Consider the following 115,343-nt stretch of genomic DNA (forward strand, 5'->3'; position numbering starts at 1 on the left):
AATATGTTTCAGCGGTTACGTTTTGTCACCATAACGTCGTCAACTCCTGTCCTCCGGCCAACGTTAAACCGGCAGCGCTGAAACATTTCAGCCGCGACACAAGAATCAACCGGTTAAACCAGGAGTTAAACCATGAAGACGCTTTTCGCCGCCCTCGCTTCCGCTCTGCTCGTGTCGACCGCTTTTGCTCAAACGGCCGCACCGTCCAGCACGCAATCCGCACAGCCCGCGCAAACGCAACCCGCCGGCCAGGCAAATCTGAAGGCGAGCACCGCCGTTCAGACCGGCAGCGCAGATGAAGGCGCAGCGGGCACAAAGGCGCCGGCCAAAGCCGCGACCAAAGCGCACGTGAAGAAGACTTCCACTCATCACACGGCAAAAGCCCACAAGACCACCAAGAAGGCCGCGGCAGAAACGAGCGCTGCCAACACCAAAACCGAGAGCGCGAAAGAGGCCAGCAATGCCCCGGCAAAAGCCGACGGCGCAAAGACCGACACGACGAAGACGCAATAACAGGTGATCGGTTCCGGCACGCACCGGCCATGCTTGTGTAGATAAACAAAGCCGCGTTGTGCCGTTCAGGGAGGGCGAGTCATATGACTCGCCTTTTTTATGCGCGTTCGAGCCGCGCCGATTGCCTGCACGGCCGGGCGAACCGGCATTGCGCCCGTATGATTTTTTCAGCGGACGCCCCAATTTTTGCGCTGCGTTTACCCGCGGACGTCTACTCTCGAACTGTCTTGATCAACCATGGCGTCGACGAACGCCGCAACACATGGCTCTCACACAATCAGTCGGTGGCTTCGCCGCGCAGCCGTTCCACGAGTCGCGCGTTCAACGTAGCAATGTCATTCCCTTTCCCTCGGCACGCGTTCACCTGCAGGTCACCCTGCCTCACCGATCGTGCGAGTTGCCCGGCACCCAGCTTCGGGTACTGCTTCATTCTCCGCTCGGTGTCTATGTCGTCGCCACGGAGGCGAGGCGCCAGGACATCCGCGTTCAACTCGACATTGCCGTCGACGACCTCGACTTCACACTGCACACGCTGATCTCGACCCTCCCCGCCGCGATGATCGGGCCATTGAAGCGCCGCAGCGCGGCCGCGAAGGCGCGCTGATCATGTTCTCCGGTATCTGGTTGCCCATTGTCACGCCGCTGCGTAACGGCGAAGTCGATATCGACGCATTGCAGCGCCTTGCGGACTACTACTTGCGCACGGAGATCACCGGCATTGTCGCGTTGAGCACAACGGGCGAAGCCGCTTTGTTGCACGACGCCGAGCGTCTCACCGTGTTGCAGGCGCTGAGCGAAGTAGTCCGCTCCCGTCTGCCGATGCTGATCGGCGTCGGCGGTTCGAATACGCGCGACGTGCTGCACGACATTCAGCGCTACGAGCGTTGGGATTGCGCGGGCTATCTGGTCTCCGCACCCTCTTATGTGTGCCCGGATCAAGCGGGCGTGCAGTGGCACTTCGAGCAGGCCGCGGGCGCGACCGAGCGTCCCGTCGTCCTGTATAACGTGCCGCACCGAACCGGCGTGACGATCGCGCCGGATACCGTCGCGCGGCTCATCGAGTGCGGCAACATCGTCGCGATCAAGGAATGCGTGAAGGAGCACTTCGGCAAATTGAGCGCGCTGCCGATCAACGTGCTGTGCGGCACCGACGAAGCGCTGGACGACTGTCTGCATCACGGCGGAACCGGTGGCATTCTCGCCAGCGCGCATGTCTGCGCCGACCTGCTGGTAGCGTTTCGGGATCTGCTGCAAGCGCAACGCGACGTGGACGCGCGCAATCTGTTCGCCAGCTTGCTGCCCGTTTTGCGGCTCCTGTTCGCCGCGCCCAATCCATCCGCCGTCAAAGCCATGCTGGCCTTCGATCATTCGCTCAGCGACGAGACACGCATGCCGATCTCGCGCGCGTCGGCACAACTCGTCGAGCGTCTGAGCACCGCGCGCGACAGGCTGCAGGATCTACGCGCCGAGTTTGCCGGCATAGTGAACTAGCCAATCCCCGTTCGATCTCTCCTCACTGCGCCGCGAATGAGTGTTTCATTCGCGGCGCAAGCTTGCGTCGAAACGCTGCATACGCAGTACGACGCGCCGCGCATAGCCGCGGCCGCCGCCGCTGTAGCGAAGCAACGCGGCATCCAGATCGCCGCCGCTCTCGTCGAGGTAGCGGCGCAGGATGGTCGAGCCGATCCGCACGTTGATAGCCGGATCGGACAGATCGGTTGCACCCGCAATCAATTGCGGATGCGCGGCGGGCAGGACTTGCATGAGCCCTCGCGCGCCCGCGACGCTAACCGCATAGCGATCGAAGCTCGATTCGACCGCCATCACGGCGAGCAGCAAGATGGGCGAGATGGCGTGGCGGTCGGCTTCGGTCAGCACTGCGCGGGCAATCTTCAGCGATTCGGTCGGCGCCACGCGAAATTGCGCGCGCAACACGGCGGTGATGTCGCCGAGAGTCGGCAAGCTGGCTTCCAGGTTTGCGTCGCTGGCGGCGATTGGAGCGGATGCGGTTGGCTGTGCATTCACATCAGCGTCAGCGGCGTGCACGTGGGTTGCGAATGGGAACACGATCGCCGCGAACATGATCGTCAAGCCGCGCGCCGCCGGAAAACGGACGGCTCTACGTGGTAATGACACACCTTCCCGAACGCTATCTCCATGCATATCTTCGCTTCCTGACCCGGATGCCTCGACCTTACCGGGCTGGGCATAGCGAATCGCGATAGAAATAGGGGCGCGCCGTAAAATGCGTATAAAGATGCGTCGCCATGCGGTGCATCGCGCGACGTATAGGCAGGCAACGACAAACGCGCAGCCGTCAAGCGGCGGGCAGATTCAGCTGCGCCAAAGCGGCCAGCTTCTGAACGTCGGTAATTTCGATTTCCGCATAGCCGAGCTTCAGCGCGCCTTGCGTTTCGAACTGCTTCAGCGCCTGGTTGATGGTTTGCCGGGAGAGCGCCAGCATCATCGCGAGATCTTCCTGCGGGACTTTGAGCACACGCCGCAATGCGCCGGGCTCGCCATAGCCGCCCGCCATCAATAACACACGGCGCGCCACGCGCTGCGCGGCGGGCAGCAATGCGGCCTCTTCGATCGCGTCGAAGGCAAGGCGCAACTTCTGTGTCAACAGCAAGCCGAACACGTGCCAATAAGCCGGCGTGCGTTCGAGCAGCGCGGCAAGTGCGGCGCGCGGCACATGAAACAGTTCGGAATCGCGCTCGGCATACGCATCGTGGGTTCGCGGCCGCTGGTCGAACAACGCAATCTCGCCGAACCAGTTCACCGGCTCGATGACGGCGAGCAAGGCTTCCTTGCCGGCCGGGCTGGCCGCACCGATTCTCACGAGGCCGTCGAGCACGCAATAGAGGCCGTCGTCGGAATCGCCGCGTGTGAAGAGCCGCTGACCGGCGGCGAGGCGTTCGAGTCGCCCCGCCTCCACCAATTGCGCCTGCATGGCAGCCGGCGCCGAGCGAAACCACGCGCTGCGCTCGAGCAATACGGCGAGATTGTTCAATGGAAAACTGGCAGTCATAAGACGGCATCCGTGCCCGATTGTCGGCTACCCGATGGTTTCAAATTCCGCTGCCCGCGATTATGCTGACTTTAACGAAGGAGCGGCATCCATGAGAACGCTGACGCAACAGCTCACGCAATACGCGGCCTACCATCGGGACCGGCGCAATATCGCCACGCACTTCATCGGCATTCCGATGATCGTGCTGGCATTGGCGGTGTTGTTGAGCCGGCCTGCCTTCGCGGTCGGCGCGCTGCCGCTGATCCTGTCGCCGGCGTGGCTGCTGTTCGTCGCGGCAACGCTCTATTACCTCGTGCTCGACGTGCCGCTGGGGTTGATGATGGCGATCGTGTCCGCCCTGTGCATCGGATTCGGCCAGTGGACGGCGGCGCAATCCACGCTGGCGTGGCTCGCAAGCGGCGTCGGGCTCTTTCTGGTGGGTTGGGTGTTTCAGTTCATCGGCCATATTGCTTACGAGCATCGCAAGCCGGCCTTTGTCGACGATGTGATCGGCCTGCTGATCGGACCGCTCTTCGTCCTCGCGGAAGCGTTGTTCGGCTTCGGCTGGCGGCCCGCGCTGCGCGCAGCGATCGAGGCGCAGGTCGGGCCGACGCGTATCAATGCGGACCGCACAGCGGCACATCACTAAAGCGCGCCGCCTGACTGGACGGCTGCGCGCTCGATCAGGATCGACCCGGCTCAGCCTGGCGCAAAGCGAACGAGGCGCACGCTGTGCAATGCCGTCAACGCGACAGCGATCCAGATTGGAATGTAGGTGGCCAACTGTGCCGCGCTGAGCGTTTCGCCGAGCAAGGTGATCGAGACCAGCACCAGCAGCACCGGCTCGACGTAGCCGAGAATGCCGAACAACGCGACCGGCAACAACCGGCTCGCCTTCAGGTACGAAGCCAGCGCAATGGTGCTCAGTGCGCCGAGGCCGGGCAACAACACGCACCACATATCCAGGCGCCCGGAGATCATCGGCAGCGAATCGCTGCTGAACGCCACGACGATCGCCACCGGCAGGAGCAGCGCCATTTCCACGGTGAACATGGCTAGCGAATCCTGATTGATTTTGCGGCGCAACACGAAATACGGCGGATAGCCGATCGCGACCAGCAAGGTCGGCCAGGAAAAGGCGCCGGTCACCCACAGTTCATGGGCGACGCCCGCCGCCGCGCACGCAACCGCCGACCACTGCAAACCGTCGAGACGCTCGTGATAATAGAAGCGGCCGACCAGCACCATCATCAGCGGCAGCAGGAAATAGCCGAGCGAGACTTCGAGCATCCGGCCATGCAGCGGCGCCCAAAGAAACACCCACAGTTGCGCGCCGAGCAAGGCGGCGCTCACGATCATCGCCACGCCGAGTGCCGGCTCGGTCACCATGCGGTAAAGAAGCTGCCGCAGAATGGGCAGGCGCTTTCGCAATGCGACCAGCAATAGCGCACCAGGCACGGTCCATATGATGCGCCACGCGAAAATATCGAGGCCGCTCAACGGAGCGAGCAGCGTTGCGTAAGCGGAGAGTAATGCGAACATCGCCGACGCGCAGACCGACAACGCGATACCGCGCTTTGGGTCATACTGAATCATTGAGCGCCTCGCCGCGCGGTCGCGTCGGCGATCGCCGCAGACAAGCACGCATTGGGTGATGGGTGGGTTTGCGGCGCAGCATCCCGTCGCGCGGCGTGGGTCGTGGTCATTGGAATCGAAGTCTCAAGCGGAGCAGTGCGAATCTCGCGCTGCGTTTTTTGTCATTGAAAGCAATGCAAGCCGGCATTCTAGACGGGTATCCGTCCAGTAGCCCGCAGGCTTTTGCCGGCAGCCTGCAATTATTCCGTGCGCATTGCGCGTAGGTGCACTAGAACATAACTTCACGTGCAACCGGCAAAGCCGGGTTTTTCATCGCGATATCGCACACCGTCTCGCGCGAAGCCGCTCAAGCGCGAATCTTGCTACGAAGTGTTGCGACGCCGTTTGCATCGTCGTTGGCAACGCCCCGCGGGACATCGCTGGGGACTGATGTGCAGCATTCATGATGCCGGGCCGGCAATGGCAGTCCCACGGACTCTGCCCGCCTTTCTTCTCCGCGGCGCGCCTAGACTGCGTTTCACCGCGCGTGCCGCCGCCCCGGCACCAATCCCGCTCACCGAATGTGACTACTGGAGACAGCATGACCCAGCCAGCCCTATCGCACGACGCATCGCCCGACCTACGCTCCGCCTTCGCCGCCGACGTTCGCGCGGGCCTGACCCATACGCCGCAAAAAGAGTTGCCGTCCAAGTATCTGTATGACGAAGTGGGCTCCGCGCTGTTCGAAGTGATCACCGTGCTGCCGGAATATGGCGTGACGCGTGCCGAGGAACGTCTGCTCGCGAAGCACGCGGCGGACATCGTCGCGCACCTGCCGCATGATGTGACGGTCGCCGAACTTGGCAGCGGCAGCGGCCGTAAAACACGGCGCATTCTGGAAGCGCTATGTAAAAAGCGCCCCACTTCTTACTGCCCGATTGAAATTTCGCGCAGCGCGTTGCAGTTATGCAGGCGCGAACTCGGCGACATCGAACGCATTTCGATTGTCGGCTATGAACGCGATTACCTGGCCGGCCTCGCCGAGGTGAGCAAGCAACGCGCAAAGAATGAGCGGTTACTCGTCCTGTTTCTTGGCAGTACGATCGGTAATTTCGGCAGACTCGCGGCGACGCGTTTCCTGCGCGATATCCGCAACATGCTGGCGCCCGGCGACGCGTTGCTGCTCGGCACGGATCTGATCAAGCCGACGCCCGTGTTGGTGGCCGCGTACGACGATTCGATCGGCGTCACCGCGTCGTTCAACCTGAATCTGCTCGCGCGCATCAATCGCGAACTCGACGGCGATTTTCCGCTCGAGGCATTCGAACACGTCGCGCGTTTCAACCCGGACGCGCGCAGCATCGAAATGCACCTGCTCGCGAAGCGCGACATCACCGCGCACGTGGGCGCGGCACAGCTGACTGTATCGCTCAAGGCGGGCGAAACGATCTGGACCGAAAGCAGCCACAAATATCGCGCGGAAGAAATGCCCGTGATTGCGGACGACGCCGGCTTCGCGTGCAGCCATCAATGGATCGAAGAAGATTGGGGCTTTGCGGAGAGCTTGCTAGTGGCGCGTTAAGGCGTCAGCACGCCGCTGACTGAAGTGGTCACGTGAAAATCGCAAGGCGTCGCGCCGTCGCGCACGGATGGCGCGACGCCTCATGTTTTGCGAAAAAGTCCGCTCAGTGCTGTTCGAAACGTTCGTACCGCTTCTCGGTCGAGCGCTCCTCGCCGTTCACCTCGGTCACGCGCGCCGCCGGCGGCCCGTGACGCAGCCACGACAACATGCGGTCGACCTGGTTGGCGGAGCCCTGCAACATGGCTTCGACGGAACCGTCGTCGAGATTCGCCACCCATCCTTTGATTCCAAGCGCGTGGGCTTGCCGCACGGTCGCGTGGCGAAAGCCGACGCCCTGCACGGTGCCGCGCACCCGCACGTAGTAAGTTTCGATCCGCTGATCCAGATCCGGGGCCATGCCGTCTTCTCCTCTGTCGACCGGAGTTAGCGCTTGAGGGCCGACTCCGGTCCCATGCAACGCAAAATTCGTTCAACCCGGCATTCTAGTCGCGTCGCGGCGAGCCTGCTCGGCAATGCACACCTCCAGCCGTCCGTTCGAGGCCGCCCGCGCGACACGCGACACGCGCGCCACGTACAATCCGTCGACTGTCACGCAGGAAATGGAAACAGAATGACCGAACAGAATCGCGATCTCGTGCTCGTGACCGGCGCCTCCGGCTTCGTGGGCTCGTCGGTGGCGCGCATCGCGCAACAGAAGGGTTTCAAGGTGCGCGTGCTGGTGCGCGCCACCAGTCCGCGTCAGAACGTCGAGTCGCTGGACGCGGAAATCGTGGTCGGCGACATGCGCGACGAAGCGTCGATGCGCAACGCGCTGCGCGGCGTGCGCTACCTGCTGCACGTGGCCGCCGACTATCGCCTGTGGGCGCCGGACCCGGGCGAGATCGAGCGCTCGAATCTCGAAGGCACCGAAGCGACCATGCGCGCGGCGCTGAAGGAAGGCGTCGAGCGCATTGTCTACACGAGCAGTGTGGCGACGCTGAAAGTGACCAGTTCCGGCCAGTCCGCCGATGAAACCTCGCCGCTCAGAGCCGATCAGGCTATCGGCGTGTACAAGCGCAGCAAGGTGCTCGCCGAACGCGCGGTGGAGCGGATGATCGCCGAGGACGGCCTGCCTGCGGTGATCGTCAATCCGTCCACGCCGATCGGTCCGCGCGACGTCAAACCGACGCCGACCGGACGCATCATCGTGGAAGCGGCGCTCGGCAAGATTCCCGCGTTCGTCGACACAGGGCTCAACCTGGTGCATGTGGACGACGTCGCGGCCGGTCATTTCCTCGCGCTCGAACGCGGCAAGATCGGCGAGCGCTATATTCTCGGCGGTGAAAACCTGCCGCTTCAACAGATGCTCGCGGATATCGCGGCGCTGACCGGCCGCAAGGCGCCGACGCTGAGCTTGCCGCGCTGGCCGCTTTATCCGCTGGCCATGGGCGCCGAAGCGGTCGCCAAGATCACGAAACGCGAACCGTTCGTCACCGTCGACGGCTTGAAAATGTCGAAGAACAAGATGTATTTCACTTCGACGAAAGCGGAACGCGAACTCGGCTATCGCGCCCGGCCCTACCGCGAGGGCTTGAGCGACGCCCTCGACTGGTTCCGGCAAGCGGGGTATCTGAAGGATTGATGCCTGCATGAACACGCGGCCCGCGCCGGGAGATCCGGCGTGGCCGCGAGCATTTTGTTACAACGTCACTGTGTTAGCGAAAGGTAAAAGCCTACGCGCAGCAGGTAAAATCGTGGGTCTTACCAGAGAAACCTCGCATGAATCTTCACGAACAGCTCGGCGCACTGGAAATGGGCGTCGATCAGCTCATTCAGGCTGTCGTGGCCCCGCAGGCCGAAAACATCCCCGAGACATCCGCACAGACCGCCGCGCCTATGGCGCCGGTGGATCAGGTCGCCTCCGGATCCAGCGCGGAAGCGGAAGCGGTCGCGGCTGTGACCGAGGCGAATGTCGAAGACAAGGCGCCGGCCCCGCAGCGTCAGCCCACGCTCGAAATCAATCGCCCCGCGCAGAACGAGATCACGATGACGATCGGCGGCCAGACGGTCGCGTTGCGCGCGGAGCAGATCGGCCAACTGATCGAGGAGTTGTCGAACGCGCGCGCGTCGATGACGCCGGAACCGCCGCCGGGTATTCCGCCCGGCTGGCGCTTCGTGTCCACGAAGAATCCGGTCATGGCGGTGCAGAAACAGTCGAACGGCGACCGTTTGCTGGTGATGCGCCATACCGGCCACGGCTGGGTACCGTTCACGTTCTCGCCGGACATGGTGATCCAGCTCTACATGATGCTCACCAAAGGCTGAGATGAAAAAGCGCCGCCCGAGAGCGCCGCTTTTCCGTTCCACCTGTTTCTGACCGCTGTCTCAGCGTTCCTGCACCGGCGCCTGAACACGCGCCTTCCACTGCCCGCCCTTGCCGCGCCAGTAACGCACCGCCGACGCAAACGTCGCGCCGACATAGAACAACGCGATGAGCGGCAGAAACGGCGCCCACAGCGGCGAGCGGCGATAGTAGCTGAGCATCGGCGCATAAGCGCAGCACATGGCCGCCCATGCGAGCCATGCGGGCCAGCCTGTCGGACCGAGCACCAGGGCGGCCAGCGGCGGCATCAAATAGATGATCGTCATGCCGGCCAGCGTGCCCGCCAGCAGCCACGGCGAGTAATGCAGTTGAGTGAAGGCCGTGCGCGCGATCATGTTCCAGATCTCACGCCAGTTGTCGTACGGACGCAGCGAGACGCTGCGCGCCGCCACATCCAGCCGGATCGGATGGCGCCCCGTGCCGCGATGCTTGATACGCGCGGCGAGGCTGCAGTCGTCGATCAGCTCGGCACGGATCGACTCGATGCCGCCCGCTTCTTCCAGCGCGCTACGGCGCACCAGCATGCAGCCGCCCGCGGCCGCGGCCGTGCGATTACGCGGGTTGTTGACCCACGAGAACGGGTATAGCTTGGCAAAGAAGAACACGAAGGCGGGAATCAGCGCCTTTTCCCAGAACGAATCGCAGCGCAGACGCACCATCAGCGAGACGAGATCGCGCTGTTCCGCGTTTGCTCGCGCGACGAGTTGCGAGACCGCATCGGCGGGATGGCCGATGTCGGCGTCCGTCAGCAAGAGAAACTCCGCGGGCAGGCCCAGCGTGCGCACCGCCTCGATGCCTTGCGACTGCGCCCATACCTTGCCGGACCAGCCCGGCGGCAGCGGCTTCGCGCTCAGCACGGTCAGGCGATCCGGGCACTGCAACTGCAACGCGGCCGCGCGCGCCGCTTCGGCGGTGCCGTCGGTGCTGTGGTCGTCGACGACGATCACATGAAATTCGCCCGCATAGTCCTGTTGAAGCAGCGTAGTGACCGCCTCGCCGATCACGTCGACCTCATTGCGGGCCGGCACCACGGCGGCCACCGCCGGCCACGAAGCACGCGGTTCGATGATGAGCGGCGCGGCAGGACGCGCGCGCCAGAAACCACCGCGCGCGAATAGCAACACACACCAGATCAGCAGGGAAAGACACGAAAGAAGAAACAGAACCACCGCCATTAAGCATTACCCTCGATTGAACGCGCCGCGACACCGACGCGCCGCGACAGCCACATCACCACAGTGCGGCCCGCGACGACGCACCAGTCGAACGTATTGAGCACCGGCCGCTCGCGAAACACGTCGTAGCCCGCCGTCTCGATCCTGTCCAGAAAACGCAGCCCGCCATGAACGGCGCCGCATAACTCGACGCCAAGCCGCCCGGGCACACGCAACGCGAGCGGTGCGCCGCGCACCAGCATCTCGCGGACGAAGGACACCTCGTGCGCCATCAGCGCCCGCCAGTCCTGATCGGCGACACCGTTGGCGATATGCGCCTCGGTCACGTTGAAGCGCCGCAGGTCCGCAAGCGGCAAATACACGCGGTCCTTTTTCCAGTCAGCGGAGACGTCCAGCCAGAAACCGATCAACTGCGACGCCGTGCAGATCGCGTCGGCGTCGGCGAGATTCTCCGGCGTGGCCGCGCCGATCAGATGCAGCATCAGATGCCCGAGTGGGTTCGCAGAGTGGCGGCAATAGTCCAGCAGCGCGGCGCGGTCGGCGTACCGGTTGGTGTCGATGTCCTGAGCGCACGCGTGGAGCAAGTCGTAGAACGGCGCGAGCGGTAGTTTATACTGCGCCACGACGCTGGCGAGCTTGCCGAACAGCAGCGGATGAACCGGTGCCGCGCGCCGCTGCGCCACCGCGTCGAGGCCGGCGCGGAAGTCGGCGAGACGGGCGTGCCGCTCGGCCGCGCTCCAGTCGCCTTCGTCGGCAATGTCGCCCGCCGTGCGGACGACCTGATAGATTACGCCCATAGGCGCGCGCAGCGCCTTTGGCAGCAACACGCTCGGGACCGGAAAATCTTCGTATTGATCGACGTCCATCCAGCGAGCCTCGAAACCCTTTTGTAATGTGGGCGCCTACGCGCCGCAGGACTGGGTAGTTTAAGGGTTCCGTCAAACCGCTGCAGCGTGTAATGATTGCCGCATCCTCGTAGGGACGGCCCTGCTTGCTTCTTCGGCCGTTGGCTTGCCACTGCGGCGGTCGCCCAACACCGGCCGGGCGCCGCCGAAGCAAAGCTGGCCTGATAGCGTTAGAATGCGCGTTTGGTTTTGCTGTACCGGCAGGCGCCGGGCCTCAAGACGTCAACTAAATAGATGATCGCGGCGATAAAGTCATATTTACCGACTTCTTCGAACCCGCGTCAGTCGGAGTTCGCCAATTTATGCGAGTCATCCTTGCTCAACCCCGCGGCTTTTGTGCGGGTGTTGTACGTGCAATCGAGATTGTCGATCGCGCGTTACAGCAACACGGCGCACCCGTGTATGTACGCCACGAGATTGTTCACAATCGCCATGTGGTCGACAATCTGCGCCAGAAGGGCGCGCGCTTCGTCGAAGAACTCGACGAAGTGCCGCAAGGCGCCGTGGCGATTTTCAGCGCTCACGGTGTCGCTCAAACCGTCGAGCGTGATGCCGAAGCGCGCGGGCTCGACGTGCTCGACGCAACCTGCCCGCTGGTCACCAAAGTGCATGTGCAGGGTCGCCAATATGTCGGCGCGGGCCGCACGCTGATTCTGATCGGCCACGCGGGTCATCCGGAAGTGGAAGGCACGATCGGCCAGATCCCGGGCAAAGTGCTGCTGGTGCAGAGCGAAGCCGAGGTCCAAACGTTGGACCTGCCGCTCGACACGCCGCTCGCTTATGTCACGCAGACCACGCTGTCGGTGGACGACACGCGTGGCATTATCGACGCCCTGATGAGCCGTTTCACCGACATCGTCGGTCCTGATACGCGCGACATCTGCTATGCCACGCAAAACCGCCAGGCGGCGGTGCGCGAGTTGAGCAAACAGGTGGACGTACTGCTGGTGGTGGGCGCAACGAATAGTTCGAACTCGAACCGGCTGCGCGAGATCGGCAGCGAAAGCGGCGTGGCCAGTTATCTCGTCGCCGACGGTTCGGAGGTGAAGCCGGAATGGTTTGCGAACGTGCAGACCGTCGGCATCACGGCCGGTGCTTCGGCGCCGGAAGAAATGGTGAAGAACGTAATCGATGCGCTGGGCGCATTGGGGCCTGTCGATGTCACGACGATGGCGGGCCGTGAAGAGAAAGTCGAATTCAAGTTGCCATCGAAGCTGATGCAACCACTCGCCGCACGCGAAGTTTAAGGAGGACCTTTTGTCTATTCCGCTGCTACAGAAAGTCCGGGTCGGCGCATACATCATGCGTCAGCATCTCTCCGGCAACAAACGCTATCCGCTCGCCCTGATGCTGGAGCCGCTGTTCCGCTGCAATCTCGCCTGCAATGGCTGCGGCAAGATCGACTATCCGGATCCCATCCTGAACCAGCGCCTGTCGCTGGAAGAGTGCCTGGGCGCCGTCGACGAATGCGGCGCACCGGTGGTGTCGATCGCTGGCGGCGAACCGCTGCTGCACAAGGAAATGCCGCAGATCGTGAAGGGCATCATCGCGCGCAAGAAGTTCGTGTACCTGTGCACGAACGCGCTGCTGATGGAAAAGAAGATGGACGACTACGAGCCGAATCCGTACTTCGTGTGGTCGGTTCACCTCGACGGCGATCAGCAGGCGCACGATCACTCGGTATCGCAGGAAGGCGTGTACGACAAGGCTGTTGCCGCCATCAAGGAAGCGAAGCGCCGCGGTTTCCGCGTGAACATCAACTGCACGCTGTTCAACGACGCCGTGCCGGAACGCGTGGCCGCGTTCTTCGACACGCTGGGTCCGATGGGCGTGGACGGCATCACCGTTTCGCCGGGTTACGCATATGAGCGCGCGCCGGATCAGCAGCACTTCCTGAACCGCGACAAGACCAAGCAACTGTTCCGCGAAATTTTCAAGCGCGGCAACAACGGCAAGAACTGGTCGTTCAGCCAGTCGGGCATGTTCCTCGACTTCCTGGCCGGCAATCAGACGTACGAGTGCACGCCGTGGGGCAACCCGGCACGTACCGTGTTCGGCTGGCAAAAGCCGTGCTATCTGGTCGGCGAAGGTTACGTGAAGACCTTCAAGGAACTGATGGAAACCACGCAGTGGGAGAAGTACGGCACGGGTAACTACGAGAAGTGCGCCGACTGCATGGTTCACTGCGGTTTCGAAGCGACCGCCGTGATGGATACGGTGGCGCATCCGCTGAAGGCGCTGAAGGTCAGCCTGCGCGGACCGAAGACGTCGGGCGCTTTCACGAAGGACATTCCTCTGGATAAGCAACGTCCGGCCGAATATGTCTTCTCCCGCCACGTCGAGATCAAGCTGGAAGAGATCAAGGTTTCCGGCAAGGGCAAGAAAGTGCAGCAGACGGCTACTGCAGCAAACTGAGCGGTCGACGACGGCGGGCTCGCGCCGCCGTTGATCGCCAGTTAAAAAAAAGCGCGGTGGATAGCCACCGCGCTTTTTTTACGCCTCATGCCTCATGCCTCACGTCTCACGAGCCGACCAACCGTCAGCCCGCGCTGCGCGAGTTGTGCGCGGTCAAAAACTTGATCAGCCCGTCGATACCGCCTTTTGCGATCTGATCCGCAAACTGCGTCTGATACACCTGGATAAGCCACGCGCCCATCATGTTGATGTCGTAGACCTTCCAGCCAGCGGGATCTTTGACCATGCGATAGTCGATCGCGTCGTCGCCGCCATTGCTGAGCACGTGCGATTGCACGACGACGTCTTTCGCGCCGGCCGGCACGGTGGTCGGCAGAAAGTTGAACTTCACGTCCTGGTCGCGCAGTTGCGACAGCGAGGCAGCGTAGGTGCGCGTAAGCAGCAGCGTAAACTGCTCGTACAGTTGCTTTTGCTGTTCGGGCGACGCAGTGCTCCAGGCTTTGCCTACCGCGATCCGCGTGGTGCGCTGGAAGTCGGTGGCCGGCAGGAAGCGCGACTGGACCAGTTGGGTGATCTTCGCCATGTCGCCGCCGCGCGCCTGCGGGTCAGCCCTCATGGCGGCCACCGTGCCCTCGACGGCACTTTTTACCACCGCGTCGGGCGCGCTTTGCGCATATGCCGCCGTGGATACGACGGCCGCGGCCAGAAAAGCAGACAGATAACGTTTCATACGCTCGACAGAACCTGAAAGAAGGAAACGCCGCCAGGCTTGCAAGCAGGCGGCGAAAGCAGGATAGACCAGTATACCGACAATGCGTTCCCGCCCCAAAGCACCCCTGCGGGAGCCGCGCTTGCTAGCGAACCGGAGCCTGATCGCCCGGGCTCTGTATACTTGTGCACTTTCGTCAAAAACAACACCCGTGATAAGGCCACCTTCGCCTACATGCTGAAGTCATCTATTGTCCGTCTCGTCGCCTATTCAGTGCGTCATCCGCTGCGGATCGTCGCGGTGTCGTTCGTGCTCGCCGTTCTGAGCGGCGTCTACGTTATTCATAACTTCAAGATCAACACGGACATCAGCCGTCTGATCGAGACCGACAAGCAATGGTCCGCCCTCGATCACGCCATGGACGAAGCCTTCCCCGATCGCGGCCAGACCGTGCTGGTGGTCGTCGAAGCGCGCGCGCCGGAATTCGCCGACGCCGCCGCGCAGGCCCTGACCGCCGCGCTCAAGGCGGACCCCAAGGAGTTCGTGGCGGTTTCGCAGCCGGCCGGCGGCCCGTTCTTCGAACACAACGGCCTGCTGTTTCCGTCGGTCGACGAGGTGATGTCGACCACCTCGCAGCTCGTGCAGTCGCGCCCGCTCGTCAACGCCCTCGCCCACGATCCCAGCCTGACCGGCCTCGCCGGCACCCTCACCACGAGCCTGCTGCTACCGCTGCAGATCGGTCAGGTGAAGCTCGGCGACATGAGCCATCTGCTGACGCAAAGCGCGACCACACTCGACCGTGTGCTGGCCGGCCAGCCGGCCTCCTTCTCGTGGCGCGCGCTGGTCGACAGGAGCGCGGCCACGGAGCCGGCGCGCGCCTTCGTCATCGTGCAGCCGGTCGTGAACTACGACGCGCTGGAGCCGGGCGCGACGGCATCGAAGTCGATCCGCGACACCGCCGCGGCGCTGCACCTCGACGCGCGCTATGGCGCCACCGTTCGTCTGACCGGCGAACAACCGCTCGCTGACGAAGAATTCGCGTCGGTCAAGGACGGCGCGGTGCTCAACGGCATCGGCACCTTCATCGTCGTGCTGATCATTTTGTGGCTGGCGCTGCGCTCGGGCCGCATGATCGCCGCAGTGTTCATCACGCTGTTCGTCGGGCTCGCCATCACCGCGGCGCTCGGCCTGCTGCTGGTGGGCGCGCTCAATATGATTTCGGTCGCCTTCATGGTGTTGTTCGTCGGGCTCGGGGTCGATTTCGGCGTGCAGTTCGGCGTCAAGTATCGTGAGGAACGCAATCGCGACAACCGTCTGTCCGCCGCCCTCATGCATACGTCGCACAGCATTGGCGTGCCGCTCACGCTCGCCGCGGTTGCGGTCGCGCTGAGCTTCTTCTCGTTCCTGCCGACGGCTTACCGCGGCGTGTCCGAGTTGGGCGAAATCGCGGGCGTCGGCATGTTCGTCGCGTACTTCACCAACATGACGCTGCTGCCGGCCCTGCTGAAGATCTTCAATCCGCCGGGCGAAGCGGCTTCGCCGGGTTTCAAGCAACTCGCCCCGGTCGACGATTTCCTCGGCCGCCATCGCAAGCCGGTGCTGATCGGCACGCTCATCGTCGTGATCGGCGCCACGCCGTTGCTCACGCATTTGCGCTTCGACTTCAACCCGTTTCATTTGAAGGACCCGCACACGGAATCGATGGCGACGCTCGCGTCCCTGAAGGATTCCCCGGAAGCCGCGGTCAACAACGTGCATGTGCTGGCGCCGTCGCTCGCCGACGCCGACCGCATCGCCACGCGTCTGCGCGCCTTGCCGGAAGTGGGCCGCGTCAATACGCTCGACACGTACGTGCCCGCCGATCAGCAGCAGAAGCTGATGCTGATCGCGAGCGCCGCGCAGCAACTGCTGCCCGCGCTGCAGCAACAGCCCGCGCAACAGGCAACGGACGCGGTGCGCGTCGCCGCGCTCAAGCGCGCGTCGAACCAGCTCTCGCTCGCCGCCGACGATCACCCGGGTCCGGGCGCCGCCGAAGCCAAGCATCTATCGGCCACACTACAGAAGCTGGCCGCCGCCGATGCCGCCACGCGCGATCGCGCGGAAACCGCGATGTCCGGCACGCTGCGCATCGCGCTGAGCCAGTTGGCCAACTTGCTGCAGCCGACTGAAATCACGCGCGACAATCTGCCCAAGGAAATCTCCGCAGGCTGGGTATCGAAGGACGGCCGCGCCCTCGTCGACATCTCGCCGAAGGTGAAAGCCGGCACCGATCCTAACGACGACGCCATGCTCGCCCGCTTCGCCCATGCGGTGAAGAAGGCGGAGCCGGGCGCGATCGGCGGCCCGATTTCGATCCTGCATTCGGCCGACACCATCATCAAGGCGTTTCTGCAGGCGGCCGCCTATGCGCTCGTGTCGATTGCGATCCTGCTGTGGATCGCGCTGCGGCGTCTCGGCGACATGCTGCGCACGCTGGTTCCGCTGCTGGTCTCCGCGCTCGTGACGCTCGAGCTGTGCGTGGTATTCGGCATGCCGCTGAACTTTGCGAATATCATCGCGCTGCCGCTAATGCTCGGGGTCGGCGTGGCGTTCAAGATTTACTTCGTGATGGCGTGGCGCCACGGCCAGACCGGCCTCCTCCAGTCGAGCCTGACGCACGCTGTGCTGTTCAGCGCGGCGACCACGGCAACGGCGTTCGGCAGCCTGTGGCTCTCGCACCATCCGGGTACTTCCAGTATGGGGCGCCTGTTGGCGCTCTCGTTGTTCTGCACGTTGATCGGCGCCGTGGTTTTTCAACCCGTGCTGATGGGAAAGCCGCGCGCACGTCGCGCGAAGCAAAAAGGAATATGAGCATGAAGCTGCGTAACACCGCGCTGGCACTCGTCGCCACCGGTTTGATTTCTGGCTGCGCCACCGGCCCCGACCGCAAACCCGGTGACCCATTCGAACCGGTGAACCGCGCGGTATTCAGTTTCAACGACGGGTTGGACCGCTATGTCGCCGTTCCGGTGGCCAAGGGTTATCAGAAGGTGACACCGCAGCCGTTGCGCACGGCGGTGAGCAACTTCTTCTCGAATCTGGGCGACCTGACCAACGCGGCAAACGCGCTGTTGCAGTTGAAGATTACCGACGCGACCGAGGATTTCGTCCGTTTCGCGTTCAACTCGACCTTCGGTCTGGGCGGCCTGCTCGATTGGGCGACGCCCGCCGGCCTGCCGAAGCACCATCAGGATTTCGGGCTGACGCTGGGTCACTGGGGCATTCCGTCGGGCCCGTATCTGGTCCTGCCGCTGTTCGGCCCGAGCACGGTGCGTGACAGCATGGGGCTGATCGTCGACGTGAAGTTCAATCCGCTGAACTACATGGAACCGGCGGTGCGCAACCCGCTGTATGTGCTGCAGTTCGTGAGCGTGCGTTCCGACCTGCTCGGTGCGTCGGATCTGCTGCAACAGGCCGCGCTGGACAAGTATTCGTTCGTGCGCGACGCCTATACGCAGCAACGCCGTGCCCGTCTGCGCGGCACGAGCGACAACGCGGCGCCACTGCCGAACTATGACGATCAGGGGGATTCCGGCGCTTCGTCGGTGCCTGCCGCCGGCGCGCCGGCTGCCGGTGCGCTGCCGAATTACGCCGATCCGGGTGACGCCGCCGAAGCGCCGAATGCGGCCTCCGGCGCCGCTACAGGCGCCCCGGCAGGCGTGCCCAACTACACCGATCCAGGCGACACGCCCGCGAGCGGCGCAGCAGGCTCGACGCCGGGCGCGCCGGCCGCGGCACCCACCGGCGCTTCGGACACGGCCGCGCCGACTCCGCCCGCCGCGCCGCCGGCCGGCACGCAGCCGGCTTCAGCACCGGTGACGCAGTAGGGATTGGAAATTTGGAGGGGTGCCGCGAGTTGAACTGACACTCGCGCGGCACCCAATAGAACGAGCTGTTTCAGGCGATCGCCATCCGCAAGGCCCCGGCGTCGCGCATCGCACGCCGCGCCTCGACTAGCGAGATGCGCGCCGCCCGGGCGTCGATAGCCACCTGAATCAGCCCACCGATCTGCGACGGCTGTCGCAGCAACTCCCGCAAAATCGGCGCGAGCGCCGTGCTGCCGTCGTCGCGCAGACCGGCAGTCGCCGCGGACGGCAGCGTACGCCACGCCGGATCGACCACCGCGCGGCAGACGGCGAACGGCACGCCATGCGCGGCGGCCTTCGCGCCGGCAATATGCGACTCCATATCCACCGCCAACGCGCCATTCGAGCGATGCAGCACGGCCTTGTCGCCCGCGCTCACCAGCGGCGCGGCGACGGCCGCCATGAGACCGCGGCGCACACGCGCCGGGAACCGCCCCGCCGCCAGCGCCGCCGCGAGCCTGTCCGTCCAGATGCGATCGGTCTGCAGCCGCCCAAACGGCCCCTCGACGGCATCCGCGACGATCAGCGCGCCCGGCTCCAGGTCCGGCGCCAAACCGCCCGCCGTGCCGAAACTCACAATGCCCGAACAGCCGCGTGCGACAGCCGCGCTCAACGCGCGCTCCAACAGATCGGCGCGCGCCGCGTAGACGACTTGGACGCCTTCGCCGCGCGCGATTCGCGCCTCGAACGCCATGCCCGTCACGACGATCACGGGCAAGGAACTGCGGAGGCCATTCGCTGACGCAGTGGTCGAAAGAGACATCCGTTACATCCCGACCGCGACGCGCGTGAGACCGTTACGCTTCAGATGACGGAAGCGCGCCAGAGCCCACAGCGGGAAGAACTTGCGATAGCCGTGGTAGCGCAAATAAAAGACGCGCGGGAAACCGGTCGCGGTGAAACGCGTTTCATCCCACAAGCCATGCTCGCGCTGTTCCCGCTGCAAGTACGCAACGCCGCGCGCCACCGCTTCGTGATTGACCTCGCCGGCCGCCATCAGGCCCATCAGCGCCCACGCGGTTTGTGAAGCCGTGCTCGGCGCGCGTTCGTAGCCGTGGTAGTCGAGCTTGTAGCTCTCACCGCCCTCGCCCCAGCCGCCGTCTTCGTTCTGGATCGACACAAGCCACTGCGCGGCGCGCTTCATGCGCGGGTCGTCGTGCGGCATGCCGGCTGCATTCAGCGAACACAACGCCGTCCACGTCCCGTAGATGTAGTTCAGACCCCAGCGGCCATACCAGCTGCCGTCCGATTCCTGTTCCTTCAGCATGTAGGCGAACGCGTGTTGCGCCGGCTCGCTGCCCTGCGGCAGTTCGCCGAGTTGGGCGAGCATCGACAGACAGCGGCCCGAGACGTCCGCGGTAGGCGGATCGAGCAAGGCGCCGTGATCGGAAAACGGAATGTTGTTCAGGTAGTACTGCGTGTTTTCCGGCTCGAACGCGCCCCAGCCGCCGTCGCTGCTCTGCATGCCCACCACCCATTCGCGCGCCCGCGCGATGGCTTCGCGATCCACGTCCGATTGCGTCACCGCCGCCGAGCGATGCATCGCCATGACGACCACCGCGGTGTCGTCGACGTCCGGGTAGTAGTCGTTGTTGTACTGGAATGCCCAACCGCCCGGCCGCACGTTCGGACGGCGCGAAATCCAGTCGCCGCGCACGTCGAGAATCTGCAGCGGACGCAGCCACGCGAGCCCGCGCTCGGCGGCCTGCTCGGCACGCGCCTCGCCGGTTTCGAGCAACGCATGCGCCACGAGCGAGGTGTCCCAGACCGGCGACAGACACGGCTGGCAATATGCTTCGTCGTCCTTGATGACGAGCAGCTTGTCGATCGACTGGCGAGCAATCGCGCGATTCGGGTGATCGGCCGGATAGCCGAGCACGTCGTACATCATCACCGAGTTCGCCATGGCCGGGAAAATCGCGCCGAGCCCGTCTTCGCCGTTCAGCCGTTCATCGACGAAGGCCACCGCCTCGCGCACCGCGCGCTCACGCGTGGCTTTCGGGAACAGGCCGTCGACCGCGCGCAGCAGCATGTCCACGCCGCTGAAAAACCGGAACCAGCCGGCATGCTGATGCGGCGCCCGGTCGCGCGGGCCGGTGTTGACCGGCGCGCCACGAAACAGCTCGTCGATTCGCACGCGGCGCGGGTTGCGCGCCACCGGGCGCTTCGCGTTGAGCACGAGCAGCGGCACGATCACGGTACGCGCCCAATACGACACCTTCGACAGATGGAACGGGAACCACATGGGCAACAACATGATCTCGACGGGCATCATCGGCACGGCGCGCCACGACACCACGCCGAACAGCGCGAGCAGAATCCGCGTGAAGACGTTCACGGCTTCGGCCCCGCCATTGGCGAGGATCGCTTCGCGCGCGCGGACCATGTGCTCGGCATCGGCCGGGTCGCCGATCATCTTCAGCGCGAAGTACGCCTTGACGCTGGCGCTGATGTCGAGCGCGCCATCGGTAAAGAGCGGCCAGCCGCCGTCGGGCAACTGGATGCGGCGCAGATAGCGCGCGATCTTCTGCTCCAGCTCCACGTTCGGCGTCTCGCCGAGGTAGTGGACCAGCAGCACGTATTCGGCGGGGATCGTCGCGTCGGCTTCGAGTTCGTAGACCCAGTGGCCATCCGGCTGTTGCGCGGCGAGAATCGCATCGGTCGCGCGCGTGATCGCGGCGTCGAGCGATGCGGCGGGTGCCTCGGCCGCGACGGCTGGCGCGGGCGCATGCGGCACCGCGTCGGCGATTTCGGGCAGGACGGCGTCCAGCGGCTGGGGTTGGGATAAGTCGTTCATCGGCGTTCCATCGGTTCATTCAGCAACGTATCCGCGGCCTTCTGGCCGGAGCGGATCGCGCCTTCAATCGTCGCGGGCAGGCCGGTGGCCGTCCAGTCGCCCGCGAGCATCAAGTTGTTCCAGCGAGTGCGCGTGCCGGGCCGCAGCGTTTCCTGGTCCGGCAGCGCGGCGAATGTCGCGCGTTTTTCCACCACCACCTGCCAGGCCGGCATCGGCGCGGCAGGCAAATTGGCCGCCTGAGCCACTTCGGCCCAGACGGTGGCCGCGAGTGCTTCGGGCGGCGTGTCGAGCAGCCGCTCGGCGCCGTTCACCGTCACCGAGAGGCGCCCGTCGAAGGCGAACAGCCATTCGGCCTTGCCGTTGAGCAGCCCGGTGACCAGCGGCTGACCAAACGGCGGATCGATCGCGAAATGCACGTTGACGCTCGCCGCGAAGCGCGTCGGGGCGCGCAACCCGGGCACCAGCGTGCGTGCGATCTCCGGCGGCACCGCGAGGATCACGGCATGATTCGCTTCGAGCGCGCTGCTTTCGCCGGCGAAACGCAGCGCTTGCACGCGGCGGTTGTCGGCGGCGAATACCATTTCTTCGAGACGCGAACCCAGCCGGATCGCTGCGCCGCCATGTTGCAGCAGCCGCAACGCCGGATCCACGAACGCGCTGCCCAGTCCGTTGCGCGCGACTAGCGGCCGGCACGCGAGGCCGCCTGCCATTACGGTCTGCCGCACGATGGCGCCAGTCAGTTCCGCCGACGCTTCGCGTGGCTCGACGTGCAGCATGGCGTGAAACAATGGCCGCAGCAGGCGGTCCCACAGCGGACCGCTGCAACGCATGGTCTGCGCGACGCTGCGCCCGGGCTTGGCGAACAGCAGCGGCACGAGCGTCAGATAGTCGCCCGGCCCGGTGTTCGGCACGCGTGCGTTCGAATCGAAGATCCACCAGGGCAAGTGTCCCGGCGAAAGGCGCACGGTCCAGCGTGCCCGCGTGGCCAGATCCACGAACGGATACTCGGGCTGCGCCGGACCGGCCAGCTCGTCGGCGGCGCCGATCGCTCGTGTGTAGTTGAGCGTCGCGACGTTGCCCGACAGGACCATGTGATTGCCGCTGTCGAGCGTGGCGCCCAGCTTGGGGTCGTAATACGTACGGCAACGGCCGCCCGCCTGGGCCGCCGCTTCATGCAGCACGACATGCGCGCCGCGCCGCTGCAGCTGCACTGCGGCGGCCAGACCGGCAAGGCCTGCGCCGACCACATGTACGAGCTTTTGCATCAGCTCAGAAAAGCGCGTAACGCGCGACGATCCACAACATGCGGAGCTTCGGCTTGCGGACCTTCGTGCGCGGAATGTCGAAGCCGCGATCCAGCGTCCGTTCGAGCAGCACGCGATAGACGCCCGACATGATGCGCGGCGCGCGCACCTGGTTGCGCGGCTCGCTGTCCATGATCGCGTCGGAGGCGGCAAAGTGTTGCTTGGCCCGCTCGGCAAGCGTGGCACATACGCGCGGCAGCGACGGATCGTCGGCGATCTGCATGGGGTTCGTCACCGCAATGCCTTCGCGCGCCAGCAATTCGTGTGGCAGATAGCAGCGGTTGATGCCGGCGTCTTCGTCGATATCGCGCAGGATGTTGGTGAGTTGCAGCGCGCGGCCCAGATGGTGCGCCAGCAGTCGGCCGGGCGCTTCCGCCATCCCGAATATGCTCACCGATAGACGGCCCGCCGCACTCGCGACGCGGTCGCAATAGAGGTCGAGCGTGGCTTCATCGGGCGCGCAGATGTCGGCGGCGGCGTCCATCGCCATGCCGTCGATCATGGCGTGAAAATCTTCGCGTTGCAGATGAAACGTATGAATGTGCCGCGTCAGCGCGCGCAACGATGCGCGCGGCGCACCGGCGTAGCACGCGTCGATGTCGGCACGCCAGCGCTCGAGCGCGGCGGCGCGTTCGGCGCGCGGCATGTCGCTGTCGGCGATATCGTCGACAGCGCGGCAGAAAGCGTAGACCTGATACATCGCGTCGCGCTGCGCGGCCGGCAGAATGCGCATTGCGAGATAGAACGAGCTGCCGGATGTGGCGGCGGCGGCGTCGATTTCTGTATCGTCCACGACAAGATTGGAAACAGCCAAGACGATCTCCGCTGGAGGCGCCCGCTGAAAGGCGTTCAAGAAGTTTGATGCGTGCCCGCGAGGCAGGCGGCACGCGCGCGCGGACACGCGCGAAACACCCGGCTGGGAGGCCGGAAACGGCGAAAAGTATATCAACGTTTGCGAGATGCCGCAGTTTCCCCGACGAATAAGGGGCCCGAAGCCCGCAAGCGGAGTGCCTGGCGGCCTGCGGTGTGGCCGACCCTACGCCCTTCGCGGGGCGAAACGCCGCGGTGCGGCGTCAGACGAAGGCGACCGACCGGTTGCGTCCTTGCCGCTTCGCGCTGTAGAGCGCGGCGTCGGCTTCGTTGATGAGCACGTCGTACGAAGGCACGCCGGCGCGAGCCGACGCGCCGCCGACGCTCGCCGTCACCGGCACGCTCGTGCCCTGCACTTCGACCGGCGTGTCGGCAATCGTGCAGCGGATCTTTTCCGCCACGCGCATCGCGTCGTCGAGCGGCGTGCACGGCAGCAGCAAGGCAAACTCCTCGCCGCCGAAGCGCCCGAAGGTGTCCTGCGCCCGCACCACCTCGGCGACGCGTTGCGCCATCACGCGCAACACCGTATCGCCGACGCCGTGGCCGAACTGGTCGTTGATTTTCTTGAAATGATCGAGGTCGAACAGCAGCACCGACATATCGCCGCCGTAGCGCTGCCAGCGCGTGTATTCGTCGCGCAGGCGCGTTTCGAAGAAACGGCGGTTAGCGATCCCCGTCAGACCGTCGCGGTCCGCATACTCCTGGAGCTTCGCGACCGCTTCTTCGCGTTCGCGCTGCACGATGCTCACATGCGTGACGTCCGAGATGGTCACGCACACGGCGACCACCTCGCGCTCGCGCATGAGCGGCATGAACGTGCAGTCCTGCTGCATGAAATCGACGCCGCCGGTGATCGGCCGGTCGTGATCGAACTTGAAGAGATACGGGCGCTGCTCCCACGAACTGAACGCAAAGCTGCCAAGCTGAAAGACGCTTTCGATCTTGCGTGACAACCACACGCGCGGCAGTTCCGGGAAATGCGCATAGAGCGACTTACCGACCACCTGTTCCGGCGTCAGTCCGCTGTGATCCTGCATGAAGCGGTTCCACATGAGCACGTTCATGTCCCGATCCAGCACGAAAATGCCGAATCCGACACGTTCGACCACCAGATCGCTCAACGAGTCCACTGGCACGTTCATAGGCTCGACAACAGCGCGTCGAGCGCTCCGTTCATGTGGCGAATGGATTCTTCGGCCATCAGCATCACGAGGTGAGCGCGGAAGCTCTGGTCCTCGAGCGCGAAATTCACTTCGACCAGCAGCGCGACTTCCCACTGCAGCACGCCCGGCTGGAACACCTCGTCGAGCGTCATGGCTTCGCCGAGCAGGCCCGGCGCGGAGAAGATCGGCGTGCGGCCGAGCTGGTCGAGAATGCACGACACGCAGGCGCCCGTCAGCACATTCGCGACATCGAACACCAGTTCCTGCTGGCTCACCGTCTCGTAGGCCGAGCGCGAGTACGGATCGCTGACGAGCGCACACAGTTGCTCGACGCTGTCGCTGCGGCAGATCACCAGCGCCTCACCCTTGATGTCGGAACGAAAACCCTGGCGCACCGCGCTCACGGTGTCTTCGATCCCGGTCATCTCCCGCAGCGCCTGCGCCGCCTCGCTGACCGCCACCACCTTCACGCGCGGCACCGACAATTCGATGAACGCATCGAGCAGCCGCGCAAGACGTGTGGCGGCCTGGCCCATCGCCAGATTGGCGACCTCTTGCAGCGCGTCGCGCTGATCTTCGGTGAGGACTGGCTCAGACATACAACCCGTACTCCTTGAGGATGGGAAGTACCGCCTCGGGCGTCACGGGCTTGGCGATGAAAGCGGCAGCGCCGAGCGCGCGCACGCGCTGCTGGGCCACCGGCTGAACATCGGCGGAGACGACGATGACGAAGGTGTTCAGATCCTCATGCTGCAATGCTTCCAGCACCTGATAACCGGTCATGCCCGGCATGGTCAGGTCGAGGAACATCACCGACGCTTTGCCTTCGCGATACAGCTCGAGCGCTTCACGCCCGTTCGATGCGTAAGACACGTCGACGTCCCAGTCCGGCGGCAATGCCTTGGTGAGCACTTTGCGGGCAAGCAACGAATCATCGGCGATCACAATGGGCAAAGGCATGGGCGGGTCGGAAAGCGGAATTAGCTCTTTCGCGTTAACGGCGAAGCGAGGTGAGTTCTTTAGCGCGACGTCAGTCGGCCGGCGGCAAAGGCCGCTGAAACTGGCGGATGGGCGGAATGCGGGCGAACGGGCAGCGCGCGCGGCGAAGCGCGATGGACAGAACCGGCGGGCATGCATGAAAGCGTACGCGCACGGTGGACGACGGCGATGACCGGCATGTTCGAAGCCTACCCCGTAGATGAATCCGCGCGGCCTTGGTGGATCGGGCTGGTCTTTGGTGCGCGTCATTCCGCGAACGCCTTCCGCCATGCCTGGTAAGCATGGTGCGGCTGGGTGCCCCCGCGGCAGATGCGTCCGAACGTAGCGGACGCATTTTTATCATGGTGCCGATTCTCGAAGCAAAAAGGCGGAAAAGCAACTCGCCAATTTGACTTTCATTAAAGAGATTTTCCCGTGAAATGCTATTCTGGAAAATATGTTTGCATGTTCTGGCGGTTCTATTTGATCTTTATCCTTTTGTGTACGTTTGCGCTTCCGGTTTCGTCGCTGTTTTAAAGAACAGACGATTAAGCCGCGCCTCGGCGTCAGGGCGCCGGTTGCCGCGGTAACTTCTACCGCCGCGCGGCGTCTATCCTTCTCGTATGATGCTGAATCCCGGCCTCTGCGTTCCGAAAGACCATCGCACAATCGACATGACACAAGACCGGTTCGATCCGTCATCCGCGAGCCGCCTGTCCGCCGGCCGACAGGATAGGGCGTTATTTCCCACCGTGCCGGAACAGAATTTCCACGTGCGGCGCATGACGCTGATTGCGTTGCTGATCGTGGCGATCGTGCTGCCATGCCTGTATGTCGCGGCCATGGCGATCAGCGATCTGCGCGCGCGCGAGGCCGAAGCCACCGACATGACGCTGCGCACGGTGCGAGTGGCGGAAGAACACGCGCTGAAAGTGTTCGACATGAATGAGACGCTCGACGCGCGCATCGTCGATCTGACCGACGGTCTGGACAACAACGGCATTCGCGCCCGCGAAGCCGCCATTCACGAAAAGCTGCGCGTCATGGGCGGCGGCTACCCGCAAGTGGCCGCCGTGTCGATCTTCGGGCGCGATGGCGCTTTGCTGGTGAGCAGCCGCTATCTTCCGTCGCCGGCCATCTCGATCGGTGAGCGTGAGGATTTCATCGGCATTCGCGACGGCAAGAGCCTCGAGCATGTGTCGAAGGTCATGACCGGCCACGTCGCCGGCGAGCAGGTGTTCAACATGGGCGTCGAGCGGACCGGCGCCGACGGCTCGTTCGACGGCGTCGTCTCCGTCGCGCTGCGGCCCAGCTATTTCGACGCGTTCTATCGTGAATTGCTCGGCGGCAACGGCACGCCGATGACCATGAGCCTGGTGCGCGTGGACGGCTCAATCCTCGCCCACTATCCGCGCACGCCGCGCGAGCCCGCGGCCATGGCGCCGCAAACGCCGTTCGCCGAGGCCCTCGCGCAAGGACGCCGGGCCGGCGTCGTGCGCATGCATTCGAATGTCGACGGTGAAAACCTGATTCTTGCGTTCCGCCACGTCGGTTCGTATCCGGTGTACGTGGTGTGCGGCTATCGCGCTTCGGCGATCTGGGCGGGGTGGTACCGGCACCTCGGCGTGCTGATCCTGTCGATGTTCACGCCCTCCATCGCGCTGTGGTGCGTGATCTGGTTGTCGCTGCGCCGGCTCGGCGCCGAAGAGGAAGCGTGGGAGCGCTGGCAGGCTGAAGCGTCCATGCGCCGCTCGATCGAATCCGCGTATCGTCAGTCGCGCAAGATGGAAGCGCTCGGCACTCTGGTCGGCAGCGTCGCACACGATTTCAATAACCTGCTGATGATCCTCTCGGCCAATGTGCAGATCGCACGGCGGCGTGGCGCAAACGGACTCGACCGCGAATTGTCGGCGATGGAGCGGGCGCTCCTGAGCGGTCAGTCGCTCACCCGGCAATTGCTCGGCGTGGCCCGCAAACAACCGTTGCGCAACGAAAACCTGTCGCTCGAACGCTGGCTGCCGGCGTGCCGCGAATTGCTGCGCGCGTCGCTCGGCGCGAAGGTGTCGCTGGTGATCGATATCGGCGTCGAAATCTGGCCGATGCGCGTCGACGTCGCGGAACTGGAACTGGCGCTCATCAACATTGCCGTGAATGCGCGCGACGCCATGCCGAACGGCGGGCGCTTCACGGTGCGCGCCACCAATATCCATTTCCCGCCGGCCGATGGCTTGCCGCTGACCGGCGACTTCGTGCAGTTGTCGCTCGAAGATACCGGTGTGGGCATGGCGCCCGAGGTACTCGCGCGCGCCTTCGAGCCGCTGTTCACGACCAAGCCGACTGGCATGGGCACGGGCCTCGGCCTGCCGCAGGTTTTCGCGTTCTGCGAGCGCTCCGGGGGACTCGCCGCGATCGACAGCGCGGTGGGCGCCGGCACGTCGGTGCGCCTCTATCTGCCGCGCGCCACCGCCGAACCGGACGCCGACGTAGCGCCCGAAGCCGGTGCGGAGGTCGGCGACACGCCTCAGGGCCTGCGCATTCTGCTCGTCGAGGACAACGCGGAAGTGGCCGCCGGCACCGAAGCCCTGCTGCAGATGATGGGCCATCAGGTCACGTGCGTTTTCAACGCCGATACCGCGCTGCGCCTGTTCGACGATGCCCACGCCCGACAAGCGCGTACCGGCGAGCCGCTGCCGTTCGATCTGGTGTTATCCGACATTCATATGCCCGGCACCATGAACGGCATCGATCTGGCCGAGAAAGTGCTCGCATTCGACACCAAATTGCCGATCATTCTCGTCACCGGCTACGCGGAAGAACTCGACCGGGCCCGGCACGTCAACGTGCGCGTGCTCTCCAAGCCTTTCGATATCGGTTTGCTGGAAAAACTCCTGCAAACGATCCAGCACGACTTGACGCAGGCGGGCACCGATCCGGCGGCGCATCCGGCGGAGTAGCGCTCACGCGGGCGGCCATCGGGCGAGGTTTGGACCGCGGGTTGGCACGAGGTTTGGTATTTACCTCGGGTTGTAAAAGCGCGGCGACGCCATGCCGCGCTTTTTTTGCATGCCGCCTTCGCGCGGGCAGGCGCCAGTGGACCGGCGGGCCGATCGCGTAGGTCCGGCATGATCGTTGCGGCATGGTGTTTACGCAAGACGGAGACGCGTTTGCGCGTCGCCCGTTCCGCCTAAACACGTCGGGAGACAGCCATGCAACACACTGTGATTGGTTTATTCGACACCTATGCTCAAGCGGAAGCCGCCCGCGACGCATTGGTTCAGACCGGCTTTGGACGCGAGACGATCGAGTTGCAGGCGAATCCGGAACCCTCGGTCGGCTCCGCCACCGACGAAGTCGCCGGCTCGGGTGTGCTGGCGAATATCGAACGCTTTCTGTCGAGCCTTTTCGCCGGTGGTTCCCGCGCGCCGGACACGGCGCGCTACGCCGAAGCCGTGCGCCGCGGCGCTGTGCTCGTGTGCGTCAACGCGGCGAGCGAATCGCATGCGGAACTGGCCCGCAACACGTTCACGAGCCTGGGTGCGGCCGACATCAGCGAACGCGCGCCAGATTGGCAGGCGCAAACGGAAGCTGGCCGCGAGCATTCGGTCCTCGATGAACTCGGCATCGGCGCGGTAACGCCGGGCACGCCGCGTACGCCGAATGTGACGATGCCGGCCGCGGGCGCCGCCGCCCGGTCCGCCACGACGGCCGGTCCGCAGTACACGGTACCCCCGGGCAGCACGGACGCAGAGCCGTTCGTGCCGCCGCCGCTTGCCGAGCGCCCGCTGATCGATCCAGTCAACGAGCCGGTCAGGGATCCGCTGGTCGGCGACGTAGGTCGTAGCGCAGTCGCCGCCGGCTCGATGCCGGGTTCGGGCGCGGTCATGCAACCGTCCGAAGTCGTCTCCGAAGCGGGTCAGCCGACCGCGGGCTTGGGCGGCCAGATGCCGAACGAATATCTGGAGTATGAGGAAGATTTCCGCGCGCACTACGACGAGCAATACGCGGCCGAAAACGCGCGTTACGAAGACTACGTGCCGGCCTATCGCTACGGCGCGGAAATCGGCAAGGACATGCGTTATCGCGATCAGCCGTGGGACAACGTCGAACCGGAAGCGCGACGCCATTGGGAAACGACCTCGCCGGACAGCACGTGGGAGCGCTTCAAGCTGGCCGTGCGGCATGGCTGGGAGCGGGTGACGGGACACCACCACGTGTGAACGTGGCGAGGTGCGCGGCGGCAGGCCGTGCGGTAACGGTCCGCGCCGCCGCGTTCAGTCTGGTGCCATTGTTCCCGTCGCGGCGCTGATCGCCTCAGGAGGCGGCATGCAGTTTGACCCAAGCAACGTAGCGGTCGACGAAAGTCTGTAGAAAGTTGCGCGTGCCATCGTTCAGAATCTCGCCTTTTTCGTTGATGACGGCAGGATCGTGCTTGATGAACACTTCCGGTTGACCCAGCGTCGGGACGTCGAGATACGCCAGCACGTTGCGCAGATGCTGTTGCGCGAGCGCGGAGCCGGTCGCGCCAACCGAGGTGCCGATCACGGCGCCCGGTTTGTTGCCCCAGGAATTGGTGCCCCACGGGCGCGAGGCCCAGTCGAGTGCGTTTTTCAGCACGCCGGGTATGGACCGGTTGTATTCCGGGGTGACGAATAGCAGGCCGTTGGCGGCTTCGACGCGCTGCTTCAACTGTTTGCCGGCTTCGGGATAGTCGGCGTCGTAGTCCTGGCTGTAAAGAGGCAACGAGCCGATGTCGATGAATTCGAAGGTGAAGTCGGCTGGCGCGAGCGAAATCACCGCTTGCGCCAACTGCCGGTTGAACGACTCGCGGCGCAAGCTGCCGACGACGACTGCAATGTGATAGGCCATGATTCGCTTCCTTGTGGTGTGGCGCCCGTAGGCGCAAAAGGGTACGAGTTGTCCATCATAGGCAAAAGGCAGAGGCGCTGTGATGGCCGACGGCAAAATGCTAATCGGTGGCTATTGGGGACAGTGCAACCGGGCTGATCGACAGTGGATAACCTTGCTCTTCAAAAAGTTATCCACAGATTCACTGAATAACCTTGTGGATAAGTGGTACTTTTGCCTTGTCAATCAAGCGCGCTTTCGGTGCGGGAACTTTTGAGGCAAACGGCGGTTTGGCGCTGTATCGCTCGACGGAAAGCTGTCGTGTCCGGCATTTCTGACCGGCAATACGCGCGCAGCGAGAGCGAATTTACTTTTTGGAGAATTCAGCCATGAGCTTGAACTATGCAGGGAAGTCCCACGATGAAGCGGTGGCCGCTCGCAAGAAGGAAAAGCAGCGGGCGCAGGAGCAAGCGGGCGGAGAAATGGCCGTCGACGGCACGGAAGCGGACGCTGTACACAGCTGCGGTGAATTGTCCGAGCGCGGCAAAGAAGTCTGGCGTCGCGGCAGCGGTATGGACGGCGGTGGGAAGATCTAGGAGTTTTTGAAGCCTCCAGTCGCCGGTAGCGCGGGAGCCGTGCGTTGCGCGCCGGGGCACGGTTTTTTCCACTCTTGCGCGGTTCGCGCGGCGGATCGCCGAGGCAGCAAAAAGCGAGTCAGCCTTCGCGTAAAGGCGTCGCGGTTTCTCGCGGAAGCCAGCAGGCCGGTCTCACCACGGCTCCTCACAAAGAATAAGGCCAGTCACTCCGGGACGGCGATGTCGCCATCCACCAGCTGCCAGCCGTAGGTCTCGGCAAACAACTGCGCCGCGTCGGCGTCGTCGAAAAAGGGCATGTCAGCATGCCCCTGAAACGGGTAGATCACCCGCTCGTCGCTCAAGCGGAGCACTTTCAGCGTCGGCACAGTACCACTCGAGGTACGGCGCGAAGACGCCGTCACCTGATAATTCGCGCGGCCCGTGAGAGCCGGAAGACTCGCGCGCTGAGAACGCCTGGAAGCCGGACTTGCCATTGGCGTACGCATCAAAGTCCAGCGATCGACTGGCCAGCGACCATGCCGTCGATAACCTGCTCTGCGTAACTCGCTGAAGCAACGCGCGCGTCGCCGGCCACGCCGAACGGTGAACGGCTCGGCACGCGGAAAACGCGGCTGCTAGTCATGGTGTCGTCGGTGCCGCGCCGGCAGATTCGCACGGCGGCGTCGAAGCCCGCATCGTAGTGGCGGGCGCCATCGAGACCGCGCGGCTGGTGCGGATAGACCAGCGGATAAATCTCCAGACCTCGATAGCTTCGGATTGTATTGCTCATGGTGTTCGTCTCCGGTGAAGGCTTTCGTTGAGCGTAGCGTCCTGCCGGGCGCAATGCCCGCCGATCGCGGCGTATCCACGAAACGTGATATTGATCGACGATGCGCGCGAAGAACGGCCGTTCAGCAGGCCGGAGTGACGTCACCGTGGAGCGGGTAGGAGGAAGGGGACCCCGTTCGCCGGGGCGCTCTAATGGTGAGGCGTTTGCGTCAGGGACTGCGCAAGATGCGCAGGAGAACTGCAAGCTGTTGACCCACTGTACCACGTTAGTAGGGCGAGCGTTAAACGCATTTGCGTGTCAGGCCCGACTGTTGCTTCGGAGTGCCGCGTATCGTTTGCAGCCCGTGTGACGGGCGAGGTTCGCGGACGGTTCTCCAGACGAAAAAAGGGCGCCATTGTCGGCGCCCTTTTTCTGGTCTTGCTGGCTTCTTCGGATTAGTTGCCGAAAAACACGTTGCAATATGAAGCCGGCCCATTGCACTGTGCCGGGGTGGCAGCGTGCGCTGCGCCAGACGCCGCGGCAAACAGAGCAACTGAAGCTATCAGGACGGAAAAAATGCGTTTCATGGTACGACTCCTCTTCGGCGTTTGGTTCGCGATCGGGTGCGATCGATGGGGTGAAGAATATCGATTCAGCGCCCGCTGACAAACAGCGAAGACAGGAAGACAATTTCTTGAATAATGAAATAATCGGGAAGGATTCTTGGGGCGGCCCCCTGGATCGTGCGTTCTCCCGTTCGTGATCGCGCGCGGCGGCCGTCACGGAGAACGTCGTACGGGCAGCCGTGGGCTCGGGTGAATCGCCGGAATGGGAGCGAGTTGAGCAGGCGGTCAGCGTAGCGCGCAATGGTGCGACGGTGCGAAAGAGCGCGAGGCGTCGTCCGGCTCGTCTAGCGCTCGCCGGCGGGCGTGTCCTGATAGCGCGCGAGGAAACGTGCGTGCGACGCTTCATCGATTGAAACGGGATGCGAGGTCGTACCCGCCGGATGCTTCTCGAGTTGGGCCCGTGTGCGTATCGGCCGACGCTGAAAATTGCCGCCGCAATTCGGGCAGACATTGCGCAGCCTGGTGAGCGCACACACCTCGCAGAAGGTGCACTCGTAAGTGCAGATCATGGCGTCGGATGCGTTCGGCGGCAGTGACTTGCCGCATCCCTCGCAGGACGGTCTCAGTTCAAGCATGGTGGCTCCGCATTTCAAAACAGCAAGGCGCAGAACGGCGCCTCGCCTGCCGGACAGTGTAAGTGGCACCGGCAAGCAGGAATTGACAGCCGCGCGTCAATTCCTGCCAATGCCGCGAAAGCCTGTTTCGCCGTTACGGGAGCACCGTCCACAACGCAAACGTCAGCGCAAGGCCGACGACTGACACGATTGTCTGCAACACCGACCAGACTAGCACCGTCTGTTTCAATTGCAGCCCGAAGTACTCGCGAACCATCCAGAAGCCGGCGTCGTTCACGTGGCAGAAGAACACGGAGCCTGCGCCGATGGCGAGCGCCATCAGCGAATTGTGTGTCGTGCTCAGACCCGCGACGACCGGCGCGACGATACCCGCCGTCGTGGTAGTGGCAACCGTCGCCGAGCCCGTCGCCTGGCGCAACGCTACCGCGATCAGCCACGCCAGCAGAATCAGCGGCATGTGCGCACCGACCGCGATCTTGCCGATCGTCGTGCTGATGCCCGCGACAACCAGCGCCTGCTTCAGCCCGCCGCCCGCGCCGATGGTCAGCAGCAGCGCGGCGATGGGCGGCAAGCTCTTGCGCAGAATGCCGCCGACGCGCTCGCGTGCCATACCTCGGGACCAACCCAGCGCCACGACGGCGAACAGCACGGTGAGGCCGAGCGCGACCAGCGGCTCACCGAGGAAATTCAGCGTATTGAACAGGAACGTCTCGGGCTGAAGCAGCAGCTTGGCGACCGTGCGACCCAACATCAACACGACGGGCAACAGGATGGTGATGAGGGAGATCGCGAAACTCGGCGGCTCGCCGGTGTCTTCCCTGGCGCTGAAGAGCTCGCCCAATTCTTCCGGTTCGGCCACCTGCATACGCCTCGACAACCAGATGCCATAGAGCGGGCCCGCGAGAATCACTGCTGGAATCGCTACGATGAGGCCGAGCCCGAGCGTCAGGCCGAGATCGGCGTGCAGCGCACTCACGGCGATCAATGGACCCGGATGCGGCGGCAGAAGCGCGTGAAGCGTGGTCATGCCGGCCAGCGCAGGAATCGCGATACGCAGGATCGGTTGCTGCGAACGGCGCGCCATGACGAAGATGATCGGCACCATCATCACGAGGCCCACTTCGAAGAAGAGCGGCAAGCCGATGATCAGCGCGACCACCGCCATCATCCACGGCAGCGTGCGCGGCGTGGAGTGCCTGAGAATGGTCGAGACGAGCCGGTCGGCAGCGCCGGATTCGGCCATGAGCGCACCGAGCATGGCGCCGAGCGCGATGATAATGCCGACGTCGCCGAGCAACGCGCCAGCCCCTTTACTGAATGCACTGGCGACGGCCTCGAGCGGCAGGCCAGCGGCAAAGCCCGCAGCGAACGTGCCGACCAGGATCGACAGAAACGGCGCGAGCTTCAGTGCGCTGATGAAAACGATGATCAGTGCGAGGCCGAGCACACACGAAAGAATCAATTGGGTGTCGTGGGATGACCACGGCGCGAGCGTTGTTGTCAGAGGCACGGTGTCCCTTCGGGTCGAGAGTGACGCAGCCGCGGCCGCGAGCGGAAGACGAATTCTAGCGGGTGGTGGTGGTACGACGCAGCAAGGCTGGCGAGATCGTGGCTCTGTGAGCTTCGTTCGTTCGCGTGATTTGCTTATGCGAATTTATCGGTTCGTCCAGGCTTGCAGACGAATTATTGTCGGAGCCAATCGGTCCATTTTGCGTCCGTCTTTTTTACGAGCCTCTTTATGTCACGTCATCCGCTGCTCACGCGCCGCGCGTTTATCGCCGGTGTGGGCGCTTCGCTGGCCGCCGCCACGCTGCCCGCCGTCTCTACATCCGTTTTCGCTGCCGGTGCGCACGCCAAGGAATTTCGCATCGGCTATCAAAAGGCTGCCAATACCCTCGTATTGCTGAAGTCGCACGGCACGCTCGAAAAGCGCCTCGCGCCGCTCGGCATCACCGTCAAATGGACCGAGTTTCCCGCCGGACCTCAGCTGCTCGAAGGACTGAATGTCGGCGCCATCGACTTCGGCTATGTCGGCGAGGCGCCGCCGGTGTTCGCACAAGCCGCCGGCGCGAATTTCGTCTACGTCGCCTATGAAATTCCGACGCCGCATGCCGAAGGCATCCTGGTGCATCAGGATGCGCCGATCAAGACGCTGGCCGATCTGAAGGGCAAGAAAATCGCCTTTAACAAGGGCTCGGACGTTCATTGGTTTCTGGTCGCCGCCCTGCAGAAAAGCGGCGTGAAGTACAGCGACATTCAGCCAGTCTATCTGGCGCCCGCCGATGCCCGCGCGGCCTTCGAACGCGGCGCGATCGATGCGTGGGCGATCTGGGATCCGTTCCTCGAAGCGGCGAAGCGGCAGTCGAATGCGCGCTTACTTGCGGATGGCGAGGGTATCGTGAGCCATCACCAGTTCTTCCTCGGCGCGCGGTCGTTCGCGCAACAGAACGGCGATGTACTCGCGATCACGATGGACGAAGTCGGCAAAGAGGGCGCGTGGGTGCGGGGGCACTACAGCGAGGCCGCCGCACAGCTCGCCCCCATTCAAGGCCTCGATGCAGGCGTGATCGAAGCAGGCTTGCGGCACTACGCGCACATCTATAAGCCCGTCGACGCGAACGTGCTTGCGGAACAACAGCATATCGCCGACACGTTCAGCGAATTGCGCATCATCCCGACGAAGATCGTGACGAAAGATGCAGCGTTGCCCGCCAGCAACGTTTAGACAACTGGGTTGACGTCCAACCTCGCTTTGCTCGCTTCGTCACGCCGCTCACGCGAATAGCGCAGCGATTTCTTCGGGCGGGCGGCCGATCACGGCTCGCCCGTTTCGCACGACGATTGGCCGTTGCAGAAGAATGGGGTGCTCCGCCAATGCTTCGTATAACTGAGTGTCGGTCAGCGTGGCGTCGGAGAGGTGGAGTTCTTTGTACTCGGCTTCGGTGTCGCGGATCATGTCACGGACTGCGCAGCCAAGTTGCGTGTGGAGTTGCTGGAGCTGGGCGACCGTGAGGGGATGCTTGAGGTATTCGACGATTTCCGTTGCTTCGTTTGCGCTGTTGTAAGTGCTGGAGATCAGCTCGCAGGCTGCACGCGATTTCGAGCAACGCGGGTTGTGGTAGATCGTGATCATAAGTTGTGTGGGGCGGTGGTGACGGATAAGTCGTGGACTGCGCGTGTGCGTCGGCCTTTGTGGATCGGTTGCTATGTGAGATTTTAGCGGGTGAGTAGGGGCGGCGCCGCGGAGCTTCGGTACCCATGGACGCGGCGATCCGTGCGCGAAACTGATTTGCGGCGGCTGGTGACTTTTGTCGTGGTGGGTGACGCGTAATAGGCGCGTTGTGCCAGCGATCCAAATTGAAGATGCGAGTTTTTCTGTTCGCGTGCGTAGTGAATTTATTGGATTGGTGCGGAATGGCGCGCGGTGCGGGGCGGCGCGCCGGTGCTCTTACCGCGGGGGGGTCTATGCATCCACTCGTCCCATAGGGACGCGTGGATGCTTTAGCACTGTCCGGCGTCTGGGCTCTTAGTTTTTGCAGATTACAACGGCAGACGGACTGCGCTGGGCGCGGCGTCTGAGTGCTGAACGTGCGGCTCCGTTTTCCGCAGGGATTTTGGGTTTATGCGCATAAAGCGCCTGAACTGACGTGCTGCGTCTGACATCCATTCCTTCGCGACCCTTTTCGCAGTTCCCCACTGAGCTGAGTCTCCGTGGGTTAGGACCGGATCCGCTCTTCGCTGTCCGCCTGCCCAACGTCCAAGGTATGAAAAGCCGATTGCTGTGGCCGCGCATTGAAACGCGGATCCGACTCGCGTCGGCAAGTCACGCTCGTCAAAAATCCTGCGGCGAATTTATGCGCATAGATTCGCCAGCCAACATAAGCAGACCTACGGCCCGCTCACAATCAACGCATGTCGCATCACCACCAACGCGCGCGTTGAGCAATCACAACTATGCCGACGCAGCTCAACTCACTCGACTCCGCGCATCGTTAGCCTGCTCGCCCCGAAGCCTCTAACTGACCCGCTGACCCGACCGTCCAACGCCACAGGCAGTCCTTACCCCAAAGCAGTGACGGAAGCTCGGGTAAGCATCAAGCCGAAACCGCCCTCGCCCCAGCAACATTCGCATTGCCGCAGCGCCTCCTTTATGCGCATAAACCTATTCCGAACGGCTAATCCTTATCGCAATTACTCAAAAACGATTGAAATACAAAATCATCCAGGTAAAATCCATCTGCGTCTAAAAAGAGGAGGTGAAGATTGGCAGCAGAAATCATCGCGGTAACTCAGCAGAAGGGCGGGGTCGGGAAGAGCACTATCGCGATGCACCTGGGCGCTGCGTTTCATGAGAAGGGCAAGCGCGTCCTCGTCGTCGACGCAGACGGCCAAAACACACTGATCCACTGGGCCAGTGCATCATCAGACGGCGATACTGGTATCCCATTTCCGGTCGTCAACCTCTCCGAAGCCGGTAGCCAAATCCATCGCGAGATCAAGAAGTTCGTGGCGGACTACGACATCATCGTCGTCGACTGCCCGCCCTCGATCACCGAGAAGGTCTCCGGCGTCGTTCTGCTCGCCGCGAGTGTCGCCGTGATCCCGACATCGTCATCGCCCGCCGACTATTGGTCGAGTATCGGATTGGTGAAGCTAGTCCAGCAAGCGCAGCTCATGAATGAAGACCTGCGCGCTGTCTTCCTCCTCAATAAGACCGAAGAAAAGCGGATGTTGACGCGCGAACTAAAACGCGCGCTGGAAGAGCTTGGGTTCCCGTTGCTCAAGACACAGATCCCGACTCGCGAGGCCTATAAGCAGGCTATGGCGTTAGGACAAACGGTGCTTCAAATGAATGATCGCGGCGCCAAGCTTGCCGCTATTGAAGTACGGGCGTGCGCGAACGAGATCGCCGCCTTGCTCCCGTGAAATTTATGCGCATAAAGGACCCTGAATGAAACCCTCCCAATTCGCCAAAGGCTTTCAAGCACGTCCTGATTCGACCAGCAGCGAAAAGCGAACCGCGCTCGATCGCCTGAACGCCATCGACGGTCTGGTCAAGAATGACCCCAGGAATAGCGAAGCGGCGGGGCGCATCATCGCCCCCGTCGCCCCGCCGCAAAGTGTCATCGAAGCTGACACGGTCGACGCAGCCAACGAATCCGCGGCCTACCGCACATGGCGGATCGAGCACGGCTACCGGCCGGGTCAAGTCATCGAGCTCGCACTCAAAACGATCAAGCCGAGCCCGTTCAATCCGCGGCATTTCTATCTGAAGTCGTCGATAGCCGAACTCGCGGTCAACCTCGCAAAGCAGGGGCAGCAGCAGGCAATTCACGTCATTCCGGATTACGACAGTCCCGGCACCTACTTCGTCAGCGATGGCGGCCGGCGAGTGCGTGCCCTGAAAGAAGCGAACAAGGAATCGGTGAAGGCGATCGTCATTGATCTGCCGATCGGTATCCAGAGTTACAAGCTCGGCTACGACCTCAACGTTCAACGTGATTCGCAAACGGTATTCGACAATGCGGTGGTCTGGAGACGGTTTCTCGACGACCGCCATTTCCAGAGCCAGAAGGAACTCGCCGAACACCTCGGGCTGGACGAGTCGACCGTCGCGGTTGCTCTGTCGATTTCCAAATTGCCTGAGGTCGTCATGCATGAGATGGTGGCGCGCCCCGACCGATTCGGCTCGAACATGGCATACCAGGTAGGTCGTTACCACACGGCCCGCGGCGCCGATGCCACGCTGCGTCTGATCAACAAGATCCTGTCGGACGATCTGAGCACGCGGCAAGTCGCTGACATCGTCAAGGGCCGAGCGAGCGCTCAGGAAAGCACCAAACCCGCGGGCCGCCAACGCTACGCGCAACGCCTGGAAATCAAACTCGACGGCGTGTCGGTCGGCGATCTTAAATCGTATGGGGATGATCGAATCGAACTGCGCCTGAAGGGTCTTACGCGCGAAAAACGCGACGATATCCTTCGGCAAATTGAAAAGATGTTGAAGTAAAAACGTTTGACGGCGGTAGGGCAGGGCTATCATCGATAGCCGCGCCCCGCCCAACGGTTACGCCGCGCGCGATTGGCTCAGCGTGAAGGCAAGCAAGTCCCCATCGGTAGGCTCGCCCCAGGTCTTGCGAGCCAGCCAGTCGAAGAATGCCGTCTCGACAATCTTCGAATCGAGCCCCCGACGACGCCAGTCGTCGCGCATATGCGTGCCGAGTCCCGGCAATTCATCTTCTTCAAACGACTGCCGCGCGATCTCCCGCTCGGACTCACCTTGTTCGTCGTACAGTTCGCGCGCTTCCTTACGACGATACGCCGAATACTCGCCAAGCAAGCGGGCCTTGAGGTCGTCGGCCGGCGCGGCAATCGCGGCCTTGCCACCGCTGCCCGACGGCAACGCTTCGACGGGCGGCGCATAACCCTTCTTCAACGCGTCCTTGAACAGTGCGGGCGCACTGCGCACCGGCGGCAACGACGTGCTGCGCATGCGTTGCTCGGTCATCTGAAGCGCCGCGCGAATGCGATTTTCTTCGCTGTCGGCGTACAGCGTTTGCGCCTCTTTCAGCGGGATGCCGATCTTCACCATCCGGTCGACCAGCGTGCTATCGAACACGTTCGGATGCTCGTCGAGCGCGAGCATCGGCTGCTTGCGTTCGGTCACGCGGAACTGGATCTCGGCGACGCGACGTCCTTCGCGATGTTCGATCAATTCGACAAAGATGTTGGTGACGGCGTTGACCTCGGCGATAGCCGGGCGCAGGTAATCACGCTTGAAATACTTGTACTCTCGCTTTGCCTCATCCCCCGCTTCCGTGTCCGGTGTGCCGGAGAGGATCGGACGCCACCATTCCCACGTCTCGCGCATTGTCAGGTGGCTCGGGTTAGTCAGGTAACGCACGCAAATCTCGTAAAGCGCGAGACCCGCGCTACTGCGCAGTTGACTCTGGAACTGCAGACTCAGACGGGCGTACTGAACCGGATCGAGCAGCTTTTTCTTGATCTTCGGCGCAAACGAAAATTCCACCCAGACGCGGCGGGTGGTGGGATCTTCGAGAATTTCGGCGTCGGCAATCAGCGTGGAAATACCCCATTTCCGGCCCGGCTTCTGACTGGACGTGCCGGTGCTCCACTCGACCTGCACAGACACCATACGCCGCAAGTGTTCCTTGACGAGCGCGGTGTCATTGGAGTCAAACGCGGAGTTCGCGACGATGTCGGACAGCAAGGCCCGATACGTGTCGCCGGATTCGTCCGCTTGCTGAGCCACGGCGAGGAGCACGTTGAACAGCTTGCGGGTAAGGAGCGTGATTTTGCCGCTTTTAGGCTGAATCGCGATCGCCTCGACGGCTTTGCGCAATTCAGCCGAGCTCGGGCTGACTACATCGGTCTTCTTCGCGCGCTTCGTGGCCATGCGTCTGGTCGAGGATGGATTTGGCGAGAGCATACCGGCTGCGGTGATACCCGTCTATAGCGTACGTCTCACCGTTCGCGGTGAAGTGAGTTTACGAAGACGGACTCACCTCCAGCCACTCCCGAAAACCCTCACCTCAGCCATTTCCTGCCAGGTTCAGGTCTTCCTTGCAGGTCGCGGACTTGGCAAATTCGCGCCATTTCCGCCGAACGGACGAACGCCTGTGATTCGATCCCGAATCTTCTCACCTCAAAAATTTTCGTGAATTTCGGCCACAAGCGCGCCCGCGCGCCGGGAGCCTTCACACTCCGATCAAGTCGTCGAACAAGTTCTGAGGAGGAGTCGGCTAACCGGCAAGGAAGGTGTCCATGCCAAACCCGCGAGGTCGGCAGGCGGACTGTCGAAGCGGCGCCATCTGCCCGTCTCACGTCTAGGGTATGTCGCCCGCCCGCCGCACTGTTCCGACAGATGCCTCCGGCCGCGACACGCCCCTCACACCCCGCTACAGGCGCCCCGCTGCGCCCTTCGGCCCCGCCTGACACGCGCTCTCTGCCGTGGCCCCAGGCAGACCTGGCGCGACGCCTTGCACAAGCATCCCGCGCATTTCCGATGGCGCGCTAGGTCGAGCCGCCAGCATTGCCCTTCAGTCGTCGCTACAAGTACTACTTGCGCGAGGTTTATTGTCGGTACCAAAGCGAGCGCATGTCTCGATCAGTTTCCGCTCGATCCTCCCACCCACCCCCGAAAAAGCTCACCTTAAGGGTGGCGGAGCGCTCCGAACGACGCGGTCTCCAGACGTGCCAAGCTCCAAAACCACCCGAAAACAGTCCCGCAAAATCTCACCTTCGACACATCTGAAGGCATCCGCTCACGGCCAAGCAGGGCCCCCGAAAAACCTCACCTTCGCGGATCAAGTGAAAAATGTTCCATGATTTCAATGGCTTAAGTTTGTTTCTTTGACTGCGTCGCCGATGGGACCTCCCGTAAAACCTCACCACAACGGGCCTCTTAGTGAAGTCCGCAGCTACCGATCGCAACCAGAATGGTCCTGAAAAACCTCACCATTCCAATTCCGCGTCCATCAACCGGAAACGCGCTCGGCACCATCAGCCGGGCTTCTCAGCACCATAACAGCCGTTTTGATCCTGTATTTCCTCACCTCATCGATCGCGCGGCCCTAAAAGAACTCCCGAAAACTCTCACCTTTGCCACAGGCCGGGCATTTTTCCAGCGCAGCTCTCGCTCAAGACCCCATCTCCTGCATTCCCTCACCTTTGCGACATAGAGAGCGGCAACCTGACCACCCTCGACGACAGCGCTCAAGCGAAAACACCGTCTCGCTCCCGAAAACCCTCACCTTAAGCCCCCCGATGCACAGAAATGAGGCAAAACTGGGCTCCGCGCCCCGTAAAATCTCACCTTAGGTTCGCGTTTTCTCCTGACTTGACTCACCCATGGGGTTAGCGGCCTCAAAATAAGGCCCGAAGTGGGCTGCGGAGCGCATCCTGAAAGCGCTCACCTTAGCCGTGACCGAAGCTTGAACCGACTTTCGAGCATGGCCGGGCGATCTGCGGCGCTCAGCTCCTGCAAAACCTCACCTTTGGTTCTACCGCACTCTTGGGATGGTTCCTGAACCCGCTCACGTTCTGTCCCGGACCCGCTCACCGTGGCCCCCGAACCTCATCACTCGACATTCCCGCAAGACCTCACCACGTCTCCCGAAAAGCTTCACCTTATCGGGCTGGAACCCTTGCCAGATAAGGCTTTGCCGTGGCGTTAACGTTTTTAACATGGGTTCAAAGGTGTTTACTTTTATTACTCTCTAGAACTTCACCCCGCGTGTCCTTCGGACAAAGCTTTCCAACCAACATCGTTCTCAGCAAGGTTCGTGAAACAGTGCGCGATCGCTGGAAAACCTATAAAAACTCTTTCTTTACAAGAGCTTATTGGCTATTCTTCGTTTTGTTTCACGGAAAAGTCGAGCTGGTGGCAATCGGACTACGCACACCAGGCGGCAAAGTAGGCCTTTTCGCCGAATCCAACTCCGCCAAGACAAATACGTAGCAAACAATACGTAAATTGTTATGATCTATCCAATTCGAGCGACATCGAGGTATACATGAATCTGGATCAGGAACGGCAAACCATTCGGAACGAGCTTGAAACGCTGCGCGCCAACGGGGCACGGCGGCAAGACCTTTCGCTCCATGCCTGCAAGCGGCTCTTTTTTGATCTTGGCATTCGCCCATCCATGGCAACCGTTCGCGATCTGACCCAGACCGGCAGCGCGAGCGACATCCCAAAAGACATCGACCACTTCTGGGAGCGCATTCGAAACGTGTCGCGCCTAAAAGTGGGGGCCGGCGCGATCCCCAAAGCGTTGGAAGATCGTGCCGGTGAGCTATTGGGCGCACTTTTCGAAGAAGCGGTCTCCCATGCGCGCGCCACGCTCGACGACGAACGCGAAGAAATGCGGGTGCAAATGGCCATCGCCGACCAGCGCGCACGAGAAGCCGAAATTCGCCAGCAAGCATCGGAAGACGCGATCAAGCGCAGCGAACTGCGAGCGGAGGCCGGCTGGGAACGCGTTCGGGCGCTGGAAGCCGAGCTTTCGAGCGCGACCACACACGGTAATGCTCATCAGGAAGGCTTACAGGCAACGGTGCGCCGGCTCGATCAAGAAAACGAAGCGCTTCGTCAACGTCTCGACACTGAATTCGCGACCAATGCGACGCTACGGGACCGGATCGACGCCTTGCACGTCGAATTGCGCCAAAGTACCGAACACTATGCGCAACAGATCAAGGATGCAGTTGCCGAGGCCGAGCGGCGCGTCAAGCCAATGCTGGTCGAGCTCGACTCCTTACGCAGCATGGCGGCGACTTATCAGTCCGGACTGCGCGACGCCAGCCGCAAAGAATTCGAGTTCATTCAGCAGATCGCCACGGCCAAGGCACGCGGCGACCGGTTGGAAGCCCAACTGCGTGAGCAATCCGACGAAGTGGATGCGCTGACGAAAGAGGTCGCCGTCCTGCGTGGCCGGCAAGGTATCGATCCGGCAGTCGCCGGCCTGCTCTGCTCGCTGGTCGAAGCCGGCCGGCTGACGGACGATGAGTTGAGGGCGATCGGCACCGCGGCGGATGGTCATGTCCCTCTACCGTTGCGCTGCCCCAAATGTGAAGAAGGTGAGCCCGAACTGTCGCAGGTAAATCACCGCTTCGAACTGCAATGTCCTGAGTGCGATCACTCGTCGGGTCTCGGCGAATCAAGGCTGGAGGCGGTTCGCCGGTTCCAGTCGAGCGGCTCGGTGACGGCGCCGGCATGACGAAGTGACGCAGTGCAATAGCGGATAAAGCGACAAAGGTGAGGAAATTCGGGACTCGAAAGGTGAGGAGTTTCAGGACTCGCCAGCTCCCCTTTTCCTCGTCGAACGCCCGTCGCGCCTAGGTGCGGCCAACGGCGGTACAGCCGGATCCGGAACGTCGGCGGCCGGGGAATCCTGCTGATCCATCCAGTTTTGCCACGCGCGATACAGGCGGTTCGCCGACACCGCCTGCACAAATCCCAACCATTGCCCGACCAGTTCCGCCTCGACCCCGCTCTCGAACAGATCCGCTGCGAACGTGTTGCGCAACGTCTGCGGACTGGCCCGCGACGCCCGCGACGCGGCAATTCCGGCCCCGTCGATCAAGGCGTCGACCGCGCGCAGCATGGTGGCCTTATGCATCGGACGTCCAGAGGGAGACGCGGGAAAAACCAGATTGCCGGCCAGTTCCGAAAGACGTCTTTCCGCGAGCCACGCATCGAGAATGGCTGCGGCGAAGGGCGCGAGCCGTGTGCGCCGCGTGAGCATTGGATTCGGCGACTCGATTGTCACCCAGGGCGAGCCGCCATTCACGCAACTAACCGGAAGCGCAGCGGCTTCGCCGGTTTTCAGTCCGCCCCCGAGGAACACCGCAATCAATGCACGGTCGCGCCGCTCACGCCAGCGCTGCGCCTTGGACAAACTCGGCAATGGTGAAAATAGATGGGCAATCAACGCGGTTCGTTCGGGGTGGCTGAGAAAGCCGGTGGGCTCGTTATCGCGTGCGTTGCGCCACGCTGCTTCTCCATCCTGAGCAATAAAGCGCGCAGGATTTGTCGAAGCGGATTCGATTTCGCGCACATGGTCGAGTACGCGTTCGATCAGCCGCAAATACCGCACGCGCTGCGTTTTTCGGACCTCAAGTCCGGCGACGAATTCAGCGATCGTGTGAGCATCCACGGTGACCAGACTCTTCTGGCGTATGCCCAGCCAATCGAGAAAAAGCCCCCATTGCGCCTGATAGACTTCAGCGGAAGAACGTCGGAAATGCTGCTTGGCAAGCCACGCGTCGAAGGCAATTTGCGGGTCGCGACGCCAGTCGTCACGTTGTTGATCAAAGAGATCCGTGGACGGCGTGGGTCGCGGGACAGGGTCGTTCAGATGAGGAGGTGACATGCGCCAATTTTCCGTTAGTTGCACCCATTTTAGGCGGCAACTCATAGAAACGCAGCCTTCAGTCGCCCCATGCGCGTGCGCGCTTGAGGGGAGCGTTCTGGGACGACGGTTTGGCAGCGCGGCGTGCCGCCTCTTCGTACGCGCTGACTGCGAACGCGAACACCGCGGGTAGCGCGGTGGAGGTGCCGAAGTCCACCGCCTCATCCGTTTCCGGATAGGGCAGATCGGATGGCCGTTGAAACAGCCCCAGCATGAGTGCGTCGTGCCGGCTGGCAAACCCGAGGTCCGCGAGCGCCTCGGCCTCAATCGCATGCAGCAAACGCCAGGTGAGCGGCACCTCCTGCACGATGTAGCGCGCAGCGATATTGCGCACGATGCGTTCGAGATCACGCGCTGCAGTTTGATAGCGCAGCGCGGCCAGAGCGTGGTCGGTCGAGTCGGTTATCAGGTTGTTCATGATCGGCTCCAGTCGATACCCTGTACTGTACAAATATACAGTGTTCGGCGCAACCTCGTCCGCTGTTCCGATTCCGCCAACTACTAGCTACGGTGCGCCCGACTACGCGGCGCTCAGCCGTGTATGACCACGAGCAGCGCCTTCGCTTCGCCCTTGCCGGCGTTGCGGATTGCATGCGGCTCGTCGGCGACATAGCGCGCGGTGTCCGCCGCCTTGAGCCGTTTCGTCGTGCCGGCCGCCTCGATCTCGATCGATCCCTGCAACACGGTCAGGTGCTCGCGCGTGCCGGGCTCGTGCGCGTTCGAGGCCAACGCTCCGCCCGGCTGCAGCGTCAATTCATACCACTCGAACTTGCCGGCCAGCTCGATGGGCCCCCACACGCGCAACTGGTACTTGGCGTCGTGCCCGCTCAACGTGGGAATCTCGTGCGGACCAGAGACGGCGATCGCTTCCGGGGCCTTTTGCGGCGCGAACAGCGAATCGAGACTGACGCCGAGTGCGTTGGTCAACCGCCAGGCGACCGCAATGGTCGGATTGGCCTTGTCGCGTTCGATCTCCGAGAGCATCGATTTCGACACGCCGGCTGCGCGCGACAGGTCGTCGAGCGTCATGCGCCGTTCAGCGCGCAAACGCTGAATCTGTTCGCCGACGCGCGGCGGCGCCGCGATTGCGGAGACCGCGGCTGCGCCTGAGCCGGGTGCCGCGTTGACCGCGGCCCGGCGGATACCCGAACTTGCCATTTCCTGACCCATCGTTTAGAGTTGTTCGACATACCGGATTTTAGTTCGAAAAAACGAAAATATCCGATAAAACTGACAGCCGACTATAACAGGCCGCTCCGTCGTCGCATATGCCGAACACGCTGACACGGGCGCTTTCACCCATTCAGGAGTCTGGTTCATGCGTGACCTTTACCTTGCCCATTTGCGCGACACCCTCGAGCAGATTCGCGCTGACGGCTTTTACAAGAACGAACGCGTGATCGCCAGCCCGCAATCGGCTGACATTCGTCTTGCCAACGGCACGGCCGTGCTCAACTTTTGCGCGAACAACTACCTGGGCCTCGCCGACGACGCCCGGTTGATCGAGGCCGCCAAGCAAGGTCTGGATAGCGACGGCTTCGGCATGGCGTCGGTACGCTTCATTTGCGGCACGCAGACCGTGCACAAAGAGCTGGAAAAAGCGCTCGCCGCGTTTTTGCAAACCGACGACTGCATCCTCTACTCCAGTTGCTTCGACGCAAACGGCGGCCTGTTCGAAACACTGCTCGACGAAAACGACGCGATCATCAGCGACGAACTGAATCACGCGAGCATCATCGACGGTGTGCGGCTTTCGAAGGCGAAACGCTTTCGCTACAAGAACAACGATCTCGCCGATCTCGAAGCAAAGCTGATCGAAGCAGACGCTGCCGGTGCGCGCTTCAAACTGATTGCCACGGACGGCGTGTTCTCCATGGACGGCATCATCGCCGACCTCGCCGGCATCTGCGATCTGGCCGACCGTTACGGCGCGCTCGTGATGGTCGACGACTCGCATGCGGTGGGTTTTGTCGGCGACCATGGACGCGGCACGCCGGAACATTGCGGCGTGCTGTCGCGCGTCGACATCATCACCGGCACGCTGGGCAAAGCATTGGGCGGCGCATCGGGCGGCTACGTGGCCGCGCGCAAGGAGATCGTGGAGTTGCTCCGGCAGCGCTCACGTCCCTATCTGTTTTCGAACACGCTGACGCCGAGCATTGCCGCGGCATCGCTAAAGGTGCTCGAACTGCTGGCCAGCGAGGAAGGTGCCCAGCTGCGCGCGCGCGTGCGAGAAAACGGCGCTCACTTCCGCGGCAAGATGAGCGCGCTCGGCTTCACACTCGTGCCCGGCGAACACCCGATCATTCCGGTCATGCTCGGCGACGCGCAACTGGCTTCGAAAATGGCCGATGCGCTCCTGAAGGAAGGGGTCTATGTGATCGGCTTCTCGTTCCCGGTGGTGCCGAAAGGGCGCGCGCGCATTCGCACACAAATGAGCGCCGCACATACGCGCGAGCAGATCGACCGGGCGGTGGATGCATTCGCGCGCGTCGGCCGTGAACTCGGCGTGATCTGATACGGAGGCGCACATGAAAGCATTGGCAAAACTCGAACGCGCTCCCGGGCTCACGCTTACGGACGTCAAGAAACCCGAAGTCGGCCACAACGACGTGATGATCCGGATCACGCGCACCGCGATCTGCGGCACCGACATTCATATCTGGAAGTGGGACGACTGGGCGCAGAAAACGATTCCCGTGCCGATGCATGTCGGCCACGAATACGTGGGTGAAATCGTCGAGATGGGCCAGGAAGTACGCGGCTTTGCGATCGGCGATCGCGTGTCGGGCGAAGGACATATCACGTGCGGCTTCTGTCGCAACTGTCGGGCCGGCCGCAGGCATTTGTGCCGCAATACGGTGGGCGTCGGCGTGAATCGTGAAGGCGCGTTCGCCGAGTATCTGGTGATTCCGGCCTTCAACGCGTTCAAGATTCCGCCCGAGATTTCCGACGACCTCGCCGCGATTTTCGATCCGTTCGGCAACGCCACGCATACCGCGCTGTCGTTCAATCTGGTCGGCGAGGACGTGTTGATTACCGGCGCCGGACCCATCGGCATCATGGCCGTGGCGATCGCCAGACATGTCGGCGCGCGCAATGTCGTGATTACCGACGTCAACGACTATCGCCTCGAACTCGCGCGCAAGATGGGCGCGACGCGTGCGGTCAACGTCTCGCGCGAATCATTACGCGACGTGATGGCGGACCTGCACATGACGGAAGGTTTCGACGTCGGGCTGGAAATGTCCGGTGTGCCGAGCGCATTCACCGGCATGCTCGAAGCGATGAACCACGGCGGCAAGATCGCGCTGCTCGGCATTCCGCCCGCGCAGACCGCAATCGACTGGACTCAGGTGATCTTTAAAGGCCTCGAAATCAAGGGTATTTATGGGCGCGAGATGTTCGAGACCTGGTACAAGATGGTCGCGATGCTGCAAAGCGGCCTGGATCTCTCGCCGATTCTCACGCACCATTTCAAGGTCGACGATTATCGCGAAGCGTTTGCCACGATGCTCTCAGGCGAGAGTGGCAAGGTGATTCTCGACTGGACCGCCGCGTGACGCGTGAGCTAGCACGCCGACGCGCGCTTGCGCGCGTCATTGCTCGCAATCGCGAGTCGCCAATCGCCAGCCGCAGCGCCCAGTACAAACGCTCAGCCCGACGCCCGCTCCGCGCTCACCCGCCTGCGGGCGTTTTAACGAACTCGGCCTGAATGCGCACATGAATGTCGTCGCCGACGGCGGGATACCACGTTGCCAAACCGAATCTGGCGCGGCTGAAATGTCCCTCGGCGGAAAAACCGAGCGTGTCTTTTTTCGTAAGCGGATCCGGGGCAAAACCGTTGAAGGTGACGTCGAGCGTGACCGGTTGCGTGATGTCGCGAATCGTCAGATCGCCGGTCAACGTGCCGCGAGACTCGCCGGTCCGCTCAAACCGCGTGCTGGCGAAGCGGATCTGCGGATAGCGCTCCACGTCGAGCATGCTGTTGCCCTTCACCATTTTGTCCAGCAGTGGCACGTTCGTATCGATGCTCGCGGCGTCGATCGTGACCGACGTCGTGCTCTTGTCCAGACCGCCTTCGTTCCAGTCGAGCTCCCCCTTCTTGCGATCGAAGCGCGCCGTAAAGCGTGAATACTTGAAGTGATCGATGTCGAAGGTGATGCTGCAATGATCCGGATCGATTTCATAGCGGCCGGGTGGCACGCGCGCTTCGTTCTGGCTGACCGAATGCGTGAGCACTTGCACGGGCGTGCAGGCCGTCGCCGTTAGCAGCGTTGCGCTGAGCAAGGCGCGCACGAACGTGGCGCGGAGAGTCAGAGTACTCATGAAGTTCGTTCCCATTGATCGATCGTGCTCAAGATAGCAGTTCGCGCCCGCGGCCCGCAAAACCAAAAAAACTTGACGATGTAGAATGATCGTTCTACCCTTCGTCCATGGCTACCGAATCTCACACTGAAGCAGTCCTGCCCGGCAGCGCGCGCGAGCGGCTACTAGACGCGGCTGAAGCGTTGATCTACGCCGGCGGCATTCACGCGACCGGCGTGGACGCGATCGTCAAGCAGTCCGGCACCGCGCGCAAAAGTTTTTATACACATTTCGAATCGAAAGACGCGCTCGTGGCGGCCGCGCTCGACCGGCGCGACGAACGTTGGATGAACTGGTTTATCACCGGCACGCAAGGGCACGGCAAGACGGCGCGCAAACGTCTGTTGGGCATGTTCGAGGTGCTGCGCGAATGGTTTGCATCGGAAGGTTTTCACGGTTGCGCGTTTCTGAATGCGTCCGGTGAGATCGCCTCAGCGGACGATCCGATCCGGATCGTCGCGCGCCACCACAAGGAACGCCTGCTGGCGTTCGTGCGAACCGAATGCGACGAATTCGCGGCGGCCTCGGGCATGGACGCCCGCCGCGCCGCGCGCCTGTCGCGTCAATGGTTGATCCTGCTCGACGGCGCGATCGCCGTCGCACTGGTAAGCGGCGAGCCCGATGCGGCGCTCGACGCGCAAGCTGCAGCCCAAGTCCTGCTCGACGCGCAGTGTGCGAGCGAGGCAGGCACGGCGCCAAGCAAACGACCGCCATCCCGGCGAACCGCAACCTGACTGAGGAACCATCATGGCCGAACCGATCGAAACCCGCCCGCCGCTGCCGCCCTTCACGCGCGAAACCGCGATCCAGAAAGTGCGCGGCGCGGAAGACGGCTGGAATACCCGCGATCCCGAGCGCGTGTCGCTCGTCTACACGCAGGACAGCGTATGGCGCAACCGTGCCGAGTTCACGCATGGTCGCGCGGAGATTGTCGCGCTATTGCGCCGCAAATGGGCGAGGGAACTCGACTACCGTTTAATCAAGGAACTGTGGGCGTTCACCGATAACCGCATTGCCGTACGCTTTGCCTACGAATGGCACGACGATTCGAACAACTGGTTCCGCTCCTACGGCAATGAGAACTGGGAGTTCAACGAGCATGGACTGATGGCGCGCCGTCATGCCAGCATCAACGATATGCCGATCCGCGAAGCCGACCGCCTTTTCCATTGGCCGCTTGGCCGCCGCCCCGACGATCATCCGGGTCTGTCCGATCTCGGTCTTTGATCCGCACGGCGAACGCCTGATGCGCGTTCACCGCTTCGACACAGGTTCTCCGCTATGGTTGCGTCTGCGCTGACGGGCACGTCTTGTGCCCGGGCGCCCGAGCGTGTCCTCAACATCGCGCTGAAGGGTTGAGGTACAGTGCGCGACGGACGGCAAGCAACCCTACCAGAACACGGATGGCGCCGGCGCTCGACCGGTGGCGGAGAGGACATGCATTTTCGGCAGATCAACAAGAATATCCGACGCGCAGCGGTTGCGTTTGTGGCGAGTCTCGCGGCGGCGTCCGCCGCTCATGCGGGCAATTGGTGCGATGGTGGTATATGGGTCGACGCCATGCTGGGTTCGTATCACATCAACCCTGACCCGAACACCCATTTCGAGCAGTTCAATCCGGGGCTCGGCGTCGAATGCTGGCTCAATAACCAATGGGCGCTGACCGCCGGCGGCTTTCGCAATTCGCTGCGCCGGCCTTCTTATTACGGCGGCGGTGTGTGGGCGCCGGAGTTCGCGCATTGGGGCATCGTGCGGATCGCGGCGATCGGCGGAATCATCTCGGGCTATAACTATGGCAACTGGGGTTTGGGCTCCCATCATACGATCGGTCCGGTGGTCGCGCCGATCGTCATGGTCGAATACAAGCGCGTAGGCGCGAACTTCATTGTGATTCCGCCGATCCCGTCGGACGATCTGCCGTTCACGATCGGGTTTCAGTTGAAGGTCAAGTTCTGACACGGATCGTCACCTTGAGAAATAAGGAGCGACCGCGCCTTTGGGCAATCCGGAAGGTCGCCCAACAAATCACGCCGGAATAAGCCTTCGTCAATCTGGCAAAGGTGAGACGTTCCAGGAGGTCGCCTGCAGGAAGGCGAGAAATACCAGCAGATGAGTCTGCCACGACACGGGCGGAACCGGTCTGACAGTCGATGCTTCAGACGGCCACGATGATCGCGGTGCGCCATATCCGCGTACTACAAGGTGGAAACCGTCATTGCTACGATCAGCCGCAGGGTTCTCGTATTCCGCGAGATAGCCCCTTTTGGTATTCCACCTTTTGGAGCATCAATCATGCGCGTCTCCGGTTCAAGCCCGAATTGCGTCCCCTGTCGCTGCGGCGACCTTCCGAACGATGACCAGGACGCGGCCGACGCCCCATCCAATTCAGACGCTCCTCGAGACAGCAGCACGCACCCCGGTACCCAGCCCGCGAGCGCAAATGCTGCAGTCGGCAATGCCTGCCGCTTCTTGCCGGAAAAGCCACGCAACTCAGCCAACCATCCGCAGCCACCCTCGAAAGGTCCAAGCGGGCTTCGCAGCCCGCGGCCGGACCGTCGCGCTGGCGACGTTCCTCGAGCGGACCTCATGACGAAACACCGCATGAATCGCCATGCTCGCCAGCACGCGTCCGCTTTTCACGACGCGAAGACATGGTTCACCGGCAGCAAGCCGTCAATTGGAAGAAGCGAGGCCAGAACCGACTACCGCGCGGGGCGTGCCGCGCCTGCCGCACTTAGTCTCGCGGCCCCAGCCGACGACGGCGCCCCGCGGGTCAAACGCGGCCCGGTTCTCAGCAAATGCATCAGGGACCTTGGCGGCGACGCGTTGAAGGAAGGCAGCGTCGCCTCCGAAGGCTTTGCGCAGGGCGAATATAAAGAAAGCCGTGATCAGGTGAGCGGCGGCCTGTGTGACGGCATCGTTCGGGAAGCCATCCGCCGGCTCGATCGCGGCGTGAGCGATCAGCCGACGACATCCGGACCGCCCGATGAGCGTGCGTCGACGCTACTCTCAGCGGTGCGAAATATGCGTGCGGACACCCGTAACGCCATCACGCGAAGGGAGATGTTCGGCCGCATCACGAACTTCCAGACCGGTGGCTCCAAACTTGGCCTAAGCCGCTATGCGCCGCAGCCACCGATTACGTTCGCCGGCATTACAGACCGCAATCAACGCATCGATCTTTTTTATCGCCAAACACAGCGTTTGCTGCGCCATCCCAACGACATCGCGTACGTCCAGTTGAGTCTGGAGTCGCCTACGGGTAGAGAGGACTATGGGCACGCAATTCTCATCCAGAGAGAAGCGGGCAACCGCTATACGATTTTCGATCCCAACAATGGAGCATTCAGATATACAAACTGGGGTAATACCGAGCAAGCATTGAACCGCTACATGGCAAGCGCCTTCAGGACGCGCTCCTCTTCCGGCGAGTCGAAACCTGAATATCAAGTCACGCCGTTCAAATTGCAGGTGTACTCGACGACACCGTCTGAAAGTCGAACGCCGACGCCAGTCCTCGGCTCGCGACCGGGCTCCGCCGGTAAGGGGCCGCCCATACCCGAATGTGAAACCTTGATCTACCAGCGGCATGCTGCGTCGTCCAATGCCGTATCGCTCGACACGCCGTTTCCGGGCGGCGCGACGCTTTCCGGCCTGCGCAGCCCGGACGAAAGCCTGGCAACCTCTGCGTTACGGGCCGTCGCCGACGGGAGAGCACACTCGCTCGGCGTTTTCATCGGAAGCTTGCGCAGCTTGCGGAACGATCCAGATGCACGTCGGCGGTTCATCAACAGTTTGAATTACATTCACGAGCATATCCAGTCGGCCTCCACCGCCGTTCTGGCGAACTACATCCGGCACAGCGGCATGCACGACGTCAGGACAGCAGACGACCTCCTGGGCGAACTGAGAACACACTTTGCCGAAGCGTACAACAGCGACAGCGGACCCGTGGGTCTGCGCAACGACTTCGCGGTTATCGATCTCTCGTTAGGCGTTGAAGCGGCGGGAACGTCCAGACGAGAACCTAGCCGGCCGGTCGTCGTGCAGCGGCTCAACCACAGTCCGGATGTCGCGCGCGATCACTATGAGCTTTACGATCCTAACTTCGGTGCCTATACGTATAACAACTTTGAGGATTTGTCGGCTGCAATACGCGGCGTTTATGACGGGGGATATCGCGCCGAAGGCGGAGTCATTGGCGCTACGACTACATGGTTCGCCCGAGAAGCCGATTCCGCGGCTTCCGGGGTGCGCAGAGCAGACATCAGTCTGGACGACGCAGAACGAAGGGCCTGGTCGGCGCCGGCCGCTCAGCTCGTCACGCCGCGTGTGGACCTGCCAACCGCACCGCCGGACAGTCGTCCTGATATCCAGACTTATGTGGACCAGCACATCGAAGTCAAACGCTCAATCGGTTCGACATTGGCCGCCGATCCTTGGGTGCTGTTTCGCCCATCGACGGACAAACCGATCGAAGTCGTGAAGAGAGGCGGGTTCGATGCGGCAGCTACACCGCTGCGCGACGTCAATCTGTCCCTGCACAATTTCGACATCGCCTCCCACGAAGGGGAAACCGACAGTGGCGGCTACCTCGGGACGTTCGAAATATCGGCGGTTGCCATCGACCGCCAGCGCCATCAATCGGAGGATGGGTATATCTATGCTATTGCGCCGTCCCCTAACATGGTGAATGTAAACGCGAGTCTCGGCGCGCACTCTCTCGGCGCGGAAAACCATGAATTCGCCGCTATGGGTCACATCGACAACACGCAGATACTCGGTTGGTGGAAGACGAATGAACTGAAAAAAGGGCACTTATGGCACTTTTACGAAAATCCAGCCTTCCGCTGGGACGTGTACAGGCGGATGTGGACCGCGGGAGCGCAACCTCAGCTCGCCCGATTTCCGGTCGATAGCGCCGCCTGGCATGAACCCGAATACAAGCGGTTTTCGGCCCCCACGCAAGAGCCTAATCTGGCGCAGGCCCAGTTCTATTTGAACGCCCGCTTGCAAGTCTATCAGTTGGCGGCCCGCCAATCAGCCGGGAAAGACTATCGGGGGCCGATGACCTTGCAGGCGTATGGCGGCAACTATCCGTACATACTGTATGCCGACGCAGGGAAATACGTTTGGGTCTACAACAAGAACTACGCCTCCAATAGAGCTAACAGTACTACGCAATTCGTCATGGGCGAGGACGGTCGTTTCCACTTTGCGAACGACTACAAAAAAGTCCTGCGTGTAGAAAGTGATGATTCTCTCTCGGTCGGCACGATCCCTGCGGATCCGCGGAACCTGAACGGCGTTTTTCGCGTTGCCGGCACCAATCCCTTCCATCTCGTTCATGAAGAGAACCTGAAATACCTGACCGTAGGCCGCAGCTGGGCTACGCCGTTTCTGACCGACTACGATGCCGGCAACAGGTCGAGCTGGAAGCTGACGGATCCACGCGGCGCTAAGGTCACTCCGCCTGCAGAAAATAAAAACTCCTACCGGCGAAGCACGCTCGGCACAGCGGAGCAGTTGTACACGTTCAATCAAAACCCGGAATCCCTGTTGCCGCCCGGTACGACGCATTTCATTACGAAACAGCCGTTTGATACTTTCAACGGTTTCAACTTTCTCGACTATCTACATCTCGCGCGTTCAACCGGCAAACTTGCTATGACAATCACGTCGCTGAAGTCGGAAAATGCCGCGAGGCTCTTCCGGGATGGTTTCTACGAAGTTCCGAACGGCGAGAGTCGGCTCGAGGTGCGAACGCTGGGCGGCAAGCCGGTATGGCGCGTGACGATTCACCCAGGGACGGGTCAAGAGGCGTATGAGTATCTCGGTCCAATCGCGAGCGATTTCAGAATCGGTGACGATGTTTGGAACGACCTCCGGTTCCGGGAAGACGCACGCCTGGATTTGAAAACCAAGCTCCCGCTGTAGTCACGACACCCGGCGATGCTAACGAAACGTCGTTGCAATCGGCTTCGTTGGGTGTCGCCAACGGTGAAGCTTTCCAGGAGCCATTCGAATCCGCTCAAAGGTGAGTCGTTCCAGGAGCAAAAAAGCACCTCAACAATCTGCAAACCCGCACTAAGGTGAGGAGTTCCAGGAGATCGCGCCGAAAGGTGAGTGATTCCAGGAAGTGAGCAACCGGTGCACCGAATCCGCACCTGTGAGAGAAGGTGAGGATTTCCAGGGAGTTGCATTCATGGCTGCCGGCGCCAGGCAGGCGTCGGCGGCGGCTGGCCACAAGGCTGCGAACCGCTAGGTGAGAAGATTCGGGAACGATCGAGGTGAGAATATGACTACCTGTGCGCGCACTTCAAACCTGAAGGTGAGGGAATTCGGGATCGCAACTCCGAGCCTTCGCCAGCCTCGGTATCCGGGAATATTGACATTGGTTTCCTGGAAAACTAATGTGCCGTCAATGCTCCTGAATATGGCATGACCCCATGCAAAGTCCTCGTCACAAAACCAGCGCCCGCAAGCTGGCTCGAAAACAACCCACGCGGCGAATCGAAAGAAATCTGTTAGCAGTCTTGAAGCGCATGTCGGTTACTGGCCGCCTCGTGGCAGGAGACTGTGCGCAGCGCTCCGACGAAGGCACGATCGATGTCGGCTCGGTGGTGCGCGCGCTCGGTCAGGCCAGCGTCGAATCGTATTTCACCGATTACCGCCGCGGCGAGCATACGTACTATGCGCCCGGCGGCGAGACGCACGCGCTCGCATTGCCGCTCCCGGACATCGCGATTGCGAATGCCTTCGACGCCGACGCGGTCAACCAGGCCGTGCGCGGCGCGCAAAGCGGCGGGGTCAACTATGCGGAGTTCGTGAGCCGGACCATAGCTGCTGGATGCATTGGCTTAGTCTGGATCGCGGGACGCCAGCTGCAGTATTTTGGCCGGCGCGGCGAAGTTCACGTGGAGCGCTTTCCCCAATGACGCCCGACGCTTTCGCGAGGGACATCCAGGCGGCACTGGCTCCGCACGCCGACGCAGAGCGCGCGCTCGCGATGCGTGCGTACATGCGCCACCAGTTCGAGTTCATCGGCGTGCCGACGCCGCAGCGCCGGCAAGCGGTATTGCCGGTTTTCAAGCGGCTGCAGGTTGAGAACGCCGATCTTCTGCTGGCGTGCGCCCATGTTTTGTGGACCATGCCGGCGCGCGAATACCAGTATGTCGCGATGGATCTGCTGGCGCGTAAATGGAAGACGCTGGCGATCAACGACATCGCGTCTCTGCTGACTATCGCGCAACGGGCTTCGTGGTGGGATTCGGTCGATCCGCTCGCGGGCGTGATCGGCGACGTGCTGAAAGCGGCACGAGTCGACGCACCGCAGGCCCAAGCCGCGATGGACGCCGCGCTTCATCACGAATCGCTATGGGTGCGGCGGATTGCGATGATTCATCAACTGGGCTGGCGCGAGCATACCGACGAAGATCGTCTGTTCGACTACGCGCGTTCGCTGGCCGCGGAGAGCGACTTCTTTATCCGCAAAGCAATCGGCTGGGCTTTGCGCGATTATGCGTGGCACGCACCCGACGTGGTGAGCGGCTTTCTGTCCGCCTCGCGGGATCTGATGTCGCCGCTCACTCTGCGCGAAGCGTCCAAACATCTTCCGCCGATTCGCTGATGCATTGAACGTGCAAGCGCAACGCCTGTTTCACCGACGGCACCGCGTGCGACGCGAGATGCAGCGCGACGACTTACCCAGCGAACACCCGCCTCATTCGGCAATCCCCCCGGTGCCGAATGAAGCTTTAGCCCGGCCGCTCAGGTTGTCGCAAGGGTGACAAGACCCGAAAAAAAGACACACGTTAACGGCGCATTGCCCGAAAACTTGAGACATAAATTTAACGCATCAAAAGCGATTCAAAAGTCTGTAGTCATCGCTTAGTAACATGCGTGCGCAATACTCCGCAGCGCTGCAAGTCAGACCATATTTCGCATAAAACGCGCCGCTCCCATCGAGGGCTGACGCGAAGGCCAGACCCCGGGGGGTTCACATGACTATTCGTCATCGCATCACGCTATTGGTTGTTCTGATGTTCGTCGCCTTGTCGGTGATCGGCGGCTACGCTGTCTACCAGACGCGCGGCAGCGCGGCCGAGGTGCGCAAGGTGACGGAAGGCGTGGTGCCCAGCGCGCTCGCTTCCGCCGACCTCGTCTCACAAGTCAAAGACGTGCAGCTTGCCACGATGACGCTGGTCTATGCGCCCGATGCCAATATGGTCGCCCAGGCGCAGGACGAGCTGAGGAAGAAGCGAGCCTCGCTGCAACAGGCGCTTGCGTTGCAGGCCAGAGACGCCGCGAGCCACGCCCAGAAGGGCCTCGTTTCGCAGGCCAACGACAGTCTCGAGAACTATTTCTCCGCGATCGCCGAGACGGCCAAAATGAAGGCCGACGGCAAGAATGAACTCGCCCAGGCCTATCTGTTCGCCAACGTCGCGCAGTATCGCGACGAGCTCGAAGGCATCGTCGAGACCTTGCGCGTGGAGAAGAATCGCGAGAAAGACGAGGCGATTACCGCGCTGAACGCCACCCTCGCCACGACGACCACGGCAATCGCCGTCGTCACGGGTATCGCGATCATTCTGCTCACCTCGATCGGCTCGCTGCTCTACCGCCAAATCACCCGCCCGCTCAGCCGGATGCAGGCCATGATGAGCGAGATCGCCTCCAGCCAGGACTTTACGCGGCGCGTGCCGGTGGGGCGGCTGGACGAGATCGGGCATTCGATCGTTGCTTTCAACGGCATGATCGAGAAGATTCAGGAAAGCTCGGCGCAACTCAAGCAAAAAACCGCGGACATTCAGGCGATGTTGCAGAACATGCAGCAGGGCATTCTGACAGTGCTCGACGGCGCCGTGATTCACGCGGAGTACTCGGCCTATCTGGAAGACATCTTCGAAACGAAAGATATTGCCGGGCGCGGTTTGATGGATCTCGTGTTTGCGGGTACCGACCTGGGTTCGGACGCGCTTGCACAAGTCGATGCGGCTGCGCATGCGTGTCTCGGCGAAGACTGCATCAACTTTGCGTTCAATCAGCATCTGCTGGTCGGCGAGATTGCCAAACGCATGGCCGACGGCCGCGTGAAGATTCTCGACCTGAGCTGGTCGGCGATTACCGATGAAAACGACGTGATCGTGCGCCTGATGCTCTGCGTGCGCGACGTCACCGAGTTGCGCAAACTCGCGGCGGAGGCCAGCGAACAGCGGCGCCGCCTCGATATGATCGGCGAAATTCTCGCGGTTAGCGAAGAGAAGTTTCACCACTTCATCGAGAGCTCGGCCGGTTTTATCAGTGAGAACGAGCGGATCATTCGCAAGCATTCGGCGGCGGATCACGCCGCGATTGCCGAGTTGTTCCGCAACATGCACACCATCAAGGGCAATGCGCGCACGTACAACCTGCAGCATCTGACCAACGTCGTGCACGAAACCGAGCAGAGCTATCACGAACTGCGCCAACCGGATGCGGGCCGCTCGTGGGATCAAGAGCATCTAATGCGCGAACTGACGCGCGTGCGCGAGGCCATCGAGAGCTACGCGAAGATCAACGAGCAGAGCCTGGGCCGCAAGGGCAAAGGCCACGCTAACCAGGTCGCCAACTCGGCTCACTACGTGATGGTCGCGAAGGAGCATATCCAGCACACGCTGAGCATGCTGGAGCAGACCAACGCGGGCGAACTGCACGAACTTCAGTCCATGCGCGATGCACTGCGCCGCACGCTGCGCGCACTGGGCAGCCAGAGCGTGCGCGATGCGCTATCCGGCGTGCTGGACTCTGTGCCTTCGCTGGCGAGCGAGTTGGGCAAGCCCGCGCCGAGCGTGCGTATCGACGACAACGGCTACCGTTTGCGTGGCGACGCGGGCGGCACGCTGAACAACGTGTTCATGCATCTGCTACGCAATTCGATGGACCACGGCATTGAAGCCGCCGAGGCACGCAGCGCGCACGGCAAGACGCCTGCCGGCACGATTCAGATCGAAGTGGGCGTGGACAGCGGCGCGCTGCAGATCATGCTCAGCGACGACGGTCGCGGCCTCGCGCTCGAACGCATTCGCGGCATCGCGATGGAACGCGGCTGGATTGGCCGCGACGACACGCTGAGCGACGAAGCGATCGCCGATTTCATTTTCCGGCCGGGCTTCTCGACTGCGGAAACGGTGACGGAATTGTCCGGACGCGGCGTCGGCATGGACGCCGTGCGCGATTTCCTCGAGCGCGCCAACGGCAGCATCGAGCTGCGCTTTACCGACGATCGGAAGGGCGCCGCGTTCCGTCAGTTCCAGACCATCGTCAGCCTGCCGGATAGCGTCGCGGTCGACACGCTCGGCATGGAAGCGCGTGGCGAAGCCGGCGCATTGCAACTCGACGCGATGGCGGACTGAGCGCCGCATCGGCGCATCTCGCGAAGGCATTCGAAGGAACGGTCGTGATTCAACAGTATGTATTGGCGGCGGCAGCAGGCAGCGCGGTGACCGCGCTGCTGGCATTTGCCGCGCACAAGTTGCACAGCGCGAAGCTGGGCGCACGGCTGCGCGCCGAAGCGCAAGCGCGGCTCGACGCCCTCGAAGTCCGGCAGGCCGGACATGGCGCAGCGCTTCGCGAGCGCGAGCAGGCGGCGCAGGACCTGCACTCGCTCACCACGCAGCTACGCGAGGAACTCGCGCTCCAGTCAGCCGGCGCCGACGAACTGCGCGCCGCGCTGAAAGCGGCCACCGAGGAGAGAGAGCAGTTAGCGCATCGAGCCCGGCAGATCGCCGGTGAGGCCGAGCGTCTGAAGCGTCTGGGCGCGACGTTCGAGCGTTGGCACGAACAGATGATTTCGCTGATGACGCAAAACCACGACATGCACGCGAAGAATCAGGAACTGTCGTCGATTGTGCGGCATGTGGTGATCGTGTCGCTGAACGCGTCGATCGAAGCCGCGCGGGCGGGGCCGGCCGGGCGCGGCTTCGCGGTGGTGGCGAGCGAAGTGCGCGCCCTCGCCGCGCGTTCGGAAGAGTTGTCGAAGAGCTATCGCGACAGCCTGCACCGCAACGACCTGACCACGACCTCCACGTTTCAGGACATTCAGGCGGGCGGCAAGATGATTGCGGCGTCGCTTGCCAGCGTCGAGTCGCTGGCCAATCAGTTTCATTCGAAGCTGCACGAGGTGGCGGTGTGATTTCGGCCCACGCCAGGGACAGCTTCGAGCGCATTTTCCGCAAGGCCGCTCAGGCGCGTCTGCCGTTGAACGCCGGCGATCTGTGCGAGATCGCGCCGTTGACCGAGGCCCGCGCCGGTGTCCCCGGCTCCAAAGACACGCAAGTGGTCGTGCTGACCATCTCGTCGATCGTATTCAGACTGCTGCTGATTCTTCATTTCGACGAAGACGAGCACACGCGTGCTTACTACCTGAAAGACGCCGCCGACGAACGACCCTTTCAGGAAGTCTTTCTGGAAATCTGCAACCTGTGTTGCGGGGCGATCAATCAGGAGTTGTTGCGCTACTTTCCGGACCTCGGCATGTCGACGCCCTATGTGCTGAACGCGCGTTGCCTGCCGCATCTGCATGAATTGAAGCCGGGTCTGCTGTCGTCGTATACGGTCACGCTGAACGGCAGCGTGCGGCTTGCCGCGACGGTGTGCGTGTGCGCGCATGCGCCGATCGACTTCATCGCCGACACTAGCGCGCTCGAAGAAACCGGCGGCGAGCTGGAGTTGTTTTGATTGAGCGAGGAATAGCCGTTGTGAGCGGGAACGCGACATGAACATGCACAAACCGGTCAGCAAGGTACTGGTGCTGGACGATTGCCCGGCTCACAAAGAGGCGCTGAAGCGCTTTTGCGACGAGAACAATCTGGTCGGCGTGAAAGTCGGCAAAAACCGCTTGCAGTCGGTTCTGCGCTCGAATATCGATCTGGGTGCGGTGTTGTTTGCCGAGCGCTATGGCGGTTCGCTGGAAGCCAGCGCCGAGATCGCGATCAGGATCAACGCGGTGCGTCCCGAGTTGCCGATCATCATGCGCCGGGACAACGAGCCTGGCCTGGACGGCTTGCCGGAGAGCTTGCGACGCGTGGTCTGCGCGGCGTACGTCGCGCACGATATGGCGCCGCTGCGCCAGGTGATCGACGAGTACATCTTCAGCCTGGATTATCCGAACGCACTCGTGCGCGGTATCGCCGACATGACCCAGGCCATTCTCGGCGACGTGTTCAAGGACCTGACCATCACGTGCGACACGCCGCATATCGTGCGCGACCGCATCATCTTCGGCGAGGTGTTCAGCCTGATTCCGCTGGAAAGCGCGTGGTGCCGCGGCTACATGATGATGCAAGCGGAAGAAACGCCGATTCTCGACCTGCTCGATCGTTACCGGATGATCGACAGCGCGCGACACGCCGAAGCGGATTTCCGCGACCTGAATGGCGTGCTCGGCGAAGTGACGAACCTGATCTGGGGTTCCTTCAGGAACCGCTATGTCGGCGATGCGGATGCCTGGGCGCGCAGTCAGGTGCAGGTGCCGCTGCTGGTGAATCACAAGCACAAGTACATCTCGTTCGGCAGCGGCAATCCGCAACTGTGCTTCACGTACTGGTTGAAGGACCCGCAGTCGAGCCGGGCGGTCAAGTTGCATCAACGTTTTGTGTTCAGCCTGAGCTGGTCGCCGGAGGACTTCAAGGAAGTCGCGGACGATGTCGGCGCAATGGTCGAGGCAGGCGAACTGGATCTGTTCTGAGTGGGGTCATAGGAAAAAACATGTCGAAAATTCTGGTGGTGGATGATTCGAGCACGGTGCGCGACGAAGTGGCCGGCTTTCTGAAGAAGAACGGTCTGGATGTCGACACGGCGGTGGACGGCAAGGACGGCCTCGCCAAGCTGAAGGCCAGCCCCGGCATCAAGCTGGTGATCAGCGACGTCAACATGCCGAATATGGACGGCCTGACGATGGTCGAGAAGATTCGCGGCGAACTCGCGAACAAGACCGTCAACGTCATCATGCTGACGACCGAAAGCAGTCCGGCGATGAAGGAGCGCGGCAAGGCGGCCGGCGTCAAAGGATGGATCGTCAAGCCGTTCAAGGGTGACGCGGTGCTGGAAACGTTCCGCAAACTGGCGAGCTAGACGCTGCTGCGCGCTCGTCGCGCGCAAAGGTGAGGATTTTCGGGAGCCGCGTGCGGGCGCGCCTGTGAGTCCGTTCCGCGGTCGCTGCGACGCTCGAAACACGCTGAATACGCGAACAAACCGGTCGGCGCGGCGGTCGCGGCCGTGCTTGCGAATGCGCTCGCTGGTGCAAAGGTGAGAATATTCGGGACCCTCCGCGCATCCACATGACGGCGGTTGGAAAGCCCGGTTGATTGAGGCGTGCACGACCCGTGCGCGCTTTCTCCGCTCGCAAACCCAGCATTGAAACGGTGAGCGGCAACATCGATCGGCACTCACCAGGCCGCTGCTTTCAGCGCAATGGTGTCGACGGCCGGCACATATCGATCACAACGCCCACCCCACGAGCGAATCGCGCCTCTCATAGCGGGCCACGCGCGCGCGCGGCCGCTTACCTGGGTATGCAGATTACTCCACTGGATTTAAAGGTGAGGGTTTGCGGGAGTGGCCTGTTCTGGTGCACCCGTGCCACGCCCAGCATGCCGTTGCGGCCTGCCCCCAAGTGCGAAAGGTGAGCGTTTTCGGGAGCGATTCAACGCGCACCTCGCGCCAGCGCCTCGCCGCTCCTTGCCAAAGGTGAGTCTTTTCGGGAGCTGACGGGCAACCCGTACGGTGCGCCAGACGTGGCATGTCATATCACGTTTGGTGTTGAAAGAGTTGGGAAGAAATTGGCAACCTTGGGGGCTGTTCCGCGTTTTGAGAACACGCGCGTGCAGGGATGATGGCGACGCGGACGACAGCGGGCGCGGAGTGACCATATCCGCACGCCGGGTGCCTGTCTCTGAAAAACGATCGTCTCCTGGAATCAGTTGGATGAGTCAGCATATTCTTTTCGTGGGCGCCGATGCGGGCTTGACTGCCGTGGTGGGCGAATCATTGCGCGGGCAGGGCTGCGGCGCGTCCGCACGGCCGCCTGGCGCCGGGCTCAAGCACGTGGTCGAGATGGAGCGGCCTTCGCTGGTGGTCCTCGACATCTCGGCGCCGCACGGCGACGGTCTCGCCGTCTTGCGCGATTTGCGCATGAGCGGCAACGACGTGCCCGTGATTCTGCTCTCGGCGAGCAGCAAAGCGATCGATCGCGTGATCGGCCTCGAACTCGGCGCCGACGATTTCATGAGCAAGCCCGCCGACCCGGCCGAGCTGCTCGCCCGCATTCGCGTGTTGCTGCGCCGGCACGGTACGCTCGCGCCGGGCGCGCCGGAGACGCGGCCGCCGTATCGCTTCGGCCGTTGCGAACTGAACTTCTCCGCTCGCGAATTGCGGCGCGACAACGAGCACTTCGCGTTGCGCAGTTCCGAGTTCGCGTTGCTGAAGATCTTCGTCAATCACGCGATGACCGTGCTCACGCGCGTGCAACTCAACGAGAAGCTGCGTGGCAATAGCGTGTTGCATCAAGGACGCAGCCTCGACGTGTCGATCTGGCGGCTGCGTCGTCTGATCGAAATCGATCCTTCCGAGCCGCGCTATGTGCAAACAGTGTGGGGACGCGGCTATGTGTTCGTGCCGCACGGAGAACTCGGCGCGGCCGAGCGCGGCGCGATGATCGCGCCCGGCGTGTAGATCCGCGGAGCGTTACCCAAAAGGTGAGAGTTTTCGGGAGCGCTGGAGACGCGCCGACGTTGCTCTGTACTTTGCTCTGTACTTGCTCCGTTTTTTGCTCTGTCTCTCGCTCGTCACGCCGGCTTCGCGATCTCGCGAATGTCGGCGACCGGCGTTTGGCCGAATGCATCGCTCAAAGCGTAATCGAGCAACTGGGTGGCGCATTGTTCAGGCGTCGACAGTTGCCCGTTGCGCTTGAGGTCCTCGAACTTCTCGCGCATGGGGAACTGCTCGACGCCGCTGCCGCGAATCTCCGCCTGCATATTCGTATCGATCACGCCCGGCGCCAGACTGCAGATGCGCAGCGCGCGGTTGGCGTCGAGTGCGACCGCGCGCGCGTGATGATCGAGCGCGGCCTTCGTCGCGCAGTAGATGCTCCAGCCGGGATACGCATTGCGCGCCGCGCCGCTCGAAATGTGCACGATGCGCCGGTCGGTCGCGTCGACGGCGGCTGCGGCGAGCGCGCTCGCCAGCATCAGCGGCGTGGCGACATTGAGGCTCACGGCGGTCGCGATGGATGCCGCGTCTTGTCCTTCAATGGGGCCGATGGGTTGCACCATCCCCGCGTTGTTGATCAGCAGAACCGTTTGCGCGCCAGTGGCGAATCCACGCAGCGCATCGCTTGCAATCCATTGCGCGACGCGTGCGGTGTCGGCCAGTTCCAGCTCGATTTCTTCGAGCAGCGCCGGAAAGCGCGCTTTGAGCACGGCGTGACGCGAGCGGGACAAACCCAGCACTGCGATACCGCGCGCCAGCAGTTGTTCGGCGAGCGCCGCGCCCAGACCGCGCGTGTGGCCGGTGACGATCGCGCGAATTGGAGAAGAGGTGGTCATGTCGGTCCCTGGAGTCGTTGGCTTTGGAAAGGCCGCTATTTTCTCACGCAAGGTTTTCCCGCGCTGAGCGCTGACGGTCGGACAGGTTGCCAGGGCTTCAGGTCGAGCGGAAGCGATCCCGATACTGCATGGGCGTTGCGCCGATCCGTTTGGTGAAGACAATGCGCATGCGGTCCGCCGTGCCGAAGCCGCAGTCGTACGCGATCGCCTTGAGCGCCGCGCCGCTGCTCTCGAGCAGCTTGCGCGCGGCATCCACCCGGGCGCGCTCGACGAATTCATGCGGCGTTACGCCCGTCTCCTGCACGAACACCCGCGCGAAGTTGCGCGCGCTCATACCGGCGACGTCGGCCAGTTGCTTCACTGTGAAGCTCTCGCGAATCCGTTCCATGACGTGCGCCTGGACTTTGGCGACCGGCGACGTCTCGTCGGCCGGCGCCGTCAGGTAGGGGCTGAATTGCGACTGGCCGCCTTGCCGCTGCGCGAACACCACGAGGCGTTTGGCGACCGCCAGCGCGATGTGTGGCCCGTGATCCTCGGTGACCAGCGCGAGCGATAGATCGATGCCGGCCGTGACGCCCGCCGACGTGACGAGCGGTCCGTCGCGCAGATAGATACGGTCGAAATCGACGCGCGCATTGGGGAATTGCGCGGCCAGTTGCACCGCATGCTGCCAGTGCGTGGTGACGTTGCGGCCATCGAGCAAGCCCGCGTGGCCGAGCGCGAATGCGCCGGTGCAGATGGAACCGTAACGGCCGCACTGCGTGGCGACGTCTGCGAGCCACTCCAGCACGCGCGCATCGGGCGCGCGATCGGGCAGCGCGGGGCCGCCCGCGACCAGCGCCAGATCGAACGGGCGACGCGCTTCGCTGAAGATGGCGTCGGCGACCAGCGTCATGCCGTTGGACGCCCGCAATGGTGCGGCTTCCGCGCTGAGCAACTTCACCTCATAGCGATCGTTGGGCGAGATGAACCGGTTGGCTTCGGAAAACACGTCGACCGGACCGGCGACGTCGAGCGCCTGCACTCCGGGAAAGATGGCGATCGCAACGGTGGGCATCGAAAACTTCCTTTGACGATGGGCGGACTGCGCCTGTCGCGGCAGTCAACGCGGTGCGTTTGGCAGTGTTCAACGGTCCGCGACGATTGTTTGCGGCGGCGCGTTGACCAATACTGGACTTCACCGGACGCGTTGCTTGCATCACTGAAAGAAGCGCCGCGGACCAGCATACCAAACGCGCTTTCAGCTCACAAAGACCGCGCGTTCCGTTCACTCGAATCCACCACGGAGTTCATCACATGACCACTATCGCAGGCATTCAGATTCCCGACAGCATGATGGCGCGCGAAGCGACGCAACTCGTGCGCGATACCGAAACCGAGTTGTTGTATCACCATTCCCGGCGGGTTTTTCTGTTCGGCTCGCTGGCCGGCGCGCGCAAACAACTGAAGTACGATTCCGAACTGCTGTACATCGGCGCGATGTTCCATGACATGGGACTGGTTGCGCCGTATAGCAGCGAACATGACCGCTTCGAGGTGGACGGCGCAAACGCGGCGCGTGACTTCCTGCGGCGTCATGGCATCAGCGAGGACGACATCGATCAGGTGTGGAACTCGATCGCGCTGCACACCACGCCTGGCATTCCGCAGCATATGAAGCCGGTGGTCGCGCTGGTCACGGCGGGGGTGGAAATGGACGTACTGGGCCTTGCCTACGATGAATTCACCGAGCACCAGCGCCATGAGGTCATTCACGCACATCCGCGAGGCGCGCATTTCAAGGAAGGCATTATCGACGCGTTCGCGCACGGCACGATTCACAAACCGGAGACCACCTTCGGGAACGTGAAAGCGGACGTGCTGGCGTTGAAGGACCCGCATTATCATCGCGAGAATTTCTGCACGATGATTCTGGGCTCGGCGTGGAAGGATTGAGTTGGCGGCGAGCGTCGCGAGCAGAAGGCCAGACTTAGGCGCTCAGCCCTTGCCATGCAACGCGGCGATCTCCTGCAGATCGAGATCGCGTTCGAGAACGGTCAACAGCTCATCGTGAAGCAAGCCCGTTCGATGCAGATGCAATAGCTCGACGCGAGCCGCGGAGACGGCTGCCAGCACAACGTCGTAATGGGCAGCGCGTTCTGCGGCGGGGAAGGCTGCTTCGTGCTGATAGGCCTCTGTAATGCGCGTACGGTAGCTGTACTGTTCCAGCAAACGCGGATGAATGACGCTGCCGTCCGGCCCATGCACCAGCGGCCGGATCGCGGCGAGCTGCGCGGCTTCGAGCCGTGCCCATGCCTGCGGCTCGGTCAGATGGCGGGCGTTTCGCTCGGCCGCCTGGTCCGGATTGATCCATTGGATCAGTGGTCCGATCGTCGTGCCTTGACCGAGCACTGTCACCAGAATCACGGCAAATGAGGCGACCAGAATCAGATCGCGGCCAGGCATCGTCTCGGGTAAGGAGAGCGCGATAGCCAATGTGACCACGCCACGCATGCCCGCCCAACTCGTGACAGTGGCCGAGCGCCAGTCGGCCATGCCGCCCTCGCGACGCGTCAATTTGCACACGAGCGCTTTCAGCCATTCCATCGCGAAGACCCACACGAAACGTGACAGCACGACGGCCGCAAGCACCGCGCCGACGGCCGGAGCGAACGCGGTCAACGTATCGCCGACGCCGCCCAGCCGCACGATCACGCCGCGCAGCGATAGCCCGATCAGCATGAACACCAGCGCTTCCATCAGGAAGATCAGGACCTGCCAGAAGGCGGTGCCGCGCATTCTTACCGCTGCCGAGAAGACTTCGTGCTGATGCCAGCCGAGCACCATCCCGCAACTCACCGTCGCGATCACGCCCGATACATCCAGCATGTCCCCGACGATGTAGCTGATCCAGGCAGAAAGCGTCGATGCGACGATGACAAGGTACGCGTCGTCGAGATAGCGCAGCAGCTTGACGACCAGGAAGCCGACCGCTACGCCTACCGTTACGCCGCCCAGCGCTAGTACGGCGAAGCGTCCGATCGCATGCTGTGCGCTGAAGGTACCAGTGAGCGCGGCAGCGACCGCGAAGCGGAACAGCACGAGCCCGGCGGCGTCGTTGAGGAGGCTTTCGCCTTCGAGGATCACCATCAGGCGGCGCGGTAGCGCAACGCGTTCGAGCACAGCCTTCGCGGCGACGGCATCTGGCGGTGAGACGATCGCACCCAACGCGAAGCAGGCGGCCCATGGCAACGCTGGCACGACCCAATGCACGACCAGACCGACGGCAAGCGTGGTGAACGCGACGGCGCCGATCGCGAGCAGCAGGATGCCGCCGAGATTGCGCTTGAACTCGTCCCAAACGGAGAAGTAGGCGCCGTCCATGAGGAGCGGCGGCAGGAACACGATCAGGACCAGCTCGGGGTCGAGATCGAAGCGCGGGAGTCCGGGCACGAAGGCCATCGCCGCACCGCCGACCAGCAGTGCGGCGGCTGGCGGCAGACGCAGCCGCTTGGCGAGCAGTTCCAAACCGATGATCGCGACGAGCGACAGCAGAACGACTTTGAAGCCCATGACGGACGACATGCGCGGCCTCGCTGGGTGGCAGGAGAACTACTTTTTATCACACGGTGGGTGGGGTGCCTGTGGTTGCGCCGACACAGGATAGGTGTGTGGTATCAATCACTTGGGTGGACTCTGCGCAGGTTGTCCACAGCCTTGCGAACAATTTGTGGGGATAACTGGCGCGCGCCTGCCCGCAGGATTTGGGTTGCCGCCAGTTGCATTCCTCCGCACCGTCGGTGACAAAGCCATTCGCTTCAAGCACTTAAGCGTGCAGCCCCCGAGTTATCAACAGCCCTGTCAACACAAACTGGGGATAACGTGTCCTGCGATGCACAGGGTCTCCAAATATCTACTCCACTTGAATCGACAACCTGGTAGTTGGCACACGACCTCCGGTTGTCCGTGTCATCGGCACACGGCCGGTCTTTTGTGGGGAATATCGTTCACCAAAGAGTCTGATATCTGCGCTTGATCTCCACGGCGAGAATGCGGAGCTTATTTTCTGAAGTGAAGGCGGTGCGCCAGTTCTTGAGCCTTGGCTCAACCCTATCTGACGATTTTTGTTAAAGGTTCCTACAGCTTGCGCCGGCATTCCCTGGTCCGGGTTTGTGTGAACGCAAGTCGCGCGTAATTTTAAGAGTTGTCGGATTTTCTGGTCATCTTGGTCCCTATAGGTTGCTTGTGCGTCAAACAAGTACAAAGCAAGCCAATAGGGATAAAAATGAAAAGACAAAGACTGTACGGGGAGGCGGCCGGATTTTCGGGCCGCCTGATGGCAGCGTTCGTGTTGCTGATACTTGCGTTCAGCGCAAATGCAGACGACTGCTTCTCGCTGTACGCGAAGTCCGGCGCCACGCCGGGGTCCAAGACCTGCAAGCTCGACGTGACGAGCAACACGCCGGGTGGTATAGGCAACTACGCGTGTATTAATGACCTTGTGCAGATTGAGCAGTGGTGCAATTCAACCGGCACGCCGCCGGACGATACCTGCCCGGTGGCTGACCCGGTGTTTCCCGCGAACGGGATTGTGACTCTCTTTGAAACTGACTTTGCAAGCGGCGACACGTCGCCGCTTGTGTTCAGTCGTAGCTACCTGTCGAAGCCGTTCGATAAAGCGCAGACAGCGATGGGCGGGTACTGGGCCAGTAACTGGCAGCGACGGCTTGATCTGACCTCGGTCAATGCAAGCACACCGAAAATCACCGCGTATCGGAGTAATGGCCAGCCTCTGATCTTCAAGTGGGTTAACGGCGGGTGGGCGGTGCCGGGTACGTCGGGTCTTTCTCTCTTGAAAGCTGGCGACGGATACTTCTACCTGAAGGACGAACGGCTTGGCACGACCGAAACATACTCCGTCAGCACAGGTCTGTTTCACTCCGAGACAACACGCACGGGTATGTATCGTGAAGTTGAATACGTTGGACAACAGATAGATTCAATCGCGCAGTGGCCCGTTGATCGGATCGGACAGGCGGCATCGCGGCTGACACTTAGTCTGACCTATGACAGTAATGGTCGCATTCTGAGTGTAGTGCCGCCTTCGGGCAACGCGACACATTATGCGTACGATGCGAAAGGCAATCTTGTTTCAGTAACCGCGCCGATCGGATACGTTCGTCAGTACCTTTATGAGGATGCCCGCTTCCCCAATGCGATGACCGGGATAAAGGACGAATCCGGTTCACGGATTGCAACATGGACCTACGATTCCAGCGGACGCGCAATCTCGGTCACCCATCCGGACACGACGCGTAACGTTTCTTTCAGTTATGGCGCGAACACGACCACTGTCAGCAATATGTCCGGCTACAGCACGTACTCCTTTAATGTTGGAGACACGTCGCGTCCTGGCTCAATTGTTACGCCTGGCGGCGCGGTCTCACGTACATGGGATATATCAGGGAACCTGAAGCAGACAATTACACCGGATGGGAATACACAGTACACGTGGGACGGCGCCAACCGGCCGACGAAAGCAGTTGCAACAGTCTCTGGCAACAGGACGGTAACGACGATTGAGTATAGCGACAGTACCTCGTTGCGTCCGCATCTGGTTGCCACGCCGGGCAAGATCCGCGCGTTTGTCTATGACCAGGGCGGTAACGTCACTGGCTACGCCGAGACGGAGACGACCGATCTGACGGGCGAACAGGGGATGCAAGCCACTGGGACCGGTAACCAGTGGACAGTTGGTGCACGCTACGATTCGGCGAGCCGCCTTCTGTCGGCTGCCATCACACGGAATGGCTCGAAGCGTGAAGACTGGACCTACACATACGATGTACGGGGCAATGTCGAGTCAGTGCAGGATGCCGTATCTGGCTGGTCGATGCGAACGCTCTCTCGCAATGCTGAGAATCGTGCAACGCAGATAGCGGGTAATAGCGGTCAGGCGAGCATCGGGTACGACGAGCGCGGTCGCGTAAAGTCCTTTCAGTATAACGAACCGGTAAGTTCGTTAAATGGTGGAGTTGCCCCTGTACTTGCAGTCGATTACCGGTACGGTCCAGATGGTACGGTGTCCTCGCGCACGGCACAGGTGTCAACAAATGGCGGCTGGTGGAAACCGATCAGTGATGCCGAACTGGGTGTCTGGCTGACGAACTGGGAACTCGGGAACGACCCGGTTGCGCCACCTGCGAACCTGACAGGACTCCAGTCGGATGCTCCAGCATTTGTGCCTGATATGTGCGTCGAATGCTACATGGCCTGGAAGGCGTTGCCGACAGGTAAGCTATTCGGCCAGGAACTGGGCGAAACACTGCCGGCATGGCGCGAAACCACCGAGTTGATGCTGAGCGATCAGGCGCAGGTTCCCTATCCTTCGCTCGTGCCGGATTTGACGAGTTCTACGAAGCGGTCAACACTTTACAGCGGCCTGTTCAAGGGAGGTGATCGTGGATTCGTTAAATGCGGCGGTAGGGAAACTCATGAAGCCGAATGCTATGCTCAGTATGAAAACGATAGAGACGAATGCCGTCTCCTGGCCGGACCAAGAGGGAAGCGAAACTGGGCTCTATGCTTGGCGAACGCTTTTGAGAGATATCAACAATGCAGGGGGTATTGATGCTTAAACGTCCGCCGTATTCGATGGTTGTGACCTACGTCGAAAATCCACAACAGTTGATCATGCAAATGGTTGAGTCAGCTAGGGTGGCTCCGCTTCTGGCCGAGTGCATGGAAGTACCATTCTTTGTGGACGACGATGAGTTCGAATTTGACGACGAGTTAGCGCGGCAGCTCGGCGTAGCAATGCTTAACGTGATCGCGGAGGGGCGGCCTGAAGTCAAAAAGCGTTTAAACGTCACGCAACACCCCCTTGACGCGTCACCAGAGGAGTAACTGGCCAAGTGCCCGGCGCTGCCGCTATCACGAAAAGCGCACGGGTCTGGGGACAAGCGGGCTGACTATCGCGGTCGGCACCAACAAGCTCGCCACGACCGACCAGAAGTCGAGCGTCACGAACAACGCGAACACGGTCGGGTCGATCAACGGCAAACACCGCTTAGGTGCCTTAGCTCAACCCGCCCCGCCTCAAACCTTCAACCCCCCCGCCGCCGCTTCCTGCGATTGCACTTGCAAAACCGCATCGCGCTTATCGAGCAGATGCTGCCGGAGAATCGCGCTCAGCTTCTTCCCGTCACGCGCCTCGAGCGCCTTGAGCATCTCATCGTGATCGTGAATCGCCCGGTCCCATTTCGGAACCTGAAAATTCGACCTGAACCGGAGCGCCTGTAGACGCCGGTTCACCGCGATATAAGTCTGCCGCAGTGCTGAATTCCTGGCCGCCTCGTTGATCTTGTCGTGAATCGCCTGATTGCGGCTGTAGTACCCAGCCAGATCGTTCTGCGTTCGGCACGCGAGCATCGCGTAGTGCAGCGCCTTGATCTCGGCGAGTTCGGCCGCCGTCATCCGTTCAGCCGCCAGCTCGCCCGAAAAAGCCTCGAGACCGCTCATCAACTCGAAGGTCTCGCGCAACTCGGCCTCCGACATCTTCGACACGGACGCGCCGCGATTCGGCGAAATCTCGATCAGCCCTTCGGCGGCCAACACCTTCAGCGCCTCGCGCAACGGCGTGCGCGAAATGCCGAGCGTTTCGCACAGCTCGCGCTCGTTCAGTTTCTTGCCCGGCTCGAGTGCGCCCTCGACGATGAAGCGGCGAATGTGCTCCACCACGGTGTCGTGCAAGCGCTGCCGCTCGACCTTCGGCATCAGCGGGAAAGCAGCGCCACCCGCCTCCAAATCCGAATTTTGCATACAAAAACCCTCCACATCTCATTACGCGGGATTTTATAGGAACCTGAAAGATTAGTTAACGGCGCGGGTAAACACCTGTTTGGAGAGGCCATTTTCGCCTTGGGTCGTCGCAGATCGTCTGATATAGTTTTTTGAATGCAAAATTCAATCGGAGGAGCCCAATGCTCAAATTAGACTTTCACCCCGCTGGCCGTCACTTTTTGCAGATCCCGGGTCCGAGCCCGGTGCCCGACCGTATCCTCCGGGCGATGAGCTATCCGACCATCGACCATCGTGGACCGGAGTTCAGCGAACTCGGTCTCAAGGTGCTCGACGGCATCAAGAAAATCTTCAAGACGCAGCAACCCGTGGTGATCTATCCGGCCTCGGGCACGGGCGCCTGGGAAGCGGCGCTGTCGAACACGTTGAGCCCCGGCGACCAGGTGCTGATGTTCGAAACCGGCCACTTCGCCACGCTGTGGAAAAAGATGGCGGAAAGCCTCGGGCTGAAGCCGGAGTTTCTCGGCCTGCCTGGCATTGAAGGCTGGCGTCGCGGGGTGCAGCCGCAAATGATCGAGGAGCGCCTGCGCGCGGACACGCAACATGCGATCAAGGCGGTGTGCGTGGTGCACAACGAAACATCCACTGGCGTGACTTCCGACATCGCCGCCGTGCGCCGCGCCATCGACGCGGCGGGTCACCCGGCCTTGCTGCTGGTCGACACGATTTCCGGCCTCGCGTGCGCCGACTACCGTCACGACGAATGGGGTGTCGACGTCACCGTCTCGGGTTCCCAAAAAGGTTTGATGCTGCCGCCGGGCATCAGCTTCAACGCGATCTCGCCGAAAGCCATGGCCGCCAGCAAGCAGGCAAAACTGCCGCGCAGCTTCTGGGACTGGGCCGACATCGTCGAGATGAACAAGACGGGTTACTGGCCGTACACGCCGAACACGAACCTGCTGTACGGCCTTAACGAAGCGCTCGACATGATTCTCGGCGAAGGGCTCGACAACGTGTTCGCCCGTCACGAACGTCTGGCCGAAGCGACGCGCCGCGCGGTGCGCGCGTGGGGCCTCGAGATTCAGTGCGCCGATCCGGCGGTGTATAGCCCGGTGCTCACGGGCGTGATGATGCCCGACGGCATCGACGCAGACGGGGTGCGCAAGCTTATCTACGAACGCTTCGACATGTCGCTCGGCACGGGTCTCGGCAAGATGAAAGGGCGCATGTTTCGCATCGGCCACCTGGGCGACTGCAACGACCTGATGCTGCTCGCCACGCTGGCCGGTTGCGAGATGGGTCTGCGCCTCGCGGGCGTGCCGCTCAAGGAAAGCGGCTTGCCTGCCGCTATGGAGTGGTTGAGCCAGTCGGCCAAGGCGCCGGTTCTGAAAGCCGCCGCCTGAACACTGCGCGCAACCCGCAGCTCGCGAAAAAAGGAAGGCAGGCAGCACTTCCGTCAAGAAGCCGCGCATAGAACGCGGCCCGAACAACATGCGATGGGCCCGCGGCGCGAGCCGCTGACGCGCCGCGACGCAGCGCGCCATGTCAGGCGCGCCGTCAACACATGCAATGGAGAGAGACGATGAAGCGGTTTCGTGTGACCAGTGCGACCAGTATCGTTCTAGTGATGCTATGCATCATGTACTTCATCACCTACCTCGACCGCGTCAACGTCAGCACCGCGGCTGCGGGTTTCGGCAAGGAATTCCATCTTTCGCATACGGAAGTCGGCCTGGTGTTCTCGGCCTTCGCCTATCCGTATCTGATCTTTCAGATCATCGGCGGATGGGTGAGTGATCGCTTCGGCGCGAAACGCACGCTGATTTTCTGCGGGGCCATTTGGGGCGTCGCGACCTTGCTGACGGGCTTTGCCGGCGGTCTGGTGTCGCTCCTGGCCGCGCGCGTGCTGCTCGGCTTCGGCGAGGGCGCGACGTTTCCGGCCGCCACTTCCGCGATGGCGCGATGGGTCGCCAAGGAAAAACGCGGCTTCGCGCAGGGCATCACGCATGCGGCATCGCGGATCGGCAACGCGGTGGCCCCCGGTTTGATCGTGCTGGTGATGGCGACCTGGGGTTGGCGTGAATCGTTCTATATCTGCGGCGTGTTCAGCCTGTTGTGGGTTGCCGTGTGGGCGATTACCTTTACCGAACATCCGAAAGACCATCCGCGTATCACGAGCGACGAACTCGCCGTGCTGCCCGCGCCGAAGCCGAAAGCGCCCGGCGTACCGTGGGGCAAGCTGTTTCGCCGCATGTGGCCGGTCACGATCGTGTACTTCTGCTACGGCTGGACGCTGTGGCTGTTCCTGAGCTGGATCCCCCAATACTTTCTGCACAGCTATCACTTGCAATTGCAGAAGTCGGCCATCTTCGCCTCGGTGGTGTTCTTCGCCGGCGTGATCGGCGACACGCTCGGCGGCATCGTGACCGACTGGATCTTTACGCGCACGGGCAGCCTGAAGCGCGCGCGCAGCTGGATGGTGTCGGTCTGCATGTTCTTTTGCCTGCTCTCGCTGATCCCGCTGATGTTCACGCACAGCCTGTATCTGTCGATGGCGTGTCTCGCCTCCGGCTTCTTCTTCGCCGAAATGACGATCGGTCCGATGTGGGCGATTCCGATGGACATCGCGCCCGAGTTCTCGGGCACGGCGAGCGGCATGATGAATACCGGCTCGGCATTGGCGGCGATCATCTCGCCGGTGGTGGGCGGCTTCCTGATCGATTACTTCGGCAGCTGGGAATTGCCGTTCGTCGGCAGCATGCTGTTGATGGCGATCGGCGTGGTGCTCGCGTTTCGCATGCAGCCGGAAAGCAAGTTCGCGCTCAACGCGGCCGACCAGGCACATGTTCCCACCGGCATGGGCGTTTGAGCATGCCGCACCGTTCCCTCTCTCTTTGCGTTTGACCACATGACGACAGCACTCAGCCGGCTTCTCGCCGACGCGCGCCGCAATCACGCCACGCTCGACACCTTGGCGCCGGAGCACACCCCGGCGGACGCCGCCGCGGCCTATGAGGTTCAGCACGAAATCCTGGATGCCTGCGGTGCGCGGATCGCGGGCTGGAAGATCGGCGCAAAGTCCGGAAGCGGTCCAATCCAGGGGGCGCCGCTGCCCGATCTCGACCTGCATGCCGACGGCGCGCGCCTGCCGCGTGAAGTTTTCACGCCGCTGGGGCTCGAACTGGAAATCGCGTTTCGCTTTGCGCGCCGCTTCGATCCTTCCACCACGCCGTACAGCGAGGCCGAGGTGCAGGCGGGCATTGGCTCGATCGGCGCGACCATCGAAATCGTGTCGAGCCGCTACGCGGCGTGGCCCTCTGTCGACAAGCTCGCACAGCTCGCGGATCTGCAGAATCACGGCGCGCTGATCGTGGGCGAATTCACGCCGTATCGCGAGGACTTTCCGTTCGTGGCGCCGTCGCTGAGTTTCAGTTTCGACGGACACGATGTGGTTCGAACCACCCCGGCCAATCCGGCCGGCGATCCGCGGCGCCTGCTGACGTGGCTCGTCAATCACGCCACGTCGCGCGGCATTGCCGTGACGCCGGAGATGGTCGTCACGGCCGGTTCATACACCGGCATGTTTTTTCCGCAGAGCGCAGGCACGGCAAGCGGGCGCATTGAAGGACTCGCGCCGGTCAGCCTCACGCTCTATTAGCCGGTTCCTGTTACAGCCATAGGGCGACGATATGCCGAACCCCACTTCCGCTCTACTCGTCAAGCCGATCCATCTGGTCCCCTCCGCCGCGCGCCTGACGAGTCCGCTCGCGCAGCATCTGCGCAAGGCATTGCGCGGCGACGTTCTGTTCGATGCGGCGAGCCGCGGCCGTTACGCGACCGATGCGTCGATCTACCAGATCACGCCGATCGGCGTAGTGGTGCCGCGCGACCAGGACGATCTGCGCATCGCGCTGGAGCTCGCGCGCAGCGAGAAAGTGCCGCTGCTCGCGCGCGGCGCGGGCACGAGCCAATGCGGCCAGACGGTGGGCGAAGCGCTGGTGATCGACACGAGCAAGTGGTTGAACAACATCGTTGCCTTCGACGCCGAAGCGCGGACGGTGACGGTCGAACCGGGCGTCGTGCTGGATCACCTGAACGCCTGGCTCAAGCCGCACGGTCTATGGTTTCCGGTGGACGTGTCGACAGCCGCGCAATGCACGATCGGCGGCATGGCCGGCAATAATTCGTGCGGCTCGCGTTCGATCGAATACGGCAACATGGTGCACAACGTCGACGCGATCGACGCGATTCTCGCGGACGGCACCGAAGCGCGTTTCGCCTCGTTGCGCGACGCACCGCAAGGCGCGCGCTTGCAGCAGATACTCGCGGGCGTGAAGCAGATCGCCGAGCGCGAGCGCGACGAAATCGTCGCGCGTGTGCCGAAGGTCTTGCGCCGCGTGGCGGGCTACAACCTCGACGTGTTCGACTGCCAGAACCCGCGTGCTTACACCGACGACGGTGTCGCGAATCTCGCGCATCTGCTGGTCGGCTCGGAAGGCACGCTCGCGTTCAGCCGGCAATTGACGCTCAAGCTCGCGCCGCTGCCCGTGCATAAAACGCTCGGCGTGGTCAACTTCCCGACCTTCTGGCAGTCGATGGATCTGACGCAGCACATCGTCAAGCTCAAGCCGGTGGCGGTGGAACTGGTCGATCGCACCATGATCGATCTGGCGATGAGCAATCCGGCGTTCCGTCCGGTGATCGGCAAGGCGCTGGTCGGCGAGCCGCAGGCCATTCTGCTGGTCGAGTTCGCGGGCGAGGACCGCGACGCGCAACTCGCCTCGCTCAAACAACTCACGGAACTGATGGCCGACCTCGGCCTGCCCGATTCGGTCGTCGAGATGGCGGACGCGAACGAACAGAAAGCATTGTGGGAAGTCCGCAAGGCCGGCCTGAACATCATGATGAGCATGAAGGGCGACGGCAAGCCGGTGTCCTTCATCGAAGATTGCGCGGTGCCGCTCGAGCATCTGGCCGAATACACGAGCCGCCTGACCGAGGTGTTCCATCGTCACGGCACGGAGGGCACCTGGTATGCGCACGCGAGCGTCGGTACGCTGCACGTGCGGCCGATTCTCGACATGCGGCGCGACGGCGCGCAGAAAATGCGCGCCATCGCCGACGAAGCGGCGGCGCTCGTGCGCGAGTACAAGGGCGCGTATTCCGGCGAACATGGCGACGGATTGTGCCGCGGCGAATGGGTCGCGTGGCAGTACGGGCCGCGCCTGAATCAGGCGTTCACCGAAATCAAGACACTGTTCGATCCGGATAACCGCTTCAATCCGGACAAGATCGTGCGTCCGCCGAAGATGGACGACGCGCGCAATTTCCGCTTCGCGCCAGGCTACAAGGAACGGCGCATCGACACGGCGCTCGACTGGTCGGCCTGGAATGTCGAACGCGACCCGCTGAGCGGGCAGGAGACCTTGCCGGGCACCGGCAGCGACCTGTCCGGCGGTCTCGCGAAGGCCGTGGAGATGTGCAACAACAACGGCCACTGCCGCAAGTTCGACGCGGGCACCATGTGCCCGAGTTATCGCGTGACGAAGGACGAACAGCACGTCACGCGCGGACGCGCGAACACCTTGCGTCTTGCGATTTCCGGTCAACTCGGCGAAGCGGGCCTCGCCAGCGACGACGTCAAGGACACGCTCGATCTGTGCGTGTCCTGCAAGGGCTGCAAGCGCGACTGTCCGACGGGCGTCGATATGGCGAAGTTCAAGATCGAGGCGCGGGCCGCGCGCATCAAGCATCACGGACTGCGTCTGCGTGACAGGCTTGTGGCGTTCATGCCGCGTTACGCGTCGACGGCGAGCCGCTTCCCGGCTTTGATGGCGCTGGCCGACAATGTGCCGGTGCTGTCGGCGTGGTTCAAGCGGTCCGTGGGCTTCGCGCCCGAGCGCAGCTTGCCGCGTTTTCAGAAGCCGTTTCTCGCTCATACGGTGCCGGGCAAGGTGACGCCGGGCGCGGCGCTGAAAGAGGTGCTGCTGTTTGTCGATACGTTCAACAACAACATGGAGCCGGACAACGCGCGCGCCGCGCAGCGCGTGCTGGAGGCCGCCGGCTACACGGTGCATTTCAATGCGCGCGCAGGCGAGCGGCCCGTATGTTGCGGGCGCACGTTCCTCGCAGCGGGTCTCGTCGATGAAGCGAAGCAGGAAGCGCGGCGCATGCTCGATCTGTTCAAACCGTTCGTGGAGCGTGGCGTACCGATCGTCGGGCTGGAGCCGTCATGCCTGCTGTCGCTGCGCGACGAGTTTCTGCATTACGGCTTCGGCGACGAAGCGCGGCGGCTCTCGCAACAGGCGTTTCTGTTCGAAGAGTTTCTGGTGCGCGAGGACAAGGCCGGCCGTTTGCGGCTTGAACTGAAGCCGTTGGCGCAACAGCAGGCGCTGGTGCATGGCCACTGCCATCAAAAGGCCTTCGATGCCTTTACGCCCGTGCAGACGGTGTTGAAATGGATTCCTGAATTGAAGGTGTCGACGGTGGAATCGTCGTGCTGCGGGATGGCGGGCAGTTTCGGCTATGAAGCCGAGCATTACGCGACGTCGCAGGCAATGGCGGAGCTATCCTTGCTGCCGGCGGTGCGCAAGATGGACGGCAACACGCTCATGGTCGCGGACGGCACGAGCTGCCGGCATCAGATTCACGACGGCGCGGGCGTCGATGCGATCCACGTGGCGCGCGTGCTGGCAATGGCGTTGCAGTAACGGCGTGTAGCGCGGGACACGCCGTCCCGCGTTCAGCCGGCAATCGCCTGCCGATACGCGGTCGGTGCCACGCCTACGCTCTCGCGGAACCGGTGGCTGAAATGGCTGGCGTTCGCATAGCCGCATTGATCGGCGACCTGCGCGAGCGGCAGTGTCGTAGTCCGTAGCAATGTGCGGGCGCGTTCGAGCCGCTGTTGCGCGATCCACGCGGCGGGCGGCAGCCCGAACGACGTGCGGAACATGCGCGCAAGATGAAATTCCGACAAGGCCGCTACGCCGGCAAGCTCGCCGAGCGTGAGCGTCTGCGCCAGATGACTTTCGATATAGTCGCGCAGCCGCCGGCGAGTCGCGACCGACAAACCGCCTTTGAGCGACGCGTCCGTGCGGCGCACGCCTTGGGCGCGCAACAGCAGACTGAGCACTTGATGGGCGGTCTCATTGGTGCGCAGCAAGCCGTCGGGGTCTTGCCAGTCTTCGTTCGCAAGCGATTGACACAGGCTGGCAATGCGGGCGTCTTCGAAATAGGTGCGATCGGCGAGCGTCAGCTCGCGCGGCTCGCGGTCGAGTTCCTGAACCGCACGCTGTGTGAAGTGCTCCGGCAGAAAATACAGATGCATGAAATGCATGTGGCCGCGGACCCACCAGCGCGATTCGTGATCGCCGGGCAGCGCGCAGAGCCGCGACGGCGCACCGTAATGCCCGGGCATTTTCTGGCGCTCGGTGCGATAGCCGCCATCCAGATAGCACGACAGCGTGTGATGGCCGGGCCGCTCGTAGACGGTCTCGGCTTCTTCCGTGTCGCGCGTCCAGACGGCGATGGCCAGCCGGTCGCCGAGCCACGCGAACCGGTCCAGATTCGCGTTGGCGCTGCTCAGCGTGTGACACACCGACTGAAGGCCGAACGGCGTTTCGGTGGAGTGGGTCGCGGGGGCGGGCGGTCTGGCGTTCACGAAGCGGGCGGATACGTGTCATGTCTGAATGAGCGCCAGTATACGGCGCCCCGCGCGCGGCGGCTTACCGCCTCGCAAAAGTGCGCAATTCTGGACAAGTGCGGCGAGCGGGGCTGCGGCATAGTGAACACCCGTATTCGCTGTTGCAGGCCTGGCCATGAATCTGTCGCTGTATGTCGTTACCGTTCTGATCTGGGGCACCACATGGATCGCCATCAAATGGCAACTGGGGGCGGTTCCGCCACCCGTGTCGATTGCGTGGCGTTTCTGGATCGCCGCATTGGTGCTGTTCGCGTTGCTGCGTATCATGCGCCGGCCGATCTGGCCGCCGCGCGCCGCATGGCGATTCCTCGTCGCGCAAGGGTTGGCGCTCTTCTGCCTTAACTTCTTGTGCTTCTACTACGCCGAACAGGTCGTGCCGAGCGGCCTCGTGGCGGTGGTGTTTTCCACCGCGCCGCTGTTGAATTCGCTCAATGGGCGGCTCTTCATGGGCCGGCCTTTGCAACCCACGGCGATCGCCGGGGCTTTGCTGGGGCTGGTCGGCATTGTGTGCCTGTTCGTGCAGCAGATGACGGGACACTTAGGCGATCACGCCGCGTGGTTCGGTCTTGGGATCGCGTTCCTCGGAACCCTGTGCTTTTCGGCCGGCAACCTGTTGTCGAGCCGCATGCAGTCGATGGGTTTGCACCCGTTCGCCACGAATAGCTGGGCGATGCTGATCGGCGCCAGCGTCTTGACCGTGGGAAGCTTATCGGCAGGATTCTCGTTTGCCGTCGAACCGTCCGCACGTTATCTCGGCGCGCTCGCCTATCTCGCTATTTTCGGCTCGGTGATCGGCTTTACGGCTTACCTGATGCTGGTCGGGCGCATCGGACCCGAGCGCGCCGCTTACTGCACGGTGTTGTTTCCGATCGTGGCGCTGGCGGCATCCACGGTATTCGAAGGCTATCAATGGTCCGCGCTGGCCGTGGTCGGCCTGTTGCTGGTGGTGGCGGGCAATCTGGTGGCGTTCGATCTGACGCGGCGCATCTTCGTGCGGCGGGTGCGAACTTCCTGATGAGCATTCGGCCGGACATATGCCACGCAGGCGGCTCGATCATACGTGAAGATTTACGCAATCTCTTGCGCACCGGCGGACGTTTGAGGTGAGCGCTTCCGGGAGCCGGCAGCGCGGCAGCGCGGTGGCGCGCGTGACAGGTGAGACTTTTCGGGAGGCTGAAGACCAGCAGAAATCGGCAGGCGGAGGTCTGCCGAACGGTTTGCATGAACTACATGGGTAGACGAAGCCACATAACGTCCGTATAACGCTGCATCCTAACAGCGATATCGCAGTTAAATAAGATAAGTTAGAAGGGGTTGAGTGCAAAATGACAGCATATTGCATTCGCCATGCCGCCGGTATCCAGCCGGCGTTCAAAGGAGGCCCCAAACCTCCGTCGGCCAGGCGGCCTAGCGCCGCTACCCAACATCATCGATGGATCTGGCACCAGTTTTGCTGACTGGCAAGCCACCGATGGCGACATCACATCGCCCTCGCGCCGGGCACAAACATACGCCTCGGCACCCCTCGGTTCACCTCGCGGCATCTGCCGCGTCCCGAACTTCCCATTCGCAGCGTCATCACGACGCCTGTGCGGCGCGGCTATTTCCGCGCGTCGCTCGAACAAGGAGGCGCATCTTCATGATTCAACGTCCTGCCAGACTGATCGGCAGTCTCGCAGCCATCGGAGTCGTCGTCGCGTTGCTGGGTCGTGCGATCGACCCCGCTGCGTTACATCAGTACGCACCCGATCTGGTCTATTACACGAAGCGGCACCTGTTGCTCGTCGGCTATTCCATGGCTCTCGCGCTGCTGGTCGGCATTCCCGCCGGTGTGCTGCTCAGCCGCCCGTCGTTCGCGCGTCACGCCGAGCGCTTCATGCAGATCTTCAACATCGGCAACACGATTCCCTCGCTGGCCGTGCTGGCCGTCGCGCTCGGCATCTTCGGCATCGGCGATATGCCGGCGCTGGTCGCGCTGTTTCTCGCGTCATTGCTGCCCATCACACGCAACGCCTACGAAGGCATGAAGAACGTCTCGCCCGCGCTGCGCGAAGCGGCGCGCGGGCTCGGCATGACGGGCTGGCAGTCGTTGCTACGCGGGGAGTTGCCCAACGCGATGCCGATCATCATCGGCGGCGTGCGGACTGCGCTGGCGATCAACGTGGGCAGCGCACCGCTCGCCTATCTGATCGGCGCGGACAGCCTCGGCACGCTGATCTTCCCCGGCATCTATCTGAACAATCAGCAGCAGCTTCTGCTCGGCGCGGCGGCCACCGCGGTTCTCGCGCTGGTGCTCGACGGCATCGTCTCGGCCGGCAGCCGCTACCTGCTCGCGCGACGCGGGGTGACGGCATGATCGATCTGTTCAAACACAGCCGCTGGATCGCAGCCGGCGCATTGCTTTCACGAGCCTTCACGCCGGCGCGACGACGCTCGTACTCGGCGGAAAGAATTTCACCGAGCAATACGTTCTTACCGAGATCGCGTCGCAATACCTGCGCGCGAAGGGCTACACGATCGACGCGCGCACCGGTCTCGGCAGCACGCTGTTGCGCAGCGCGCAGGAGAACGGCCTGGTCGATATCACGTGGGAATACACCGGCACTGCCGCGATCGTCTACAACAAGATCACCGACAAGCTCGATCCGAAGACGATGTACGAACGGGTGAAAGCGCTCGACGCGAAACGTGGCCTCGTCTGGCTCGACTGCTCGCCGCTGAACAACACGTATGCACTCGGCTTGCCGCAACAGCTGGCGCAGCAAACTGGCATCCGCACGATTTCGCAGCTCGCCGCGAAGATGGCGGCGGAGCCGAAAAAGAAGCACGTGTTCGCCATGGACGCGGAGTTCGCCAATCGTCCGGACGGCCTGAAGCCGCTGGAAGCCGCCTACGGCATGCAGTTCAGCCGCGAGGAAACGCGGCAGATGGATCCGGGCCTCGTCTACACGGCGTTGCATAACAACCAGGTGCCGATCGGACTGATCTACACGACGGACGGCCGGGTGAAGGGCTTCAACATCGTGCCGCTCGAAGACGACCGCCACTACTTCCCCGCGTACAACGCCACGCCGGTGGTGCGCAAGGCGACGCTCGACCAGAACCCGCAACTTGTGCCGCAGTTGAACGCATTGTCCGACGCGCTGACCAACGACACGATGCTCGAGATGAACAAGCAGGTCGATGTCGACGGCAAACCGGTGCGTGAAGTCGCTGCGGAATTCCTGCGCACGCACGAGCTGCCCTGAGCGGAGATCCTCACGATGACTGTACTTGACTATCTATCGGCCAACTGGCCTGAACTGCTGCAACTCACGGCGCAACACGTGTGGCTGGTGGGCATTGCAGTGGGGTGCGCGATTGTTGTCGGCGTACCCCTGGGTATCCTGATCAATCGGCACGAATGGCTCGCCGCGCCGTTGCTGAGCGTTGCCACGGTGGTGCTGACGTTGCCGTCCATCGCGCTATTCGGCTTGATGATCCCGGTGTTCTCGCGCTTTGGCCAGGGCATCGGCGCGGTGCCGGCGATTACCGCCGTGTTCCTCTATTCGCTGCTGCCGATCATGCGCAACACCTACCTCGCGCTGCGCAACGTCGACGCCGGCATCAAGGAAGCGGGCATCGGCATCGGCATGACGGTGTGGCAGCGGCTGCGCCTCGTCGATTTGCCGCTTGCGGTGCCGGTGATTCTCGGCGGCGTGCGCACGGCCGTGGTGATGAACATCGGCGTGATGACGATCGCCGCAGTGATCGGTGCCGGCGGTCTCGGCACGCTGATCATCCGCGCGATCGGCCAGAGCAACATGATGAAACTGCTGGTGGGCGCCGTGCTCGTGAGCCTGCTCGCGATTGTCGCCGACCTGCTGCTGCAAGCGCTGCAACGCTTGCTGACCCCGAAGGGACTACAAAAGACATGATCGAACTCGACAAACTGACCAAGACGTTTACGCAAAAGGACGGCCAGCAGGTGAAGGCGGTCGACTCGGTGAGCCTCACGGTGGGCGAAGGCGAAATCTGTGTATTTCTGGGCCCCTCGGGCTGCGGCAAGACCACCACGCTGAAGATGATCAACCGTCTGATCGCGCCGACCTCGGGCCGCGTGCTGATCAACGGTGAAGACACGTCGGGTCTGAACGAAGTCGAATTGCGCCACCACATCGGCTATGTGATCCAGCAGATCGGCCTGTTTCCGAACATGACGATCGAAGAGAACATCATGGTCGTGCCGCGCCTGCTCGGCTGGGACAAGAAGCGTTGCCGCGAACGGGCCACGGAGTTGATGTCGATGGTCGCGCTCGATCCGAAGCAGTATCTGAAGCGTTATCCGCGCGAGTTGTCGGGCGGCCAGCAACAGCGGATCGGCGTGATTCGCGCGTTGGCCGCCGATCCACCGGTGCTGCTGATGGACGAGCCGTTCGGCGCGGTTGACCCGATCAATCGCGAGTCGATTCAAAACGAGTTCTTCCAGATGCAGCGTCAACTGAACAAGACGGTGATCATGGTGAGCCACGACATCGACGAAGCGATCAAGCTGGGCGACCGTGTCGCCGTGTTCCGCCGTGGTCAACTGGTGCAATACGATCATCCGGATACGCTGCTGGCGCATCCTCGCGAAGAATTCGTCGGCGCGTTCGTCGGTCAGGACAGCACGCTGAAGCGCCTGTTGCTGGTGAAAGCCGGCGATGCCGCCGCCCAGCCGGAGACCGCGCGCGCCGATACGCCGGTGGCGCGTGCGTTCCAGATGATGGACGACAGCGACAGCCGCTATCTGACCATCGTCGACGAGAACCAGCAGGCGCTCGGCTATGTGACGCGCCGCGCGGCGCGTGCGGGCGAAGGCGTCTGCGGCGACCATCTGAGCGCCTTCAAGGCGACGGTCAGCGCGGACGAGCATCTGCGCATCGTGCTGTCGAAGATGTACCAGTTCAATTCGTCATGGATGCCGGTGCTGGACAGCGACGGGCGTTACGTCGGCGAAGTCACGCAGGATTCGATTGCGGGCTATCTGAGCTCGGGCCGATCGCGTCGGCATACGGGACAGTCGGCGATCGTGTCGCCTGCCGTCGCCGCGGCGCAGGCGGCGGCCGCTCAGGCTGCCATCACGCATCACGCGTGAAATGGGCGAGTGAGTCAGGCTGCGCGGGTCCATCGTCTACTCGAAGACGACGATGCCCGCGCGAAAATTCTGATTTATTGGCGCACGCCTTAATGTCGGTCGCCTTCGCTCCGATCACGAATAGACGCCAACGCACGATCGGTATATAACACCGTGAAAGGGATGGCTTGTTCACCGATGCATCAACAGGAGCGAAGTTTCATCATGACGCAAGACGTAACGCCCAAACCGCCCACCGGCGATAGGCCCGATCTGGAGAACCTCGACGCCGCGCTCAGTCACGTAGACCAGCAGGTATCGTCGGGCAGCATTGCATCCGGCGCCGCCAAGGGCATTCTATATAGCCTGATCGAAACGCTCGGCACATTCGTCGGCGACCCCGATCTGCCGGAGCACGCACGTTCGGGTTACGAAGGATTGCTGGAAGCCGCTCGCGAATTGCGCGCGAAGCTGGATCACTAAAGGCGATGACCCGCCGCCCGCCGGCGGCGCGAGTCGCATCGGCCTGCTCGCCGGTGCGGTATGGCCGTTGTCATTGCGTGGCGTGGCGTGACGGCACCACACGGTGGCGAATCGTCGTCCGATTCGCCTTCGTCTCTTGCCGCCGTATTTCGGCGGCGCCGCTGTCTATGATAAAAAGGCGCACCGTCTCCAACATTGCACCTTTTTTATGCTCTCTGCGTCTGCTATCGCGTTGCTGGCCGTCGGCATTGTCGTCGTGCTGATCACGCCGGGGCCTACCAATACGCTGCTTGCCGCGGCCGGCCTGCGCCAGGGGGTGCGGCGTTCGCTGCCGCTGATCGCCGCCGAACTGGGCGGCTATTTCATCTCGATCTCGGTATGGGGGCATTTCCTCGTTCAGGCCGCGCATGCGTTGCCCTGGTTGCCCCCGCTGTTGCGCGTGGCGGCTGGCTTGTACATCGCTTATCTGGCCGTCGACATGTGGCGCGCGGCGGTCGCGTTGCCCGACTCGGCGCAGCGGGCGAGCGGCATGCGCACGCTATTCGTGGCGACGCTGCTCAATCCGAAGGGCTTGCTGTTCGCCGGCACGATCTTTCCGGCTATCGCCTTCGCGCAACTGCCGGCCTACGCCTTCGCGATGCTGATGTTCGCGTGCCTGCTGGTACCGATCGCGCTCGCCTGGATCACGTTCGGTGCGGCGCTCGGCAGCGGCAAGCTCACCTGGCTCAATCCGGTGAAGGTGCAGCGCGGCGCTTCCATCGTGCTCGGCGTGTTTTCCTTGTCGCTGGCGTGGGCGGCGCTGCATTGAGCGCGGCGCTGATCCCGCACTCAGGCGGCCACGCTGGCTTGCCAGTGGACTTCTTCTTTTGGGGCGTCGTCGGCGCTTAGCGCATCGAGCCATGCGGGCGGCGCGGCAGTGATTTCCAGTCGCGGCGTGCCGTGCCAGTCGGCGCAGCGCTGCAATGCCCGGCGTAGATCGCCGGCCAGACGGGCGCTCAGTCGCACGCCTGGTTCCACGTGCAACGACTTGAGTTCGAACACGCCTTGGGTCCGATGCGCTTTCGCATCCACGCGGCCGACCAGACGCCCGCGGCTCAGCAGCGGCAACACGAAGTAACCATATTTGCGCTTTGCCGCGGGCGTGTAGCATTCGATCGCATAGTCGAAGTCGAAGAGCGCAGCGGCGCGCTTGCGGTCCCACACCACCGGATCGAAAGGCGACAACACCGTGGTAACCGTCGAGACGAGCTTGCCGCTCGCGGCATCGTCGAGTATCGCGGCGAAGTCCTGATGGACGAATGTGTCCTGCTTCCAGCCTTCCACACGCACCGGAATCAGCTCGCCCTGGTCGGCGAGCGCATGCAGTTCGTCGCGGTAAGGCCGGCGCGGCAAGCGGTAGTAATCGGCGACCCAATCGGCGCGCGCCACACCGAGCGAACGGCAGGTGCGGCGTAACACGGTTTCGGTGACGGTGTGCGCGGGCGGCAGATCGCGCGCGTCGTCCCAGTCTGGCAGCACGCGCTCGGTCACATCGTAGACGCGGTGAAAATTGCGCCGCTCGGCCACCATCAATTGTCCGATCGCGAACAGCACTTCCAGATGGCGCTTCTCCGGCTTCCAGTCCCACCAGCCGTTGCCCTTGCCCGCCTCGCGGGCGAAATCCGCGGAGCGGACCGGACCGCTCGCGCGAATGTGCGCGAGCAGCTTCTCAATGTCCTTGCGATGCTTCTTGTGCCATTCGGCCGCGTATTTCCAGCCCATGCCGCTCGGATCGAGCATGCGATGGCGCAGCAGGCCGTAGTCTTCGGTCGGCACGAAACAGGCTTCGTGCGACCAGTATTCAAACAGCTTGCCTTCGGCAAGATGCTCGTCGAGCCATTGCTGTGGATAAGCGCCGAGCCGGCTGAACAACACGAGATAGGGACTGCGCGCGACCACATGGATCGTGTCGATCTGCAATTGCGCCATGCGGCGGATCGCGTCGAGCACGTCGGCCTTGACGGCCTTGCGGCGCGGCGGCGTCAGCAAGCCTTGTGCGGCGAGATGAAGCGTGCGGGCGGCGGAAAGCGGAAGAGTCTTCACGCGGGCGTCGATCAGTGAGTGAATGCGATGGGAGCGGACACGAAGCCCGGCTTGGATCTGCAATCGCTACTGTAGCGTGAAGCGTCCCGCCCTGCCGTTACCAGCCGCGGCCGTGATGCCGGTCCCAGCCGCGATGACGCCCATGATCGTGATGCCAGCGGCGTTCGCGGTAGTAGTCGTCCCGGTAGCCGTAACCGTAGGCAGGTTGCGGCGCGTACACGACTGGCGGTGGCGCATAGGCATAGACCGGCGGCGCTGCGTACACGGGCCCCGGCGTGTTGACGAACACGCCGACGTCCACCCTGGCCGAGGCGGCAGTCGAGGCGCAGGCGGCGGCAAGGCCGAAGGCGGCGAAAACGATCGCGCGTGGGAACATGCTTGTCTCCTGTCGAAAGAGCCGGCTATTCGCTGTCGAATAGCTGACGGTCATATTACGAGACAGAAAGCAAGGCAGGTGCAACCAGTTGAAGGTGTGTGTAACAGCAGGTTACCCGCCAGCCGCCGGTTGCGAGGGCGGCTGGCGGTTCAGCAGTCTTTGACTCAGGCGCCGAGCGCGACCGTTTCGCCTGCCTCAACCGCCAGCAGTTGATGGATCTGCGCAACCACGGCTGCGCCTTCTCCGACGGCCGCCGCCACCCGTTTAGTCGAACCGGCGCGTGCGTCGCCAATCGCGTACACGCCTTCGACCGTGGTGGCGAGATCGCAGACCGACGCTCCCTCGATGCTCGTGCCGGTGAGCACGAAGCCCTTGTCGTCGAGTTCCACGCCGCAGGTGCGCAGCCAGTCGGTATTCGGGTCCGCGCCCGTGAAGAGGAACAGATGGCGCGTGTCGAAATGATCGGTGCCATCGGGCAACGGTTTCTTCAGGCTGACCGATGACAAGCCGCTTTCGTCGGCGTCCAGCCGGCCGATTTCCGAATTCGGATGCACGAACACATTCGGCAACGAGCGTATCCGGTCGATCAGATAGCGCGACATGGTGGCTTCGAAACCGCTGCGCCGGATCAGCACGTGGATCTTGGCTACATGTGTCGCCAGATAGACGATCGCCTGGCCGGCCGAGTTGCCGCCGCCCACCAGCACGATTTCCTGGCGCTTGCACAGCTTGGCTTCGACGGGCGACGCCCAGTAGTAGACCCCGCGCCCCTCGAAGCGGTCGAGCCCTTCGAGCGCCGGGCGCCGGTAGACCGCGCCGCTCGCGATCACAATGGCGCGCGCCGTGATATGCCCGCCGCACTTCAGTTCCAGCCTATGCGGCCGCTCCGCGCAATGCAGCGCCTTCACGTTGACCGGAATCGCCACGTGCGCGCCGAATTTCTGCGCCTGCACGAATGCGCGGCCTGCCAGCGCCTGGCCGGAAATGCCGGTCGGAAAGCCGAGATAATTTTCGATTCGCGCACTCGCGCCCGCCTGGCCGCCCGGCGCACGGCTATCCAGCACGATCACCGACAGGCCTTCGGAGGCCGCGTACACCGCGGTGGCGAGCCCGGCCGGCCCGGCGCCGACGATCGCGACGTCGTACACATGCGCATCGTCGAGATCGGGCAGCAAGCCGAGGCAGGTGGCGAGTTCCGGCATGCTCGGATGACGCAGCACCGAGCCGTCCGGGCAGATCACCAGCGGCATGTCTTCTTTTTGCGCGGCGAATTGCTCGATGAGACGCAATGCGTCTTCGTCGCGTTCGTCGATCACGGAATGGGGATGGCCGTTGCGCGACAGAAAGCCTTGCAGCATGACGAGCCGCGCATCGCTGCTGTTGCCGATCAGGATCGGCCCGCCGGCGCCCTTTTCGATCAGCGACACGCGCCGCAGGATCAACGCGCGCATGATGCGCTCGCCGAGTTCCGCTTCGGCGACAATCAGCGCGCGCAGCCGTTCCGGCGGAATCAGCAATGCCTCCACCGAACTGAGCGCCATGCCGTTGACGAGCGCGGGCCGTCCCGACAATTGACCGACTTCGGCAAGAAAATGCCCGGCGCCGTGCTCGCCGATCAGGACTTCACGCCCAATGCCGTCGCGCTGATACACCTTCACGCGTCCTTCGAGCAGCACGAACATGCCGGGCCCGGTGTGCCCGGTCTCGAACAGCAGTTCGCCGGCCTTCCAGTGACCGATCTCGCCGAACCGGCGCAAGCGATCGATTTCCGCGCAGGTGAGCGCGGGGAACATCTGGTGCATGCGCGTCGAGAGAGACGAAAACGGCGCGTCGGCGACGACGGCCTGCTGTTGCCCTTCTGTGTGTTGTGTTTCAGCTTCTTGAGTCGAAAGCATTGAACCGCTCCTTCGTGTTCATTGACGGATCGAACGGAGGCGAAGCGGCGCGGCGCCCAATGGCGCACATGCGAATGCGCTGCTTGCGCTATACGGCCTTCGGCGCGACGTCGTCGACCGCCACTTCGGGCGGCGGCATGTCGGGCAGCGAATCCACCGGCTTGCCCGAGTCGCGCCAGGCTTCCATGCCACCGCGCAGCGGCAGCACGTCGGAGAAGCCGGCTTCGTTCAATTGTTTGGCCATCCATGCCGCGGAAATCTCATTCGGGCATGAACAGTAGATCACCACCTTTTGATCGCGTGGATAGGTCGCGACGATTTCGTCGAGTTGCCGCTCGTCGGCGAATTGCGAGCCCGGAATCACGAAAGGATCGAGCTTGCGCTTCTCGTGCGAACGGATGTCGAACAGCACCGGCGTCTTGCCGGCCTTCACGAGCGCGGCCAGTTCGTCCACCTCGATGCGCGCGGACGCAAGCTTCGCAATCAGCTGGCGCCGGCGCACCCAGCGATAGGCGGCATACGCGAGCAGCAAAGCGACGGCAACCAGCGCGGCCGTGCGGCCCAGCCGACCGGCCAGCGCGAACAGCATGTCGATCTGCTTGGCGAACAACGCGCCGATGATCAGGCCCGTGCCGGACCACAACGCGGCGCCGATACTGTCGTATGTGAGAAACGTGCGATAGCGCGTGCCCATGGCGCCCGCCATCGGAATCGACACGATCGACAGTCCCGGCACGAACTTGGCCACGGCCAGCACGCGCACGCCCCAGCGGCCGAAAAAGCGTTCGGTCTTTTTCACACAGGTGTCACGCGAGAGCGACAGGCGGCAGATCGCTTTCAGCGTATTGCCACCGTACATCCGGCCGGCGAAATACCACGCGCTGTCGCCGATCAGCGTGGCGAAGATCGACAGGATCAGTACCGGCGCCAGCTGCGTGCCCACGGAGCCGGGATGCATGGCGGCCATCGCGCCGAACAGCACGAGCGACGGCATGGCCGGAACCGGCAGCCCGATGGAGGCGGCGAGCACGTTCACGAACACGAGCGCCGGCCCATATTGCTCGACGAGATCATGTAGCATCGGCTTACATCCGCGGCCCTTTCGGGTGCGGCGCTGGTAGGGAATGCAAAAGGAGAATGCAAGAATTATGGACGCATTTTCGAGACGTGGAAACGCCTTGAAAGAACGCCCGTTATTCGGGCTTTGAACGCGCTATCGCAGGCACACTGAATTGTTATGGAGGCGCATTAGGCGCGCGATTCGAACAAAGTGGAAAGGCCTGATTTTAGCGCCGCATGCTGAAGCGGAAATAATGCCCGATTAACGTCTGCGGACGTGCTGTCCGCAAGCAATGAAATACCGGCGGGGCCAACGCGTTACGCGGCATGCGCACGCAAGTGCGCACGCCGCGCGACGTCGTTCATTGACGATGATTGTGCTGTTCGCCCGGCAATTCGGCGCCGTGCGCGCGAATCGCGGCTATCAGTTCGGCGGGCGTGATTTCGTAGCGCACTTCGCGGTGTATGCCTGGCTTGCGCTCATCGACTTCGATCAAAAGAATGCCTTTGCCGTCTTCTGTCGATTCGAGGCGCAGCGAGCGGAGTTCGCGCGCCGTTGCGTCGTCGTATTCGGTGAGCAGGGCCATTGACCCGGAGGACCCGGTAGTGCGCATCGAAGTTGTCCTTGTTCCGTTGTTGATCGAACCATTGTACGGGCAGGAAAGTGTGGCGTCTGTCGCGCCACGGTCACGCCGCACGGATTTGCCCCGTTCAGTTGCACGCATGCCATATACCGCCGGATGCGTTGACTGGCGCGGTCCGCCGGGCAATGCGTGTTGTGACCTCCCGCCGTGGCAACCAGTTTAACGCGACTCCCGGCAACGACAGATGCATTTTTCGTGCCCCGAGGCGGTGCGCTTCTTCTCGATGACTGTCACGCTGTTGACGCGTGCGCCGGTTAGGAGAAACAGTCAAGCCCGCGCCGGTCGCTCCGCGCGAGTGCATCCCCAAGGCGCGGTTGCGCACCGATAGGGCAAGTCGATGTCGAAAATGGTGAGGCCTTCGCCGCGCGAGCGATCAACGGTATCGGCAAAAAAATAGCCCGTCCGTGAGAGGGACGGGCCGCTAAACGCCGTTGTTACTTGGGTCAGCCTGCCCTTACAACCTGTTGGGCGCTGACGGTTCCATCCTGCTGCGCCAATACCGGGCTGTCGAGGTGGGAGTAACGCCGATCTATCAGACCATTGTGGCTTCGTCCTGCTCGAGAACGTGTGCAGTGGCGGGCGCGCTATGTCGGTCGACGGCGTCTGCCACGGTTTGCGCAGCGTCAGGCGTGAACGCCTGACGGCGTTTCGTGCTGGTGACGCGTTGTGCGGGCGCGGCCTGCGCGATGGTGAACAGGCGCACCGCTTCGTCCAGCACGTCGGCCTGTTCCGCGAGACGCTGCGCGGTGGCCGCCGCCTGCTCGACGAGCGTCGCATTCTGCTGCGTGGCGCCGTCCAGATGCGAGACCGCCTGATTGACCTGGCGAATCCCTTCCGCCTGTTCGTTGCTGGCATTGGCCACCTCGACGATGATCGACGACACGCGGCCCACCGCTTCGTCGATCACGCGCATTTGCGAGGTTGTGCGTGCAACCAGTTCGGTGCCCGCGGCGACTTCGGTCGTACTCGCTTCGACCACCGACTTGATTTCCTTCGACGACGCCGCGCAGCGTTGCGCCAGCATACGCACTTCGCTCGCGACCACGGCGAACGAACGGCCGGCTTCGCCCGCGCGCGCGGCTTCGACCGCCGCATTCAGCGCAAGGATATTGGTCTGGAACGCAATGCCGTCGATCACGCTGGTAATGTCCGCGATACGCCGCGACGCCGCCGTGATGCCGGCCATGGTTTGCTCGACCTGGCCCGCGATCTTGCCGCCCACCGCTGCCGCGGCCTGTGCGTCCCTGGCCAGATCGAGCGCGCGCACGGTGGCGTCGGCGTTGGCCTGCACGGTCGTGGTCAGCTGTTCCATGGTGGCGGCGGTTTCCTCGAGCGAGGCCGCCTGCAACTCCGTGCGCCGCGCGAGATCGACATTGCCGCTGGAAATCTCGCGCGCGTTGTCGAGCATGCCGGTGATCTGCGCGCGCACGTCGTAGACGATCGCCGCAAGATTCGCCTTCAACTGATTCAGTGCCTGGAGCACTTCGCCGAGGTCGTCATGGCGCACGATCTGCAGATCGGCGGTCAGATCACCCGCGGCGAGGCGCGTAGCGAATCCCGACATGTCGGCGATCGGCGCGGCGAGTTGCCGCTTCAACAACTGCCACGACACGGCGCTGACCGCCGTGGTGACGCCGAACGCAATCCAGAACGGCACAGGCGGCGCGCCTTCCCACGCGACCAGGCCGGTCACCAGCAGCGCCAGCGACGTGATCGCGTAGCCGGCCGCCGCACGCGTGGCGACAGGCAGGCGCATCAGCGCCTGCAGACGCCCCAGCAGGCCGGTTCGCACCACCACGCCGCGGCGCAGCTTGACGCCGCGCGCCTCGCCCGCGCGCATGCGCGCGTACAGCGCCTCGGCGGCGCGCACCGCGTCGCGTTCCGGCTTCACGCGCACACTCAGATAGCCGACCACCGTACCTTTCTCGACCACCGGTGTGACGTTGGCATGCACCCAGTAGTGATCGCCGTTCTTGCGGCGATTCTTGACGAGCGCGGTCCATGGGCGGCCGTCGCGGATCGTCGCCCACATGTCGGCGAAGGCATCGCGCGGCATGTCCGGATGACGGATCAGGTTGTGCGGCTGGCCAATCAACTCGTCGCGCGTAAAGCCCGAGACGGCGATGAAGGCGGGATTGCAATACTGGATGCGGCCAGTCAGGTCGGTCGCGGAGACAAGCATGTCTGACGAAGGGAATTCGTACTCGTGCCCGGTGACAGGCTGGTTATTGCGCATGGCTTTCCTTGCTGGTGCTGACGCGCACGTGCGCGCGCTGCTGCTTACTTGGTCGCAAGGCATAACGGCAATTAACCCCGAGGTCTTGAGGGTTCCCCACTAAACCGCTCAGGTTTAGCGAGGGGCCAGCCGTTAATGCAAGGTTGTCTGATGTGTGCCGGGGGCGGGGCATGAAACGGTGCCGGATGCGTCGCGCGATACCTTCAAAAGGGCTACACTGCGCCCGTACAAGGCCTGCAGACGTAGTTCGTCCCTCGATTTCGCAGTGGTCTGCCTGCACGAATCCGCTACTCCAGCGAGCTGATGCAGAAGATCCTCGACCGCACCCAAGAGTCCCTGGCGCTGGCTTTCGCCACCCTCGCGCAGAACGCGAAGCGCCAACAGCGGGTTTATCTGGCGACGATCGGTTCGCTGATGCTGATCGTGGTGATCTTCGCACTCGTGGTGGCCGTGGTTGCCGGGCTCGCGCAACTCGACTATCGCCGCACGTTCGCGTCGCAGAATGCGACCGACATCTCCCTTCTCCTGCATCAGGAGGAGTCGTTCTCGCGACGCGTCGAGCTCACGTTCGACTATTACTACACCGCTGCCCAGGTGCGCAGCGCGCCGGATGCGATTCAGCAGTCGATCCGCCGGAGCGGCACGGTGCGCGGCGAGGTGGACAGGATCGATGCCGGCTTCGATATGCTGGTCGGCGAAGCCACCACGGCTGCGTGGGGGCCGCAACTAGGCGAGAAGCTTGGCCGCCTCTACGAAGCGTCGCAATCGACACTTGCCACGCAGCAGGCGTTCGAGTTGCAGCAACGCGCGACGCTGATCGGGCTGAAGGAAGACTATGCGGTGATTCTGCCTTCGCTGCCGCGGTCGGTGGCGGGACAAGCCGCGGCAGTGAACCTGCCGGCGACGCCCCAGCAGCAGCTGGCCGTCGTCAGGACGCTGCGCGAGACGCTGGAGCGCCAGCTCGAGGCGCAAACCGGCAAGCGTCTGCCGGGCAAGGGCGAGCGCGTCTGGCTCGGTCCGTATCTCGATCCGTTGGAGAACGTGCCGGTGATCTCGGCGGTGAGCGTCTACTACGACGGCGACACGCCCACCACGCTGATCAGCATGAACATTCCGCTCGACGTGCTCGCGAAACGCATCGCGCCACCGCGCAACGAGGGCACGATATTGCTGATGGCCGCGGACCGACGCATTATCGTGTCCTCGAAACCGCTCAGCGCGTCCACCGAAAAAATGCTGCAACGGACGGTGGCCGCGACGCCGTCGCACGTGTTTCATTACGGGCGTGAAGGCGTGATCTTTCATGAGCCGCTGAAGCCGGGGTTCGGCTTTCTGGTCGGCTATATGCGCTGGGGCGCGCTTGCCGCCGCGCTCGGCTGGCAGCTCGCGGTGATCGGCGGCCTCGCGGCGTTGATCCTGCTGGCGGTCGCGCTGACGGCACGCTATTTCGGCTTTCGGCTGTTGCGCAATGCGTTCGCCGAAACTTCGCGCTCACTGGAAAGTGAAACCATCAATCACGTGCTGGTCAGTGCGACGCCGGTGGGACTGTGCGTCGTTCGCCAAAGCGACTATTCCGTTCTGACCGTCAACGCGCTGGCCGCGGAGTTGCTGAGTGTCGAACCGGGTAGCAACCGCTTGCCGCCGCATATCGTGAGCGAGTTCCTCACCCAGACGCCGGACAAACCTTCGGCTGCGGCGATTGCACGGATCGCCACTTTCGTCGTGGCCGCACAGCCGCAACCGCAACCGCAGCCGCAACCGCAGCCGCAGCCGCAACCGCAACCGCAACCGCAGCCGCCGGCTTCACCGACGTCGGAGGAAGGCGCCATGCCCGCGCGGTTTTTGCAGTTTACCTACGCGCCAGCCCGGTACGCCGGTGAGAACGTGCTGTTCTGCGCGCTTCTCGACGTGACCGCCCAGACCCTGCTCGAACAGCAATTGCGGCACGCGCAGCAGGCTTCCGACGCCATGATGCGTGCGCGCACGAATTTCTTCGCGGCGATGAGCCACGAAATCCGCACGCCGTTAAACGCGCTGCTCGGCAATCTCGAACTGTTCGCGCGTACACCTGGTCTCGAGGCGCATTCGCAGCGGCTTGCGACTTTGGGCGTCGCATCCGATGCGCTGCGCCGTGTCGTCAACGACATTCTCGACTTCTCGAAGATCGATGCCGGCGAAATGCTGCTCGCCAACGACGCCTTCCGGCCCATCGACGAATTTGAGAACATCTCGTTTTCGCACGCGCCGATGCGCGGAGACCGCCCGATTCGTTTCTATGCACTGCTTTCGCCAACGCTCGACTGCACCGTGATCGGCGATCGCATGCGAATCGCGCAAGTCGTCAACAACCTGTTGAGCAACGCGTTCAAATTTACGTCCACCGGCAAGATCACGCTGTATGCGGAAGTGAAGGACGATCCGCAGGGCCACCCGACGCTCATTTGCAAGGTGTCGGACTCCGGCGCCGGCATGAGCGAGGAGCTTCTGAGCCGTCTGTTCAAGCCGTTCGTGCAAGGCGAGCTGGGCACCTCGCGTGGCACTGGCGGCACGGGGCTGGGGCTGGTGATCTGCGCGCGCCTGTGCGAATTGATGGGCGGCCGGATCTCCGCCGAAAGCGTGCCGGGTGTAGGCAGCGTGTTTCACATGTCGGTTCCGCTGGTCGCGGTGTCCGCCGATCAGCGCACGCCGGCGACGCGACCCGCGCCTCGCGGGACGGCGCTCGCGTTGTGCTCGGAGCAGCAAGCCGGAGAGTTTCTGGACGGCTGGCTTCAGCGAGCCGGTTGGTCGAGTCACACGGTGGCCTCGCTGGCGAGCGCGCAGGCATGGTTGAAAGCGAATCGCCCCGCAGTGCTGATCGTGTCCGGTGAATATGATCTGGAAGCGATCGCCACGTTGCGCGCGTTGCAGGGGGTCGGCACCGTGTGGATCACGAGCGGTGGCCCGACGCGGCCGGAAGCGCGCGGCCAGGCCGTGCTCGAAGTGAGTGAATTCAGCCGGACCGCGTGTTTGACGGCGATCGAGCTGGCAGTCGAAGGCACCTGCGCCGCGCGCGACGAAGCATCCGCGCCCGTCGCCGCCGTGGCCCCTGCTGTCGAGATCGATCCGGCGTTGCTGGGGCTTGCGGTCCTCGTCGCGGAAGACAATCCCCTGATCCAGAACCTGATCGCCGAGCAGCTGGCGGAACTCGGCTGCGTGCCCACGATTGCCGCGGACGGCAAGCAGGCGCTGGCGTTATTCGAGCGGGCTCCCTTCGAGGTGGTGCTGACCGACATTCATATGCCGGTGATGGACGGCCACGAACTGCTGGCGGCATTGCGCGCGCGGCACGCGGCGCTGCCGGTGCTGGCTTTCAGCGCCGTGGCCGAAGAGCAGCAGGCTCAAAGCTGGCATGAGCGCGGCTTCACCGGGTACGTCTCCAAGCCGGCGTCATTGAGCGAATTGCAGGCGGCTTTGCTGGCGGTGGTGCCAGCGCAGGTGCGGGCGGCTCACCCTAAGGCGGCATCGGCATCGGCATCGGCCGACTCCACGGCGCCCGTCGCCAACGCAGCGAGCACGCTCAGCGCGCACGACAAAGCACGCTACACGGCGATGCTGAGGGATCATTTGCAGAAAGATCTGCCCAGGCTGCTTGCCATCGTCGAAGCAGAAGATGTGCGGGCGTTGGCCGGCTGGGCGCATAGCGCGAGCGGTGCGTTTGTGGTCGTGCAGGAACTACGGTTTTTCGAAGCATGCCGGCAGTTGCAACGGCTATGCGCGGACAACAGCCGTTGGACAACGGAGATGGACGAACGGGCCATCTCGCTGCACGAAGCGATATCCGACCACTTTGGGCTCGACGAGCAACCGGCGCGTTGAGTGGCCGATCGCTCCTGCGGCATCAACCCGGCCGTTTGACGACGAAGTCGATTTCGACCAGCGCATCGCGCGCCAGCGCGGTGACGCCGATGCAGGTTCGCGCGGGCAGCGCGTCGGCCGGGAAGTAGGCGCGGTAGATCTCGTTCATCGGCGCGTAATCACGCTTGAACTCGGTCAGGAAGATGCGTGTGGCAACCACGTTTTGCAGGCCGAGGCCCAGCCCCTGGAGCACCAGCACGAGATTGTCCATCACGCGCTTGGTTTGGGCGACGACACCGTCGGGAAGCGGCGCGGCGTCGTCGGTGGGGGAGGTCGGCATCTGGCCGGTCAGGAAGACCCAGCCGTCGGCCTCGGCAGCATGCGAGAACGGGCCGACCGGTGTGGGCGCCGAGGGAATCATCCAGAAGGAAGGGGTTGAGCTCATGGGAGGGTGCGCTGGGCGGGATCGAATGTCGGGATGACAAGGTAACCGATCAAAACTCCGGATGCCGGCGTATTGCCGGCATCTTTCCCAGCACCCGCCCGATCAGACCAGACCGGTCGCGTAATAGACCGCGATCACAAAGAAGACCGCCAACGTCTTGATCACGGTAACCGCAAAAATGTCGCGATACGACTGGCGGTGCGTCAGGCCCGTGACGGCCAGCAGCGTAATCACCGCGCCGTTGTGCGGCAGCGTGTCCATACCGCCGCTCGCCATCGCGACGACACGGTGCAGCACTTCCATCGGGATATGCGCGGCTTCCGCGCCCTTGATGAACGTGTCCGACATGGCCGCGAGCGCGATGCTCATACCGCCCGACGCCGAACCCGTGATGCCGGCCAGCGAACTCACCGAAACGGCTGCGTTGACGAGCGGATTGGGAATGCTCTTCAGCGCGCTGCTGACCACCAGAAAGCCCGGCAACGCTGCGATCACACCGCCAAAGCCATATTCCGACGCCGTATTCAACGAAGCCAGCAATGCGCCGGCCACAGCGGCCTTGGTGCCGAGTGCGAAGCGTTCGCGCACGCGGTTGAACGCCGTGGCGACCACCATGAGGATGCCGAGCAGCAGTGCGCCTTCCACGGCCCAGATGGCGACCACGGCCTTGATCGTCGTGGTGACCGGTGCGTGGACGCCCGGCAGGATGTCCGGTGCAACGGTGTATGACGCGCCGTACCAGTCCGGAATCCAGCGGGTCAGCAGGAAGTTCGCGACGCCGACCAGAACCAGCGGCGCGACTGCCAGCAACGGATGCGGCAGTTGCTTCGATTCCACGCGCTCCGGCTCGTTGACCAGCTCCGTGCCGTAACCCTCGCCGGTTGCCATCGCCGAACGGCGGCGCCATTCCAGATAGGTCAGGCCGACCACGATGATGAACAGCGAGCCGATCACGCCGAGCGCGGGCGCGGCCCACGAGGTCGTCTTGAAGAAGGTGGTCGGAATGATGTTCTGGATCTGCGGCGTGCCCGGCAGCGAATCCATGGTGAACGAGAACGCGCCGAGAGCGATTGCGCCGGGCATCAGGCGCTTCGGAATATTGCTCTGGCGGTACAGCTCGGCGGCGAACGGATAGACCGCGAACACCACCACGAACAGCGAGACGCCGCCGTAGGTGAGCAGCGCGCACACGGCAACGATCACCGCATTGGCGCGTGAACGGCCGATATAGCGGATCGCGGCGGCCACGATCGATTCCGAGAAACCCGACAGTTCGATGACCTTGCCGAACACGGCGCCTAACAGGAACACCGGGAAGTAGAGCTTCACGAAGCCGACCATCTTCTCCATGAAGATGCCGGTGAAAACCGGCGCGACGGCGGCCGGATCGGTCAACAGAACGGCGCCGAGCGCGGCGATAGGCGCAAATAGAATGACGCTATAGCCGCGGTATGCGGCAAACATCAGAAACGCCAGCGCGGCGAGGACGATTACAAAGGACATTGAGTCTCCAAAGCTTGGTTGTTCTACATGGTCGCCGTTCCGGGAGTGCGACGGCACGGCGCCGGCAAATGCAGGTTTCATGCCACGCACGCGGCAAGAGCCAGCGGCTTGATGCCGCGGGCCGAAGCTCGAAACGTGATGCGGCCGATTGTACCCAAACGTCTCCAAAACGGGACGTAAATCAGCTGAACATAGGCCAAACCAAGGTAAAACCCTTATATAACGGGCTTGCTGGCGATCTCGTCGATGAGATAAGCTTGTCTATGAAATGAGACAATCATAAAAAGACAGTAGCCGGAGACAGCGACAGCATGATGAACGACTGGGCAGGCGTGCCTGCCACTTACGGCGACGTATTGCGCCGGGCAATGGATTCGCTCTTTCGCACATTCGAGAATTTCAGCGAAGGCACCTTTATCGTCGACGCGGACGCGCGCGTGGTCTGGATCAACAAGCGCTATGCGGCGCGCTTCGGTTTTTCCGACCCGGAGCAGGCGATTGGCCGCGACTGCGAGGCTGTGATCCCGAACAGCTTGATGCGCGAGGTGGTCAATACCGGCAAACCGATTCTGCTCGATATTCTGGAAACGGACCGTGAACCGCTCGTCGTGACGCGCCTGCCGCTCAAGGACGATGCGGGCGTCACAGTCGGCGCGGTCGGCTTCGCGCTGTTCGATGAACTGAAGGCGCTCACGCCGCTCTTTTCCCACTACTCGCGCGTTCAGGAAGAGTTGATCGCGACGCGCCAGTCGCTCGCCCAGGCGCGGCGGGCCAAATATACATTCGGCAGTTTCGTCGGCACGAGCGCGGCCAGTCTCGAAGTGAAGCGCCAGGCGCGCCGCGCGGCGCAGCTCGAGTCGCCGGTGCTGCTGCTCGGCGAAACCGGCACCGGCAAGGAGTTGCTCGCGCATGCCATCCACGGCGGCTCGGCGCGTGCGAATCAGCCGCTCGTGACGGTCAACGTCGCGGCGATTCCCGATACCTTGCTCGAAGTCGAATTCTTCGGCGCCGCGCCCGGCGCGTACACGGGCGCCGATCGCAAAGGGCGCGTCGGCAAGTTCGAGCTCGCGAACGGCGGCACGCTGTTTCTCGACGAAATCGGCGACATGCCGCTGCCTTTGCAGGGCAAGCTGCTGCGAGTGTTGCAGGACAAGGAATTCGAACCGCTGGGCTCGAACCGGATCGTGCGCGCGGATGTCCGCATCATTGCGGCGACCTCGGCCGATCTGCCGGCGCTGGTCGCGGCGGGACGCTTTCGCGCGGACCTGTTCTATCGGCTGAACGTGCTGACCATCCACGCGGCGCCGCTGCGCGAGCGGGCCTCCGACATCGAAGCGCTTGCTTACGCAATGCTCGAAGATCTGTCGACGCAAGCAAAAGGCGGCAGTCACTTCGAGTTGCAGGACGACGCGCTGCTGCTGCTGTGTTCGTATGACTGGCCGGGCAATGTGCGCGAATTGCGCAACACGCTGGAGCGCGCCGTGATGCTTTCCGACAGCGAGCGGATCGACGCTCGGGCGCTGGCGCCCTTTATCGGCTCGGGCACGGCGCATGGCGGCGGGCATCGTCGTGTGGCTCCTGCCGATGCGTCGGCTCCGGCGCACGCCCCCGACGCGCCAGCCGGCGGGCCCGAACCGGCGTCGTGGAGCGACGCAATGGCCGCCTTCGAAAAGCGTTTCCTCACCGACGCCTTGCGCGCCAACGGCGGTCGCGTGATCGAGACGGCCAATCAGATCGGCATGGGACGCGCGACACTCTATAAGAAGATCGCGGCATACGGCATCGACGTATGAGGTTATGACTAGGGTCCGCAAGGCCGAATGACGCAGCGTAATTGCCGCGTGGCACAATCGCGTGATCGAAAAACAAGATGTGATCGGGGTTTCAGATGAAACGCAGTCTTTCCTCCTTCGCGCGCCGGGCCGGCGCCACGTTGGCGCTCGGCGCCGTGGCCGCGCTGAGCGGTTGCAGCAGCAGCGCGCCGCTATTTCTGTCGGATGGCCGCGCCACGACGCTGGTGCAATGCCCGGCCGGTTCCGACTCCTGCTCGCAGCAGGCCAATGCGAGTTGCGGCGGCGCATTCGACGTCGTACGCCAGTCGATCGAGAGTGGCACGCTCAATCTGATTTACGCCTGCCGGGCAAAATAAGGCGCGGGCGTCCTTCGCGTCTCGGGCATTCCCTTCCTTCGGCCCGCCGCTCGATTACGACGGCGGGTGCTTCGATCGCAGCGCCGGTTCATCTGCGCCCGGCGGTTTGATTCATTCAATGCCTGGCGGTTGTGACGATAGCCGTGTGGCGGTCGTCAAGCCCTGCGCCTAATACGCGCTCGACCCGCGCCTCTTATGCGTAATAGGTTTTAATCCCGCGCTTCAAATAATTTCTATCCGCCTGTCGCAATAAAAAACCTTCGAATTTTTTGTGGTTAAGCTAAGTCAGTGCGGAACCTAACGGAACGCGAAGTTTGACGGCAGTATTCTTTTTTTACGGGCTCGGGATTACGCAGCAGAAGGATTTGCCGCCTCAATCCCTGCGCCGCGGGCGATCAGGAAGGTTTTTCCGTTTTCGGAAAAGAGCGATTGCGGCACGCTTCATGCTGAGCATTGCGCAATGATAAAAGTTCAACGAGTAATCCGGGGAAAGCAATGAATCACCAACAGCTCGAAAAAGATATACAACATCTTGAACACGTAATCTCGCATATCTCGGCTGAGGACCGCATCCCGCTGTCATATTGGCGCAGCCGTGTCGACTCCGTATCCGGCGCTGTACGCGTGCCGGCGCAAGCGAGCCGGGTCAAACGGCTCAACGCCGCGCTCTCGGCGCTCGAGGAGCGGCAAAAAGGCTGAAACCTCGACGGCGGATGGCTTTTGTGTGCCCTTCCATCGGGTAACATCGCCATCACGAATTAGGGAACGCCGCCGCGCTGCCGATGGCTGCGTCGGCGCTGGCGCGTCATGGGCCGCATCACGAGCGGCGCAAGCGCGGGCGGCACGCTCGCGCGGTCCGTGTGTCGATCGTGCGCCGTCCGTCGCCGGCAGGCGCGCGTCCGGCCTCAACGAGCGGGCCGGCATCCCTATCCACTGATTCAGGACAAACATGCAACCAGCAGGACTTTCCGCGTCTCGGCTGACGGCGCTGACCAACGCCATGCAAGGCTATGTGGAACGCGGTGAAGTGGCGGGTGTGGTTTCGATAGTCTGGCGGCGCGGCGAGATCGGCCACTTCGAGCCGCTCGGCTGGCGGGATGAAGCCGCGCAGTTGCCGATGGAGCGCGACACGCTGTTTCGCATTGCCTCCATGACCAAGCCGGTGACCAGCGCCGCGATCCTGATGCTGATCGAAGAGGATCGGCTCGCCCTCGACGCGCCGATCTCCCTCTGGTTGCCGGAACTGGCCGCCCCGCGTGTGCTGCGCGACCCCGCCGGCCCGCTCGACCAGACCGACCCGGCCAGAGCCTCGCTCACCGTGCTGGATCTGCTGACACATCGCGCCGGCTTCGCCTATTCCTTTACCGCGACGGGGCCGTTGTCCGAAGCTTATGCGGCCGCTTTCAACGGATTCGAAGCGCGCATGGATAGCAACGCGTGGCTCGCCCGCATAGCCGGTTTGCCGCTGATGTTTCAGCCCGGCTCACGCTGGCACTACGGCATCGCGACCGACGTGCTCGGCGTGCTGATCGAACGCGTGAGCGGCATGCCGCTCGGCGAGTTCTTCCGGACGCGAATTTTCGAGCCGCTCGGCATGCGCGACACGGCTTTCTGGGTGCCTGACGCACAACTCGCACGGCTGGCCACCGCTTATGGCGTCGAAGCGGGCACGGGGCGGCGTGTGGTCGAAGATCACCCCGCATCGAGCCGATGGGCGAATCCGGATCGATTTCAGAGCGGCGGCGGCGGCCTGATTTCAACGGCGCAGGACTATCTGCAATTCGCACAACTGCTGCTCGGGCGCGGGCGAGTCGGTACGACGCGTTTGCTGTCGCGCCGCTCGGTCGATCTGATGCGCTCGAATTTCCTCACGCGCGACCAACGACGCGTGCCGGCCTTCGGGCACGTGCTATGGGCAGGCCAGGGGTTCGGCCTCGGCGTGTCAGTCGTCGATGATCCGGCGCAGCAGTTGTCGCTCGGCTATCGGTCGATCGGTTCGTTCGGCTGGCCGGGCGCATACGGCACGAGCTGGTTCGCCGATCCGGTGGAAGACATGATTGGTTTGATGCTGATCCAACGGCGGTCCGTCGAACCGTTTCCCATGGCAGTCGACTTCGAACGCCGCGTGTACGATGCAATTGACGATTGAGTAAATGGGCTGCGGCAAGCAGGGCGGCGGCCCCGGCCGCGTCGAGCGCGCGTGGTTTCACGCCTCTCTATCCGGTACTTTATTCGTCTGATAGTGTCCGCACTTCAGTTCTCGTCAAAACGATCGGAGCACCCGTCATGGCCTCGTACAAGCAATTGACTGCCCAACTCGAAAAACTCCACAAGGAAGTCGCGGCGGCGCGCGAGAAGGAAATTGCGCAGGCAATCGCCGAAATCAAGCAGAAGGTGGCCGAATACGATCTGACTGCCGAAGAGCTCGGTTTTACGAGTAAGCGCACCGCGGGCCGTAAAACGGCTTCGGTTGCCAAGTATCGCAACCCGAAGACCGGTGAAACCTGGAGCGGCCGCGGGCGCTCGCCCGCGTGGCTCGCCGGCAAGAATCGCGAGCGTTTCCTGATCGAAGTCTGATGCGCGCCAAGGCATGACGAGATTGCTTGGTGGTGCACCGGATTGTTTAAAGTGATGTCGCGAGCGCTCTTTCTCGCACCGTTACGCGGTCCCGAAAACGCTCACCTTTCGCGCAAATCCGGAGCGTGGGTCGTTAGACGCGCTGTCCGGCTGGCGCCGTGCTTCTCTGCTTCGGTGAGCCAGGTTTTGTCGAATGACGCACCTTGCGTCAAGCTCGCCGTCGCGTCTCGCAGTGACCCACCTTGTTTCTCTGAAACCCTCGCTAGCCCTTGCTGACGCGCGTTCCCAGGCTCTGCGAAGAATCGTGGCGGCCTAAGCCCACGTCCTTTTCGTGTTGTCCCGCTGGACTCGACACGCCGCAGCGTGCGTTCGTGCAGGTGCGTGAACGAGCTTCGGCATGCTCACCTTTCGTTGTGGTTCGAGAGGGCGCCGGCGAGCGTCCCGAAAACCCTCACCTTTGCGCTTTCGCTACGCGCACGCCATTGCGCTCGGGACTCATCCGGAGATGAGTTCCTCTCATACCCTGGATCAAAACTCATCGATACAGGGTTGCGGATGCCGGACGTCACAATCGGCCATCCACGGAACCCTGGCGGAAGGACCATGAGCGCTTCGACGGGCAAGCATCCCCTTAGCGGGCTCGCCGCGCACGCCACGACGCGTTCGGCGGATGAGCCGTTCGAACTCGATCGTAACTGCACGCCATGCGATCTGATCCGCGATTACACCGCCGGCAAGCGTGTTACCCGCGAATCGCGACTCGCGCAAGGCGTGTTCGTCGAAACGCTGGAGGAGGCGGCATGAACGAATTTCTACGCACGGGGCATTACATCGGCGGCGAGTGGTACGAGAGCGCCGGCATGTATGCCGTTTTGAATCCCGCGACCGGCGAAGTGGTGGCGCAAGTGGCGAAAGGGGGCGTGGCGGAAACCGCGCAGGCCATCGCGGCGGCTGAGCGCGCCTTTCCCGCATGGCGCTCGCTGACCGCACAAGAGCGCAGCGCGCGCGTCAAACGCTGGGGCGAGTCGATGCGGGAGAACCGCGACGCACTGGCCGAACTGCTGGCGCTCGAGCAAGGCAAGCCACTTACCGAAGCCCGCAGCGAAGTCGGCTTCGCGGCCGGCTTATTCGAATGGTTCGCCGCGGAAGCAAAGCGCGCATGCGGCGAGGTGTTCCCGAGCCTCGATCCGAACTTGAAGATCAAGGTGACGCGCGAACCTGTTGGCGTGGTTGCGGCGATCACGCCGAGGAATGTCCCGCTCGCCGTGATCACGCGCCAGGCCGGACCCGCGCTCGCGGCCGGCTGCACGATGGTGCTCAAGCCATCGGAAGACGCGCCGTTGTGCGCGCTTGCGTTGGCGGTGCTTGCGGAGAAAGCGGGCATCCCGCCGGGCGTGTTCAACATCGTCTCCGGCGATGCGGTCGCGATCGGCGGCGTACTCATCGAATCAGACGTGGTGCGCGAGCTGTGGTTCACCGGCTCGACGCGCGTACGCACACGTTGAAGAAGCTGTCGCTCGCACTTGGCGGCAACGCACGCTTCATCGTAGTCGACGACGCGGATCTCGACGCCGCCGCACAGGGCGCAATGGCTGCGGCATTCCGCAACACCGGGCAAACGTGTGTGTGCGAACCGCTTCTACGCGCAGGACGGCATCGACGATGCGTTCACGCCCGCGTTGACGCAAGCGGTGCGCAAGATGCGCATAGGCAGCCTCGGACACTGATCTTCAAGCCGATTTTCAATGCGCTTTGTTTGTGTCTCGTCATTCTGCAATGTTCTGCGTGACTGATTGCCACATTGTATCAATCGGTCATGACTCGATGCATTGATTCAGTACGCCTGAAAGACTCGCGGGACGGGCTTACGGCCTCCATTGATTTTTCAGATAAATCCGCTGAAATTTCGGAAAGGAGGCGATTTGTCTCATGTAACTTTGATATGGGACAACTTAATATCGCATTGTCTTGTACGTGAAAGACAGGTCAAAAGTTTAGAGCAGGAGATCTCGTATTCCTGAACTGAACTATTGGCGAGGTTGATGTGGCGATCCTTAGTCAATACAGGTATCACTTTTTGAGTTGATTAGCTTTTCTTAGTATATTGGACCAAACGCTATGAAGTTATCCCTCCCCGCAATCGCGATCGCAGCCGGCAGTTTGTTCGGTCTCGTGCCCCTTGGCGCCCATGCGGCGGATGGCACGATCTCCTTCACCGGCACCGTGACGGACAGCACGTGTTCGATCAACGCCAACGCGAGTGGCACCGCGGCTGACGTGTCGGTCCCGCTGGTACCGGTCCCGACCGGTTCGCTCGCCACCGCGGGCGCAGTGGCCGGTACGACGAACCCGACGGATCTGCAGCTGAATCTGACAGGCTGCAGCGGCACGGCCACGAAGGCGATTGCTCGCTTCGAAAACGGCGCCACGGTCGACCAGTCGAACGGCTACCTGTCGAACATGGGCGGCACCGCGCAAAACGTGGATGTTCGTCTTCTCAACGCGCAGATGCAACCAATCAACATCACGACTGGCGCGAACAACGATATCTCGACGAACGCGGTAACCATCACGGGCGGCACGGCAACCCTGCAGTATTTCGCGCAATATTACGCAACGGGCGTTGCGGCTCCCGGCACGGTCAGCTCGTCGGTTCAATACTCGATGGAATATCAGTAAGCGAAGGAGCGAAGGCCCGAGGCGCTCGCTACGCGAGCGCCTCTCTCGCGCTCCTTTTTCTGGAATATTGACAGACAGGCTGTAATGCTCGAGAGTGCCGAATTCAGGCGTGGTTTTTCGGCTATGTGCCCAGGCGGAACATCTCGAATGTGTCGGGGTCCTGCCTTTCTGCGATGAATTTTGCGAAGAAATGGGTTTTGGCGCTATTCACGAGAAATTCGGGCAGGCATTGACGTAGTGCGTTGGCGACGACCAACTCCGATGGAGGGATGCCGGGGCGGATAGTGCGCAGCCAGGATCCAAAGGAACTCCAGACCTGTGAAGGGAACACCGCTGCCAGATAGTGAAGCAGTCCCTGACAGACGATGCCAGCGTGCATAAAGACGTGGTACGCGTGGATCTTGCGCTTGACGGCGTTGCGGTACTCGAGTGACTCGCGATGAAGGTATTGATCGCCGTTTCGGCGGGCGAGCGGCTTCATGTCCTGCATCCAGAAGTGGTACGCGAATGTGCCGATCCGATGCACCGCCTGTTTGAAGCTGTACTCGATCTTGAAGCGCAATCCATACAGGCGGATGATCTCGACGGCATCCAGACTGAGGTCGGTGCACATCAGCAGACACGAACCCCTGCTTGGGTGAGTCACTGCCACGAAGCGAACCAGCTGACCGTACGCCGGCCACAGCAGATCGCAGACCCGATAGTGAATGGTGACATTGTGCTCGCCATAGACCGGACTGGGGGCGGATTGCAAGGCCTGGGGATCAGCCAGTAGCGATTTGAGTTTGATCTTCTCACCGTAGCGCCTGGGACGCCCCCGTTTGCGCGGTCCCTGCTGCACGTACGGGGCACAGGCGACTGCATTGGACTTCACGCGTGTGACCAGGTGGTTGTCCCGATCGCGCAGGCCTTTGACGATCTTGCCAGCAGCGTAGTAGGCATCGGCCACGAAGTAGAACGGCTGCTGCACCGAGACGATGCCAAGCAGCGAGATCATCTTGTCGAGCAAGGTACGCCGATCGCGGTTGGACCACACCAGACCTTCGTGAATACGCACGGCCAGCGGTACGGCGAAGACGCTCTGGGCGGCCCGCACAAGCATACTGACCGCCTGCATCGAGTGCCCCATGATGTATTCGGGCTTGGTGTTGGAGTCGGACTGTTGATGCAGCAGCTTGACGCCGGGCATCTTCCTGCCGCTCTTGGCCACCTTGATGCCATCGCCGACCAAAACCAGTCGGCCATTGACGCGTAGCGGGTCAGGGAACAGGCGCAGCACCGTCTGGGTCCACAGCGCTGAAAGCTGATCGAGCTGCACGGCGTCGCTATGCAGGCTGTCACGCAGCTTGTTGTACAGGGCTGGCCGCAGTTTGAGAGCCCGCACGATGCTGGTCACGCCCAGCAACTCGGTGCGCACAGTCAAGCCAGCGACGACAGTTGCGAACCACATGAAGCTGCGCAGGCGAGAAAACGCTGGGCGTAGCAGCCAGATCGCGTCCCACCAAGCCGTCCAGAGTTTCATTGTTGTTCTCTACATTATTTTGCACTACGAAGTATCGCATAGAATATGCAATATAGGCAGCACAAACGGCTCCTTCAAATCGAAAGACTCATTGAGACGATCAAGGCGATGCTCGCCGCGATAGATGAAAGACGCGCGGGGTCACTCACCCCCCCCCCATTGCAAGGCCCTCCCGAACCAGTTCGGGGCATACTGACAGACGAGCGATACGCGGGACAGGAAGATCCGCACTGAGTCCTTCGTGGGCGATGCGCTGAGCGATGTGAGCCCCTGCAAGTCAACTACGAGAGCATCAACAAGGCATTGATTGAGGAATAGAGCAACGTGAGTTTGATCACTGCCGCCTGACGATGAATCTGGTGCACGAAGGCAACCGGCCACGCCGGATCACATCACCAGGAAATGGATCGGTGTTCAGATGAAAAGCGCCGAGGCCGGAGCGAGTCCGAGAAAAAACAAGCGAGAAGTCGGCACTCTCGAGTGTAATGAATCTGCTCAAAAAAATGCCGATAGGAATCGGCGTTGCATGTGCGCTGCTCGCTGGCAGCGCACATGCAAGCGTGACGATCGGCGGTACACGGGTGGTGTATCCGCTTGAGCAGCGGGAAGTGACGGTCAAGCTGGATAACGACAGCAAGGCACCATCGCTCGTGCAGGTCTGGATCGACGACGGCAATACGGATGCCAAACCCGGCGAAATCAAAGTGCCGTTCGTGATCACGCCGCCGATTTTCCGCATGGATGCAAAAAAGGCGCAGACGTTGCGCGTGATGTACACCGGCGAGCCCTTGCCTCAGGATCGCGAGTCGGTCTATTGGCTCAACGTGCTGGACATCCCGCCGAAGGCAGGCAGTGCGCCGGACGCCAATACCTTGAGCCTGGCCTATCGCACACGCATCAAGATCTTCGTGCGGCCGGGCAAGCTACCCGGCAAGCCGGAAGACGCGGCCGCGCAACTGAACTGGAAAATTGCCGCGTCGGCGGATGGCAAAGGTCAGGCGGTCAGCGTTTCGAATCCGACACCTTACTACGTGTCGTTCAGTGAGATCGACGTCGAAAGCAGCGGCCACACATTCAGGAACGAACAAGGCGGCATGGTTGCACCGCGCACTTCGGTGATCCTGCCGATCGCGAAGATGAATGCCGTCGCCGCGGGCGCGAAGGTGCGCTACATCGCCATCAGCGACTACGGCGGCCCTATCAACGGCGACGCGCCTCTCGGCGAGTAAACCAGGCCGCCACACCTGCCAGTTGCGCGGCAACCTGCCGCCCTTGGCCTACCCCTTTCTCGAACACGGCGTGCGTTGCACCGGCAGTGCACAGGGATGATGCTCGCCTGCCGTAGGACATTGAATTCCGATCAGATCATGAAGGACTCACCCTGTCGCCGATCGTCCGCCTGCGGTGGTGAACTCGCTGGCGCGTTTGGGCTCACGCCCGTCGCCGCGGTGGCCACGTTAGCGTTCGCGGTGCTGGGCGGCCTTCAGCCAATGGGCGCTCAGGCATCCGAACCCGTTGAAGCGGGCGCGGCAGTGGAGTTCGACACCACATTTCTGCGCGTCGATCCGAATACAACGGTGGATGTCACGCGCTTCTCGCGTGGCAACCCGGTATCTGAGGGCGTCTATTCCGTCGACCTGGTCGTCAACGGCATTCGTGTTGCGCGCCATGATGTGCGGTTCGTGGCCGCGAGCGGAGCGATGACGGCGCGTCCTTGCTTCAGCCGGCAGATGCTGGAAACGCTTGGCGTGGACTTCGCCAAGGTCGCTGCGAGCCGTGAGGCGAAGGTGGCCGGAGCCGATGCCGCAGTGACCGGCGAATGCGTCGACCTCGCGGCGGCCGTGCCCGACGCGACGGCTGACTTCGACTTTGCGGAACAAAGGATTGCGCTCAGCGTGCCGCAAAAGTACATGCGAAACGCCGCGCGCGGTTACGTGCCGCCCGAGATGTGGCAGAACGGGGTCAACGCGGCTTTCCTGAGCTACAACGCGAATGCCTACCACACCGCCGGATCGGGTGTTGAATCGACTCAAAGCTATGTCGGTTTGAATGCCGGAGTGAACCTGGGCGCGTGGCACTTTCGGCATCAGTCGTCGGTAACCCAGCAGGCTGGCGCCGCCACGCAGTTCGACAACATTGCGACCTACCTTCAGCGTGACATCACCGCGATGAAGTCGCAATTGACGGTTGGCGACGGCTACACGACCGGCGATGTGTTCGACAGCGTGCAATTTCGCGGCGCGCAGATCGCCACCGACGACCGCATGCTGCCCGAATCCCTGCGAGGCTACGCGCCGGTCGTGCGTGGCACGGCTGAATCGAACGCGCGAGTGACGGTTCGTCAGAACGGCCAGGTGATTTATGAAACCACCGTCTCGCCGGGTCCGTTCGAGATCAACGACCTGTACGCAACCGGCTATGGCGGCAACCTGGATGTCACCGTCACCGAAGCCAACGGCCGCACGAAAAGCTTTACCGTGCCCTACGCCTCGGTCGCCCAGTCGTTGCGGCCCGGCACCACACGGTTTTCGGTCACCGCCGGCGAACTCCGTAATTCCACGCTCGAGACAAACCCGAATTTCGCGCAGTTCACGTTGCAGCGCGGCCTGACCAATCTGGTCACGGTCTATGGTGGCGCCGTGGCTGCTAACGGCTATGTGGCCGCCGACCTGGGCGCCGCGCTGAACACGAAGCTCGGCGCGCTCTCAGCCGACGTGACAGCAGCCCAAACGCAGGTTCCGGATCAGGGCACGTCGCGCGGCACCAGCCTGCGCATTGGTTACAGCAAGTTCATCGATCCGACCAACACGAACATTGCAATCGCGGCGTATCGCTATTCGACGGCCGGGTATATGAACCTGTCGGATGCCGCGTCCGTGCGTGATCTCGCTATGCATGGCGGCGATCCGGATTCGGTGTACAGGCAGCGCAACCGTTTTCAGGTCACGCTCAATCAGAATTTCAAGGAATACGGCACGGTCTTTCTGAACGCTTCCGCTCAGCAGTACTGGAATCGCAGTGGCAGCGATGTGTTCTACCAGGCCGGCTACAACAACCGTTTCAAGTACGGTACCTACAGTATCAGTGCAGGGCGCACACGTAGCTCGAACGGGTCAATGTCGGATCAGATCATGTTCAGCACCACATTGCCGCTCGGCCATGACCAGCATTCGCCGCTGCTGACGACGAACCTCAGCAGTTCCGGCGGAAACACCAACCTGCAGGCCAACGTGAGCGGCTCGTTGGGCGAGCGCAACCAGTACTCGTACAGCGCGTATGGGGCGTACGGCGACGCTCCGGGCGCCAGCACGGCGAGCGCGGGCGCGAGCGGCACCTATCGCGCGCCGTACGCGCAGTTGACGGGATCGGCTAGCGGGGGCGCTGGATCAAGGCAGGTGTCGGCGGGTATCAGCGGGTCAGTCGTCGCGCATCCGGGGGGTGTCACGTTCTCGCAGACGGTGGGCGACACGTTCGGCGTGATCGAAGCACCGGGCGCCGCAGGCGCGAGCGTGACCAGTTCGCCAGGGGTCAAGCTCAATGGACGCGGCTTTGCGGTCGTTCCGTATCTGACGCCGTATGGCATCAACACGGTGGATATCGATCCGAAGGGCACGTCGACCGATATCGAGTTCGAATCGACCTCGGAACAGGCAGTGCCGCGGCTGGGCTCAGTGGTGATGATCAGGTACAGGACCGTGACCGGACGCGCGGCGTTGATTCGTGCGCCGCAGCCTGGCGACAAGGCGCTGCCGTTCGGCGCGGACGTGGTCGACGGCAACGGCAAGACCGTCGGTATCGTCGCGCAGGACAGCCGGATTTTTGCGCGCGGGCTCGAGGATAAAGGCTCGCTGTTCGTGAAATGGGGCGCGTCGGCTTCTGAGCAATGCCGCATCGAGTACGTGTTGCCGAGGCAAACGGGCAATGCGGGAGCGGCCTACACGTCTGTGGAAGGGCATTGTATGGGTGGGACGCCAACCGAAAACACGAACTTTGCTTCTGGCCGTACCAGGTAATCCAATTCGAGGAGTGATTAAATGTCTGCGTTCGAATCCTGTCTGCGATGGTCTAGCCAAAACGTGGCAGCCTGCAAGACTTTGTCTTATGCGACTGCCGCGCGGCGTGGCCGCAATTCGCTTATTCGGCTTGCCGGAGCTCTCGTAGTACCGGGTTCCGCCTTGTTCGCCGCGCCCGCAGCGCACGCAGCACTTACCTGTCAGGCGAACGGTACAAACAATGTCATCACCGCGGGATCGATCTCCGTGCCTGCCAATCCGCAGGTGGGTGCGACGATTGCCACGCTTGCACCTACGCAGTTTCAGGCGTCCTGCAAATTCCTGAATGCGGATCCGCCAGAAACGACTGCTACGTTTTGGCCGGTCTTTTCCAGTTCGCTACCCCCTGTATCCGGGTTTGCCGACGTGTACCAAACTAACGTTCAGGGTCTGGGAATCCGCTACACGTTTGACGCGCCGGCGTGCAACGCCAGCAATGCCCGGATGACCAATGGCCAGATCCAGTTGACCTGCCCGGTCAGCGGACCAATGGACGGACCGTATATGCCGATTAACATTACGGTTACGCCGTCATTCGTTGCTACCGGAATAATACCGCTGGGTGCACGGACGCTTTCGACCGTGCCGTTGGTATCGATCTCCTATTGGACGTCCGACGATCCAGCCAATGGATGGGATCAGCCACCGCTCTACACAGGCGCTGCGTCCGGCCGGATCGTTCACGCCTGTTCGATCAATCAGCCCAACGCTTCCGTTACCCTGCCGACGGTCAACAGTAAGGCATTCTCGGCCGGCGTGGGCACGGTGGCGTCCCCCCAGCCGTTCTCGCTGATATTTTCATGTTCGAGCGGGGCGCAGGTGTCGATGGTTTTGACGGACAGCACGGATCCGTCCAATCGGTCGAATGTTCTCACCCCGACCGCGGACTCCACCGCAAAAGGGATCGGCCTTCAGATATTGAATAACAAAGGCGCGCTGGTATCGTTCGGGCCGGACTCGTCGGAACCTTTTACGACCAATCAATGGGTCATCGGCGCGTCACCGAACGGCCCGCTGGAGGTGCCGTTGACCGCGCGATATATTCGAACGGGCGACGTAGTGCCCGGTACGATCAGAGCGCTCGCCACTTTCACCATGTCGTATCAGTAAAGCTTTCGGGGCGGCCTCGCCGCAAGCTTGGCCGTCCCGACCGCCCCTTTTCGATACACCAATCCCCATGACGTGTATCATTCGTTCCCTGCGCTGTTCTGCGCTGGCGGTTCCCGTATTGTCGAACGCTCGTTCGTGACCTGTTCCCACGCGGTCGAGTTGCCATTGTGACGCGGGCCGCCGGCCCAACTCCCGCAGCTCGACGCCGCCGCGCAAGGCGTGGCATACCGGCGGCCACAAGCCGCCGGGAACCGCCCGAACCCCTATCCGTGACCGCCAGACCCGATGTCAGTCTCCGAACTCAAACGCCGCCGCACGTTCGCGGTCATTTCCCACCCGGACGCGGGTAAGACCACGCTCACGGAAAAGCTGTTGCTGTTTTCGGGCGCGATTCAGATCGCCGGCACCGTGAAGGGCCGCAAGAGCAATCGCTACGCGACGTCCGACTGGATGGAGATCGAAAAGCAGCGGGGCATTTCGGTGGCGAGCTCGGTGATGCAGTTCGAGTATGGTGACGCCGTCATCAACCTGCTCGACACGCCGGGCCACGAAGACTTCTCCGAAGATACCTACCGCGTGCTGACCGCGGTCGACGCCGCCGTGATGGTGATCGACGGCGCGAACGGCGTCGAAGCGCAAACGCTCAAGCTGCTCGAAGTCTGCCGCAGCCGCAAGACGCCGATCGTCACCTTCATCAACAAGCTCGACCGCGAAGTGCGCGAGCCGCTCGAACTGCTCGACGAAATCGAGCAGCATCTGGGCGTCGCCGCCGTGCCGTTCACGTGGCCGATCGGCATGGGCAAGGACTTCCAGGGCGTCTACGACATCCAGCGCGATCAGGTGCGCCTGTTCCGCGCCGGTCAGGACAAGGCGGGCGGCGAGGTCGAAACGCTGCAGGCGCTCAGCGACGAAGAAGGCGAACGCCGCTTCGGCCATGCCTGGGTCAAGGCGAAGGAAGAGATCGATCTGATCACCGGCGCATCGCCGGATTTCGATCGCGAGCAGTTCCTCGCCGGTCAGCAATCGCCGGTGCTGTTCGGTTCGGCGATCAACAACTTCGGCGTGAAGGAAATTCTCGACGCGCTGGTCGATCTGGCGCCGCCGCCTTCCATGCGCATGACCGTGCAACGCCCGGTCATGCCGGACGAGCCGAAATTCACCGGCGTGGTATTCAAGGTGCAGGCGAACATGGATCTGGCGCACCGCGACCGCGTGGCGTTCATTCGCGTGTGCTCGGGGCATTTCGAACGCGGCATGGCGGTGAAGGTGACGCGCACGAACAAGACCTTCCGCGCCAACAACGTGGTGACGTTCCTGTCGCAGCGTCGTGAGACCGTGAGCGAGGCGTATCCGGGCGACATCATCGGTATTCCGAATCATGGCACGCTGAGTCTCGGCGATACGCTGACCGAAGGCGAGCAACTGCAGTTCGTCGGTCTGCCGTTCTTCGCGCCGGAAATTTTCCAGACGGTGGAAGTGGTGGATCCGATGCGCGCCAAGCAACTCGGCGAAGCGCTCAAGCAACTCGGCGAGGAAGGCGCGATTCAGGTGTTCCGTCCGGAGGTGGGCGGCTTGAT

Annotated in this window: 97 protein-coding genes and 2 pseudogenes (1 of these 99 cut by a window edge); 59 read left to right on the forward strand and 40 right to left on the reverse strand. The window is 62.6% G+C overall.

Translation table 11 applies throughout. The features are described 5' to 3' along the window. Positions 1-132: 132 nt before the first annotated feature. The 3 genes from CJU94_RS28440 to CJU94_RS28450 all read left to right on the forward strand — a co-directional run bounded on the left by CJU94_RS28440 (position 133) and on the right by CJU94_RS28450 (position 2,004). The gene (locus tag CJU94_RS28440; RefSeq protein WP_095421936.1) at positions 133-513 is read left to right on the forward strand and encodes a hypothetical protein; all 381 of its coding nucleotides are present in this window, start codon (positions 133-135) and stop codon (positions 511-513) included. A gap of 262 nt (positions 514-775) precedes the next feature. Continuing rightward, complete coding sequence (locus CJU94_RS28445; RefSeq protein ID WP_095421937.1) at positions 776-1,117, forward strand: hypothetical protein; 342 nt, start codon at positions 776-778, stop codon at positions 1,115-1,117. Positions 1,118-1,119: 2 nt separating this feature from the next. Next, the gene (locus CJU94_RS28450) at positions 1,120-2,004 is read left to right on the forward strand and encodes a 4-hydroxy-tetrahydrodipicolinate synthase family protein (RefSeq protein ID WP_095421938.1); all 885 of its coding nucleotides are present in this window, start codon (positions 1,120-1,122) and stop codon (positions 2,002-2,004) included. A gap of 45 nt (positions 2,005-2,049) precedes the next feature. Here the strand turns inward: CJU94_RS28450 and CJU94_RS28455 are convergent, their stop codons facing one another. After that, positions 2,050-2,595, reverse strand: coding sequence for a lytic transglycosylase domain-containing protein (locus CJU94_RS28455; RefSeq protein WP_095422835.1), 546 nt, complete (start codon positions 2,593-2,595; stop codon positions 2,050-2,052). A gap of 235 nt (positions 2,596-2,830) precedes the next feature. Beyond that, positions 2,831-3,544 carry a Crp/Fnr family transcriptional regulator gene (locus tag CJU94_RS28460; RefSeq protein ID WP_095421939.1) on the reverse strand — a complete coding sequence of 238 codons (714 nt, stop codon included), beginning with the start codon at positions 3,542-3,544 and terminating at the stop codon, positions 2,831-2,833. A 91-nt stretch (positions 3,545-3,635) separates the two neighbouring features. Between CJU94_RS28460 and CJU94_RS28465 the strand changes: the two genes are divergently transcribed. Further along, positions 3,636-4,175, forward strand: coding sequence for an Mpo1 family 2-hydroxy fatty acid dioxygenase (locus CJU94_RS28465; protein WP_095421940.1), 540 nt, complete (start codon positions 3,636-3,638; stop codon positions 4,173-4,175). Positions 4,176-4,225: 50 nt separating this feature from the next. On the opposite strand, the gene rarD is transcribed toward CJU94_RS28465, so the two are convergent. After that, entirely contained in the window at positions 4,226-5,122 is an 897-nt protein-coding gene (gene rarD / locus CJU94_RS28470; protein ID WP_095421941.1) for an EamA family transporter RarD, read from the reverse strand. Positions 5,123-5,702: 580 nt separating this feature from the next. Here rarD and egtD point away from each other — a divergent pair. Then, on the forward strand, positions 5,703-6,683 hold the full coding sequence (gene egtD / locus CJU94_RS28475) for an L-histidine N(alpha)-methyltransferase (RefSeq protein ID WP_095421942.1): 981 nt from the start codon (positions 5,703-5,705) through the stop codon (positions 6,681-6,683). Positions 6,684-6,786: 103 nt separating this feature from the next. Here the strand turns inward: egtD and CJU94_RS28480 are convergent, their stop codons facing one another. Beyond that, positions 6,787-7,080 (reverse strand): acylphosphatase, encoded by a 294-nt coding sequence (locus CJU94_RS28480; RefSeq protein ID WP_095421943.1) that lies wholly within the window; start codon positions 7,078-7,080, stop codon positions 6,787-6,789. Between the two features lie 213 nt (positions 7,081-7,293). Between CJU94_RS28480 and hpnA the strand changes: the two genes are divergently transcribed. After that, positions 7,294-8,304, forward strand: coding sequence for a hopanoid-associated sugar epimerase (hpnA, locus tag CJU94_RS28485; RefSeq protein ID WP_095421944.1), 1,011 nt, complete (start codon positions 7,294-7,296; stop codon positions 8,302-8,304). 137 nt (positions 8,305-8,441) lie between these two features. Then, on the forward strand, positions 8,442-8,987 hold the full coding sequence (locus CJU94_RS28490) for a hypothetical protein (protein ID WP_095421945.1): 546 nt from the start codon (positions 8,442-8,444) through the stop codon (positions 8,985-8,987). A 60-nt stretch (positions 8,988-9,047) separates the two neighbouring features. Here the strand turns inward: CJU94_RS28490 and CJU94_RS28495 are convergent, their stop codons facing one another. Both CJU94_RS28495 and hpnC read right to left on the reverse strand, forming a co-directional pair. Continuing rightward, positions 9,048-10,220 (reverse strand): glycosyltransferase, encoded by a 1,173-nt coding sequence (locus CJU94_RS28495; RefSeq protein WP_095421946.1) that lies wholly within the window; start codon positions 10,218-10,220, stop codon positions 9,048-9,050. Continuing rightward, a complete protein-coding gene (gene hpnC / locus CJU94_RS28500) occupies positions 10,220-11,086 on the reverse strand; it encodes a squalene synthase HpnC (protein WP_095421947.1) in 867 nt (288 codons plus the stop codon). Before hpnC ends, CJU94_RS28495 begins: the two co-directional genes overlap by 1 nt. A 341-nt stretch (positions 11,087-11,427) precedes the next feature. On the opposite strand from hpnC, the gene ispH reads away from it, so the two are divergent. Together ispH and hpnH are read left to right on the forward strand one after the other, a co-directional pair. Beyond that, positions 11,428-12,372, forward strand: a complete 945-nt coding sequence (gene ispH / locus CJU94_RS28505) for a 4-hydroxy-3-methylbut-2-enyl diphosphate reductase (RefSeq protein ID WP_095421948.1) — start codon at positions 11,428-11,430, stop codon at positions 12,370-12,372. Positions 12,373-12,382: 10 nt separating this feature from the next. Continuing rightward, positions 12,383-13,540, forward strand: coding sequence for an adenosyl-hopene transferase HpnH (hpnH, locus tag CJU94_RS28510; RefSeq protein WP_095421949.1), 1,158 nt, complete (start codon positions 12,383-12,385; stop codon positions 13,538-13,540). Positions 13,541-13,664: 124 nt separating this feature from the next. Here the strand turns inward: hpnH and CJU94_RS28515 are convergent, their stop codons facing one another. Beyond that, the gene (locus CJU94_RS28515; RefSeq protein WP_095421950.1) at positions 13,665-14,270 is read right to left on the reverse strand and encodes an MlaC/ttg2D family ABC transporter substrate-binding protein; all 606 of its coding nucleotides are present in this window, start codon (positions 14,268-14,270) and stop codon (positions 13,665-13,667) included. 213 nt (positions 14,271-14,483) lie between these two features. Between CJU94_RS28515 and hpnN the strand changes: the two genes are divergently transcribed. Together hpnN and CJU94_RS28525 are read left to right on the forward strand one after the other, a co-directional pair. Beyond that, complete coding sequence (gene hpnN, locus CJU94_RS28520; protein ID WP_095422836.1) at positions 14,484-17,099, forward strand: hopanoid transporter HpnN; 2,616 nt, start codon at positions 14,484-14,486, stop codon at positions 17,097-17,099. Between the two features lie 2 nt (positions 17,100-17,101). Beyond that, positions 17,102-18,115 carry an MlaA family lipoprotein gene (locus CJU94_RS28525; protein ID WP_095421951.1) on the forward strand — a complete coding sequence of 338 codons (1,014 nt, stop codon included), beginning with the start codon at positions 17,102-17,104 and terminating at the stop codon, positions 18,113-18,115. Between the two features lie 70 nt (positions 18,116-18,185). Here CJU94_RS28525 and CJU94_RS28530 read toward each other — a convergent pair whose 3' ends face one another. From CJU94_RS28530 to CJU94_RS28560, 7 genes are all read right to left on the reverse strand, one after another. Next, positions 18,186-18,917 (reverse strand): phosphorylase, encoded by a 732-nt coding sequence (locus tag CJU94_RS28530; protein WP_095421952.1) that lies wholly within the window; start codon positions 18,915-18,917, stop codon positions 18,186-18,188. Positions 18,918-18,920: 3 nt separating this feature from the next. Further along, positions 18,921-20,951: a squalene--hopene cyclase gene (gene shc, locus CJU94_RS28535; RefSeq protein WP_095421953.1), complete on the reverse strand. Its 2,031-nt coding sequence runs from the start codon at positions 20,949-20,951 to the stop codon at positions 18,921-18,923. After that, positions 20,948-22,216: a hydroxysqualene dehydroxylase HpnE gene (hpnE, locus tag CJU94_RS28540; protein WP_095421954.1), complete on the reverse strand. Its 1,269-nt coding sequence runs from the start codon at positions 22,214-22,216 to the stop codon at positions 20,948-20,950. Before hpnE ends, shc begins: the two co-directional genes overlap by 4 nt. Positions 22,217-22,220: 4 nt before the next feature. Then, the gene (hpnD, locus tag CJU94_RS28545; protein WP_095421955.1) at positions 22,221-23,069 is read right to left on the reverse strand and encodes a presqualene diphosphate synthase HpnD; all 849 of its coding nucleotides are present in this window, start codon (positions 23,067-23,069) and stop codon (positions 22,221-22,223) included. A gap of 259 nt (positions 23,070-23,328) precedes the next feature. Next, positions 23,329-24,267, reverse strand: a complete 939-nt coding sequence (locus CJU94_RS28550) for a sensor domain-containing diguanylate cyclase (RefSeq protein WP_095421956.1) — start codon at positions 24,265-24,267, stop codon at positions 23,329-23,331. After that, positions 24,264-24,887 (reverse strand): chemotaxis protein CheC, encoded by a 624-nt coding sequence (locus tag CJU94_RS28555; RefSeq protein ID WP_095421957.1) that lies wholly within the window; start codon positions 24,885-24,887, stop codon positions 24,264-24,266. The genes CJU94_RS28550 and CJU94_RS28555 overlap by 4 nt, the downstream gene beginning before the upstream one ends. Then, positions 24,880-25,248: a response regulator gene (locus CJU94_RS28560; protein ID WP_095421958.1), complete on the reverse strand. Its 369-nt coding sequence runs from the start codon at positions 25,246-25,248 to the stop codon at positions 24,880-24,882. The genes CJU94_RS28555 and CJU94_RS28560 overlap by 8 nt, the downstream gene beginning before the upstream one ends. 692 nt (positions 25,249-25,940) lie before the next feature. On the opposite strand from CJU94_RS28560, the gene CJU94_RS28565 reads away from it, so the two are divergent. Both CJU94_RS28565 and CJU94_RS28570 read left to right on the forward strand, forming a co-directional pair. Then, entirely contained in the window at positions 25,941-28,220 is a 2,280-nt protein-coding gene (locus tag CJU94_RS28565) for a hybrid sensor histidine kinase/response regulator (protein WP_095422837.1), read from the forward strand. Positions 28,221-28,472: 252 nt separating this feature from the next. Beyond that, on the forward strand, positions 28,473-29,483 hold the full coding sequence (locus CJU94_RS28570; protein WP_095421959.1) for a hypothetical protein: 1,011 nt from the start codon (positions 28,473-28,475) through the stop codon (positions 29,481-29,483). Positions 29,484-29,577: 94 nt separating this feature from the next. Here the strand turns inward: CJU94_RS28570 and CJU94_RS28575 are convergent, their stop codons facing one another. Then, positions 29,578-30,132, reverse strand: coding sequence for an NADPH-dependent FMN reductase (locus CJU94_RS28575; protein ID WP_095421960.1), 555 nt, complete (start codon positions 30,130-30,132; stop codon positions 29,578-29,580). Positions 30,133-30,500: 368 nt separating this feature from the next. On the opposite strand from CJU94_RS28575, the gene CJU94_RS28580 reads away from it, so the two are divergent. Then, positions 30,501-30,707 (forward strand): hypothetical protein, encoded by a 207-nt coding sequence (locus tag CJU94_RS28580; RefSeq protein ID WP_095421961.1) that lies wholly within the window; start codon positions 30,501-30,503, stop codon positions 30,705-30,707. Positions 30,708-30,910: 203 nt separating this feature from the next. Here the strand turns inward: CJU94_RS28580 and CJU94_RS41900 are convergent, their stop codons facing one another. The 4 genes from CJU94_RS41900 to CJU94_RS28600 form a co-directional block, all read right to left on the reverse strand. Next, complete coding sequence (locus CJU94_RS41900; protein ID WP_244221005.1) at positions 30,911-31,072, reverse strand: DUF6723 family protein; 162 nt, start codon at positions 31,070-31,072, stop codon at positions 30,911-30,913. A gap of 119 nt (positions 31,073-31,191) precedes the next feature. Further along, positions 31,192-31,476 carry a hypothetical protein gene (locus CJU94_RS28590; protein ID WP_095421963.1) on the reverse strand — a complete coding sequence of 95 codons (285 nt, stop codon included), beginning with the start codon at positions 31,474-31,476 and terminating at the stop codon, positions 31,192-31,194. 889 nt (positions 31,477-32,365) lie between these two features. Beyond that, the gene (locus tag CJU94_RS28595; RefSeq protein ID WP_095421964.1) at positions 32,366-32,656 is read right to left on the reverse strand and encodes a DUF1272 domain-containing protein; all 291 of its coding nucleotides are present in this window, start codon (positions 32,654-32,656) and stop codon (positions 32,366-32,368) included. 133 nt (positions 32,657-32,789) lie between these two features. After that, positions 32,790-34,166, reverse strand: a complete 1,377-nt coding sequence (locus tag CJU94_RS28600) for a GntT/GntP/DsdX family permease (RefSeq protein ID WP_095421965.1) — start codon at positions 34,164-34,166, stop codon at positions 32,790-32,792. 228 nt (positions 34,167-34,394) lie between these two features. Here CJU94_RS28600 and CJU94_RS28605 point away from each other — a divergent pair, with 228 nt between their 5' ends. Then, positions 34,395-35,381, forward strand: a complete 987-nt coding sequence (locus CJU94_RS28605) for a sulfonate ABC transporter substrate-binding protein (protein ID WP_095421966.1) — start codon at positions 34,395-34,397, stop codon at positions 35,379-35,381. A gap of 48 nt (positions 35,382-35,429) precedes the next feature. On the opposite strand, the gene arsC is transcribed toward CJU94_RS28605, so the two are convergent. Next, positions 35,430-35,789: an arsenate reductase (glutaredoxin) gene (gene arsC / locus CJU94_RS28610; protein ID WP_095421967.1), complete on the reverse strand. Its 360-nt coding sequence runs from the start codon at positions 35,787-35,789 to the stop codon at positions 35,430-35,432. A gap of 1,130 nt (positions 35,790-36,919) precedes the next feature. Here arsC and parA point away from each other — a divergent pair. Then, positions 36,920-37,582 carry a ParA family partition ATPase gene (parA, locus tag CJU94_RS28615; protein ID WP_007178644.1) on the forward strand — a complete coding sequence of 221 codons (663 nt, stop codon included), beginning with the start codon at positions 36,920-36,922 and terminating at the stop codon, positions 37,580-37,582. 25 nt (positions 37,583-37,607) lie between these two features. Then, positions 37,608-38,666, forward strand: coding sequence for a ParB/RepB/Spo0J family partition protein (locus CJU94_RS28620; RefSeq protein ID WP_095421968.1), 1,059 nt, complete (start codon positions 37,608-37,610; stop codon positions 38,664-38,666). Between the two features lie 57 nt (positions 38,667-38,723). On the opposite strand, the gene CJU94_RS28625 is transcribed toward CJU94_RS28620, so the two are convergent. Continuing rightward, on the reverse strand, positions 38,724-40,073 hold the full coding sequence (locus CJU94_RS28625) for a replication initiation protein (RefSeq protein ID WP_095421969.1): 1,350 nt from the start codon (positions 40,071-40,073) through the stop codon (positions 38,724-38,726). Positions 40,074-42,192: 2,119 nt separating this feature from the next. Here CJU94_RS28625 and CJU94_RS28630 point away from each other — a divergent pair. Next, complete coding sequence (locus CJU94_RS28630) at positions 42,193-43,398, forward strand: DNA-binding protein (RefSeq protein WP_095421970.1); 1,206 nt, start codon at positions 42,193-42,195, stop codon at positions 43,396-43,398. Positions 43,399-43,470: 72 nt separating this feature from the next. On the opposite strand, the gene CJU94_RS28635 is transcribed toward CJU94_RS28630, so the two are convergent. From CJU94_RS28635 to CJU94_RS28645, 3 genes are all read right to left on the reverse strand, one after another. Next, positions 43,471-44,553, reverse strand: a complete 1,083-nt coding sequence (locus tag CJU94_RS28635; protein ID WP_095421971.1) for a tyrosine-type recombinase/integrase — start codon at positions 44,551-44,553, stop codon at positions 43,471-43,473. A 58-nt stretch (positions 44,554-44,611) separates the two neighbouring features. Further along, positions 44,612-45,010, reverse strand: coding sequence for a DUF2471 family protein (locus tag CJU94_RS28640; protein ID WP_095421972.1), 399 nt, complete (start codon positions 45,008-45,010; stop codon positions 44,612-44,614). A 113-nt stretch (positions 45,011-45,123) separates the two neighbouring features. Next, on the reverse strand, positions 45,124-45,762 hold the full coding sequence (locus tag CJU94_RS28645; RefSeq protein WP_095421973.1) for a helix-turn-helix domain-containing protein: 639 nt from the start codon (positions 45,760-45,762) through the stop codon (positions 45,124-45,126). A gap of 148 nt (positions 45,763-45,910) precedes the next feature. Between CJU94_RS28645 and CJU94_RS28650 the strand changes: the two genes are divergently transcribed. Beyond that, positions 45,911-47,110, forward strand: coding sequence for a glycine C-acetyltransferase (locus CJU94_RS28650; RefSeq protein ID WP_095421974.1), 1,200 nt, complete (start codon positions 45,911-45,913; stop codon positions 47,108-47,110). A gap of 13 nt (positions 47,111-47,123) precedes the next feature. Next, complete coding sequence (gene tdh, locus CJU94_RS28655) at positions 47,124-48,155, forward strand: L-threonine 3-dehydrogenase (protein WP_095421975.1); 1,032 nt, start codon at positions 47,124-47,126, stop codon at positions 48,153-48,155. 115 nt (positions 48,156-48,270) lie between these two features. Here the strand turns inward: tdh and CJU94_RS28660 are convergent, their stop codons facing one another. Further along, entirely contained in the window at positions 48,271-48,921 is a 651-nt protein-coding gene (locus CJU94_RS28660; protein ID WP_095422838.1) for a YceI family protein, read from the reverse strand. A gap of 107 nt (positions 48,922-49,028) precedes the next feature. Between CJU94_RS28660 and CJU94_RS28665 the strand changes: the two genes are divergently transcribed. The 12 genes from CJU94_RS28665 to CJU94_RS28720 all read left to right on the forward strand — a co-directional run bounded on the left by CJU94_RS28665 (position 49,029) and on the right by CJU94_RS28720 (position 63,672). Further along, a complete protein-coding gene (locus tag CJU94_RS28665; protein ID WP_095421976.1) occupies positions 49,029-49,694 on the forward strand; it encodes a TetR/AcrR family transcriptional regulator in 666 nt (221 codons plus the stop codon). A gap of 13 nt (positions 49,695-49,707) precedes the next feature. Continuing rightward, positions 49,708-50,187, forward strand: coding sequence for a nuclear transport factor 2 family protein (locus CJU94_RS28670; protein ID WP_095421977.1), 480 nt, complete (start codon positions 49,708-49,710; stop codon positions 50,185-50,187). A 210-nt stretch (positions 50,188-50,397) separates the two neighbouring features. After that, positions 50,398-50,916 carry a hypothetical protein gene (locus CJU94_RS28675; RefSeq protein WP_095421978.1) on the forward strand — a complete coding sequence of 173 codons (519 nt, stop codon included), beginning with the start codon at positions 50,398-50,400 and terminating at the stop codon, positions 50,914-50,916. A gap of 630 nt (positions 50,917-51,546) precedes the next feature. Then, the gene (locus CJU94_RS28680) at positions 51,547-54,897 is read left to right on the forward strand and encodes an enterotoxin A family protein (RefSeq protein WP_157763816.1); all 3,351 of its coding nucleotides are present in this window, start codon (positions 51,547-51,549) and stop codon (positions 54,895-54,897) included. Between the two features lie 608 nt (positions 54,898-55,505). Further along, positions 55,506-55,898 (forward strand): DUF1398 domain-containing protein, encoded by a 393-nt coding sequence (locus tag CJU94_RS28685; RefSeq protein ID WP_095421980.1) that lies wholly within the window; start codon positions 55,506-55,508, stop codon positions 55,896-55,898. Then, the gene (locus tag CJU94_RS28690) at positions 55,895-56,590 is read left to right on the forward strand and encodes a DNA alkylation repair protein (RefSeq protein ID WP_095421981.1); all 696 of its coding nucleotides are present in this window, start codon (positions 55,895-55,897) and stop codon (positions 56,588-56,590) included. Before CJU94_RS28685 ends, CJU94_RS28690 begins: the two co-directional genes overlap by 4 nt. Positions 56,591-56,963: 373 nt before the next feature. After that, positions 56,964-59,354, forward strand: coding sequence for a HAMP domain-containing protein (locus CJU94_RS28695; protein WP_095421982.1), 2,391 nt, complete (start codon positions 56,964-56,966; stop codon positions 59,352-59,354). 44 nt (positions 59,355-59,398) lie between these two features. After that, a complete protein-coding gene (locus tag CJU94_RS28700) occupies positions 59,399-60,133 on the forward strand; it encodes a methyl-accepting chemotaxis protein (protein ID WP_095421983.1) in 735 nt (244 codons plus the stop codon). Continuing rightward, on the forward strand, positions 60,130-60,678 hold the full coding sequence (locus CJU94_RS28705; protein ID WP_095421984.1) for a hypothetical protein: 549 nt from the start codon (positions 60,130-60,132) through the stop codon (positions 60,676-60,678). Before CJU94_RS28700 ends, CJU94_RS28705 begins: the two co-directional genes overlap by 4 nt. A gap of 37 nt (positions 60,679-60,715) precedes the next feature. Then, positions 60,716-61,687 (forward strand): chemotaxis protein CheX, encoded by a 972-nt coding sequence (locus CJU94_RS28710; protein WP_095421985.1) that lies wholly within the window; start codon positions 60,716-60,718, stop codon positions 61,685-61,687. A 20-nt stretch (positions 61,688-61,707) separates the two neighbouring features. Further along, positions 61,708-62,073, forward strand: coding sequence for a response regulator (locus CJU94_RS28715; RefSeq protein WP_007178665.1), 366 nt, complete (start codon positions 61,708-61,710; stop codon positions 62,071-62,073). 852 nt (positions 62,074-62,925) lie between these two features. After that, positions 62,926-63,672: a winged helix-turn-helix domain-containing protein gene (locus CJU94_RS28720; RefSeq protein WP_095421986.1), complete on the forward strand. Its 747-nt coding sequence runs from the start codon at positions 62,926-62,928 to the stop codon at positions 63,670-63,672. 113 nt (positions 63,673-63,785) lie between these two features. Here the strand turns inward: CJU94_RS28720 and CJU94_RS28725 are convergent, their stop codons facing one another. Both CJU94_RS28725 and CJU94_RS28730 read right to left on the reverse strand, forming a co-directional pair. Continuing rightward, the gene (locus CJU94_RS28725) at positions 63,786-64,544 is read right to left on the reverse strand and encodes an SDR family oxidoreductase (protein WP_095421987.1); all 759 of its coding nucleotides are present in this window, start codon (positions 64,542-64,544) and stop codon (positions 63,786-63,788) included. Between the two features lie 97 nt (positions 64,545-64,641). Further along, the gene (locus CJU94_RS28730) at positions 64,642-65,601 is read right to left on the reverse strand and encodes a GlxA family transcriptional regulator (protein WP_095421988.1); all 960 of its coding nucleotides are present in this window, start codon (positions 65,599-65,601) and stop codon (positions 64,642-64,644) included. A 239-nt stretch (positions 65,602-65,840) separates the two neighbouring features. Here CJU94_RS28730 and CJU94_RS28735 point away from each other — a divergent pair, with 239 nt between their 5' ends. Beyond that, positions 65,841-66,479 carry an HD domain-containing protein gene (locus CJU94_RS28735; RefSeq protein WP_095421989.1) on the forward strand — a complete coding sequence of 213 codons (639 nt, stop codon included), beginning with the start codon at positions 65,841-65,843 and terminating at the stop codon, positions 66,477-66,479. A 42-nt stretch (positions 66,480-66,521) separates the two neighbouring features. Here the strand turns inward: CJU94_RS28735 and CJU94_RS28740 are convergent, their stop codons facing one another. After that, positions 66,522-68,108: a Na+/H+ antiporter gene (locus CJU94_RS28740; RefSeq protein WP_095421990.1), complete on the reverse strand. Its 1,587-nt coding sequence runs from the start codon at positions 68,106-68,108 to the stop codon at positions 66,522-66,524. Between the two features lie 700 nt (positions 68,109-68,808). Between CJU94_RS28740 and CJU94_RS28745 the strand changes: the two genes are divergently transcribed. Beyond that, the gene (locus tag CJU94_RS28745; RefSeq protein ID WP_095421991.1) at positions 68,809-71,154 is read left to right on the forward strand and encodes a DUF6531 domain-containing protein; all 2,346 of its coding nucleotides are present in this window, start codon (positions 68,809-68,811) and stop codon (positions 71,152-71,154) included. Then, positions 71,154-71,429, forward strand: a complete 276-nt coding sequence (locus tag CJU94_RS28750) for a hypothetical protein (RefSeq protein WP_167397577.1) — start codon at positions 71,154-71,156, stop codon at positions 71,427-71,429. The genes CJU94_RS28745 and CJU94_RS28750 overlap by 1 nt, the downstream gene beginning before the upstream one ends. Positions 71,430-71,456: 27 nt before the next feature. On the opposite strand, the gene CJU94_RS42310 is transcribed toward CJU94_RS28750, so the two are convergent. Then, positions 71,457-71,579 carry a hypothetical protein gene (locus tag CJU94_RS42310; protein WP_279636642.1) on the reverse strand — a complete coding sequence of 41 codons (123 nt, stop codon included), beginning with the start codon at positions 71,577-71,579 and terminating at the stop codon, positions 71,457-71,459. Between the two features lie 42 nt (positions 71,580-71,621). After that, positions 71,622-72,344 (reverse strand): GntR family transcriptional regulator, encoded by a 723-nt coding sequence (locus CJU94_RS28755; RefSeq protein ID WP_095421993.1) that lies wholly within the window; start codon positions 72,342-72,344, stop codon positions 71,622-71,624. 161 nt (positions 72,345-72,505) lie between these two features. Here CJU94_RS28755 and CJU94_RS28760 point away from each other — a divergent pair, with 161 nt between their 5' ends. The 4 genes from CJU94_RS28760 to CJU94_RS28775 all read left to right on the forward strand — a co-directional run bounded on the left by CJU94_RS28760 (position 72,506) and on the right by CJU94_RS28775 (position 79,033). Next, complete coding sequence (locus tag CJU94_RS28760) at positions 72,506-73,726, forward strand: pyridoxal-phosphate-dependent aminotransferase family protein (RefSeq protein WP_095421994.1); 1,221 nt, start codon at positions 72,506-72,508, stop codon at positions 73,724-73,726. A gap of 179 nt (positions 73,727-73,905) precedes the next feature. Beyond that, positions 73,906-75,192: an MFS transporter gene (locus CJU94_RS28765; RefSeq protein WP_095421995.1), complete on the forward strand. Its 1,287-nt coding sequence runs from the start codon at positions 73,906-73,908 to the stop codon at positions 75,190-75,192. 39 nt (positions 75,193-75,231) lie between these two features. Continuing rightward, positions 75,232-75,981: a 2-keto-4-pentenoate hydratase gene (locus CJU94_RS28770; RefSeq protein WP_095421996.1), complete on the forward strand. Its 750-nt coding sequence runs from the start codon at positions 75,232-75,234 to the stop codon at positions 75,979-75,981. A 31-nt stretch (positions 75,982-76,012) separates the two neighbouring features. Beyond that, the gene (locus CJU94_RS28775; protein WP_095421997.1) at positions 76,013-79,033 is read left to right on the forward strand and encodes an FAD-binding and (Fe-S)-binding domain-containing protein; all 3,021 of its coding nucleotides are present in this window, start codon (positions 76,013-76,015) and stop codon (positions 79,031-79,033) included. Between the two features lie 32 nt (positions 79,034-79,065). On the opposite strand, the gene CJU94_RS28780 is transcribed toward CJU94_RS28775, so the two are convergent. Continuing rightward, entirely contained in the window at positions 79,066-79,983 is a 918-nt protein-coding gene (locus CJU94_RS28780; RefSeq protein ID WP_095421998.1) for an AraC family transcriptional regulator, read from the reverse strand. A 157-nt stretch (positions 79,984-80,140) separates the two neighbouring features. Between CJU94_RS28780 and CJU94_RS28785 the strand changes: the two genes are divergently transcribed. The 7 genes from CJU94_RS28785 (at position 80,141) to CJU94_RS28815 (ending at position 86,411) form a co-directional block, all read left to right on the forward strand. Next, on the forward strand, positions 80,141-81,040 hold the full coding sequence (locus tag CJU94_RS28785) for a DMT family transporter (protein ID WP_095421999.1): 900 nt from the start codon (positions 80,141-80,143) through the stop codon (positions 81,038-81,040). A gap of 624 nt (positions 81,041-81,664) precedes the next feature. Next, entirely contained in the window at positions 81,665-82,381 is a 717-nt protein-coding gene (locus CJU94_RS28790) for an ABC transporter permease (protein WP_095422000.1), read from the forward strand. A gap of 22 nt (positions 82,382-82,403) precedes the next feature. Next, the gene (locus tag CJU94_RS28795) at positions 82,404-83,273 is read left to right on the forward strand and encodes a glycine betaine ABC transporter substrate-binding protein (protein ID WP_425272233.1); all 870 of its coding nucleotides are present in this window, start codon (positions 82,404-82,406) and stop codon (positions 83,271-83,273) included. A 15-nt stretch (positions 83,274-83,288) separates the two neighbouring features. Then, the gene (locus CJU94_RS28800) at positions 83,289-83,942 is read left to right on the forward strand and encodes an ABC transporter permease (protein WP_095422001.1); all 654 of its coding nucleotides are present in this window, start codon (positions 83,289-83,291) and stop codon (positions 83,940-83,942) included. Beyond that, entirely contained in the window at positions 83,939-85,141 is a 1,203-nt protein-coding gene (locus tag CJU94_RS28805; RefSeq protein ID WP_095422002.1) for an osmoprotectant ABC transporter ATP-binding protein OsmV, read from the forward strand. Before CJU94_RS28800 ends, CJU94_RS28805 begins: the two co-directional genes overlap by 4 nt. A 204-nt stretch (positions 85,142-85,345) precedes the next feature. Then, entirely contained in the window at positions 85,346-85,603 is a 258-nt protein-coding gene (locus CJU94_RS28810; RefSeq protein WP_012428738.1) for a hypothetical protein, read from the forward strand. A gap of 208 nt (positions 85,604-85,811) precedes the next feature. Next, positions 85,812-86,411 (forward strand): LysE family translocator, encoded by a 600-nt coding sequence (locus CJU94_RS28815; RefSeq protein ID WP_095422839.1) that lies wholly within the window; start codon positions 85,812-85,814, stop codon positions 86,409-86,411. A gap of 20 nt (positions 86,412-86,431) precedes the next feature. Here CJU94_RS28815 and CJU94_RS28820 read toward each other — a convergent pair whose 3' ends face one another. From CJU94_RS28820 to CJU94_RS28845, 6 genes are all read right to left on the reverse strand, one after another. Next, complete coding sequence (locus CJU94_RS28820; RefSeq protein ID WP_095422840.1) at positions 86,432-87,685, reverse strand: winged helix-turn-helix domain-containing protein; 1,254 nt, start codon at positions 87,683-87,685, stop codon at positions 86,432-86,434. 97 nt (positions 87,686-87,782) lie between these two features. Then, on the reverse strand, positions 87,783-88,061 hold the full coding sequence (locus CJU94_RS28825) for a hypothetical protein (RefSeq protein WP_095422003.1): 279 nt from the start codon (positions 88,059-88,061) through the stop codon (positions 87,783-87,785). A 164-nt stretch (positions 88,062-88,225) separates the two neighbouring features. Further along, complete coding sequence (locus CJU94_RS28830) at positions 88,226-89,956, reverse strand: FAD-dependent oxidoreductase (RefSeq protein WP_095422004.1); 1,731 nt, start codon at positions 89,954-89,956, stop codon at positions 88,226-88,228. A gap of 88 nt (positions 89,957-90,044) precedes the next feature. Further along, positions 90,045-91,037, reverse strand: a complete 993-nt coding sequence (locus CJU94_RS28835; RefSeq protein WP_095422005.1) for a DedA family protein/thiosulfate sulfurtransferase GlpE — start codon at positions 91,035-91,037, stop codon at positions 90,045-90,047. Between the two features lie 340 nt (positions 91,038-91,377). After that, entirely contained in the window at positions 91,378-91,629 is a 252-nt protein-coding gene (locus tag CJU94_RS28840; RefSeq protein ID WP_007178686.1) for a hypothetical protein, read from the reverse strand. Between the two features lie 562 nt (positions 91,630-92,191). Further along, entirely contained in the window at positions 92,192-93,895 is a 1,704-nt protein-coding gene (locus CJU94_RS28845; protein WP_095422006.1) for a methyl-accepting chemotaxis protein, read from the reverse strand. Between the two features lie 303 nt (positions 93,896-94,198). Between CJU94_RS28845 and CJU94_RS28850 the strand changes: the two genes are divergently transcribed. After that, positions 94,199-97,750, forward strand: coding sequence for an ATP-binding protein (locus CJU94_RS28850; protein WP_095422007.1), 3,552 nt, complete (start codon positions 94,199-94,201; stop codon positions 97,748-97,750). Positions 97,751-97,772: 22 nt separating this feature from the next. Here CJU94_RS28850 and CJU94_RS28855 read toward each other — a convergent pair whose 3' ends face one another. Continuing rightward, positions 97,773-98,174, reverse strand: a complete 402-nt coding sequence (locus CJU94_RS28855) for a RidA family protein (protein ID WP_095422008.1) — start codon at positions 98,172-98,174, stop codon at positions 97,773-97,775. 102 nt (positions 98,175-98,276) lie between these two features. Next, positions 98,277-99,677, reverse strand: coding sequence for a GntP family permease (locus tag CJU94_RS28860; protein ID WP_095422009.1), 1,401 nt, complete (start codon positions 99,675-99,677; stop codon positions 98,277-98,279). Positions 99,678-99,988: 311 nt separating this feature from the next. Here CJU94_RS28860 and CJU94_RS28865 point away from each other — a divergent pair, with 311 nt between their 5' ends. The 8 genes and pseudogenes from CJU94_RS28865 to CJU94_RS28900 all read left to right on the forward strand — a co-directional run bounded on the left by CJU94_RS28865 (position 99,989) and on the right by CJU94_RS28900 (position 107,082). Then, on the forward strand, positions 99,989-101,470 hold the full coding sequence (locus CJU94_RS28865; RefSeq protein ID WP_095422010.1) for a sigma-54 interaction domain-containing protein: 1,482 nt from the start codon (positions 99,989-99,991) through the stop codon (positions 101,468-101,470). Positions 101,471-101,565: 95 nt separating this feature from the next. Further along, entirely contained in the window at positions 101,566-101,826 is a 261-nt protein-coding gene (locus CJU94_RS28870) for a YgdI/YgdR family lipoprotein (protein ID WP_095422011.1), read from the forward strand. 495 nt (positions 101,827-102,321) lie between these two features. Then, entirely contained in the window at positions 102,322-102,525 is a 204-nt protein-coding gene (locus CJU94_RS28875; protein ID WP_095422012.1) for a hypothetical protein, read from the forward strand. A gap of 250 nt (positions 102,526-102,775) precedes the next feature. Beyond that, a complete protein-coding gene (locus CJU94_RS28880) occupies positions 102,776-103,975 on the forward strand; it encodes a serine hydrolase domain-containing protein (RefSeq protein WP_095422013.1) in 1,200 nt (399 codons plus the stop codon). Positions 103,976-104,112: 137 nt separating this feature from the next. Beyond that, on the forward strand, positions 104,113-104,403 hold the full coding sequence (locus CJU94_RS28885) for an H-NS histone family protein (protein ID WP_095422014.1): 291 nt from the start codon (positions 104,113-104,115) through the stop codon (positions 104,401-104,403). Positions 104,404-105,036: 633 nt separating this feature from the next. Then, a pseudogene (locus tag CJU94_RS28890) lies at positions 105,037-105,207 on the forward strand (aldo/keto reductase); the annotation flags it as partial. Then, positions 105,204-106,118, forward strand: a pseudogene (locus CJU94_RS28895) (aldehyde dehydrogenase family protein); the annotation flags it as partial. The pseudogenes CJU94_RS28890 and CJU94_RS28895, both read left to right, overlap by 4 nt. Before the next feature lie 403 nt (positions 106,119-106,521). After that, complete coding sequence (locus CJU94_RS28900; RefSeq protein ID WP_095422015.1) at positions 106,522-107,082, forward strand: fimbrial protein; 561 nt, start codon at positions 106,522-106,524, stop codon at positions 107,080-107,082. Positions 107,083-107,203: 121 nt separating this feature from the next. Here CJU94_RS28900 and CJU94_RS28905 read toward each other — a convergent pair whose 3' ends face one another. Beyond that, positions 107,204-108,604, reverse strand: coding sequence for a transposase (locus tag CJU94_RS28905; RefSeq protein WP_095417514.1), 1,401 nt, complete (start codon positions 108,602-108,604; stop codon positions 107,204-107,206). 485 nt (positions 108,605-109,089) lie between these two features. Here CJU94_RS28905 and CJU94_RS28910 point away from each other — a divergent pair, with 485 nt between their 5' ends. The 4 genes from CJU94_RS28910 to CJU94_RS28925 form a co-directional block, all read left to right on the forward strand. After that, the gene (locus tag CJU94_RS28910) at positions 109,090-109,833 is read left to right on the forward strand and encodes a fimbria/pilus periplasmic chaperone (RefSeq protein WP_095422016.1); all 744 of its coding nucleotides are present in this window, start codon (positions 109,090-109,092) and stop codon (positions 109,831-109,833) included. A gap of 138 nt (positions 109,834-109,971) precedes the next feature. After that, positions 109,972-112,617 carry a fimbria/pilus outer membrane usher protein gene (locus CJU94_RS28915; protein WP_095422841.1) on the forward strand — a complete coding sequence of 882 codons (2,646 nt, stop codon included), beginning with the start codon at positions 109,972-109,974 and terminating at the stop codon, positions 112,615-112,617. Between the two features lie 21 nt (positions 112,618-112,638). Continuing rightward, a complete protein-coding gene (locus CJU94_RS28920) occupies positions 112,639-113,766 on the forward strand; it encodes a fimbrial protein (RefSeq protein WP_095422017.1) in 1,128 nt (375 codons plus the stop codon). Positions 113,767-114,051: 285 nt separating this feature from the next. Then, positions 114,052-115,343 carry the 5' portion of a peptide chain release factor 3 gene (locus tag CJU94_RS28925; RefSeq protein WP_095422018.1) on the forward strand. 310 nt of this gene lie beyond the right edge of the window, so 1,292 of the gene's 1,602 nt are visible here — the first part of the coding sequence; its start codon is at positions 114,052-114,054; its stop codon lies off the right edge, out of view.

Source organism: Paraburkholderia aromaticivorans, assembly GCF_002278075.1.
Classification (GTDB): domain Bacteria; phylum Pseudomonadota; class Gammaproteobacteria; order Burkholderiales; family Burkholderiaceae; genus Paraburkholderia; species Paraburkholderia aromaticivorans.

Excerpts from the sequence above, each read along its gene's own strand:
- CJU94_RS28440 (WP_095421936.1), top strand. The coding sequence starts at position 133 with ATGAAGACGCTTTTCGCCGCCCTCGCTTCCGCTCTGCTCGTGTCGACC.
- CJU94_RS28445 (WP_095421937.1), top strand. The coding sequence starts at position 776 with ATGGCTCTCACACAATCAGTCGGTGGCTTCGCCGCGCAGCCGTTCCAC.
- CJU94_RS28450 (WP_095421938.1), top strand. The coding sequence starts at position 1,120 with ATGTTCTCCGGTATCTGGTTGCCCATTGTCACGCCGCTGCGTAACGGC.
- CJU94_RS28455 (WP_095422835.1), bottom strand. The coding sequence starts at position 2,595 with ATGTTCGCGGCGATCGTGTTCCCATTCGCAACCCACGTGCACGCCGCT.
- CJU94_RS28460 (WP_095421939.1), bottom strand. The coding sequence starts at position 3,544 with ATGACTGCCAGTTTTCCATTGAACAATCTCGCCGTATTGCTCGAGCGC.
- CJU94_RS28465 (WP_095421940.1), top strand. The coding sequence starts at position 3,636 with ATGAGAACGCTGACGCAACAGCTCACGCAATACGCGGCCTACCATCGG.
- rarD (WP_095421941.1), bottom strand. The coding sequence starts at position 5,122 with ATGATTCAGTATGACCCAAAGCGCGGTATCGCGTTGTCGGTCTGCGCG.
- egtD (WP_095421942.1), top strand. The coding sequence starts at position 5,703 with ATGACCCAGCCAGCCCTATCGCACGACGCATCGCCCGACCTACGCTCC.
- CJU94_RS28480 (WP_095421943.1), bottom strand. The coding sequence starts at position 7,080 with ATGGCCCCGGATCTGGATCAGCGGATCGAAACTTACTACGTGCGGGTG.
- hpnA (WP_095421944.1), top strand. The coding sequence starts at position 7,294 with ATGACCGAACAGAATCGCGATCTCGTGCTCGTGACCGGCGCCTCCGGC.
- CJU94_RS28490 (WP_095421945.1), top strand. The coding sequence starts at position 8,442 with ATGAATCTTCACGAACAGCTCGGCGCACTGGAAATGGGCGTCGATCAG.
- CJU94_RS28495 (WP_095421946.1), bottom strand. The coding sequence starts at position 10,220 with ATGGCGGTGGTTCTGTTTCTTCTTTCGTGTCTTTCCCTGCTGATCTGG.
- hpnC (WP_095421947.1), bottom strand. The coding sequence starts at position 11,086 with ATGGACGTCGATCAATACGAAGATTTTCCGGTCCCGAGCGTGTTGCTG.
- ispH (WP_095421948.1), top strand. The coding sequence starts at position 11,428 with ATGCGAGTCATCCTTGCTCAACCCCGCGGCTTTTGTGCGGGTGTTGTA.
- CJU94_RS28515 (WP_095421950.1), bottom strand. The coding sequence starts at position 14,270 with ATGAAACGTTATCTGTCTGCTTTTCTGGCCGCGGCCGTCGTATCCACG.
- hpnN (WP_095422836.1), top strand. The coding sequence starts at position 14,484 with ATGCTGAAGTCATCTATTGTCCGTCTCGTCGCCTATTCAGTGCGTCAT.
- CJU94_RS28525 (WP_095421951.1), top strand. The coding sequence starts at position 17,102 with ATGAAGCTGCGTAACACCGCGCTGGCACTCGTCGCCACCGGTTTGATT.
- CJU94_RS28530 (WP_095421952.1), bottom strand. The coding sequence starts at position 18,917 with ATGTCTCTTTCGACCACTGCGTCAGCGAATGGCCTCCGCAGTTCCTTG.
- shc (WP_095421953.1), bottom strand. The coding sequence starts at position 20,951 with ATGAACGACTTATCCCAACCCCAGCCGCTGGACGCCGTCCTGCCCGAA.
- hpnE (WP_095421954.1), bottom strand. The coding sequence starts at position 22,216 with ATGCAAAAGCTCGTACATGTGGTCGGCGCAGGCCTTGCCGGTCTGGCC.
- CJU94_RS28550 (WP_095421956.1), bottom strand. The coding sequence starts at position 24,267 with ATGAACGTGCCAGTGGACTCGTTGAGCGATCTGGTGGTCGAACGTGTC.
- CJU94_RS28555 (WP_095421957.1), bottom strand. The coding sequence starts at position 24,887 with ATGTCTGAGCCAGTCCTCACCGAAGATCAGCGCGACGCGCTGCAAGAG.
- CJU94_RS28560 (WP_095421958.1), bottom strand. The coding sequence starts at position 25,248 with ATGCCTTTGCCCATTGTGATCGCCGATGATTCGTTGCTTGCCCGCAAA.
- CJU94_RS28565 (WP_095422837.1), top strand. The coding sequence starts at position 25,941 with ATGACACAAGACCGGTTCGATCCGTCATCCGCGAGCCGCCTGTCCGCC.
- CJU94_RS28570 (WP_095421959.1), top strand. The coding sequence starts at position 28,473 with ATGCAACACACTGTGATTGGTTTATTCGACACCTATGCTCAAGCGGAA.
- CJU94_RS28575 (WP_095421960.1), bottom strand. The coding sequence starts at position 30,132 with ATGGCCTATCACATTGCAGTCGTCGTCGGCAGCTTGCGCCGCGAGTCG.
- CJU94_RS28580 (WP_095421961.1), top strand. The coding sequence starts at position 30,501 with ATGAGCTTGAACTATGCAGGGAAGTCCCACGATGAAGCGGTGGCCGCT.
- CJU94_RS28590 (WP_095421963.1), bottom strand. The coding sequence starts at position 31,476 with ATGAGCAATACAATCCGAAGCTATCGAGGTCTGGAGATTTATCCGCTG.
- CJU94_RS28595 (WP_095421964.1), bottom strand. The coding sequence starts at position 32,656 with ATGCTTGAACTGAGACCGTCCTGCGAGGGATGCGGCAAGTCACTGCCG.
- CJU94_RS28605 (WP_095421966.1), top strand. The coding sequence starts at position 34,395 with ATGTCACGTCATCCGCTGCTCACGCGCCGCGCGTTTATCGCCGGTGTG.
- arsC (WP_095421967.1), bottom strand. The coding sequence starts at position 35,789 with ATGATCACGATCTACCACAACCCGCGTTGCTCGAAATCGCGTGCAGCC.
- CJU94_RS28620 (WP_095421968.1), top strand. The coding sequence starts at position 37,608 with ATGAAACCCTCCCAATTCGCCAAAGGCTTTCAAGCACGTCCTGATTCG.
- CJU94_RS28625 (WP_095421969.1), bottom strand. The coding sequence starts at position 40,073 with ATGGCCACGAAGCGCGCGAAGAAGACCGATGTAGTCAGCCCGAGCTCG.
- CJU94_RS28630 (WP_095421970.1), top strand. The coding sequence starts at position 42,193 with ATGAATCTGGATCAGGAACGGCAAACCATTCGGAACGAGCTTGAAACG.
- CJU94_RS28635 (WP_095421971.1), bottom strand. The coding sequence starts at position 44,553 with ATGTCACCTCCTCATCTGAACGACCCTGTCCCGCGACCCACGCCGTCC.
- CJU94_RS28640 (WP_095421972.1), bottom strand. The coding sequence starts at position 45,010 with ATGAACAACCTGATAACCGACTCGACCGACCACGCTCTGGCCGCGCTG.
- CJU94_RS28645 (WP_095421973.1), bottom strand. The coding sequence starts at position 45,762 with ATGGGTCAGGAAATGGCAAGTTCGGGTATCCGCCGGGCCGCGGTCAAC.
- CJU94_RS28650 (WP_095421974.1), top strand. The coding sequence starts at position 45,911 with ATGCGTGACCTTTACCTTGCCCATTTGCGCGACACCCTCGAGCAGATT.
- tdh (WP_095421975.1), top strand. The coding sequence starts at position 47,124 with ATGAAAGCATTGGCAAAACTCGAACGCGCTCCCGGGCTCACGCTTACG.
- CJU94_RS28660 (WP_095422838.1), bottom strand. The coding sequence starts at position 48,921 with ATGAGTACTCTGACTCTCCGCGCCACGTTCGTGCGCGCCTTGCTCAGC.
- CJU94_RS28665 (WP_095421976.1), top strand. The coding sequence starts at position 49,029 with ATGGCTACCGAATCTCACACTGAAGCAGTCCTGCCCGGCAGCGCGCGC.
- CJU94_RS28670 (WP_095421977.1), top strand. The coding sequence starts at position 49,708 with ATGGCCGAACCGATCGAAACCCGCCCGCCGCTGCCGCCCTTCACGCGC.
- CJU94_RS28675 (WP_095421978.1), top strand. The coding sequence starts at position 50,398 with ATGCATTTTCGGCAGATCAACAAGAATATCCGACGCGCAGCGGTTGCG.
- CJU94_RS28680 (WP_157763816.1), top strand. The coding sequence starts at position 51,547 with ATGACGAAACACCGCATGAATCGCCATGCTCGCCAGCACGCGTCCGCT.
- CJU94_RS28685 (WP_095421980.1), top strand. The coding sequence starts at position 55,506 with ATGTCGGTTACTGGCCGCCTCGTGGCAGGAGACTGTGCGCAGCGCTCC.
- CJU94_RS28690 (WP_095421981.1), top strand. The coding sequence starts at position 55,895 with ATGACGCCCGACGCTTTCGCGAGGGACATCCAGGCGGCACTGGCTCCG.
- CJU94_RS28695 (WP_095421982.1), top strand. The coding sequence starts at position 56,964 with ATGACTATTCGTCATCGCATCACGCTATTGGTTGTTCTGATGTTCGTC.
- CJU94_RS28710 (WP_095421985.1), top strand. The coding sequence starts at position 60,716 with ATGAACATGCACAAACCGGTCAGCAAGGTACTGGTGCTGGACGATTGC.
- CJU94_RS28715 (WP_007178665.1), top strand. The coding sequence starts at position 61,708 with ATGTCGAAAATTCTGGTGGTGGATGATTCGAGCACGGTGCGCGACGAA.
- CJU94_RS28720 (WP_095421986.1), top strand. The coding sequence starts at position 62,926 with ATGAGTCAGCATATTCTTTTCGTGGGCGCCGATGCGGGCTTGACTGCC.
- CJU94_RS28725 (WP_095421987.1), bottom strand. The coding sequence starts at position 64,544 with ATGACCACCTCTTCTCCAATTCGCGCGATCGTCACCGGCCACACGCGC.
- CJU94_RS28730 (WP_095421988.1), bottom strand. The coding sequence starts at position 65,601 with ATGCCCACCGTTGCGATCGCCATCTTTCCCGGAGTGCAGGCGCTCGAC.
- CJU94_RS28735 (WP_095421989.1), top strand. The coding sequence starts at position 65,841 with ATGACCACTATCGCAGGCATTCAGATTCCCGACAGCATGATGGCGCGC.
- CJU94_RS28740 (WP_095421990.1), bottom strand. The coding sequence starts at position 68,108 with ATGTCGTCCGTCATGGGCTTCAAAGTCGTTCTGCTGTCGCTCGTCGCG.
- CJU94_RS28745 (WP_095421991.1), top strand. The coding sequence starts at position 68,809 with ATGAAAAGACAAAGACTGTACGGGGAGGCGGCCGGATTTTCGGGCCGC.
- CJU94_RS28750 (WP_167397577.1), top strand. The coding sequence starts at position 71,154 with ATGCTTAAACGTCCGCCGTATTCGATGGTTGTGACCTACGTCGAAAAT.
- CJU94_RS28755 (WP_095421993.1), bottom strand. The coding sequence starts at position 72,344 with ATGCAAAATTCGGATTTGGAGGCGGGTGGCGCTGCTTTCCCGCTGATG.
- CJU94_RS28760 (WP_095421994.1), top strand. The coding sequence starts at position 72,506 with ATGCTCAAATTAGACTTTCACCCCGCTGGCCGTCACTTTTTGCAGATC.
- CJU94_RS28765 (WP_095421995.1), top strand. The coding sequence starts at position 73,906 with ATGAAGCGGTTTCGTGTGACCAGTGCGACCAGTATCGTTCTAGTGATG.
- CJU94_RS28770 (WP_095421996.1), top strand. The coding sequence starts at position 75,232 with ATGACGACAGCACTCAGCCGGCTTCTCGCCGACGCGCGCCGCAATCAC.
- CJU94_RS28775 (WP_095421997.1), top strand. The coding sequence starts at position 76,013 with ATGCCGAACCCCACTTCCGCTCTACTCGTCAAGCCGATCCATCTGGTC.
- CJU94_RS28785 (WP_095421999.1), top strand. The coding sequence starts at position 80,141 with ATGAATCTGTCGCTGTATGTCGTTACCGTTCTGATCTGGGGCACCACA.
- CJU94_RS28790 (WP_095422000.1), top strand. The coding sequence starts at position 81,665 with ATGATTCAACGTCCTGCCAGACTGATCGGCAGTCTCGCAGCCATCGGA.
- CJU94_RS28800 (WP_095422001.1), top strand. The coding sequence starts at position 83,289 with ATGACTGTACTTGACTATCTATCGGCCAACTGGCCTGAACTGCTGCAA.
- CJU94_RS28805 (WP_095422002.1), top strand. The coding sequence starts at position 83,939 with ATGATCGAACTCGACAAACTGACCAAGACGTTTACGCAAAAGGACGGC.
- CJU94_RS28810 (WP_012428738.1), top strand. The coding sequence starts at position 85,346 with ATGACGCAAGACGTAACGCCCAAACCGCCCACCGGCGATAGGCCCGAT.
- CJU94_RS28815 (WP_095422839.1), top strand. The coding sequence starts at position 85,812 with ATGCTCTCTGCGTCTGCTATCGCGTTGCTGGCCGTCGGCATTGTCGTC.
- CJU94_RS28825 (WP_095422003.1), bottom strand. The coding sequence starts at position 88,061 with ATGTTCCCACGCGCGATCGTTTTCGCCGCCTTCGGCCTTGCCGCCGCC.
- CJU94_RS28830 (WP_095422004.1), bottom strand. The coding sequence starts at position 89,956 with ATGCTTTCGACTCAAGAAGCTGAAACACAACACACAGAAGGGCAACAG.
- CJU94_RS28835 (WP_095422005.1), bottom strand. The coding sequence starts at position 91,037 with ATGCTACATGATCTCGTCGAGCAATATGGGCCGGCGCTCGTGTTCGTG.
- CJU94_RS28840 (WP_007178686.1), bottom strand. The coding sequence starts at position 91,629 with ATGCGCACTACCGGGTCCTCCGGGTCAATGGCCCTGCTCACCGAATAC.
- CJU94_RS28845 (WP_095422006.1), bottom strand. The coding sequence starts at position 93,895 with ATGCGCAATAACCAGCCTGTCACCGGGCACGAGTACGAATTCCCTTCG.
- CJU94_RS28850 (WP_095422007.1), top strand. The coding sequence starts at position 94,199 with ATGCAGAAGATCCTCGACCGCACCCAAGAGTCCCTGGCGCTGGCTTTC.
- CJU94_RS28855 (WP_095422008.1), bottom strand. The coding sequence starts at position 98,174 with ATGAGCTCAACCCCTTCCTTCTGGATGATTCCCTCGGCGCCCACACCG.
- CJU94_RS28860 (WP_095422009.1), bottom strand. The coding sequence starts at position 99,677 with ATGTCCTTTGTAATCGTCCTCGCCGCGCTGGCGTTTCTGATGTTTGCC.
- CJU94_RS28865 (WP_095422010.1), top strand. The coding sequence starts at position 99,989 with ATGATGAACGACTGGGCAGGCGTGCCTGCCACTTACGGCGACGTATTG.
- CJU94_RS28870 (WP_095422011.1), top strand. The coding sequence starts at position 101,566 with ATGAAACGCAGTCTTTCCTCCTTCGCGCGCCGGGCCGGCGCCACGTTG.
- CJU94_RS28875 (WP_095422012.1), top strand. The coding sequence starts at position 102,322 with ATGAATCACCAACAGCTCGAAAAAGATATACAACATCTTGAACACGTA.
- CJU94_RS28880 (WP_095422013.1), top strand. The coding sequence starts at position 102,776 with ATGCAACCAGCAGGACTTTCCGCGTCTCGGCTGACGGCGCTGACCAAC.
- CJU94_RS28885 (WP_095422014.1), top strand. The coding sequence starts at position 104,113 with ATGGCCTCGTACAAGCAATTGACTGCCCAACTCGAAAAACTCCACAAG.
- CJU94_RS28900 (WP_095422015.1), top strand. The coding sequence starts at position 106,522 with ATGAAGTTATCCCTCCCCGCAATCGCGATCGCAGCCGGCAGTTTGTTC.
- CJU94_RS28905 (WP_095417514.1), bottom strand. The coding sequence starts at position 108,604 with ATGAAACTCTGGACGGCTTGGTGGGACGCGATCTGGCTGCTACGCCCA.
- CJU94_RS28910 (WP_095422016.1), top strand. The coding sequence starts at position 109,090 with ATGAATCTGCTCAAAAAAATGCCGATAGGAATCGGCGTTGCATGTGCG.
- CJU94_RS28915 (WP_095422841.1), top strand. The coding sequence starts at position 109,972 with ATGAAGGACTCACCCTGTCGCCGATCGTCCGCCTGCGGTGGTGAACTC.
- CJU94_RS28920 (WP_095422017.1), top strand. The coding sequence starts at position 112,639 with ATGTCTGCGTTCGAATCCTGTCTGCGATGGTCTAGCCAAAACGTGGCA.